The organism is Mucilaginibacter panaciglaebae (genome assembly GCF_039539265.1).
GTDB classification, from domain to species: domain Bacteria; phylum Bacteroidota; class Bacteroidia; order Sphingobacteriales; family Sphingobacteriaceae; genus Mucilaginibacter; species Mucilaginibacter panaciglaebae.
This window is the reverse complement of sequence record NZ_BAABCV010000007.1, coordinates 173,015-261,563: the sequence shown is the minus strand read 5'-3', so window position 1 is coordinate 261,563 and position 88,549 is coordinate 173,015. Positions and strand designations below refer to the sequence as shown.

At 42.7% G+C, this 88,549-nt stretch carries 76 protein-coding genes (1 of these 76 only partly in view); 23 read left to right on the top strand and 53 right to left on the bottom strand.

Annotation, left to right across the window (positions count from 1 at the left end):
• Positions 1-420: 420 nt before the first annotated feature.
• The 4 genes from ABD772_RS11675 to ABD772_RS11660 all read right to left on the bottom strand — a co-directional run bounded on the left by ABD772_RS11675 (position 421) and on the right by ABD772_RS11660 (position 5,717).
• On the bottom strand, positions 421-1,386 hold the full coding sequence (locus tag ABD772_RS11675) for an ROK family protein (protein ID WP_345104373.1): 966 nt from the start codon (positions 1,384-1,386) through the stop codon (positions 421-423).
• 1 nt (position 1,387) lies between these two features.
• Positions 1,388-2,866 carry a family 43 glycosylhydrolase gene (locus tag ABD772_RS11670; protein ID WP_345104370.1) on the bottom strand — a complete coding sequence of 493 codons (1,479 nt, stop codon included), beginning with the start codon at positions 2,864-2,866 and terminating at the stop codon, positions 1,388-1,390.
• Between the two features lie 296 nt (positions 2,867-3,162).
• Positions 3,163-4,545 (bottom strand): sugar porter family MFS transporter, encoded by a 1,383-nt coding sequence (locus ABD772_RS11665; protein ID WP_345104368.1) that lies wholly within the window; start codon positions 4,543-4,545, stop codon positions 3,163-3,165.
• Positions 4,546-4,703: 158 nt separating this feature from the next.
• The gene (locus tag ABD772_RS11660) at positions 4,704-5,717 is read right to left on the bottom strand and encodes a LacI family DNA-binding transcriptional regulator (protein ID WP_345104367.1); all 1,014 of its coding nucleotides are present in this window, start codon (positions 5,715-5,717) and stop codon (positions 4,704-4,706) included.
• 105 nt (positions 5,718-5,822) lie between these two features.
• Here ABD772_RS11660 and hemW point away from each other — a divergent pair, with 105 nt between their 5' ends.
• The 3 genes from hemW (at position 5,823) to ABD772_RS11645 (ending at position 8,736) form a co-directional block, all read left to right on the top strand.
• Entirely contained in the window at positions 5,823-6,944 is a 1,122-nt protein-coding gene (gene hemW / locus ABD772_RS11655) for a radical SAM family heme chaperone HemW (protein WP_345104364.1), read from the top strand.
• 159 nt (positions 6,945-7,103) lie between these two features.
• Complete coding sequence (locus ABD772_RS11650; protein ID WP_345104362.1) at positions 7,104-7,646, top strand: fasciclin domain-containing protein; 543 nt, start codon at positions 7,104-7,106, stop codon at positions 7,644-7,646.
• A gap of 208 nt (positions 7,647-7,854) precedes the next feature.
• Complete coding sequence (locus ABD772_RS11645; protein ID WP_345104359.1) at positions 7,855-8,736, top strand: cupin-like domain-containing protein; 882 nt, start codon at positions 7,855-7,857, stop codon at positions 8,734-8,736.
• Positions 8,737-8,947: 211 nt separating this feature from the next.
• Here the strand turns inward: ABD772_RS11645 and ABD772_RS11640 are convergent, their stop codons facing one another.
• Complete coding sequence (locus ABD772_RS11640; protein WP_345104356.1) at positions 8,948-9,370, bottom strand: YybH family protein; 423 nt, start codon at positions 9,368-9,370, stop codon at positions 8,948-8,950.
• 53 nt (positions 9,371-9,423) lie between these two features.
• Here ABD772_RS11640 and ABD772_RS11635 point away from each other — a divergent pair, with 53 nt between their 5' ends.
• Positions 9,424-10,302 carry a carbohydrate kinase family protein gene (locus ABD772_RS11635; protein WP_345104353.1) on the top strand — a complete coding sequence of 293 codons (879 nt, stop codon included), beginning with the start codon at positions 9,424-9,426 and terminating at the stop codon, positions 10,300-10,302.
• Between the two features lies 1 nt (position 10,303).
• On the opposite strand, the gene ABD772_RS11630 is transcribed toward ABD772_RS11635, so the two are convergent.
• On the bottom strand, positions 10,304-10,675 hold the full coding sequence (locus ABD772_RS11630) for a hypothetical protein (protein ID WP_345104350.1): 372 nt from the start codon (positions 10,673-10,675) through the stop codon (positions 10,304-10,306).
• A gap of 5 nt (positions 10,676-10,680) precedes the next feature.
• On the bottom strand, positions 10,681-10,959 hold the full coding sequence (locus tag ABD772_RS11625; RefSeq protein ID WP_345104348.1) for a GNAT family N-acetyltransferase: 279 nt from the start codon (positions 10,957-10,959) through the stop codon (positions 10,681-10,683).
• A gap of 203 nt (positions 10,960-11,162) precedes the next feature.
• On the opposite strand from ABD772_RS11625, the gene ABD772_RS11620 reads away from it, so the two are divergent.
• From ABD772_RS11620 to ABD772_RS11600, 5 genes are all read left to right on the top strand, one after another.
• Complete coding sequence (locus tag ABD772_RS11620) at positions 11,163-12,260, top strand: vWA domain-containing protein (RefSeq protein ID WP_345104376.1); 1,098 nt, start codon at positions 11,163-11,165, stop codon at positions 12,258-12,260.
• Positions 12,261-12,405: 145 nt separating this feature from the next.
• On the top strand, positions 12,406-13,914 hold the full coding sequence (locus ABD772_RS11615) for a sigma 54-interacting transcriptional regulator (protein ID WP_345104345.1): 1,509 nt from the start codon (positions 12,406-12,408) through the stop codon (positions 13,912-13,914).
• Between the two features lie 6 nt (positions 13,915-13,920).
• Positions 13,921-15,180: a metallophosphoesterase gene (locus ABD772_RS11610; RefSeq protein WP_345104343.1), complete on the top strand. Its 1,260-nt coding sequence runs from the start codon at positions 13,921-13,923 to the stop codon at positions 15,178-15,180.
• Between the two features lie 22 nt (positions 15,181-15,202).
• Positions 15,203-16,081, top strand: coding sequence for a UbiA family prenyltransferase (locus tag ABD772_RS11605; protein ID WP_345104341.1), 879 nt, complete (start codon positions 15,203-15,205; stop codon positions 16,079-16,081).
• A 41-nt stretch (positions 16,082-16,122) separates the two neighbouring features.
• Entirely contained in the window at positions 16,123-16,758 is a 636-nt protein-coding gene (locus tag ABD772_RS11600; protein ID WP_345104339.1) for a class I SAM-dependent methyltransferase, read from the top strand.
• Between the two features lie 49 nt (positions 16,759-16,807).
• Here ABD772_RS11600 and ABD772_RS11595 read toward each other — a convergent pair whose 3' ends face one another.
• From ABD772_RS11595 to ABD772_RS11585, 3 genes are read right to left on the bottom strand one after another with little or no spacing between them, the layout of a single operon-like run.
• Complete coding sequence (locus tag ABD772_RS11595) at positions 16,808-17,500, bottom strand: response regulator transcription factor (RefSeq protein WP_345104336.1); 693 nt, start codon at positions 17,498-17,500, stop codon at positions 16,808-16,810.
• 3 nt (positions 17,501-17,503) lie between these two features.
• Positions 17,504-19,147 (bottom strand): sensor histidine kinase, encoded by a 1,644-nt coding sequence (locus ABD772_RS11590; protein WP_345104334.1) that lies wholly within the window; start codon positions 19,145-19,147, stop codon positions 17,504-17,506.
• A 12-nt stretch (positions 19,148-19,159) separates the two neighbouring features.
• Complete coding sequence (locus tag ABD772_RS11585; RefSeq protein ID WP_345104332.1) at positions 19,160-21,049, bottom strand: alpha/beta hydrolase family protein; 1,890 nt, start codon at positions 21,047-21,049, stop codon at positions 19,160-19,162.
• 155 nt (positions 21,050-21,204) lie between these two features.
• Between ABD772_RS11585 and ABD772_RS11580 the strand changes: the two genes are divergently transcribed.
• The 3 genes from ABD772_RS11580 to rfbC are packed head-to-tail and all read left to right on the top strand — an operon-like array spanning position 21,205 to position 23,910.
• Positions 21,205-23,007, top strand: a complete 1,803-nt coding sequence (locus ABD772_RS11580; protein ID WP_345104330.1) for a tetratricopeptide repeat protein — start codon at positions 21,205-21,207, stop codon at positions 23,005-23,007.
• A gap of 42 nt (positions 23,008-23,049) precedes the next feature.
• Positions 23,050-23,352 (top strand): DUF4286 family protein, encoded by a 303-nt coding sequence (locus tag ABD772_RS11575; protein WP_345104328.1) that lies wholly within the window; start codon positions 23,050-23,052, stop codon positions 23,350-23,352.
• A 3-nt stretch (positions 23,353-23,355) separates the two neighbouring features.
• Positions 23,356-23,910: a dTDP-4-dehydrorhamnose 3,5-epimerase gene (gene rfbC, locus ABD772_RS11570; protein WP_345104325.1), complete on the top strand. Its 555-nt coding sequence runs from the start codon at positions 23,356-23,358 to the stop codon at positions 23,908-23,910.
• 119 nt (positions 23,911-24,029) lie between these two features.
• Here the strand turns inward: rfbC and ABD772_RS11565 are convergent, their stop codons facing one another.
• The 19 genes from ABD772_RS11565 to ABD772_RS11475 all read right to left on the bottom strand — a co-directional run bounded on the left by ABD772_RS11565 (position 24,030) and on the right by ABD772_RS11475 (position 44,113).
• Positions 24,030-24,878, bottom strand: coding sequence for an OmpA family protein (locus ABD772_RS11565; protein WP_345104322.1), 849 nt, complete (start codon positions 24,876-24,878; stop codon positions 24,030-24,032).
• A gap of 19 nt (positions 24,879-24,897) precedes the next feature.
• Entirely contained in the window at positions 24,898-25,560 is a 663-nt protein-coding gene (locus ABD772_RS11560; RefSeq protein WP_345104319.1) for a DUF2461 domain-containing protein, read from the bottom strand.
• A 94-nt stretch (positions 25,561-25,654) separates the two neighbouring features.
• Positions 25,655-25,930, bottom strand: a complete 276-nt coding sequence (locus ABD772_RS11555) for a hypothetical protein (RefSeq protein WP_345104316.1) — start codon at positions 25,928-25,930, stop codon at positions 25,655-25,657.
• Between the two features lie 111 nt (positions 25,931-26,041).
• Positions 26,042-26,617 carry a DUF420 domain-containing protein gene (locus ABD772_RS11550; RefSeq protein ID WP_345104313.1) on the bottom strand — a complete coding sequence of 192 codons (576 nt, stop codon included), beginning with the start codon at positions 26,615-26,617 and terminating at the stop codon, positions 26,042-26,044.
• 82 nt (positions 26,618-26,699) lie between these two features.
• Positions 26,700-27,401, bottom strand: a complete 702-nt coding sequence (locus ABD772_RS11545; protein WP_345104310.1) for an SCO family protein — start codon at positions 27,399-27,401, stop codon at positions 26,700-26,702.
• Positions 27,401-27,751, bottom strand: coding sequence for a cytochrome C oxidase subunit IV family protein (locus ABD772_RS11540; protein ID WP_345104307.1), 351 nt, complete (start codon positions 27,749-27,751; stop codon positions 27,401-27,403). The genes ABD772_RS11545 and ABD772_RS11540 overlap by 1 nt, the downstream gene beginning before the upstream one ends.
• A gap of 23 nt (positions 27,752-27,774) precedes the next feature.
• Positions 27,775-28,491, bottom strand: coding sequence for a cytochrome c oxidase subunit 3 (locus tag ABD772_RS11535; protein ID WP_345104304.1), 717 nt, complete (start codon positions 28,489-28,491; stop codon positions 27,775-27,777).
• A 25-nt stretch (positions 28,492-28,516) separates the two neighbouring features.
• The gene (locus ABD772_RS11530) at positions 28,517-29,095 is read right to left on the bottom strand and encodes a cytochrome c oxidase subunit 3 (protein ID WP_345104301.1); all 579 of its coding nucleotides are present in this window, start codon (positions 29,093-29,095) and stop codon (positions 28,517-28,519) included.
• A gap of 2 nt (positions 29,096-29,097) precedes the next feature.
• A complete protein-coding gene (gene cyoE / locus ABD772_RS11525; protein ID WP_345104298.1) occupies positions 29,098-29,988 on the bottom strand; it encodes a heme o synthase in 891 nt (296 codons plus the stop codon).
• Complete coding sequence (locus ABD772_RS11520) at positions 29,985-31,046, bottom strand: COX15/CtaA family protein (protein ID WP_345104296.1); 1,062 nt, start codon at positions 31,044-31,046, stop codon at positions 29,985-29,987. Before ABD772_RS11520 ends, cyoE begins: the two co-directional genes overlap by 4 nt.
• A gap of 155 nt (positions 31,047-31,201) precedes the next feature.
• On the bottom strand, positions 31,202-33,085 hold the full coding sequence (locus ABD772_RS11515) for a cytochrome c oxidase subunit I (protein WP_345104293.1): 1,884 nt from the start codon (positions 33,083-33,085) through the stop codon (positions 31,202-31,204).
• 9 nt (positions 33,086-33,094) lie between these two features.
• Entirely contained in the window at positions 33,095-34,264 is a 1,170-nt protein-coding gene (locus ABD772_RS11510; protein ID WP_345104290.1) for a cytochrome c oxidase subunit II, read from the bottom strand.
• 111 nt (positions 34,265-34,375) lie between these two features.
• Positions 34,376-35,635: a quinol:cytochrome C oxidoreductase gene (locus ABD772_RS11505; RefSeq protein ID WP_345104288.1), complete on the bottom strand. Its 1,260-nt coding sequence runs from the start codon at positions 35,633-35,635 to the stop codon at positions 34,376-34,378.
• Positions 35,636-35,647: 12 nt separating this feature from the next.
• Positions 35,648-36,223: a c-type cytochrome gene (locus ABD772_RS11500; protein WP_345104286.1), complete on the bottom strand. Its 576-nt coding sequence runs from the start codon at positions 36,221-36,223 to the stop codon at positions 35,648-35,650.
• Positions 36,216-36,752 (bottom strand): DUF3341 domain-containing protein, encoded by a 537-nt coding sequence (locus tag ABD772_RS11495; protein ID WP_345104284.1) that lies wholly within the window; start codon positions 36,750-36,752, stop codon positions 36,216-36,218. The genes ABD772_RS11500 and ABD772_RS11495 overlap by 8 nt, the downstream gene beginning before the upstream one ends.
• Before the next feature lie 3 nt (positions 36,753-36,755).
• Positions 36,756-38,228, bottom strand: coding sequence for an NrfD/PsrC family molybdoenzyme membrane anchor subunit (gene nrfD / locus ABD772_RS11490; protein ID WP_345104282.1), 1,473 nt, complete (start codon positions 38,226-38,228; stop codon positions 36,756-36,758).
• An 18-nt stretch (positions 38,229-38,246) separates the two neighbouring features.
• On the bottom strand, positions 38,247-41,291 hold the full coding sequence (locus tag ABD772_RS11485; RefSeq protein ID WP_345104279.1) for a TAT-variant-translocated molybdopterin oxidoreductase: 3,045 nt from the start codon (positions 41,289-41,291) through the stop codon (positions 38,247-38,249).
• 41 nt (positions 41,292-41,332) lie between these two features.
• Positions 41,333-42,607: a cytochrome c3 family protein gene (locus ABD772_RS11480; protein ID WP_345104276.1), complete on the bottom strand. Its 1,275-nt coding sequence runs from the start codon at positions 42,605-42,607 to the stop codon at positions 41,333-41,335.
• A 525-nt stretch (positions 42,608-43,132) separates the two neighbouring features.
• On the bottom strand, positions 43,133-44,113 hold the full coding sequence (locus tag ABD772_RS11475) for a deoxyhypusine synthase family protein (RefSeq protein ID WP_345104274.1): 981 nt from the start codon (positions 44,111-44,113) through the stop codon (positions 43,133-43,135).
• Between the two features lie 200 nt (positions 44,114-44,313).
• Between ABD772_RS11475 and ABD772_RS11470 the strand changes: the two genes are divergently transcribed.
• Positions 44,314-45,456, top strand: a complete 1,143-nt coding sequence (locus ABD772_RS11470) for a BamA/TamA family outer membrane protein (protein ID WP_345104271.1) — start codon at positions 44,314-44,316, stop codon at positions 45,454-45,456.
• Positions 45,457-45,612: 156 nt separating this feature from the next.
• Here ABD772_RS11470 and ABD772_RS11465 read toward each other — a convergent pair whose 3' ends face one another.
• Positions 45,613-46,398 carry an O-methyltransferase gene (locus ABD772_RS11465; RefSeq protein WP_345104268.1) on the bottom strand — a complete coding sequence of 262 codons (786 nt, stop codon included), beginning with the start codon at positions 46,396-46,398 and terminating at the stop codon, positions 45,613-45,615.
• Between the two features lie 40 nt (positions 46,399-46,438).
• Here ABD772_RS11465 and ABD772_RS11460 point away from each other — a divergent pair, with 40 nt between their 5' ends.
• The 3 genes from ABD772_RS11460 to ABD772_RS11450 all read left to right on the top strand — a co-directional run bounded on the left by ABD772_RS11460 (position 46,439) and on the right by ABD772_RS11450 (position 49,735).
• Entirely contained in the window at positions 46,439-47,296 is an 858-nt protein-coding gene (locus ABD772_RS11460; RefSeq protein ID WP_345104265.1) for a transglutaminase-like domain-containing protein, read from the top strand.
• A gap of 191 nt (positions 47,297-47,487) precedes the next feature.
• Complete coding sequence (locus ABD772_RS11455; protein ID WP_345104262.1) at positions 47,488-48,516, top strand: hypothetical protein; 1,029 nt, start codon at positions 47,488-47,490, stop codon at positions 48,514-48,516.
• Between the two features lie 151 nt (positions 48,517-48,667).
• Positions 48,668-49,735: a branched-chain amino acid aminotransferase gene (locus tag ABD772_RS11450; RefSeq protein WP_345104258.1), complete on the top strand. Its 1,068-nt coding sequence runs from the start codon at positions 48,668-48,670 to the stop codon at positions 49,733-49,735.
• A gap of 137 nt (positions 49,736-49,872) precedes the next feature.
• Here ABD772_RS11450 and ABD772_RS11445 read toward each other — a convergent pair whose 3' ends face one another.
• Entirely contained in the window at positions 49,873-50,157 is a 285-nt protein-coding gene (locus ABD772_RS11445; protein ID WP_345104256.1) for an ATP-dependent Clp protease adaptor ClpS, read from the bottom strand.
• A 110-nt stretch (positions 50,158-50,267) separates the two neighbouring features.
• Positions 50,268-50,804: a dCTP deaminase gene (dcd, locus tag ABD772_RS11440; protein ID WP_345104254.1), complete on the bottom strand. Its 537-nt coding sequence runs from the start codon at positions 50,802-50,804 to the stop codon at positions 50,268-50,270.
• A 75-nt stretch (positions 50,805-50,879) separates the two neighbouring features.
• On the opposite strand from dcd, the gene ABD772_RS11435 reads away from it, so the two are divergent.
• From ABD772_RS11435 to ABD772_RS11420, 4 genes are all read left to right on the top strand, one after another.
• A complete protein-coding gene (locus ABD772_RS11435) occupies positions 50,880-51,518 on the top strand; it encodes a 4'-phosphopantetheinyl transferase family protein (protein ID WP_345104252.1) in 639 nt (212 codons plus the stop codon).
• 2 nt (positions 51,519-51,520) lie between these two features.
• Positions 51,521-52,249 carry a lipoyl(octanoyl) transferase LipB gene (lipB, locus tag ABD772_RS11430; RefSeq protein ID WP_345104251.1) on the top strand — a complete coding sequence of 243 codons (729 nt, stop codon included), beginning with the start codon at positions 51,521-51,523 and terminating at the stop codon, positions 52,247-52,249.
• Positions 52,250-52,498: 249 nt separating this feature from the next.
• Positions 52,499-52,906 carry a type II RES/Xre toxin-antitoxin system antitoxin gene (gene parS, locus ABD772_RS11425; RefSeq protein ID WP_345104249.1) on the top strand — a complete coding sequence of 136 codons (408 nt, stop codon included), beginning with the start codon at positions 52,499-52,501 and terminating at the stop codon, positions 52,904-52,906.
• The gene (locus tag ABD772_RS11420) at positions 52,903-53,361 is read left to right on the top strand and encodes an RES family NAD+ phosphorylase (protein ID WP_345104246.1); all 459 of its coding nucleotides are present in this window, start codon (positions 52,903-52,905) and stop codon (positions 53,359-53,361) included. The genes parS and ABD772_RS11420 overlap by 4 nt, the downstream gene beginning before the upstream one ends.
• Before the next feature lie 183 nt (positions 53,362-53,544).
• Here ABD772_RS11420 and ABD772_RS11415 read toward each other — a convergent pair whose 3' ends face one another.
• Both ABD772_RS11415 and ABD772_RS11410 read right to left on the bottom strand, forming a co-directional pair.
• Positions 53,545-54,972 (bottom strand): L-serine ammonia-lyase, encoded by a 1,428-nt coding sequence (locus tag ABD772_RS11415; protein ID WP_345104243.1) that lies wholly within the window; start codon positions 54,970-54,972, stop codon positions 53,545-53,547.
• A 66-nt stretch (positions 54,973-55,038) separates the two neighbouring features.
• Positions 55,039-55,827, bottom strand: a complete 789-nt coding sequence (locus tag ABD772_RS11410; RefSeq protein WP_345104240.1) for a mechanosensitive ion channel family protein — start codon at positions 55,825-55,827, stop codon at positions 55,039-55,041.
• Positions 55,828-56,337: 510 nt separating this feature from the next.
• Between ABD772_RS11410 and ABD772_RS11405 the strand changes: the two genes are divergently transcribed.
• Positions 56,338-57,237 carry a hypothetical protein gene (locus ABD772_RS11405; protein ID WP_345104237.1) on the top strand — a complete coding sequence of 300 codons (900 nt, stop codon included), beginning with the start codon at positions 56,338-56,340 and terminating at the stop codon, positions 57,235-57,237.
• A 435-nt stretch (positions 57,238-57,672) separates the two neighbouring features.
• Here the strand turns inward: ABD772_RS11405 and groL are convergent, their stop codons facing one another.
• The 7 genes from groL to ABD772_RS11370 form a co-directional block, all read right to left on the bottom strand.
• The gene (gene groL / locus ABD772_RS11400) at positions 57,673-59,307 is read right to left on the bottom strand and encodes a chaperonin GroEL (protein ID WP_345104234.1); all 1,635 of its coding nucleotides are present in this window, start codon (positions 59,305-59,307) and stop codon (positions 57,673-57,675) included.
• An 87-nt stretch (positions 59,308-59,394) separates the two neighbouring features.
• On the bottom strand, positions 59,395-59,688 hold the full coding sequence (locus ABD772_RS11395) for a co-chaperone GroES (RefSeq protein WP_345104231.1): 294 nt from the start codon (positions 59,686-59,688) through the stop codon (positions 59,395-59,397).
• A gap of 234 nt (positions 59,689-59,922) precedes the next feature.
• Complete coding sequence (gene secG, locus ABD772_RS11390; RefSeq protein WP_345104228.1) at positions 59,923-60,264, bottom strand: preprotein translocase subunit SecG; 342 nt, start codon at positions 60,262-60,264, stop codon at positions 59,923-59,925.
• Between the two features lie 9 nt (positions 60,265-60,273).
• Positions 60,274-61,764, bottom strand: a complete 1,491-nt coding sequence (locus ABD772_RS11385; protein WP_345104225.1) for a hypothetical protein — start codon at positions 61,762-61,764, stop codon at positions 60,274-60,276.
• A 21-nt stretch (positions 61,765-61,785) separates the two neighbouring features.
• Complete coding sequence (gene lptE, locus ABD772_RS11380; protein ID WP_345104222.1) at positions 61,786-62,304, bottom strand: LPS assembly lipoprotein LptE; 519 nt, start codon at positions 62,302-62,304, stop codon at positions 61,786-61,788.
• 5 nt (positions 62,305-62,309) lie between these two features.
• Positions 62,310-63,536, bottom strand: coding sequence for a sigma-54 interaction domain-containing protein (locus ABD772_RS11375; protein WP_345104219.1), 1,227 nt, complete (start codon positions 63,534-63,536; stop codon positions 62,310-62,312).
• 67 nt (positions 63,537-63,603) lie between these two features.
• Positions 63,604-65,103 (bottom strand): MiaB/RimO family radical SAM methylthiotransferase, encoded by a 1,500-nt coding sequence (locus tag ABD772_RS11370; protein ID WP_345104217.1) that lies wholly within the window; start codon positions 65,101-65,103, stop codon positions 63,604-63,606.
• A 392-nt stretch (positions 65,104-65,495) separates the two neighbouring features.
• On the opposite strand from ABD772_RS11370, the gene ABD772_RS11365 reads away from it, so the two are divergent.
• Positions 65,496-67,340 (top strand): hypothetical protein, encoded by a 1,845-nt coding sequence (locus ABD772_RS11365; protein ID WP_345104215.1) that lies wholly within the window; start codon positions 65,496-65,498, stop codon positions 67,338-67,340.
• Between the two features lie 12 nt (positions 67,341-67,352).
• Positions 67,353-69,191 (top strand): CCDC34 family protein, encoded by a 1,839-nt coding sequence (locus tag ABD772_RS11360; RefSeq protein ID WP_345104213.1) that lies wholly within the window; start codon positions 67,353-67,355, stop codon positions 69,189-69,191.
• A 1-nt stretch (position 69,192) separates the two neighbouring features.
• Here ABD772_RS11360 and sov read toward each other — a convergent pair whose 3' ends face one another.
• From sov to ABD772_RS11300, 12 genes are all read right to left on the bottom strand, one after another.
• A complete protein-coding gene (gene sov, locus ABD772_RS11355; protein ID WP_486348193.1) occupies positions 69,193-76,245 on the bottom strand; it encodes a T9SS outer membrane translocon Sov/SprA in 7,053 nt (2,350 codons plus the stop codon).
• Between the two features lie 28 nt (positions 76,246-76,273).
• On the bottom strand, positions 76,274-76,858 hold the full coding sequence (ruvA, locus tag ABD772_RS11350) for a Holliday junction branch migration protein RuvA (RefSeq protein ID WP_345104208.1): 585 nt from the start codon (positions 76,856-76,858) through the stop codon (positions 76,274-76,276).
• Positions 76,859-76,943: 85 nt separating this feature from the next.
• Positions 76,944-79,223, bottom strand: a complete 2,280-nt coding sequence (locus tag ABD772_RS11345) for an NADP-dependent malic enzyme (RefSeq protein WP_345104205.1) — start codon at positions 79,221-79,223, stop codon at positions 76,944-76,946.
• A gap of 254 nt (positions 79,224-79,477) precedes the next feature.
• Positions 79,478-80,752, bottom strand: a complete 1,275-nt coding sequence (locus ABD772_RS11340; protein ID WP_345104202.1) for a lytic transglycosylase domain-containing protein — start codon at positions 80,750-80,752, stop codon at positions 79,478-79,480.
• A gap of 66 nt (positions 80,753-80,818) precedes the next feature.
• Positions 80,819-82,249, bottom strand: a complete 1,431-nt coding sequence (gene gatA, locus ABD772_RS11335) for an Asp-tRNA(Asn)/Glu-tRNA(Gln) amidotransferase subunit GatA (RefSeq protein WP_345104199.1) — start codon at positions 82,247-82,249, stop codon at positions 80,819-80,821.
• An 88-nt stretch (positions 82,250-82,337) separates the two neighbouring features.
• On the bottom strand, positions 82,338-82,499 hold the full coding sequence (locus ABD772_RS11330; RefSeq protein WP_345104196.1) for a Sec-independent protein translocase subunit TatA/TatB: 162 nt from the start codon (positions 82,497-82,499) through the stop codon (positions 82,338-82,340).
• Positions 82,500-82,527: 28 nt separating this feature from the next.
• Entirely contained in the window at positions 82,528-83,019 is a 492-nt protein-coding gene (locus ABD772_RS11325) for a Sec-independent protein translocase subunit TatA/TatB (protein ID WP_345104193.1), read from the bottom strand.
• Positions 83,020-83,073: 54 nt separating this feature from the next.
• Positions 83,074-84,339 (bottom strand): murein hydrolase activator EnvC family protein, encoded by a 1,266-nt coding sequence (locus ABD772_RS11320; RefSeq protein ID WP_345104190.1) that lies wholly within the window; start codon positions 84,337-84,339, stop codon positions 83,074-83,076.
• Positions 84,340-84,361: 22 nt separating this feature from the next.
• On the bottom strand, positions 84,362-85,180 hold the full coding sequence (gene lolB1, locus ABD772_RS11315) for a lipoprotein insertase outer membrane protein LolB1 (RefSeq protein ID WP_345104188.1): 819 nt from the start codon (positions 85,178-85,180) through the stop codon (positions 84,362-84,364).
• Positions 85,158-86,921: a tetratricopeptide repeat protein gene (locus ABD772_RS11310; RefSeq protein WP_345104185.1), complete on the bottom strand. Its 1,764-nt coding sequence runs from the start codon at positions 86,919-86,921 to the stop codon at positions 85,158-85,160. The genes lolB1 and ABD772_RS11310 overlap by 23 nt, the downstream gene beginning before the upstream one ends.
• Positions 86,922-86,940: 19 nt before the next feature.
• On the bottom strand, positions 86,941-88,461 hold the full coding sequence (locus ABD772_RS11305; protein ID WP_345104183.1) for an oligosaccharide flippase family protein: 1,521 nt from the start codon (positions 88,459-88,461) through the stop codon (positions 86,941-86,943).
• 24 nt (positions 88,462-88,485) lie between these two features.
• Positions 88,486-88,549 carry the 3' end of an acylphosphatase gene (locus ABD772_RS11300; protein WP_345104180.1) on the bottom strand. Its footprint extends 221 nt past the window's final position, so only the last 64 of its 285 coding nucleotides appear in the window; its start codon lies beyond the right edge, outside the window; its stop codon occupies positions 88,486-88,488.

Here is an 88,549-nt window from a genome sequence, read left to right as displayed (position 1 = left end):
CCACTAGCGAAATGAAGGTAGCTATCGACAGATAAATAGTGTAAACTTATTTCAGTACTAAATTAAAAGTGTAAATTCAATTAAGTATTAACAACCAAATCTGTAAACTTTTTTCAGGACGGGTCAGTCAGGAAAAGTGATCCAAACTGATCCAAATTTCAGAACTAAAATATTTAATCAGCTCATTTTAAACCAGTTGTATTTTTTAAGTGATCCAAATGATCCAAGTGATCTACATTCACCTGGATCATCACATAACCGGCCCTTCACCAATCATTACCTCACTATTCAATCCTTGCCTCTAAAATATTAAGCTTTCAGCTTAACCGGCAGGCAGCTCGCTGCATTTAGGACGAAGTCGAAAACTTCGGGCCTGTCGCGGGGGTTCTTGCTTCGTTCGGGATAACATCAGATAATATATCACTCCTTACTCATCACTGCCAAACTCAGCGCTGCCATATCTCCGATATTTTCACCCAAACCCGCGGGCACTATCCGGCAAACTTCGTGAGCGCCAATGTAAGCTTCGCGATGTATTACCTGCATCATCCGATCGTCTAACAAAGACTTGGCCCGGCCATAAATGCTGCCCATGATAATTACTTGCGGATTTAGAATATCGATCAGTAAAGACAATCCCCTGCCCAGGTATTCAGCGCAGGTATTGTAGATATCAATAGCCAGTTCATCGCCACCGTGTGCGGCTTCGGCTACGGTCTTGGCGGTGAGTTTCCCCACGTCATCCAGGCTATCGCAAAAAGACACCTTCTCGCCCACCTGTAACCTTTCGCGCACTTTGATCTGCGCCAGCTGCGCAATACCGCCGCCGCTGCACCAACCCTCAAATGAACCGGCTTTGCCAAAACCTACCGGCCCCATGTCCGACAGGCGCAAATGTCCCACCTCGCCCGCAAAATCTGATGTGCCCGAGTACAGTCTGCCATTCAATATAAGTCCCGCGCCCATGCCGGTGCCAAAGGTCAAAAAGATCACATTTTCAAACCCCTTGCCGGCGCCATATTTCCACTCGGCTACTGCGCAGGCGTTGGCATCGTTTTGCAGCAGGGCGTTGTGGCCAAAACGTTCGCCGGTCATTTTCACTATAGGAATCTTATCCCAGCCCGGCAGATTAGGGGGCGATAGTATAAGCCCCTTATTACTGCTTAGCGGACCACCGCAGCTAATGCCAATACCTGCCAGACCGTCGTTACTTAGACCGTGTTTAGCCAGTAGAGCTTCCGCCGTGGTAAACAGCGCTTCGATCATTTCATAAGGCGGCTGCGTGGTAGGCATAGATACTTTGTCAACAATATCCAGGCTGTCGCCAGATACCTTCCCCAAAACCACGGCACATTTGGTGCCGCCAATATCAAATCCTAACAGCATACTAATCTTCTTTAAGCGGACTAACTTTAATCGACTTAAATTTAACATTACCATGTTTGGCAAAAAAGTATAGCTGACTACCTTTTTGCTCAGGACAGCGGTTCACAACGCAACGTTTACCATTAATGTTCATATCGATAATGTCATCCTTCATGATAATATCAAGCTTCATGGGTTTGTCCAAACCTTCAACCACGCGGATCATGGTGTTGCCCAGCCAAACGTCTTTGTCGCCTGCCAAAAAATCTACCCGATAGCCATGATCTGCCTGATCGTCGGCTCTTAAATAAAACCCATATTCGGCAATTGGTGTATCAGGGTCAATCTCCATAGTGATGCGGCAATTAAGCGGCACATTATCCAGGTGCGCAGAACCCATGCCGCTGGTAGTGCTGATGGATACGCCGTCCGCAGCATCCTCTTTAGCATCAACATCGGCAACTATACTTGAATTTACAGGTGCATCACTGGCCGGTATCATCTCTTGGGGGAAACTCGTAGACAAAGTACCATCCGCTTCTTGTTTCACCTCGCGGAAGATCATGTTGCCGCCGAAACGCTCGCCACGGTCATCTTTATTCTGGTCGCGGCTTGGTATCCAGGCACCTACAATCCGACGGCCATTTTTAAAGGCTGCGGTCTTAGCCACATTCACCCACGACTCGTTCAAAGCCTGGTATCTTGGCTCTTTCCATGGCCCATACGGGCTGCGCGACATCACATAATAAGTATCGCCGCCGTCGCCATAAACCAGGTAATACCAGCCATTCCACAAGAAATAGTCGGGGCATTCAGGCACAGAACCCTGGCCTGTAAGTACCGGGGCTAATACAGTCCAGTTTTTCAGGTTTTTTGATACCATATGTACCAGGCTGCCGCCAGCATGGCGCAATGCCGTATTCTCTTTCCAACTGGCCACAAACAGGTGAAACTCGCCGGTCTTTTCATCTACAAAAACTTTAGGGTCCCTAAAATCGCGCTTGCTGTAACCGGGCGCCGAGGTATAGAACGGGTTAGGTTTCTGTTTGTCGAAATGGATGCCGTCATTGCTTATGGCATAGCTTAATTGCTCGTTGATCTTGCCGTCGTTCACCAATCGCGTAGCATAAAACGCGTAGTACTTATTCTTGTAATAAACTACAGAGCCGGTGCAGATAGATTTTTCCCAGGGCTCATCTATACCTAACACAATAGGATTCTGTTTCCAGTTTTTCAAGTCGGTAGTGGTGCTCAATACCCATTGGTGGCCGCCCAATCCGCCCAGGCTGGCGTGGTGCGCCGAGTCAAGCAGCCAGTACATCGAAAACTGGCCGTCTTTGTAAAAAGGCATACAGTCGCCTACAAACAAATTGCCTTTGGGCCGCCAGTATTGCAGGTTTTTGGTTGATTGGATAGCAGGGTCGTACTTAACGCCAAGTTTTTGGGCTTTGAGGCTGATAGTTCCTAAAGCGAGTGTGATTAATAAGATGTATTTTTTCATGTATGTGTGATTTTTAAATAATTTATACCCTATTTGTCATTGGCAGCATAGCGAAGAATCTGCCGAGTGTTTAAGCAAAGTTTGCAGATCCTTCGCTATCTACCCATGACAAAAAAATAACTGTCTTTTCGAGCATGGCGAGAAATCTATACACGGACATCCACACCATGCTTAGCGTGTGTATAGATCTCTCCCTACGGTCGGGATGACAAAAAATAAAACCATTGTCAGTTTCATCTTTACAGTCCCCGGTGATTCTACTACTCAGCATGACAAAATTGTTAGTTGGTGATACTTTACAAATCCCGCGGGCTGCCTCCTTTGCGCCAGTGTTCCTCAATTTCTTCGAGCGATTTACCTTTGGTTTCAGGGATATAATATCTGCCCCAAAACATTCCTATCAGACATACCGCCGAATAAAAAAAGAACGTTTGCGACACGCCAAACGCGTTAACCAGTTTAAAGAAAGTAAAAGCTACTATTGCATTAAAACCCCAATGCGACAGCGAGCCGATACTCATACCCACACCACGGACATTTAGTGGAAATACCTCGGATATTAATAGCCAACCCAATGGAGCCAGACTTATAGCGATGAAAACGATATAGCAAACAATGCTCAACACGGCAAAAACCGGCAGACTGGCGCCTAACGCCTCTTTAAAATGGAAGCAAATACCCAGCAAAGCCAGTGATGGTATCATGCCCCAAATGCCTATCATGTACAATTTGCGGCGACCGACTTTATCCAGCAAGATCACCGACACAAAGCAAGCCAGCACATTCACCGTGCCGATGATAATAGCCGGCAGAATAGACTCGGTATTGCTGACAATACCCGCCATTTTGAATATGATAGGCGAATAATAAATGATGGTATTTACACCCGAAAACTGCTGAAAGAAGAATATACCCACAGTAATAATCAGCGCCGGGCGCAGCCAGGGTTTCAGTATCTCGCTGCTGCCGGCTTTATTTTTGGCGTTGAGTTCGATATCCCGTTTCAAGTCGGCCAGCGTTTGTTGGATCAGGTCGGGGTCTTCAACTTTATTAAGTACGGCTTCCCCCTCGGTCCAGCGGTTTTTGCTGATGAGCCAGCGGGGTGTTTCGGGCAGGAAGAACATACCAATGAGCAGGATCAGTGCCGGGAACAATCCCACAAAAAACATCCATCGCCATGATTGCAGGTTGGCATCGTTGCCTAACAGATAGTCGGTTATATAGGATACCAATATACCGATGGTGATCATGAGTTGGTTTAAAGTAACCATAGCCCCGCGGCGACGGGTTGGGGCTATCTCGGCAATGTACATAGGCACTACGTACGAGGTGATGCCGATGGCTATGCCAATTATAACGCGCATCGCCATCAAAAAATCAATATTGCTGGCGTAGGTACAGCCCACCGCCCCTATTGCAAAAATGATGGCGTTAATGATGATCATTTTTTTACGGCCCAGGTAGTCTGACAATTTACCGCTTGAAATAGCACCGATAACCGCACCGATAAGTACCGTAGTAGTCACCCATTCCAGGCTGGAGTCGGGCAGTTTCCAGTACTCTTTCATAAAAGGCAGGGCACCGGATATCACCCCGGTATCGAACCCGAAAAGCAGTCCGCCGGTAGCCGCCACCACCGAGATGAGCAGCACGTTAGATCTTGTTTTTGTTGGTTTCATTTATCTTTTCTTTAGATTTATTAGTCATGTCATTGCGAGCGAAGCGTGGCAATCGCGAACTATTTATGCCTTACTTTTCTCCTTGCGATTGCCACGCTCATTCCTCGCTCGCAATGACAAGCAGATACTTTAAACGTTTAAAGCTCCACCCAAAAAAATTATTCCCTACACGATTTACCTAATACCAGCCTCGATTGTAAACTCACTTGCCTGCTTATTTTATCATGATCAATTAGTCCAACCAGCGTCTCCACCGCGGCTTTACCCATTTGCTCCAACGGTTGCCTCAAATGCGTTACCGGACAATAAAACAACTCAAAAGCTTCCGACTCGTCAAAGCTGATTACTGATAGTTGTCCCGGAACGTTAATGTTATGTTTGTTTAAATATTTTAATCCGTTGATGGCTAAAGTATCCGTAGCAAAAAATGCAGCGTCGCAGGGTTCGTGGTGATTTAATATCGTCTCCAGCCCAAACTTGATATCTCCGGCTCTGTCACCGCTGTTAACCTGCCAGAGCCAATGTTTTTTAAATTCAATGCCGTTATCTTTCAACGCATCTAAATAACCCTGGTTACGTTGATGTAAATGATAAAATGTCGTTTGATAATTAAAAAATGCAATGCGCTTATGGCCTTGTTTAATCAGGTAAGTAGTAGCATCATAAGCAGCTTTATAGTTATCCAGGGCAATGTAGTTGGCCTGGACTTCGGGAAAATACCGATCGAGCAGCACAAAAGGCACCCCCGATTTTTGCAACATCCTGATCTGCGGCTGAGAGTTCTCGACAGGCACTAATATCAAACCATCCACCTGGCGGTTAATGAGCGCGTTTACCAATTCTTCAAAAGTATCCCCACTCTCGTTCGAGCTACCGAATAGTACCGTATAATTAGCTTTTTTAGCCTCGGCCTCAATAGCGCGGGTTATACCGGTACTGAAGCGATAATTAATATCGGCCACCACTAGACCAATGGTGTGCGTTTTAAGCATCTTTAAGCTCTTTGCAATTTGGTTAGGGCGATAGTTAAGTTCTTCGGCGGCTTTTTTGATCTTTTCAGCATTTCCCTTGCTAACCTGCTTTTGCTCCGCCTGCCCGTTTAGGACGTACGACACCAGGGCTATAGACACGCCAACGTGTTCAGCAATATCCTTGAGTCCTACTTTTTTCATGAAGATTTTAATAATTGGTTAAGACAAAGCTATTACTTTAAACGATTAAAGCAAGGGATAATTAAATTTCGGACACAAGATAATCAGAAACCGTACCTTTGCGCAATGGCCGGCATCTACCTACATATCCCTTTCTGCAAACAGGCTTGCCATTACTGCAATTTCCATTTCAGCACCTCGTTAAAGTATAAGGATGATCTGCTGCAGGCGCTGGTAAAAGAGCTGCATTTGCAAAAAGATTATTTGCAGGGCCAAACCATTGAGACCATTTATTTCGGCGGTGGGACACCATCTATATTAGCTACAGAGGATATCAATTTACTGCTTGATACCATTACCCAATTGCATGCTGTATCTGCAGACGCCGAAATCACACTTGAGGCCAATCCTGATGACCTGGACAAAGCCAAAGTTCACGCTTTGCGACAAACGCCGGTTAATCGTTTCAGCATCGGTTTGCAGTCATTTTTTGATGATGATTTGCAATGGATGAACCGGGTACATCGTGCTCCGGAAGCAGAAGCTTCCATAAAACGCGCACAGGACGCAGGTTTTGAAAATATAACGGCCGATCTTATCTATGGCTACCCTTTGCTTACCGACACTAAATGGAAGCATAACCTTAACAAAGTTTTTGAGCTCGAAATACCACATGTATCGGCTTATTCCATGACCGTCGAGCCCCAAACAGCCCTGGCCTCATTCATCCGTAACCGCAAACAGCCGGCTATGAGCGAGCAACAAAGTGCCGCGCAGTTTACATACCTCATGGATGCCATGCAAACCCGCGGCTTTGAGCATTATGAAATATCTAATTTCTGCAAACCTGGCCATTACAGTCGACACAACTCTAATTACTGGCGCGGCATTAGCTATTTGGGTATAGGCCCGTCGGCGCATTCTTACAACGGAGAAATACGGCAGTGGAACATTGCGAATAATGCCAAATACATCCAGTCGGTAATGACGGATAAGCTACCTGCCGAAATAGAGGAACTTACCGAAACCAATCGTCTGAATGAATATATCATGACCTCACTACGTACCAGCTGGGGGTTGGATCTGGAAGCTTTAAATAACATCGCCGCAGGCACCGCTACCGAGTTGAGTAAAACCGCGCTGCCTTATCTTGAGAAAGGCTGGATCGCCCAAAATCAAAATAAAATCACCCTTACTCAAACCGGCAAACACTACGCCGACCATATCGCTGCCGAACTGTTTTTCTAGACGGTTGTACTCACAATTGCGCTTTTTATAAAGGCGCGTACTTACGCATTGATAATTGATTTGGTTTTCTATTACTTATAACTGCCGGTTATAACAATTTTAAATCTGCCTTTCTGTTGTCGCCGTATCTTCCAGCAAACAACATTATCAAACAAAATCATGAAAAAACTAATTATCACAGCGCTTGCTTTGGCAGCTATTACAATTTCTTCTAAAACTTTCGCTCAAACCAAAATGGTAGGTGGGGCCGCCATGTATCCTGCCAGAAACATTGTTGAAAATGCCATGAACTCAAAAGACCATACTACCTTGGTTGCAGCTGTTAAAGCAGCCGGCCTGGCAGGGACTTTAGAAGGCAAAGGGCCATTCACTGTATTCGCTCCTACTAATGAAGCTTTTGACAAACTACCGAAGGGTACCGTTGAAAATTTAGTGAGGCCTGCGAACAAGGCAACCCTGGTCAAAATCCTGACGTATCATGTCGTGGCGGGTAAATTAAACTCGGCCGACCTGTGGGCAAAAGTTAAAGCAGGCAAAGGCGAATTAACTACCGTGCAGGGCGGTAAATTGTGGGTGAAGGCAGAGGGCAAAAAATTATATCTGGTTGACGAAAAAGGAAGTAAATCGTGGATAACCATTGCCGACGTAAATCAGAGTAATGGCATAATTCATGTAATAAATACAGTATTGATGCCTAAATAACGACATTTATGGTTAGCGGTAAGCAATTGACGTAGTTCGTTAGTCGAATTGGAAACCGTACCATAAATATAAACTGAGACAACTCAGTCAAAAGGGCGCCCGGTGCTTTTGCATCGGGCTTTTTTGTCACTCTAATCTCATAAAGTTAAGCGTCAATCTTCCTTCCTTATTGGTTTAGTTTAGTTTTGCATGTTAATTAATTGCAAACATGGGGATCATTTTAACTCCGATTGATCGGGTTGACACTATATCAAAAGAAGATTTTGTTAATAATTATTTAAAGCCGCGCAAGCCTCTGGTTATCCGCAAGGCGACCGAAAGCTGGCCCGCTTTAAAAAAATGGACCTTTGATTATTTGAAAGAAGCCGTTGGTGATCAAATCGTTCCGCTTTATGACAGCTCAAAGGCCGACCCTTCAAAACCCATCAATGCATCGGCTGCCGAAATGAAGTTTGGGGATTATATTGACCTGATACAAAAACAACCAACCGACCTGCGTATATTTCTGTTCGACCCTATTAAACAAGCACCAAGATTACTGGACGATTACCGCTCGCCAAGCGATTTGATGGGTGGTTTCCTGGATAAATATCCTACTATGTTTTTCGGTGGCGCCGGATCGATCACTTTTATGCATTATGATATCGATCTGGCCCATATCTTTCATACGCATTTTAATGGCCGCAAGCATGTTATTTTGTTTGATAACAGATGGAGCGAACGTTTATATAAAATCCCGTTTGCCACCTATGCTTTGGAGGATTACGATATTGAAAACCCTGACTTTACAAAGTTTCCGGCTTTAGATGGAATTGAGGGTTATGAGATGTTCCTTGAACATGGTGATACGCTGTTTATGCCCACCGGCTACTGGCATTGGATGAAATACCTTGATGGCTCATTTTCTATCTCACTGCGTGCCTGGGATAAATCGTGGGCTGTTAAAGCAAAAAGCCTATACAATCTAACCATACAGCGCAAGTTTGACGATATAATGAAAAAAAACTTTAGAGCGCGGTATATGAACTGGAAAGAACAACTGGCCTTTAAACGTGCAGACAAAGCTTTGGCTGAAGGCGCACCAAGATAGCATATCTTTATTTAGATAGCATTGGCTGGAGAACGTCTGAAATGGTAGAAAAAATACGAGAGCTGATTTGCTCTAATAAACTGATTACGACACCTAACCTTTAACTAGTCGAAGTTAGCGTACCGTAATTTCGACCTGTTGCTTCGTCCCTCGCAATGACGTGATAGTAAGTTAGAAAGGCATGCCAAAAAATTCCGCATGACGTTGTCTTCTAACTCGTATGATCACACACTATTACCCATTTGCCATTAATCTTCTTAAACCAAAGCGTATAATATCCTTCCAGCATTTTGGTTGCTTGCTTTACATGCCATCCGCCAAATACAAAAGCATTCTTGGTGTCTAATACATCCACTTTCAGAATATCGAAAGTAAGTATACCCATAGCTGCCTTGTCGGGATACCCGCGTTTGTAATTGTTCAGTGTATTTTGCCAGCCGTAAGTAGGCGCAGTTTTACCGACAAACATCAACGAATCAGATCTCCAGTAGCCTTGCATAAAGCCTTCCAGGTCGCCGCGGTTCCAGGCTTCGCGCTGCGTGTTCATTACGTTGATGATGGCTTGGCGGTTTTGCGCTTGCACAAACGCAACGGCACTTAACATAAAGATAACAGCCAGCAAATGTTTTTTCATGATCTAATATAACGATTATCTGTTAGCTTTGGCCCAGGTTCAAATCCGTTTTTATGAAGCAGAGTATACTATGTTTAGGCGAGGTTTTGTGGGACGCCTTTGGCAAAGAGAAAGTAGCGGGCGGCGCTACCATGAATGTGGCATTTCATCTCAACCAGCAAGGTGCAAGGGTGGCTTTTGGCAGCAGCGTGGGTATTGATGCTTCAGGAGATGAACTTGTTAATTTCTTAAAAGACAATGGTCTGTTCGGCGACCTCATCCAGCGCGACGAAACACTGCCTACCTGCGAAGTTACTGTACAGTTGGATGAGCAGCAACAAGCTACATATATCATTCCGCAGCCGGTATCATGGGATAATATTAAACCTAAAGCCGCGCTTAGCAAATGCGCTAAAAGCGCGCGGGCTATAGTGTTTGGCAGTCTGGTTTGCAGGGGTAATACCACGCACGATACCCTTTTAAGCCTATTGAATGACACCAATGCACTAAAAGTATTTGATGTGAACCTGCGCCCGCCGCATTATACTTTGCAAACCATTGAAACGCTGGCGGCACGCGCCGATGTAGTAAAGATGAACGAGGAAGAGGCTGACCTGCTTATCAATACAAAAAAAGGCGATCTGAAAGAAAAGATCACCGAGTTTCGAAAAAAATATCACGCGCAAACCATTTGTGTTACACGCGGCGCGCATGGCGCCATCGTTTGGCATGACCATGAGTTTTATGAGCACCCGGGCTTTGAAGTTAAGGTTGCCGATACCGTAGGCGCCGGCGATTCATTTCTGGCGACATTTATTATTGGCCTGTTAAATAAATTGCCGATGCAGCAAGTACTTGAACGCGCATGTGCGGTCGGAGCTTATGTAGCCGGCAAACGTGGCGCTACGCCGAGATATGTTGACGGCATTGTTGATCTGATGGCTGCCCGTTAAGCTATCGCCCTAAAACAAACTCAACCGCCGCCCATCTTTGACCTGACCAGTAACGACCAACCATTGTCTCTGGCGAACTGTCATAACTTTCCTTCATGTTATTCATGATTAAGTAATCTGTATGGCCTTTGGCATGAAAAGTTAACTGATCCTTGTCATCAGGTATAGCGCTATCAGGGTTAAAAATTATCGGTTTTCCGTTTGCAGGCAATAATTTGATCTTACTGGCTGCAAGATAACCATTGCCTAATGTCAACCGAAAAATTTGGCCATCCTGCTTACCTAGATAGTGTACTGCATCGTAGGCTTTTTGTGCCAATGCAAATTGGGGTAACAATGCACACAGTAAAATAAGTGTAAGTATTGTTTTCATAATCATCAGGTTAATCGCTCCCACTCGGGGTGCCGTTTTAAATAAGCTTTGATATATGCACAATAAGGCACCATTTTAAAATCATTTTCTTCCAGGTATTTAAATACTTTCTCTACAAGCGTGGCCGCTACGCCATGGCCTTCCAACTCACGCGGCACTTCGGTATGGATCAGAAAATACGTGCCGTCGCGTTCTTTATAGTCAATAAATGCCCGGTGCTCATCTACAAATATTTCAAAATTGTGGATGGCCGTGTTGTTGTTTAGTTGGATGTCTTCGTACATAGTATAACTAAATAACAACCGTGCCGACAATTTGTGTGATGCCGTTGCCTCACCTGTATCATGATACAGTACAGCAACAATCAACCATGCACTACTCACCATTCACTACCATTGTCATCCCTGCCTAACAATTGAAACTTAATGCCGGTAACTTTAAACTTTTGACCAAAATAATCCGTTACTTTATTGTTGAAAGGCATAGTATGCGTGGTTTCGGATTTTCGAAGTTTACCCCCAACCAAATCCCTAAAGGCGGATTTGAAGAATTACTAAAGTTATTCCTGGAGTTGCTCAACTATACATCGGGCGATGCCGGCGAAGCTTTGGCCTGGCTTAATGAGCTGGACAAACAATACAAGATAACTAATGATGAATATGGCATCGGTGATTTCATTGACGAGTTGAAGCAGAAAGGCTACCTGAGCGATGATAGCCAGAAGGGCGGCTATAACATTACTGCTAAAACGGAGCAAAGCATCAGGCAGTCGGCACTGGAAGAGATATTCGGTAAGCTTAAAAAGTCTGGCAAAGGCAATCACCGCTCGCCTCAAAGCGGGCAGGGCGATGAGCGCAACTCCGAGCGCCGTGAATTTGAGTTTGGCGATAGCCTGGATCAGATAGACATGACGCAGTCTATCCACAATGCACAGGTTAACCACGGCATAGGCGATTTTATGATGACTGAGCGCGATCTGGAAGTTGAAGAAATGGACTATAAAACCCTGACCTCGACCGTGCTGATGATCGATATATCGCACTCGATGATCCTGTATGGCGAGGATCGTATTACCCCTGCAAAAAAGGTGGCTATGGCACTAGCCGAGCTTATTCGCACCAAGTATCCTAAGGATACTTTAGATATTGTAGTGTTTGGTAATGATGCATGGCCGATTACGCTGCAAGATCTGCCCTATCTTCAAGTCGGCCCGTACCATACTAATACCTACGCGGGTTTAGAACTGGCTACTGATCTGCTGCGTCGCCGTAAAACATCAAACAAACAAATCTTTATGATTACCGACGGTAAGCCCACTTGCTTAAAAGAAGGCAACCGGTACTACAAAAACAGCATTGGCCTTGACCGTAAGGTGGTAAACAAAACACTGAATATGGCTGCGCAGTGCAAACGGTTAAAAATCCCTATTACCACATTTATGATAGCTAAGGACCCATACCTGCAGCAGTTTGTCCGCCAGTTTACAGAGACCAATGGCGGCAAGGCATTTTACAGCTCATTGAATAATCTTGGCGAATACATTTTTGAGGATTATGCCAGGAACAGAAGGAAGAATGTGAGATAGATGTGCAGATATGCAAATGAATGAATAAATGTCAGTTCGACCATCGGGAGAACTATTCTCTTGACGTAGCGAAAAAATCTATACACACGCAATTCTAACAATGTATAGATCTCTCGTTTTCGATGACAAAACATTTAAAAGACTTATGAATAAAACAGATATAAAAACCCTTGGTCAATTAAAGCAAACCGGCTATAAAAGCGAATCAGTCAAGGATGAGTTAAGACGAAATTTAATTACCCAGCTTAAGAAGAAAGAAGAGGGCGGTTTTGAGGGCATCGTAGGTTTTGAGGATACCGTAATCCCTGATCTGCAAACTGCTATCCTGTCGCGCCATAATATTTTGCTGTTGGGCTTGCGCGGACAGGCCAAAACCCGTATAGCGCGCCTGATGGTTAATTTGCTGGACGAGTACGTACCGTATATTGAAGGATCAGAGTTGTTTGATGATCCGTTGAACCCGATATCATGGTTCGGACATAGCATCGTTCAGGAAAAAGGTGATGATACCCCTATAGCATGGATACATCGCAGCGAACGCTATACCGAAAAGTTAGCTACGCCCGATGTTACCGTTGCCGATTTAATCGGCGATGTCGACCCCATCAAGGCTGCAACGTTAAAGCTAACATATTCTGACGAGCGTGTTATTCATTTCGGGTTGATTCCACGTGCACATCGTGGCATTTTTGTAATCAATGAGTTGCCCGATTTGCAAGCGCGTATACAGGTTTCGCTATTCAATATCTTGCAGGAAAGAGACATTCAGATACGCGGTTTCAAATTGCGTTTGCCGCTGGATATCCAGTTTGTATTTACTGCCAATCCCGAAGATTATACCAACCGCGGCTCGATAGTTACGCCGCTGAAAGACCGTATCGAAAGCCAAATCCTGACGCACTATCCGCGTTCTGTAGAAATTTCACGTAAGATTACCCAACAAGAAGCATCGCTTACTCACGAACAGCGTGTAAACATTGAAGCTGATGGCTTAGTGAAAGACCTTGTTGAGCAGATTGCTTTTGAGGCTCGTAATTCAGAATACATCGATAAAAAATCAGGGGTATCTGCGCGTCTCACTATATCGGCTTACGAAAACCTGATAAGCAATGCCGAGCGCCGCATGATTGTCAATCATGAGGATAAAACTTTTGTCAGGATAGCTGACTTTTTGGGCGTGATCCCGGCTATTACCGGTAAGATAGAACTGGTTTATGAGGGCGAACTTGAAGGCCCCGCTAAAGTGGCTAACATCCTGATAGGCAAAGCCATTAAAACTTTACTGGTGAAATTTTTTCCTGATCCTGAAAAAGCTAAGAAAGCTAAAGCGCCCAATCCATATGCTGAAATTATCAACTGGTTTAGCGACGGCAACACGCTGGCTGTTTTAGACGATCTGCCTTTTGCTGAATATAAGAAATTACTAACATCTGTAACCGGATTAAAAGATCTGGTTAAGCAGTTTCACCCACGTTTGGTAGAGAGCCAGCAGTTGATCCTGATGGAGTTTGTGCTACATGGTCTCGCCGAATTCTCACAGCTAAGCAAGGGTTTTTTGGATAATGGCTTTGCCTTTTCGGATATGTTTAACAGTTTGTTTAATTTGCAACCCGATGAGGACGACGATCTGGACCTTGATGACGATCGTTATTAACTATAAATGCAAAGTCAGCTTTTTTCTATAATTCTTCTTGGTGGCGGCCTGCTGTTATTTGACCAATATTTATTTAGCGGCTTTGTTGCGGCGTTTAAAAACAAGCGCATTGTCGGCCATCGCTTATTCAGGTTAGGTTACACCCTATTTTCTTTAACCAGCATAGCCGGTACCATTTGCAGCATATATTTAAACCTGCCCGTTGGTGTACGTGCAGGTTTTTTAATGGTGTTTTTTGTGCTAATGATCATGAAGGTGGCATTCCTTCCTTTTATGTTGGCGGATGACATCCGGCGGTTTATTGCACGATCACGACCGAAGCGACAAACAAAAACTAAACCACACGCCATACCTCGTTCAGAATTCCTGATGAAAGCCGGGCTTGCTACGGGTATTGTCCCGTTGGCGGGTATCGGCATGGGCATTCTTGCAGGTGCTTATGACTATCGGGTGCGCAAACAAAATTTGTATCTGCCCAATCTGCCAAAAGCGTTTGATGGTTTAACCATTGGGCAGATATCTGACATCCATTCGGGTAGTTTTTACAACAAAAAAGGTGTACTTGGCGGAGTAGAAATGCTACTTGGCCAGAAGCCTGATGTGATATTTTTTACCGGCGACCTGGTAAACGAGCGTACCGACGAAATGCACGGGTACCAGGATATCTTTAAAAAAGTAAAAGCGCCACTGGGTGTGTTCTCCATTTTGGGTAATCATGATTATGGCGATTATTACAAGAAATGGCCATCGCTCACAGACAAAAAGAAAAACCTGGATAACCTCATCCTCACCCATAAAAACATGGGCTGGGACTTGCTGTTGAACGAGAACCGCCGCCTTAAAATTGGAAACGAAGATATCGGCATCTTAGGCTGCCAGAATTGGGGCGAGCTTACCCGTTTTCCTAAATATGGCAAAATGGAACCCACCATTAAAGGCACTGAAGATTTACCGGTAAACCTACTGCTATCACATGACCCGTCGCATTGGCGGGCGCAGATATTGCCACATTATCCGCAAATAGATGTGATGTTTTCCGGCCATACTCATGGCATGCAATTTGGCGTACGCACTGAACATTTTCAGTGGAGCCCTGTTGAATACGTTTACAAAGAATGGGCAGGGATATATTATGAAGGCCATCAACAATTGTATGTAAATGTTGGCTATGGCTTTTTAGGTTTCCCCGGCAGGGTTGGAATTTTGCCAGAGATTACGATATTTACACTTAGATCTGCCAATAACCCTTTGCTGCAAAAAGTTTAACTAAGGCGGCAGCTCGTGATAGATGAAAAAACTATATAATTCTGTTTTTGACTTTATATTATTCAGCAATGTTTTCATGGCATTGTGCGCGGTTGCCCAGGGCGCTGTGACGTTTTACCTGATAGGCGCAAAACCTGTGTATACGGTATCGGCGCTGTTGTTTACGTCAACTATCGGTGTTTATAATTTATCTATTTTATTATACAAGCCGCAAATTGTGCGTTCAGAAAACCGCCGAACCGGCTGGTTTTTTGAACATCACCGGTTGATGATAACGTTTACCATTGTGTCGGCTTTATCATTGGTGCCTTTATTCTTTTTGGTATCGACGGCTTCAAGGCTGCTCCTGATCTTTATGGGATTAATCTCAGTGGCCTACAGCTTGCCCTTATTCACCTTAGGCGATCACAAATTTGGCTTGCGTAACATCCCAGGCTTAAAGCAATTTCTAATTACACTGGTATGGTCAATGAGCACTGTCTTGCTTCCGGTTTTTGAAGCACAAGACATGCACCTTACCAACATATCCATGCGCGATATGGCCATTCTGCTGGCTAAGAGGTTCTTATTCATAGGCGCCCTTACAGTTCCGTTTGATATCCGTGATTTGTTCGAAGACCGCGAATCGGGGCTTAAAACCGTACCTGTTGTAATCGGCGAGAAACGGGCTTATTTGTTTTGCCAGGTCCTATTGGCGGGTTATATCGTCCTCTTGTTTTTATACCGCAATAACGGTTTCAATGCTAATTTTCTGGCGCTTACTATAACTGCGCTGCTGGCGGGCTGGCTTATTTTTAAATCCAAATGGAAAAGAAACGAGTATTATTACTTTTTCTATCTGGATGGAGTGCTGATATTGCAATATATTTTCCTTGTAGCATTTAATTATATAATGCACTAACCGGGTTAACACCAACTTGAATTTGTTAACCCCTTTCTGCTATGGCATCAAACTATGATAATTCGGCCTGGTTTTATGATCGCTTGTCGAGGGTGGTTTATGGCGATGCCCTGGTGCATGCGCAGATTTATTTGCTGCAGTTTATTAAACCTAACTCGCGCATACTAATTGCAGGCGGCGGTACCGGCTGGATACTGGAAGAATTAACGAAAAAACATCCCTCAGGCCTTAAAATCACCTACGTGGAGATATCTGCCAATATGATGGCACTTTCTAAAAAAAGGAGCATTGGCCATAATGAGGTATCGTTTATAAATGCCCCCATAGAGGATACGGTATATACCGAACAGTTTGATGTTGTCTTTACCCCTTTCCTGTTCGATAATTTCAGAGAAGACACCTTGCAAAACGTATTCAATCATTTACATAAACTACTTAAACCGGGCGGCGTTTGGTTAAACACCGATTTTCAGCTCACGGGCAAATGGTGGCAGAATGTCCTGCTAAAAAGCATGTTTGTGTTTTTCAGGATACTTTGCCGGATAGAGACTTCGGTACTGCCCAACATCATGAGGCAATTTAAGCAACATCAGTATGAAACAATAGCTGAGCAAACTTTCTTCGGCGACTTTATACTTTCGACTGTCGCTGGTAAATCATTAAGTTTTCGGGCATAAAAAATCCGGCTACCTTTTCAGATAGCCGGATGGCGAATTTTATGGTTGATTAACTCTGATAAGCAAATTTATAGCCTACTCCCCTTACCGTTTGCAGGTATTGGGGGTAATCAGGATTGGTTTCTATTTTTTTGCGCAAGCGTACAATATGCATATCAAGCGTACGGGTATTTACGTCGGCATTGTAACCCCATACTTCCATCATTAGTTCTTCACGGTTAATCACCTTATTTTTATTTTTCAGGAAATATAACAGAATACGGTTCTCAAGTATAGTCAGCTCAATTTTGCGGCCATCGCGCACCAGCAGGTGTGTGTTTGGATGATGCTCCATATTGGCAAAGCTGTAGGTTTCTGATTTATCATTGTTTAAGGTAAACTTAATCTTATTCTCAATCAGTGCAACCAACACATCCATATTAAATGGCTTGGTAACGTAGTCGGATACCCCAAAGCCATAGGCCGATATTTTGTCAATGTCTTGCTGCTTGGCTGTGGTCATGATCACGACACCTTCATAACCTTTATTGCGAAGGTTGGTACAAACCTCGGCGCCTTGTTTGCCGGGCAGCATCCAATCTAACAATACAATGTCGGGTTGCTGTGTCATAATCATAGTTTCTGCTTCATCCCCATTGCCAGCCTCCAGCACTTTATATCCTTCAGACTCCAATCGCTCTGCGACTAAAAAACGCAGGTTTTCATCGTCCTCAACCAGCGCTATCTTTATTTCTTTATTCATAATTTAATTTTCGTATGGAAGCGTTACTACAAATTCAGAGCCTATGCCAACTCTACTTTTTACCGTTATATCACCATTCATAAAGTTAGCCAGCTCTTTACAAAATGCCAGACCAAGGCCTACGCTTCCGTTTTGATTATATTGGTTCTCTAATCTATAAAATTTCCTGAATATATTATTCAACTCATTTTTCGGAATTCCTATCCCTTTATCAATAAATGAGAAAACGATATTACGCCTTTCCAATGTAATATTTATAAAAAGCTCTTTCATGTCCGGATGCGAATATTTATAAGCGTTTTCAATCAGGTTTTGAAAAACACTACCCAGCAATACGGTATCTGTATAAAAATATTTAGCACCGGCATCAATAGCATAATCAAGCTTAAATTGCGGATATTTTATCTTAAAAGTGTCAATATAGCCCTTAACGAAAGCCTCGATCTTTACCTTGTCTTTTTTGATTGTAATAGATTTATTCTCCAGTTGAGTGAATGACAGCAATTTATTCATCAACTCATTGAGTTTATCAGCTTCTTCGTCCAATATCTTTCCGTAATGTTTGCGTTGTCGGTCGGTCAGGTCGCTATCGCCTTTAAGGTTAGATCCTGCTATTTTAATAACACTTACCGGCGTTTTAAACTCGTGAGTAAAGTTGTTGATGAAATCATATTGCAATTTAAACAACTTCATGTTTACGCTTAGGTTACGATAAATCAGCCACCCAATCAGTATAAATATCGAGTAAATGACCAATAAAACACCACCAACCGGCAAAAACCGATGATATATCTCATTATTCAAATGCTCGCGCGGCGAACTGAAATACAACTTGTAGTCTGAAAATGCACCGGGTAAAGGCACCTCGTCGGTCAATATTTTAGTACGATCAATATCCGGAGGATCATAAGATACCTGCCGGATGGTAACTGAACTATACAGCTCCGGATGTACGTTTTTGATCTTTATTTTATATGGATCAAGGTAAAACGTCATCATATTTTGTTTGTAAAACGCCTCGGAGCTGCCGGCGCCTTTCAACAGGTCGTGATAAGCTTTTAAATCGGCGTTTGAAGGGATGTTCAGGAAACTTACCTTTCCGGGCCTGGTATTATAAAAAGTTGCCTGTAAATCGGGGCCGGGGCCTCTCAAAGTATCATAACGGGCAATGTAACTGGTCAACCGCTCGGCCATTTGCCTGAAATCATTTGCGTTGGCTTCGTCATCTAAACGGCTTTCCTTAAAAGTCTTTTTATGCGGGTGATACTCAAATACCGAACGCGCAACGACCTTCAAATTATTACCCATATACCGCCCTCTGCTACTCACCACTATCTGAAAAAAAACCAATTTGTTTACAAAGGGATAGTTATGAAAAACCGAGTCTGCATAGTAAGCTGCCGACGCCGAATCCAACAAACCTGAGTAAAGGTTGATCTCGAATATCTTGTTTTTATAAAGATCTATATAAGGGCCAATGGTTTGGTCGGCAACGTTAGTTTTCTTAGAAACAAACTCGCTTTCAATATTTTTTGAGGTTAGCTGGTAGGCTACTACCAACCCAATAATAAGCGTTACTGATGTGAGCACCAGGAAGGCAACAATCAGCGAAAAATTTTTACGGAATACTGCGTTCTGCCCCCTCATCACCAAACGGGATTAAGGTTTAACGTGCAGGTTGGCATACAGAAACTTTTCCATCTCCATATAACTTTGCTTTCGCCTGTCTTCGCCATTCGGCACCCCGCTATGATCATTCTTATACAGGAAGTATTTAACATTGACGTTACGTTTCTGTAACTCACGAATATAATGATTTACTTCACTAATGTTAGCGCGCAAGTCTTTGGCATCCTGAAAAAACAGGATAGGAACTTTCGGTTTATCGGGATGAAAAACCGGGGATATATTTCTAAGTAGCCCGGCGTCCTTTTCGGGATCGCCAATAGTAGCATACATTTTTTGCAGTTGCGGGCGATAATAAGCAGGCGCCGTTTTGATATAGGTAAACAGGTTAATCAACCCGTTTTGCACTATCGCGCAGCTGTACAGCTTCGGGTTAAAAGAAATGGCATACAGGGCCGAAAATCCACCAAACCCTTTGCCGTAAATGGCTATCTTTTTTGGGTTAGCAATTTTTTTGGCAATAAGCCAGTTAACGCCATCTGTAATATCTTGTTGTATCTTACCGCCAACCTCTTTAAAGCCTGCACTATAAAACACTTTGCCGTACCCGCCTGATCCGCGATAATTGACCTGAAAAACAGCAAACCCGCGATTGGCGAAAAATTGCACATCGGCACTGTAATTCCAGACGTCACGCGCACCAAAGGGTCCATCGTGGGGTATCACCACAACGGGCAGATTGGTTTTAGTTTCTCCTTTTGGCAATGTCAAATAGCCATTTATTACTACTCCATCGCCCGCTGTGTAACTTATTGGTTTCTTCTCACACAAAGCATTAGGATCAATTACGCCATTGTCAATAAGTTTTGTTAGCTTATTACTTGTACATTCATACAGGTATACCGCGCCGCGGCTCCGATCTGTATAAGTTTGTACAATGAAACGGTTTTCAGCAGTATCGCGGTCGGTTATGTTTACTTCATATCCCTTAAGCTGCAAATACAAATTGGTGTACCAATCTTTTATCTCAGGGTTAAAAAAGCGTTTTTGTATTTTGGCTTCTTCCCATTGCGCCAATTCCAAACGGTTTTTAGCTTTTGAGTAATCTACCCTTTGCAAATCAACATGAGGGTCTTCAAAAACCACTCGTACTTCTTTACCAGTCTCTGCATCAATCTCTACAAAAGCCGTTTTGTCGCGACCTACGTTAGACAGTGCATAAAAGTTTTGTCTCTCGCCGTTAAAGGCTATCATCCTTACATAATTTCTGAAGTTATTTTTGATGATAGGCTTGAATCTTGAATTATCATTTGGGCGATATAAAATAGTCTCATCAACTCCATTGGTTGATTTTACAAGGCGAATGCCCCCATCGGCATCAACAAGCCAATCAGTTATATTACCGGGGTTTACCAGATAGGTTTTCAGGCTACCGGTTTTAACGTTTAAGCGGTAAATATCAAAATTGGCAGAATCGCGCATATTCATGCCGATGGTCACTATATCCGGCGTGAGCTTGTTTTTATTCATCACATGTATGCCGGCTTTGCCTACAGATAATAGTGTACGAATTTTACCCGAGGCCAGGTCATAAGCCTTCATGGTATGATCATCTTCGTTCGCCTGTGAAAAAAGGATCAGGTTGTCATAAGTCCAGGTATAATCGCCACGAACTGAAAAATCAGTAAATGAGGTCGCCTGTATTTCTTTACCACCATCAATAGACTGCAGAAACAAGTTTTGATACTTGTGAAAGCTTTTTAAATAAGAGATGTATTTTCCATCAGGCGATATTTTAAACGCCACTTTTTGAGGGCTTTTATAAAAATCATTTACAGGTATTTCGTCAGTTTTATAATCACCACACGCACCTAAAACAACTACCGCAAAAACTAAGATCAGACTTTTTATATTCCTCAACATTCTATATTATACCCGGGGCATTTTACAACCAGTTAAATTATATAAATAAGTTATCTTTTGCAGGTATGTCACTATAATTTTACCCGTAATATGCGTTATTGAAATAATCGGATGATATGCGTCTGCTTTAATTTTTAAATCTTTATTTTTATAACATGAAGCGAGTTTTGGCATCTGTTATTTTGTTGTTTTGCTGCATCTCAATTGGATTTGCTCAAAGCGACGATATGGCACTGGCCAAACAGTTCAGCGCCAATGGCGAATATCAAAAAGCGCTTGATATTTATCAGAAACTGTATAAAACAAACAACGAAATCTATTTTAACAGTTATATAAATACCCTAATTTTCCTTAAAAAATTTAACGAAGCTGAGAGCGCTGCCAGAAAAATGATACGGAAACATCCCGGGTCAAATGAATATGTAATTACCCTGGGATCAATTTATACACAGCATTCGCAGGCTGACAAGGCCAATGCTTTGTATGATGATCTGATTAAAAACCTCCCGGTTGATCAGAATTCAATAACCATGCTTGCTTCGTTGTTTTACCAGGTAAGTAATGCCGATTATGCTATCAAAACTTTTCTTGAAGGCCGTAAATTACTGCATGATAATGATGTGTTTTCTTTTGAGCTGGTAACGCTTTACCGCTTTAAACGCGATAAAAATGCACTCACTGAAGAATATCTTAATATCTTACCGCGCAACCCGCTGTTTTTAAGCCAGGCAGAAAACACCTTCGCCACGCTTTTTGAAAACAACAATGATTATGATATGCTGCGTATTGCCTTGTTAAAACGCATACAGAAAGATCCGCAGCAAACCATCTATGTTGATTTGCTGGTGTGGCAGTTCTTGCAGCAAAAAGATTTTGACCAGGCGCTTAATCAAGCCATTGCATTAAACCGGCGTGCTAATGACGACGGCAGCGATATCTACCAGTTGTGCAGCACCCTTGTTTACAATGAAGCTTACGATGCAGCCATTCGTGGGTATGAGTACCTGATTAGTTTGGGAAAGGACAAACCTTATTATGTTTCGTCACGCATTGAAATGATCAATGCTAAAAACCTCAAGGTAACCGCCGGTAAATACGTCCCGGCTGATTTGGTGCAGCTGGAAAAAGATTATCAGGACCTGCTTGCTGAGTTTGGCAAAACACAATCTACTGCCTTTGCTATGCAGCGCTTAGCTAATCTGGAGGTTTTTAAACTACACAAACTTGCAGAAGCACAAAAAGTATTAGAAGAAGCGGTGGCTATTAACGGCGTACAGCCCGCGCTACTGGCAACCTGTAAACTTGATCTGGGCGACGTTTATTTGTTAAACGGCCAGCCATGGGAGGCTACCTTATTGTACAGTCAGGTGGAGAAAGATTATCCAAACACCAACGTTGGGCAGGATGCCAAGTTCAGAAACGCCAAATTTGCTTATTATACCGGCGATTTTACCTGGGCAAAAGGTCAGCTGGATGTTTTAAAGGCAGCAACCTCACAACTAATTGCTAATGACGCTTTGAATCTGTCATTGTTGATCTCAGACAATGTAGCCGCCGACACCACCGGCGCAGCGCTTAAAATGTATGCCCGCGCCGATCTGCAAATATTTGCCCAACAGCAAAATAAGGCTAATCAAATACTGGACAGCATCAACATTAAATATCCTAATAATCAATTAAGCGATGATATCTTAATGGCGAAGGCTCGTATTGCAATCCAACAAAAAGATTATAACGACGCGGTAACTGATCTAAAGAAAATTGTCGCCGAACACCCTAACGATCTTTGGGCCGATGACGCCGTTTTTATGTTGGGAGACATTTATGAAAATCAGTTAAACGATAAAGAACAGGCCAAAACCTACTATCAAAAAATAATAACCGACTATTCCGGCAGCCTCTACATTAATGATGCCCGCAAGCGCTTCAGGATATTGCGGGGCGATGTATCTTCATGATAAATTGACAAACCTTATTGGCTAAATTTGTACTTTTGGGGTATGATCATTTACAATGAAACTATTATTGTGGACGAGGGCATCCATAAACAATGGTTAAACTGGATGCAAACTGAGTACATACCAATGGTAATGAAAACTGGCTTTTTTAGTTCTTATAAAATATTGAATGTATTAGATTCTCCTAACGAAGGTGTAACCTACTGCATTCAATACACAACCGATAAGCGCGAAAAATATAATGAGTTCAATACCCACCATTGGTTAGGTATGCAAGCGTTGCATCAGCAAAAATTTGAAAATCAATTTGTATTGTTTCATACCTTAATGCAAACAGTAAACTAACTAATGAAATTTGTTAAAACCGGCATTGAGGGTTTATTGATAGTTGAACCGCAGCTCTTTAAAGATGATCGTGGCTACTTTTTTGAAAGTTATAGCAAAACCAAATTTGCAGTAGCAGGTATTGATATTGACTTTGTACAGGATAATCAATCATTTTCTCAAAAAGGGACTGTAAGGGGTTTACACGCCCAATCGGCACCACATGCCCAGACTAAGCTGGTTAGGGTAATACAGGGCAGGGTGTTAGATGTAGCTGTCGATATACGCAAAGGATCGCCGACCTATGGCAAATATGAAACCATTGAACTAAGTGCCGAAAACCAGCACCAGTTATTAATTCCCGAAGGATTTCTGCATGGCTTTGCAGTGTTGGAAGACAATACCATTTTCGCTTACAAAGTAAATAACTATTATGCCAAGGATTGTGAACTCGGCGTGCTATGGAACGATCCTACTCTAAATATTAATTGGGGAATAGATCCTTCTGAAGCTATTGTGTCGCCAAAGGATGAATTGCTGATAAAATTGGCTGATTTGGAAAGTCCGTTTACGTATTAAGGAAATTGATCTTAAAGTATCGATAGGCTTTGCATTGGCACCGAAACAAATTCGGCTGACGTATAAAAGAGAAAGGGCATTCAATATTGAACGCCCTTTCTCTTTTTATCTCTAAAAAGTTAATTCTTTATCAAATTATAAAGTTCGTCCAATTTCGGAGTCAGCACAATCTCGATGCGGCGATTTTTAGCGCGGGCCTCGTTGCTGTCTGTCGGATCAATTGGTTGATATTGGCTTTTACCGGTAGCTGTTAAACGCTTAGGATCTATGTTCTCAACCTCGGTCAGGTAACGGGTTACTGATGTTGCACGTAGTACACTCAAGTCCCAGTTATCCTTGATCTGGCCCAGGTTAATTACCTTTTTATCGTCTGTATGCCCCTCAACCGCCATGTTAATATCTGGTTCTTTATTTAGTACCGCAGCCAATTGTTTCAGGGCTGCTTTACCTTTTTCGTCTATCACAATACTGCCCGAAGGGAATAGCAATTTATCCGTCAGCGATACATAAACCTTACCATTGCGGATATCGACAGACAGCCCGCTTTGCTGGAAGCCCAACAATGCTTTTTGCAATTTATCTTTAAGGGCGTTGGTAGCCTCATCGCGTTTACGCAAAATATCCTCAACCTCTTTAAGGCGCTGTTCGCGCTTCTTCAAATCGGCCGATAGTTGGTTGACCTTTGAGTTGGTTGAAGACAGATTGTTATTCAAATCATTATAGTTGCCTTTTAATTTAGCCAGATTATCCTGCGAATCAGCCAGATCGCTTTTTAATTTAGCTATCTCTCCGGTAAGGCGCGCAGAATCGGCCTTTAAAGCAGAAACCTGAGCTTCTAATGTCTGCGTTCGGGTGGTTAATGAATCGCGCTGAGCCAGCATCGACTTATACTTTTTGGTTGACAATACTACGCACGAATGCAGTGTAAACATCAGGAACAGGGCAAACAATAAATACTTAATCTTCATCGGTATCTGGTTTTATAAATTAGTTAATTGCGTTGCGTAAAAACACATTGAGCGGATAAATTTTGCTGCATAAGCCGGCTATTGTTTCGGCAGCCTTTGGGCTTTTAATTTCCCTATCCGCGAGGTTATGCATTACAATAAAGCTTTTCAGTTTGATCAGCTCGATATTCTCGTTATCGGCAGCATAGTCACGTGGAAGTGACTTCAATTTTTCCTGGTTTGTGAAATTGCCGAACAGTTTCACAAACTCCGGGGCGTCGATGATCGCTTTCAGATCATGAGCATTATAATCAATTTCCTGACGGATGGCCTTCAGGTGATTGGCTTCCGGCATCCAATATCCGCCGGCAATAAATGATTTACCCGGCTGTAGGTGCAGGTAATATTCTGCGCCGCCCAGTTTGGTACCCGTAGTGGGCAGGCTTATTCCAAAGTTATTTTTATAAGGCGTTTTATTTTTGCTAAAGCGGATATCGCGGTAAATACGCATTACGCATTTTTTTCCTTCAAGATCAGGCGACAATGCCGGGTCAATTTTATGCATCAGCTTAATGAGGCGATCGGTAAATTCAATTACGTTTTCGCGGGCGGTATCATAACGGCTTTTATTTGCCATAAACCAGTCGCGGTTATTATTGTCTTCAAGATCGCTTAAAAAGTCAAGTGTTGGCTGTTGTATCATCTCAACGGAAGGCGGTAATTTAATATCGCTTGCGGCAAATATATAATATCCGCTTAAAACACCACTGTACGTAAGTGGGTGGCTTAATACGAAATTAGTTTAAATGTAATTTTTCGTCGTGCATATTAAGGTCGACGTTTTTACGGCGGTATTTTTTGTACCAGACATACCCAAGTATTGCAACTGCTAAATAAGGCGCGCCCAGCAGATACATGATACCATGATTTAACCCATTAGCAGTTGTACTGCCGCTTTTAGCATTCGATTCGACCGAAGCGGTACACATAGCACACTGGGCATTCGCAGGCCATACGCTGCAGGTTAACAATCCTGCAACAAAAAGAATTAATAATAATCTGTAGGCTTTCATTAATGCAAATTTAAATAAAATAAACAATCGGCCGCTCTAAATGCGCTCCGGGAAGAGAGACTTTCTAAGCTTCGATTTTAAAGCCCTCCCTACCGGGAAGGGTTCGGGGGCTCAGAAATGATAATACGGCTTAATCAAAATATATACTATAACGCCGGTCACAGTTACATATAACCATATAGGGAAAGCCCATCTCACCAGCTTTTTATGCTTTTCAACCTGCATTTGTAAGCCGCGGTAAAAACTCAATAATATTAACGGCAAAACACCTGCAGCAAGTATAATGTGTGTTATTAATATGGTTAAATAAACTGTACGCAGTCCTCCCACCGCTCCGCGCTCGGTGTCTGAAAGTTTGCCATCACCATCCAGATCGCCATATACTATGTCGTGTTTCATTAAATAATGAAATAAGATATAGGATACCAGGAAGACCGATGATAACATAAATGCCAGGATGTTTATCCTTTTATGCCAGGTGACATTGCCATGCGTGATGAAATATAAAGATATCAGCAATAGCACACTGCAGGTACCATTTATGATAGCATTAAAAAAAGGCAGCAAATGAGTAAACGATGGTATCGTTGCCGGGCCGGGTATAATCTTACGGTTAAGAATAACCACTACTGCAAATACAAAAACTGAAACGGCAGTTACAAAACGGAATATAAATTTATCGCTCATTATTAGATTCAAGAATCAAGATCTCATTAATATACTATTCTTGTACTATTGATTAAACCGTTTTAGTCTTGACTCTCAATCTTTAATAAAGCGGTTCGTCATTCTTCCTCAGCTCCTCGGCTATCAGCACCTTGATTTCGTCGTTGAGTTTGGTTATATCTTTTGTGGACGTGCCTGAATAATAGCCTCGGATACGTTTCTCTTTATCTATCAAGATCAGTTTGTCACTATAAATAAAATTATCGTTATCAACTTTCACCGCATTAACCAAAAAACCTTTACGGGCCAGCGGATAGATGGTCGTGGTATCGCCAGTAAGGAAGTACCATTTAACACCCGGCGGATTGTACTTTTTTGAATATTCCTTCAACACAGATACCGAATCGCGGTCGGGGTCAACCGTAATAGAAACGAAGCAAATCATTTTATTTTTAGCATAATCAGACAGTAAGGCGTTAACATTTTTATTAATGGTATTGCATACTGTCGGGCAATGCGTATAGAAAAAGCTTGCTACAAATATCCTGTCATCAAAATCTTTATTAGTGACGACTTTGCCGGTTTGGTCAATCAGTTTAAAGTCCGGCAACTGATGATAAATGGTGTCCGGAATTACTTTTCCATGAACCTTATGGCTGGTTTTTGCCAGTTCTTTAGGGCCAAAAAAAGGCAATGGCATATACCGGTTTTTGCCTTTAACAGTTAGCAAATAATATAAAAATCCCGGTAATGCTAATATCATTACCAGGATTATAATCTTTTTTGAGGGGCTTATTCTGCTCATTACATCCTCAGCGTAATCCAGTGGTGACTTTCGTTGGTCAATACCAGGATCAAACCGATGATAAACAAAATAGGCACCAGGATAGAATATACCAGACCCATTTTTTCAAATTTAAGGTGCATAAAAAATGCGACAATGTAAAACGCTTTAAGTAACGTTAAAACAATGTATATCGGGTTAGCAACATTAATTGATATGATGCCTTTAGGCACCAGGATTAGTGCTATAAAAAACTCGACACAGGTAATAAGTGACAGAATAACCGCTACTTTGATTATCCTTCCTTTGGTCATAGTATCACCATGGTCTGCGTGATCTGCGTGATGTACTTCTGTTGTTTCTGATGACATAATATATCAGGTTAAAAAAATGATCAAACTAAATAAAAGAAAGTAAATACGAATACCCATACCAAATCTACAAAGTGCCAGTAAAGGCCAACTTTTTCAATCATCAGGTAACTGCCGCGTTTCTCGTAAGTGCCGGCTAATACATTAAGGGTAATAATTATGTTGATGATAACACCGCTAAATACGTGAAAACCGTGGAAACCGGTAATGGTAAAGAACAGGTTAGCAAACTGATGCGCTGATGTTTGCGAAGCTACCGTTATGTTGCCTGTAAAGAATTCCTTTAATGTTTCATTATTGGGGATGCTTGACCACCAAAAGCCTTCGCTGTGCAGGTGAGACCATTCTGCCGCCTGGCAACCCAGGAACATGAAACCGCCTATAACGGTAAGGATCATCCACGTCACCACTTCTTTACGCGCTTTACGATGGCCGGCTTCAACCGCAAGCACCATAGTAACAGAGCTCAGAATGAGGATAAACGTCATTAAACCTACAAACACCAATGGTGCATTTTCTGACACACCCGGAAATACTTTAAATACTTCGTCGGCAGCAGGCCATGTGCTGGCGCTGAAGCGCAGGGCGCCGTAAGAGATTAATAATGAAGAAAAGGTAAACGCATCCGACAGGAGGAAAAACCACATCATTATTTTACCATACTCAACGTTAAACGGTGATCTTCCGCCCGACCATGGTGTTGTTTTTATTTCATCTATTTGTGATACTGCTGCACTCATTTGTTTTAGCTATAGAGTTATAAATTTATTGGTTCAAAAGTAAAAAAACATACAGATAAATCCATATAATATCGAGAAAATGCCAAAAAATAGATGTCATCTCCATTCGATATAAATTTCTCACCTGCGGTATACGTTTTATGCTGCCGCTTAATGCACTAATAAGCCAGGCAAGGCCGCCGATAATGTGCAATAAGTGCAAAAAAGTCATTACATAAACAAAAGATCGTGTTGCATTGGGGTCAACCAGGTAGATGTGCATTTTGTAAGCCAGCGTATACCAGCCATAAACCTGTAGTACCAAAAACAACACACCTAAGCCTATGGTAGCCCATAACAGGCCGGTTTGTTTTCCAAAATCGAGCCTTTTGGCCGCTTTTGAGGCCAAAAATAAGGTAACGCTACTTGCAATTAACACGATAGTACTATATCTGAAAGACACAGGTAACATAACGTGAAGCCCGTGCGCACTGCTGCCGCCCACATAAACAATAAATCCACTGGTTAATGCCGCAAATAGCATAAACGAGGTGAATATAAATATCCACATCACAAACTTTTTGGCACCCAGATTTAATTTATCTTCTTGCTGTATCGTTGCCATTATCACTTTGCTATAAAATCAAATAAAAACATTAATTGCACCACCGGCAAATAAAAAAAAGATCCAAACATCAATTTGCGTGCTTCTTTAATCTGTAGCGTGCGTAACAGGTTTATGGCCTGGTATAAAAATATTAAACTGCATACTAATGATACCCCACCTACATAGTAACCGCCATACTGATAAATAGTTGGCAATAAACTTACCGGCAGCAAAATAACTGCTAATATGACGGTTATGACCGCACTGCCTCTATCGCGTTTTTGAGTGGGCAATAGTCTGAACCCGGCCAGCTTGTAGTCATCGTCCAACACCCAGGCTATGGCCCAGAAATGCACAAACTGCCATACAAACTGTATGGAGAATAATATCAAGGCTATTTCATCTATACGCCCATGTGGTTGTCCGGCTACGTAGCCTATTAAGGCTGGTAACGCCCCCGGAATTGCGCCCACAAACACAGCCAATGGCGATTTACGTTTTAGTGGTGTATAAGCAAATGCATATAAAAGTATCGAGAATACTGAAAGTAATCCTGTAAGGATATTCAAACTCCCTAACAGATAAGTTCCGGCCATACCCATACCTAAACCTAATACCAACCCCTGGCCGGTTGTCATTCGGCCTGCGGGCATTGGGCGGTCCATAGTACGTTTCATGAGCTTATCCAGATCAACCTCTATCACCTCATTAAAACAGTTGGCTGCCCCCGTCACCAGGAAACCACCGACAACCAGCTTAAGCCAGTTAACCCACATAGTGGTGCTGTATAATGATCCCCAGGTGTTACCCCCGTTAGCTTTTACCGCTATGATAAATGATATCGATGCCGAAAAAACTACCAAAAAGGTCAGCCTGAATTTAATCAGTTTTGAAAAATCGCCCCTCGTCATTTGCGCCCTCCGTGTATATTAACTGATTTGTACAAATTAAGCATTAAATAATACTGGGCGCCAAAAATAAGGCTTGCCAATAATATATGCACAGCTTGCGCATATGGTGGTAAAGCCAGGTAAGACAGTAAAATACCTGTAACTATCTGCAAAATCAGCATCAGAAATGTAAAACTCATGATCTGCTGCTGTAAGGAATGTTTGTTAAACGCTCTGCGAACTAAAGCATAGAGCATAACATTGATCACCAGTACCAGGATAGCTAAATCGCGGTGATGCGTAAATATTTCTCCTGCATTTTTAATCCACTCGCCTCTGTAACCGCCTTGAAAACGGGCTGATACCGCATCTATCTTTTCGCGCACCTCAGTGCCAAACGTAATTTGAAAAATGCTAATGATTAATGCTGATATGGTTATAATGCGCGTGATAGTATTAACTCTGAGATTTGGACGGCCATTTACTTTGGCCAAATGATAGGTAGTAATAGCTATTGCCAGTATCGCCAATGCTAACAGCATGTGTACCGTTACAATCCATGAAACGAGGTTCGTAGATACCACAATTGAGCCCAGCCAGGCCTGAAAGAATATCAGCACCAGGTTGAAGACACTTAAAAACGGTATTAGCTTGCTGACATCGCGATAGCTAAAAGAGTAAATTGCAGTCAGTAGTAATAATATGCCCGATGTGGCCCCAAGTAAGCGATTAACGTACTCTGTCCAGGTTTTGGCAGCATTGAACTCCTCAGGGATCAGAATAGATTTATCCTGGCGCAGGCGACGGGCCAGATCGGTATAACCAAAAACATCCAGCGTTTTAGCAAAGCGCTGATTTTTTTTCATACGGCCTTCTACATATTGTTCTTTGTAGTTAGCTGGCAAATCAGATACCGACGTTGGCGGCACCAAACAGCCAAAGCATTTAGGCCAATCCGGGCAGCCCATACCCGAACCGGTGCTGCGTACAACACCACCCGCCAATATTAACAGAAAAAGAATTGCAACACTCAAAAGGTTGGTTTTTCTGAATCTGTTTTTTGATTTGGGACTGCTCATTTAAATGTTTCTAACAAAATAGGGTATCTGTCTCTGTTAGTCTTAGTCTTGAGCCTTAAGTCCTGAGTAAGCATATTGCTTTTTGACTTAAGACTTTAACTTTTGACTTCCACCAGGTACAGATACCCTAAAAGATCAGATTAGTAAACTTTATATTATTTTACTTCTTCGTTTGCTTTTTGTGTATTTGACCAATTGCTCAAGGCTTCTAAACCTGCAGGATTATCTTCAAAATCATGCGGCACGTTTGAGCTCATTGTTTCTGAAAGCGGTACAGTTTGCGGGATAAAATCATGCTCTGCTCCAGGCTTGCTATAATCATATGGCCAACGGTAAACACTTGGTATTTCGCCAGGCCAGTTACCGTGAAGACGCTCAACAGGTGTAGTCCATTCTAAAGTATTGGCATCCCAAGGATTCTGAGTTGCTTTTTTGCCCCAGAATATTGAGTGTATAAAGTTGAAGATAAACGCTACCTGTGCACAAGCGGCCATAATAGCAGCCCATGTTATAAATACGTTTACTGACAACCAACGCTGCATTGATGCAAATTCGGTAAATGCATAGTAACGACGTGGCACACCGTCAAGGCCCATAAAGTGCATTGGGAAAAACACCAGATAAGCACCAATAAAAGTTAGCCAAAAGTGCAGGTAACCCAACTTCTCGCCCATCATTCTGCCAAACATTTTTGGGAACCAGTGATAAACGCCGGCCAACATACCAAATATAGCTGCCGAACCCATTACCAGGTGGAAGTGAGCAACAACGAAATAAGTATCGTGCAGGTTGATATCCAGTGCAGCGTTACCTAAAAAGATACCTGTTAAACCACCAGAGATAAAGAATGACACCATACCTACAGCAAATAACATAGCTGGTGCAAACCTGATGTTGCCACGCCATAACGTAGCGAGCCAGTTAAACGTTTTTACCGCCGACGGTACCGCAATGATCAACGTAGTAATCATGAACACCCCGCCCAGGAATGGATTCATACCCGTAACAAACATGTGGTGCCCCCATACGATGAATGATAATACGGTGATACCGATCAGTGAGTAAACCATTGCATGATAACCGAAGATAGGTTTGCGCGAGTTTACTGACATAACCTCCGATGCGATACCCATTGCCGGCATAATTACAATATATACTTCCGGGTGACCCAGGAACCAGAATAAGTGTTGGAAAAGGATCGGGCTACCACCTTCAAAAGGCATAACTTGTCCGTTAACAACGATATCCGATAAATAGAAACTGGTACCGAAGCTACGGTCAAAAATTAACAACACAACGCCCGCTACCAATACCGGGAACGACAAGATACCCAGGATAGCGGTTAAGAAAAATGACCATACAGTTAAAGGCATTTTCCACAGATCCATGCCTTTGGTACGCATGTTCAATATAGTAGTTACGTAGTTAATACCGCCCATTAATGATGATGCTACGAAGCAAACCATACTAATTAACCACAAAGTCATACCCATGCCTGAACCTTTCATAGCCTGAGGCAATGCCGATAGTGGCGGATAGATTGTCCACCCGGGTCCCGCAGGGCCTTTCTGTATGAAGAAAGATGATAACATGATCACACAAGCTGTAAAGAAGAACCAGTATGAAAGCATGTTCAGGAATGGCGACGCCATATCGCGTGCACCTACCTGCAATGGAATCAATAAGTTACTGAAAGTACCACTCAGGCCTGCTGTTAATACGAAGAATACCATGATAGTACCATGAATGGTAACCAATGACAGGTAAAACTCCGGATCTAAACGGCCTTCGGGAGCGAAACGGCCCAATAAAGTTTCTAATAAAGGAAATGCTTTATCAGGATATGCTAACTGGATCCGGAACAGGATAGATAATAGCATGGCAATAACCGCCATGGTAATACCTGTGATCAGGAATTGTTTGGCAATCATTTTATGATCCTGGCTAAATACATATTTAGTCAGGAATGTATCGTGATGATGCTCGTGACCCTCTTCGTGATGTGCTACTCCGTGATCGTGAACTGATAATGTTGACATAATCGCTAATTAATTGTTTAACGCTAACTTATTTTGTGTAATACTTTTGTTCTGATCTGCTGACGCCAGTTTCAACTCTGTTCTTAACGCCGGGGTTAAGTAAGGTTTCAACCTGGCAACCCACTGATTGTACTCGTCTTGTGTAACAACACGTACCACTCTCTGCATATTGTAGTGGCTGCTTCCGCAAATTTTGTTGCAATAAAGCAAGTATTCAAATTTCGGGTCATCTACTTTTCTACGCATTTCGTCGGTAGTGATAGTAGGTGTAAATTTGAAGAAGGTTGGCAAACCGGGTACCGCATTTTGTTGTACCCTGAAGTGTGGCATATAAACGCTATGTATTACGTCTTGAGCAAATATGTTTAAGCGTATTGTTTTGTTTACAGGTAATACCAGCGTATCCGCCTGTAAATCGTCCATGCTGTTTTTATCTTTAAAATCGATACCTAACTTGTTGGCACCTGCCGTTAACCTGAAATCTTTTTTACCTAATATACCATCCGGACCAGCATAACGGATCTCCCATGCAAACTGATGGCCGGTAATATCAACGTTTATTGACGCAGGCTGACCTTTAACGTCCGCGCTGTTCTCAACATCCTGCCAGGTAAAGAAACCAAATATCACCAGGATAGTTAACACGATAGCCGGAATAATAGTCCAAACTTTCTCTATGGTATTGTTGTGAGGATAAAAATAAGCTCTGCGTTTCTCAGAGTGCTTATACCTGAATAAGAAGGTAAACAACAATATCTGAGTAAGAACAAAAACTATCATGGTAATGATGGTTGTTACCAGGAACATCTCATCTATTCTTACACCATGCTTTGATGCCGCCTCAGGTAAGCTCATGCTGCCCTGGTTTGTAAAATCCCAGTAGGCAGCGCTCATGCCCGCCACTAAGAATATCAGGCAGCAAATACCCATGATATTATTCCACTGAATGCCTTTTTTACCGCGGATCTGCTGGCTAAGTTCATATACCCTTAATATCCTGCCGATTATAGCAATTACCACTGCTACTACAACAAAAAGTAATATATAAAAGCTTACAGATAACCAGTTAACACCCGGTTTCGCGGCAGCATCGCCGGTTGCGGTTTGTGCCATCAGCATATTTGTGCCGCTAAGCATAAATACTGCTAAAAACGCAAGTAACTTTTTAGAATTTTTCATCGGTGGTTTGCTCTCAGAGGTATTCAAGAGGGCTCCGCCGTTTATTATATGTTTGAATGCCATTGTATTGGTCGTTTGGTATTCTGTATTGAGTTGCAAATTTAACAATTATTATATGTGATGATTTAAACTCTCCTGAAGGAACGGGTGGTTCTTTGGCACCATTGATTTAAACTTGCTTAAAGCGTTAAATACAAGGAAACAAAATAAGCCGGCAAATCCAATGAAGGTTCCAATCTCCTGTACACCTAAACCTCTGCCCTTAGGGCCTACTGTACCGGGCATAACCATAATGTAATAATCAAGCCAGTGGCCTAACACCAGGATAATACAAGCTATTCTCATCACACCTTCGTGACGCTTTGAGTCGCGGGACATCAAAATCAGGAACGGCGCCAGGAAATTAATCACAATATTTAACCAGAACCAGGGCTGGAACTCAGGCTCCCATCTTCTATAGAAGTAAACTGCCTCTTCAGGGATGTTAGCATAATAAGTTAGCAAGAACTGAGCAAACCACAGATAAGTCCAGAAGATCGAGAAACCAAACATCAGTTGGCCCATATTATGCAGGTGATCTGCAGTGATCCACTGCATATACCCTTGTCTGCGCAGCGTAATGATTACCAAAGTAATTACTGCTAAACCGCTTACCCAAAGAGCCGCAAAGTTATACCAGCCAAACATGGTTGAGAACCAGTGCGCTTCTAAAGACATAATAGTATCAAAAGCAAACAGTGGTACTGTAAAGCCAAATATTGCTAAGAAAGCACAGGATACGTTAAAGCTCTTTTTATAGTTAAATACGCCACCCAGTTCGTCTTCATTGTTTGAGTATTTTACCAGTAACAAGCCCAGAATGCTGTAGGCAATTAGGTAAAACGCTAAACGGATAAAGAAGAAAGGTATATTTAAGTAACCAGATTTACCATCAATTATTTTGTTGTAAGCCTCATTGCCCGGGGTGGTGATAGCTTTAGGCGCCCACTCTTTATATAAATACGTACCGGTGATAGTTTGATGGCCTTCTTCGGTAACAACCTGGTGGGTAAAATGAATACCACAGAAAATGATTACTACCAATATCACCGCTGCATAAGGCAGTGTTTTGGCAAAGGCTTGAGGTATACGCAAAAATGCAGTAGGCCAGCCAGCTTGTGCAGCATATTGTACAGCACAAAAGAAAATGCCGGCAATACATACACAGGCAAAGTAGTAGCCCATAAGCAGCAGGTTAGCAAACTCGCGCTCAACATTCAGGAAAAAGCCGGCTACGATACCTACGACACCTACTATAATAGCTATCAGGCTATAGGTTTTCAGCTTACCGCTAAATTCAAATTGTTCGTTTATAGTATTATGAGTTTCCATTAAATTCAATTCTTATAAAGTTTGTAAATGGTGAACATACAGTACTACTTTCCATCTTTCCTCAGGGCTTAGCTGTGATGCGTATGAACCCATCGCATTTAAGCCGTAAGTAATGGTGTGGTATATTTTACCATCGGTTAAGTCTTTCATTGCACCACCACGTGATGACTGGCCTTTAGAGTAAGATGGCGGCGGCGGGAAGCCGTGAGTTGTTACAATACCATCGCCCTGACCGGTTTTACCATGGCATGGCGAGCAGAAAGTCATAAATAATGCTTTGCCTTCAGCCAAGTTCTTTGGTGTCGCGGCCAATATGCTTTTTACTTCAATGCTGGCCTGATTGTAGCCGTCCATTGTCTTTGGATAATCAAATCTTGTAAAGCCTACTGGAGTAGTGCCCGCAGGTGGCAATTGTGCCGTTTTACCATCCTTAAAATTCGGATTAGCCTGGTCCGGATCAAAGGCTATTTTTTCATACATATTGGGAGCATATTCCCACCCGGGACTTCTCTTATCATTGCACGATGAAGTTACAATCGCTGCAACAACGGTAACAACCGCAATACCCAATACCTTATATTTATTCATAGCTAACATATTTTCTGTCGTTATGCTTAATTTCAACTGCTCCTGCTTCTTTCAGCAAATTAGTAATATCATCATGTGCGATGTTTCCTTTAGCGTCAATCGCTATAACGAAACGGTCATTAGTCGCTCTAAGATCCATTACTCTTGGCGCGCGGCCCGGGAAAAGATGCGTAGAGTAAAAAAAGGTGAATGCCATACCAAATGAGGCAAATAACACCGACCACTCAAACGTAACCGGGATAAAATCCGGAACAGCGAAGTAAGGCTTGCCACCGATGTTCATTGGCCAGTCATGTACCAGGAAGTAATACACCAAACTAAAAATGGTTGTACCACCTAAACAGCCAAACAAGAATGCTGCATAACCTAAACGTGAATCTTTTATACCCAATTTTGCCTCTATGCCGTGTATAGGCATTGGCGTATATACATCATAAATAGGAATGCTATTTTTCTGTAGTTTGTCGATACCGTGCATCATTACATCCGGATCGTCAAAAAGGCCTAATATATATTTGGTGCTGCTCATAGTTTATGCGTTTTCGTATACTGATATATCAACACTGTCAAATTTCTTCAATGAGTTTTTGTAGAATTTTACTTGCTCAGGATCAAGATGACCTTCCTCTATTTGTTTCAATTTGTATTCTTCACTTTGTTCTTTCAGTAACAATTTAACCTCGGCCATTGCAATTGAAGGTAACACGCGGATAAATAGCAGGAACAGCGTAAAGAACACGCCTATTGATCCGATGAACACCGATACGTCAACCCAGGTTGGATAGAACATAGCCCAGCTTGATGGAAGATAATCGCGGTGCAGTGATACAACGATGATCACAAAACGCTCAAACCACATACCTATATTTACGATAATTGACAATACCCATGACATAGCAATGTTGGTACGTACTCTCTTGAACCACATTACCTGGGTCATCAACACGTTACAGCCATACATCATACAGCCTGCCCACCAGTACGGACCAATAAACCTGTTTAAGAAAGTGTATTGTTCGTATTCGCCACCAGAGTAGTAAGCGATGAAAAACTCTGTAATATAAGCCACACCTACTACTGAACCTGTAACAAGAATGATCTTGTTCATTGATTCAATGTGGAACATGGTGATATAGTTTTCTAAGCCTAATACTTTACGGGTTACCAGTAACAGCGTTTGTACCATTGCAAAGCCCGAGAATATCGCACCCGCAACGAAGTATGGAGGGAAGATGGTAGTATGCCATCCCGGCTCTAACGAAGTTGCAAAGTCCATAGATACTATAGTGTGTACTGAAAGTACCAGCGGAGTTGAAACACCTGCCAGAATCAATGACACGGTTTCAAAACGTTGCCAGGTTTTTACTGATCCGGTCCACCCAAAAGACAGGATAGAATAGATACGACGGTACCAGCCTGTACCACGGTCACGTATAGTTGCAATATCAGGTAATAAACCGGTATACCAGAATACTAAGGATACCGAGAAGTAAGTCGAGATTGCGAATACGTCCCAGATAAGCGGTGAGTTAAAGTTAACCCAAAGCGAACCGTATTGGTTAGGTAACGGTAAACAGTAAAGTGCCATCCACGGGCGCCCCATGTGAGATACTACATAAGTAGCCGCACAAATTACCGCAAAGATGGTCATCGCCTCGGCAGAACGGTTAATTGAGTTACGCCATTTTTGACGGAACAGTAACAATACCGCAGAGATAAGCGTACCGGCGTGACCAATACCTACCCACCACACGAAACCGGTGATATCCCAGGCCCAGCCCACTGTTTTATTAAGGCCCCACGAGCCGATACCGTACCAGAATGTCCAGCTCACTGCAAACACCCAAAGTAAAGCGCCTAATGATGCAACAGTAAAGCCAATCCACCAGGCTCTATTTGGTTTATTTTCAACGGGATTTAATATATCATCAGTTACTTTAGCATAGTCAATGCCTTTGCCGGTAACTAATGGTTCCCTTATTATTGATTCTTTATGAGATGCCATATTTAGCTATTGTAAAGATTAAGCTTCTAATTCTGTTGTGTTTCTAACCTTAACCTGGTAACCGATACCTGGCTGTGTATTTAACTCTTCAAGCACGTAGTAGGTTCTTTCGCTGCGCAATGCTTTTGACACTTCAGAGTTTGGATCATTAGCATTACCAAAAACGATTGCCTTAGCAGAGCAGGTCTGCGCACAAGCCACCTGGATCTCGCCGTCTTTAACAGAACGTTTTTCCATTTTCGCTTGCAGCTTGCCGGCCTGTATACGCTGTATACACATGGTACATTTCTCCATAACACCACGGAAACGGGTTGTTACGTCAGGGTTCAACACTAATTGCGTATGTTGTTCTTGCAGATAGTTTTCAAAACGAGAATCGTTCCAGTAGTTAAACCAGTTGAAACGGCGTACTTTATACGGACAGTTGTTAGCGCAGTAACGGGTACCCACGCAACGGTTATAAGCCATATGGTTCAGACCTTCTGAGGAGTGAACGGTAGCTAATACCGGGCATACGGTTTCGCAAGGTGCGTGGTCGCAGTGCTGGCAAAGCATTGGCTGATGCACTACTGATACGTTGCTGATGTCTTTCAGCTTATCAATTTCGTGCTCTTCAGTAACACCTTTTCCATCTTCGTTAAAGGTATAGTAACGGTCAATACGGATCCAGTGCATTTCGCGACGGCGACGAACCTCGTCACGACCAACAACCGGGATATTGTTTTCGGCGTTACAAGCCACAACGCAGGCACCGCAACCGGTACAAGCATTAAGGTCTATAGCCATTACCCAGTTAAACGTAGGCTTGTCGTAGTTTTCCCACAAGCTCTTGTAATCTTTATGCTCGCCGTCTTTGCCGCTGTTTACATAAGGATTCTTTTTATACTCAGTAAATGAAGCCTCGCGGATAATATTGCGGCCTTCGTATGAATGGTGAGTTTGCGTTTGTGCAAGAATGATCTGATCGCCGGTTGGAGAGATCTTGGCAACAGCTGTAGTTTGTACAGTACCGTTGCGGAAACTGTGCATCGGATAAGCATTTTTACCAATGCCCGATTCAATTACTTTACCACCTTTAGTCCGTCCGTAACCTACAGCTACTGATATGGTACCTTCTGGCTGGCCTGGTTGTAATAACACCGGCAAAGCAATAGTAATTCCGTTTGAATCAATGGTAATAATGTCCCCTTCCTGCAAATCTAATGCTTTCAGGTCTTTCAATGCCATGGCAGCAAAGTTATCCCAGGTAACTTTTGATACCGGGTCAGGCAACTCTTGTAACCATGGGTTGTTTGCGTGTCTGCCATCGCGCAGTGCTGCGCTTTGGTATAAGTGTAACTCATACTCTTTATCGCCGGCAACTAATTTTGCGCTTTGTGATAAGATGGTCTGAGCAACCGCATTCAGGTCGCGGCTAAACGTATAGGCCGCCGCCGGTGCAGGTGCTGCCTGTATAAAGCCGGTTTGCAATATAGACTCCCAACCTTTCTGACCAGATAAACCCGCTAACGGAAGAATATTTTTATCCCAGTTAGCTCTAACATAGTCATAATAATTTTTGGTGGCGCTGTTGCTCCACATCATTAAGCTATCTTCAACCTGGCGGGTATTGTAAACCGGGTTGATAGTTGGCTGCATGATGGTGTAGTAACCGGCAATAGCATTATCATCACCCCACGACTCTAAGTAGTGGTGTCTTGGCGCTACAACAGTACAAACTGCAGCAGTTTCGTCAAGGCTGGCGTTAAAAGATATTTTCAAAGGCACTTTAGCCAGTGCATCTGTCAGGTCTTTAGTGTTGTAATAATCATAAACCGGGTTGGCATCCAGGAACAATACGGCGGCAACCTGACCTTGTTTAGCTTGGTTGATAAACTCGACCAGATCAGCGTCATTACCTTTGTATTGATTTGAATGATTATCCAGATCGATAGTAGTTCCGTAACTTCCTAAAGCAGCATTGATCGCGTTAACCAATACTTGTGTAGCCACATCATTTGAGCCGGCTACAACCAATGCTTTACCTTTTGCTGCTACTAATTCTTTAGCAGCAATGATGATAGCGTTATTGGTAGCATTATTAGCCAGTTTTTTACTGCCCGGCAAAGTAGTACCGGTAATAGCATTGTACAGGTTAATTAAAGCAACACCTTCTTCAGATGGTTTTAACGGGATACGCACATCAGCATTGGTTCCTGTCAGGCTCATGCCAGTTTCGAACTGGATGTGACGTGACATTTTCTTAGACTGCAGCGATTTGTTGTTACGATTTGATACGTATTGACGGGTAAACTCTTCGCCGGAGATCCAGGTTCCCAGGAAATCGGCAGCAAAACTCACGATAACGTCAGCTTTATCAAAATTGTAGTGAGGCAGTACAGCTTTACCAAAACTATTTTGGTTTGCCTGTATAATACCTGTATAAGAAACCGCATCGTACATTACGTGCTTAGCGGTTGGGTATTCAGTAATAAAGTCGGCAATTACAGCTAATGTAGACGGGCTGCTGATTGATGACGATACGATAGTGATGTTTTTGCCCGAATCTTTAATTTTGGCTAATTCCAATTTAACGTAATCATCAACCTCGCTCCAGGCTTTGCTTTCGCCGTTCACCAGCGGAGATTGTACGCGGCTCACATCATATAGGTCTAACACCGATGCTTGTGCCTGTGCACTCAAACCACCTTTAGCTAAAAGATCGTTAGGGTTACCTTCAACTTTAATAGGGCGACCTTCGCGGGTTTTAACCAAAATTGCATGGCCTTCATAAGTTGAAGAGTAGTAGTTGGCTACGCCCGGAGTAACCTCTTCCGGTTTAATCAGGTATGGTATTGATTTGTGTACGGGCACTTTTTGGCAAGCAGCCAAAGTAACCGCACCCACACCAAAGCCTACCGCCTTCAAAAAGTCGCGACGAGGGGTCTTGCCTAATAAACCGTCTCCACTCAAAACATCTTCGATAGGAATAGGTTCCGCGAATTCATGTTTATTTTTCCCAACAAATTCTGGCGTGTTGTTTAGCTCTTCTAAACCTTTCCAGTATTTTTTATTGCTATCCATTTAAGCTATAGTATAAACTGTAATGCTAAGTTCTGTTATTATTAATAGTGGCATTTGCCGCACTCGATACCGCCCAATTGAGCCGGAGTAACTTTCACACCTTTTTTAATCAGGTCATGAACAGCTATCATGTTCTCGTAGTATCCGTTGCCTTTCATATTAATATCTGTGCGTTTGTGGCACTGTATACACCATTTCATAGTCAACGGCGAATATTGGTAAACCTCTTTCATGGTTTCAACCGGGCCGTGGCATTGCTGACATTTAATACCACCAACCTTAACGTGTTGCGAGTGGTTGAAGTAAACAAAATCAGGCAGGCTGTGGATACGGATCCATTGAATAGGACGAGCTTTTAAGCTGTCGTATTTCTGAGTTTGAGGATCATAACCCAACGCATCATAAATTTTGTGAATCTCCGGCGACTCGGTTTTAACAACCTTGTGGCAGTTCATACAAACATTTAATGATGGTATTGAGGCGTTTTTAGATTTATATGCGCCTGTGTGGCAATACTGACATTGTATCTGCATAACACCGGCATGCAAATCATGCGGGAACTTAATAGGTTGAACCGGCTGATATCCTTGCGGTACGTGAGTGTCCCACAAAATCACCCAGGTCCAGCTGCCCATAGCAATGGTACCGCAGAACAGGATAAAGAATACCAGCTTCTTATTTTTTAATACCCGTTTTAACGTAGCGTATTTGTCCGTTGCGGCTTCTTGTTCAACAACTTCTGTTTCAACCGGCAATAATCTTTTACCTGTTAAAAGTCGTTCTAAAGTTGCGATAACCTTGTTTAATACCAGGATAATGATCAAGGCAACTATGATCACAGCAATTAAAGCATAAACAGCTAAATCGCTTGGGCCTTTATCTTCGGCAGCTGCCGCACCGGCTGGCGCGGCTTTGGCTTTATCGTCCTGGATCTTTTTCCAGTCGGCACGAACATAAGCTAAGATGTCAGCAATGTCCCCGTCAGAAAGACTTGGGAAAGCCGGCATTGGCGTTTGGCTAAACTTGTTATAGATATCAACCGCCTTTGGGTCTTTAGCCGCTACCAGCGCCTGGCTGTTGTGGATCCAGCTCGCCAACCATTTGTCATCAGTCTCTGATGAAATGACCGGGCCTAACGCCGGGCCTGTCATCCGCGTGTCTATTTTATGACACGAGGTACAACCAGCAGACTTGAATGTAGCTTCGCCTTTTGCAGCGTCGCCTTGCGCCTTAGCAGAAACTCCCCAAACAGTAAAACAGGCAAGCAGTAAAACTGTCTTCGAGAATTGTTTAAAAATCAATGAGATGCTTCTCATAAAGTTGTATTAATGCTAAATATTTATTTGTAAAGTGTGTGAAACTGAGGTTCGGCCTGAGCTTTTCTCCGAATTTTCAGGCACAAAAGTATCATTTATTAGACAATCGCTGACAAATAAATGACAGTAAACATTAATTTATAATTATTCTAAATAACTGAAATATGCAGCGCTTTCCCCTTAACAAAGTCCAATTTTATAATCTGTTTACAAGCAATCATTTAGGAGGATTTTCGCGGCAAAAAAAGATGGTTTAGATCAGAAAAAATTGTAGTCAAAACAACGCAAATTTGATAAACTGGTGTTTTGAATACACGCCTGCTCTATTGACAACAGCAGACAAGCATCGTAAATAAAAACATTTTCTGTGTTACAACGGTTAATCAGGCTTGAAATAAAAAACTCCGCTACTATTTAATGGTAACCGGAGTTTTTTATAAATGTTTGCTGACAATTTATCTTATTAGTTATCCATTGATAAATGCCGTATTAAGTCTCCGCCTATCGAGGAAGGGTTAGCGGAGGCTATTGCCCCAATAACCAGGCAAAGATCAGTGGAGCTACAATAGTCGCATCGCTCTCTACGATGAACTTTGGCGTATTTATATCCAGCTTACCCCACGTTATCTTTTCATTTGGCACTGCGCCTGAGTACGAACCGTATGAGGTAGTTGAGTCAGAGATCTGGCAGAAATAGCTCCAGAAAGGTATTTCAGGCATTTCCATATCCTGGTACAACATTGGCACTACGCAAATAGGAAAATCGCCGGCAATACCGCCACCAATCTGGAAGAAACCTACCCCCTTGCCTGATGAGTTTTTCACGTACCAGTCGGCTAACCAGGCCATGTACTCGATACCGCTTTTCATGGTCGATGCCCTAAGTTCGCTTTTAATAACGTACGACGCAAAGATGTTACCCATGGTCGAGTCTTCCCAACCCGGCACCACAATAGGCAGATTCTTTTGAGCAGCCGCCAGCATCCATGAGTTTTTCGGGTCTATCTCGTAGTATTGCTCCAAATCGCCGCTTAAAAGCATTTTATACATGTATTCGTGAGGAAAGTAGCGCTCGCCGCTGTCATCAGCATCTTTCCATATTTTATGGATATGTTTTTGCAGACGACGGAAAGCTTCCTCTTCGGGGATACAGGTATCGGTAACACGGTTATAGTGGTTCTCTAACAGATCCCATTCATCCTGCGGACTCAAATCGCGATAGTTAGGTACACGTTTATAGTGCGAGTGAGCTACCAGGTTCATAATATCTTCTTCCAGGTTTGCACCTGTACATGAAATAATAGCAATCTTATCCTGACGGATCATCTCGGCCAGCGAAATACCCAGTTCGGCAGTACTCATTGCACCTGCGAGGGTAACCATCATTTTACCCCCTTCAAGCAAATGGGTCTCGTAGCCTTTTGCGGCATCCATCAACGCTGCAGCATTAAAATGCAGGTAGTTTTTTTCAATAAACTGAGATACGGGTCCTTTAGTTGTGCTCATTGTTTTATTGTTATAAATATTGCGCAAAAGTAGGCATTTTACCGTTACCGGAGTTTTAAATTTCAAATGTGGTAAAATAAGCAGTTGTTAGGTGTATCACCTGGATTCTGTACAGCACGACTCAAATTAGTCTTTTAAAATCTCAGCCTACATATATAATATATGTACCTATAAATCTATCTTAGGGCCCACAACGCTACATGAAAAAACTTATCACTTTAATAGTAGTTATCTGCTTCGCAGCACACTCTCGCCCGGCCATAGCTCAAAAGATCATCCCGAGGTTTATCCGTAAAATGTATTTTGAAAAAGATACAACCAAACGCAGCAGCTTTGTGGTTTTACCGGTGCTATCCTCCGCCCCCGAAACAGGGGTTGAAGCGGGCGGTGCGGCATTGTACTCTTATTACTCAGATACCATCCGCCACGAAACGCGGGTATCTAACATATATGCTTACGCGACCATTACTACCAAAGGCCAGAACCGTTTAAACCTGAGTACCGTTTACTGGGCACCGCAAAATAAATACCATTACACGGCATCTATCGGCAGGATTGATTTTCCCTTCAGCTTCTACGGCATTGGCAACAACACTGCCGAAGCCGACGGCGTTAATGTAGACCAAAAACGTTATCGGTTAATGCTGGAAGCACAAAAACTAGTCGCTAAAAATATATATGTTGGGTTAGTTGGCGGCGGCTATAAATATGATTTTAGCAATAACGACCAAGCCAGTATTTTTAACATGAGTGCGCACGTTGAGGATCGCACAGGCGGTAGTTATTTATATCTGGGGCCAAGTTTCATCTTCGACACCCGCAATAACAATACTTACACCACCAAGGGCATGATGATCAATACCTATTATCAATTATTACAAGGGGTGCTTGGTAATAATAGCTACCGGGGCGGTTTTTTCAATTTCGAATACACCTCGTTCCACTTATTAAGCAAACGTTTTGTTTTGGGGCTTGATGTGCAGGAACAAAGCCTTACCGGCGGGCGTTCGCCGTTTTATTTGCTGCCGCAGATGGGTAGCGATGAAATGATGCGTGGTTACTACGGCGGCCGCTACCGCGACCGCAATTACATAGCCGGACAAGCTGAGCTAAGATATCGCCTGAACGAGCGCTTTGGTGTGGTTGGATTTATGGGGACCGGCGAAGTATTCCATTCAACATTCACCTTCCCTGCATTAAAACCAAACTACGGTGGCGGGTTACGCTATTTCTTCGATGTAGAAAAAGGCCTCAGCATCCGTGCAGATTACGGCATCGGCCAAAAACCGTTCGGCGAACAGCGGGAAAGCGGGTTTTATATCGGATTGGGAGAAGCGTTTTAATAATGTGCAACTGCGCGGATATATGCAAATGTGCGATGATGGTTTGATGAGGGATGAATTAACAACCGCTTTGTCATCTAACAACGTGAGCGTTCTGTATATAGATATTCGGTCATGCTGAGTGTGTGCCTAGATCTGCATACTGCACATCTAAAATCATATCTTAATCATAAAATCCTCCTTCACCTGCCCCTTGCGGAAGTAAACCAGGCCTATCCAAAACAGATCAACAGTGACCATTACCTGCGGATGCGCTTTAATTTGTGTCCAGGCTTCTTTCATGCCTTCACTCCAATAAATGTCGTCGAATATTAATAACGTATTATCATGCACTTTGGGCAGGCACCATTCAAAATATTTAAGCGTAGCATCTTTTTGATGATTGCCATCAACAAATACAAAATCCAGTTGATCTAAACTATCTATCACACTTTTTAGCGTATCATCAAAATTGCCCGTTATCAGTTCAATATCCTCGGCACCGGCTTTGGCAAAACTTTCTTTGGCAATTTTTGCCGTTTCGGGGCAACCTTCAAGCGTATAGACTTTTGCGTTGGGCGCCGCTTTTTGCAGGTAGATGCTGGTAGTGCCCAGGCAGGTTCCCAACTCTATAATATTTTTCGGTTGCAGATCGGCCACCAGGCGATAGATAAGTTGTGCCAGTTTGGGCGGTTTAAGCGCATTTTTGGCAATATTGCCTACTCTTTTTTGCTTGTTGTTATTTACGTGCGACCCGGCACCTAAGTCGGTGATAGTGATCATTCTGTCGTCATTTAGTAATTCGTGTCGAACCCTTTCAACCTCGGCATATACGTTTTTGGCATGAAAATCGTATATTATTTCGTCAACCAACCGGTAAACGAAAGGCGAATGCAGGCCATGCCTGGTTTTAGCTCTTAAGCGATACAGCAGGTAATACTTAGCAAACCTTAAATTAAACATGGTTGTAAAATTATAGAAACGTTTGTATTTTAGCTGTACTATGATTAATATAACGGAAGTAAATTCATTAATACGCCTGCTGGACGATCCTGATCCGGAGATATATAGTCACGTACATGACAAATTACTATCGTACGGCGGCGAAGCCATTGAACACCTCGAATCTGCCTTTGAACAAGCTTTTGAAGCAGTACAGCAGGAACGTATTGCCAACCTGGTGCATGAAATTCAGTTCGGCATTTTAAAAAATGACCTGAAGCTTTGGTACCAGGGAGGGGCGTTTGATTTATTACAAGGTATATTAATTATTAACCGCTACCAATACCCTGACCTGGATGAGCAAAAGATCATTAACCAGATAGAAGCCATTAAGCGCGACATCTGGATACAGATGAACAATGAGGCCAGCCCGGTTGAGCAGGTAAAACTCATCAATCATGTGTTTTACCACATGTATGGCTTTAGCGGCAATACAACCAATCATCAGGACCCTCAAAATAGTTACCTGAGCCAGGTAATGGAAACCAAAAAAGGCAACCAGATATTGCTGGCTATTATTTACTCCGTCATCGCACAAAAACTGGACATTCCTGTCCACGGTGTAAACCTGCCGCAGCATTTTATACTGGCTTATTTGGACGAAAGCAAAGAAAGCGAGTTTGAAAGCGGCATTCTTTTTTACATCAACGCCTTTAATAAGGGCTTCATTTTCGGTCGCAGGGATGTAGATATGTTCCTGAAACAATTGAACCTGAGTTTCGATAAGCAATTTTATGAGCCTTGCTCAAATACGGATATCATCCGCCGGGTGCTGCGCAATCTGATCAGCTCGTACGAGCACTTAGGCTCGAGCGAAAAGGTTGATGAGTTGAAACAATTGCTGGCTATTTTAGATTGATCCCTTTCTTTTCTTCTTGTAATATTTCGTCACAGCCAATTCAGGTGGCTGGTATCACTGAGTTTTGCGTTGTATTGCTTTACGTCTTTTATTTTATCACTATACTTTACCATGAACTGGTAATACATGAAAGAGTTTTTTGTTCATTTGGTGATAAATCTGACAGCAGAAACCGCTATCATTGAATAATTATGATGATCGTTAATAAAAAAAATTACGTCTTTTTATTCCTTATTTGCAGTAATATTAATGTATGGGCCCAGTTTAAGCTTAGCGGCACTATTAAACACTACAGCGGGCGCGCCGATCTTAAAATCAATATTCCGCAGGTATATGGTTTTGACGAAGCCAACTCTATCAAAATAGCGGTTGCTAAAAATGGCTCGTTTTCCATAACATTGCCAATTAAGAGTCAAAAATTTGCCGACGTTATATTTCAGCAAAACTTCCATTTGATATTATTAACCAAAGGAAAAAGCCTCCATGTCGAATTAATCGAAAATAACAAAAGCTTCAAACCATCCGCCGGAACCGGATTGGCGGTGAACACCGTTTTGCAAGCCGCTAATATTGAAGAATATCCTTTTTTTCTACAAAATGACGGTGCTTACACCAGCTTAAGCCCGGTTGAATTAAACAATAAACTAGTTAGACCGTACCTGGCTATGCGCGATAAAAAGATAGCGATAGTTAATCGGTCGTCTATCAACCCAAGGGACAAAAAGCTTATAGCAGCCGAGTTAAAATATGCTGCGTACAATAATTTATATGAATTATATTTACTGGGCGGTCAATACCACGAAAAGCTGACCAATCTGGTTATCACCGCATTTGACAAAGCTGACCCAAAACCTGAAGCATTCCCGCCGGGACCACAGTATTACATGTTTGCCAATTATTATCTCTGGTATAGACAGGCCAAGTCATCTACAAAAGTTAAAGCTAAAAATATCAAACCCACCCAACTCATGCCTGATTATGGCCTAACCGTGGCCCAGTTTAATGCATATAAGGCCAAATATGGGGAACCTTATTTACGTTGGCTAAGCGCGACCAGGTTTTTACCCCGTGCTGTAGCTGAACAGTTAGGGTATTTACTAATCAGTACGGCGGTTAATAATGGCAATAAAGAGCTGGCTAATAAACTGGTAAAAGATTATATGCAAAAATTTCCGGCGGGGTTATATAAAGCTGATATCAATCGACAGATAGCCGGCTAAATCTAGTCTGAGGTGTACGGCATAGCAGCCGAATTATGTCACAGTTATGCAAGGAAATACAATGCATGCATAACAAATTTAAAATCGTTTTGCTAAACCCACTGTAAATTAGGTAAATTGCACCTTCTGAATTTAATATATACGTAAAGCAATGACTGATACTTTGGACATCAAAATCACCAGGACAACAAGGTCGCGTTTGGAAGAAACCGACTTCAGTAACCTTGTTTTTGGACGCACTTTTTCTGACCACATGCTGGTTGCTGACTATAGCGACGGCGAATGGAAAAATTTTGAAATTGTTCCTTATGGCGAAATTGCGGTCAGCCCTGGTATTTCTGCTTTACATTATGGCCAATCGTTTTTTGAAGGCATCAAAGCGTATAAACATGCCGATGGCAAGGTTTCTATCTTCCGTCCGGATAAAAATGCAGTTCGTTTTAACAAATCGGCCGAGCGCTTGTGCATGCCTGCTATCCCTGAGGATGTATTCCTGCAAAGTCTGGCCGCTATAGTAGATATTGACCGCGACTGGATTCCAGGCGCGCCGGGCCATTCATTATACATCAGACCATTTATGTTTGCTACCGACCAATACCTGGGCGTAGCACCGTCAAAAACTTATAAATACATGGTTTTACTTTGCCCGGTTGGCCCTTATTTTACCAAACCGTTAAGAGTTAAAATTGAAACACATTATACCCGCTCGGCCGAAGGCGGCATGGGTTATGCCAAATCATCAGGTAACTATGGTGGTTCAATGTTTCCGGCTAAAAAAGCAACCGAGGAAGGCTTTGACCAACTGATTTGGACCGACGCTAAAGAGCATAAATATATTGAAGAAATGGGTGCTGCTAACGCGATGTTTGTGATAGATGGTAAAGTAGTAACTCCACCGGCGTTGGATACTATCCTGGATGGCGTAACCCGCGATACCGTGATCCAATTAGCTAAGGATTTTGGTATACCGGTTGAGGTGCGTAAAGTTTCTGTGGATGAATTAGTTGAAACCGCCAAAAATGGAAAACTGACTGACGCCTTTGGCGCTGGTACCGCGGCTACAATAGCCCCGGTAGGTTCTATCAATCTTAATGGCGAAGAATACACGCTGATTGACCCGGACAAACGCGAGTTCTCTAAAAAAATATTAAAAACCCTGGATGCCATTCGCTACGGCAATACACCGGATGTACATGGGTGGAATTACGTGATCGATTGATCGAGCACCGTGATTAGAAGTTGTTGATCAGAGGTTAGTTTTGAAAACTGTCAAAAAGAAAGCCCCCGCAGTTGCGGAGGCTTTTGTATTCTAAACGACTTATAAAATCTTTAATCTTCAATAACCAATCTTTAGCACTACTCCACACTCACCGTCAATCCTTCTTGCTGAAGAATTTTGCGGTAAACTTCAACTTCAGTAAACGAACCCTCCAGGATAGCGCATTTACCTTCGTTGTGAACCTTCCAGGCTATGCGTTCGGCCTGGCTATCGGTGTAGTCCAGGTATTTCACCATACAATGAATAACATGGTCAAAGGTATTGAAGTCATCATTCCATAAAATAAGACGATGCAGTTCTTTAAACCCCGCCAACAATTCATCGAGCGTAAAGGTCTGTTCTTGTGTTTCAGTAGTAGACATGATGTGAGTACAAAATTAACCAAAAACCCCAACAAATACGTTAAAATGTTGTTTATGTTTTGTTTTACAACACCTCATCCTAAAAATCTGCTTAATCTTATTGCTATGGTTTAGAACTTATTCTTCCACATCATACTCTCAACCGGGCGGGTGGTTTTGTTGTTATATTTGGCGTTGTTCTTGGTATTATACAGGGTTTCAATATCGCCTTCAACTACAAAATAAATCAATTGGCCTATAGGCATGCCCGGGTAAACCTTTACAGGTTGTGCGCATGATATTTCAAGCGTCCATGTATTGCAGAAACCTACATCGCCTTTGCCCGCCGTAGCATGAATGTCAATACCTAAACGGCCGGTACTTGATTTGCCTTCCAGGAAAGGCACATGTTTGTGGGTTTCGGTATACTCAACGGTTACACCTAAATAAAGTGTATCAGGTTGCAAAACATAACCGTCCTTGGGTATTTCAAAGCTATCAATCTCGTTATGTACTTTCGCATCCAGCACACGGTTCTTGTAGGTTGCCAAATATTTGCCCAAATGAACGTCATATGAATTTGTGCCGAGGCATTCGCGTTTAAAGGGTTCAATAACAATGTTGCCCTTTTCAATTTCTTCAAGAATGCGCTTATCAGACAGTATCATAAAACAAGGAAGGTATTTTGGGTAAAATTAGAATTATTTGCTCTATGTTTGTCATGCTTTTTGCAATTTTACCTCATGGCTATAGCTTACCGACAACGGGTCGATGATAATACAGAATTTGCGCTTTGGAAGATAGAAGAACAAGCCGAGGATCTGTACAGCCAGCTACAGCTAAATGACGAGGAAAAAAAGTTTGTTCAGAACATTATAAACGGCAAACGTCATCTGCATTGGCTGGGTACCAGGGTATTATTACGAACAATGTTGAATACCAACGAGTACATTGATTGCCAGATTGATGAGCACGGCAAACCTTACCTGGTATCATTGCCTTACCATATCTCTTTAAGTCATTCGTTTGATTATGCCGCGGTGATGATCAGCCGCAAAAGCCCGGTTGGTATTGACATTGAACAGGTAAAAGAAAAAGTTGAACGCATTGCTGCGCGATTTCTATCGCCTGATGAATTGATGTTTATTGATCCGCTGCAAAGGATAGATCATCTGTATGCTTGTTGGTGCGCTAAAGAGGCCATTTATAAATGCTACGGACAGAAGGAGGTTTCTTTTATGGACGATATAGCGCTTATGCCTTTTGAATTTACTAAAGAGGGTCAGGCGAGTGCCATTTTAACCAAAGGCGATATCAAAATTGGCTATGCCGTTGGATATTTGCAGTACGACGGCTATATGATTGGCTACGTGAGGGGGTAACCATGAAAAACAAAAAGGTAACGATACTTGATTGGGGATTGATTGACTACAAAAAAGCCTGGGCAAAGCAAGAAGATCTGTTTAATGCCAGCGTTGCGCTCAAAATGGAAATTCGTCACCGGGAGTTGCAGTTAGCAGGAGCTAATCATCCCGAAGAAATAATTACACCGAACTATCTTGTTTTTTGCGAGCATCCGCATGTTTATACTTTGGGCAACAGTGGTAAACCTGAGCATTTGCTGCTTGACGAGCAAGGCCTTGAAGAGAATCACGCAACGTATTACCACATCAATCGTGGTGGCGATATTACCTACCATGGTCCCGGACAAATTGTAGGCTATCCTATTCTTGACCTGGACAATTTCTTCACCGATATCCACTTATATCTGCGTACGCTTGAGGAAGCGGTGATACTTACCCTGGCCGACTTTGGTATCGGGGCATCGCGCTATCCCGGCTATACCGGGGTTTGGCTTGACCCCGATAATGAGCGCGCCCGCAAGATCAGCGCCATGGGTGTACGTTGCAGCCGCTGGGTTACCATGCACGGCCTGGCGTTTAATGTAAATAACGATCTTTCTTATTTCCAAAATATTATCCCTTGCGGTATCGACGACAAGGCGGTAACCTCTATAAAAGCCGAGCTGGGCTATGAGGTTAATATCAAAGAAGTTCAGCAAAAGCTACAGCAGCATATTATTGAATTGTTCGGGATGGAGCTTTCTGCTTAAATTTCTTTTATAGCTTACAAAGCTGATTAACAGTCCGGCCAATTCGGGCGGACGGAATCTTATACACGGGCAAGTTCACTATTTGCATAGCTTAAAATCGCTTTTACAAAATTCTTCGCTATGTTCAGACAAAAGGTTTATTTCTTTCGAATGAATTAAGAATTGTACTACCAAACTAATGGTAAAAAAATTTGTTTATTTTTGACAAGTGTCGTAAATTTGATGACAGATGACAAAAAGAAGTAAGCAATGAGCAAGGAAAAACCATACAAGTTTGTTGATGATGACACTTTTGATTTAACTAATATGGTTAGAGAGGGTGTGCCTTTTCCTTATTTTACCAAACTGTCAAACCAGATACATCTGGATGTTGAGGAGTGGTCTTCTTATCTGCACCTATCAGAGCGCACTATTCAGCGCTATAAAAAGGAGAACAAATCTTTTGATCCCTTATATTCTGAGCGCATATTACAAATTGAGCTGCTTTATAAAAAAGGCATTGCCGTTTTTGGTGTAGCCGAAAACTTTTACACCTGGATGGACACCGTTAGCCTACCACTAGGCAACGTTAAACCCAAAGAGCTTTTAGATACTGCATTTGGCATCAATGCTATTTATGATGAATTGGGCCGCATAGAGCACGGTATATTTGCATGATCGTTTATCGCTTATCCAGAGAGGCATTTGTTAATGATCTATCTGGTTATGGCGCCGAAAAAACCGGCGGGCGCTGGAACAGCAAGGGCATCCCGGTTTTATATACCGCGGCATCGCGTGCATTAGCAATGGTTGAAGTGGCGGTGCACGTTCCGTTAGGGATCATCCCTATAAATTATTTCATAGCTACTATCGATATTCCCGGAAACGATATTATAGCATTGAAGGCTGACGATTTGCCGCCTAATTGGAACAGCAACCCATTTGTTAAAAGCACCCAACTTATTGGCGATGATTTTCTTCGAACAAATCAGCATTTGGTACTACGGGTACCGGCAGCAAGCGTTCCTGGCGACTTTAATTATCTGATCAACCCACGCCACCGGGATTTCGGCAAAATAAAGCTAAAAAGTATTGATCCGTTTGTGTTTGATGTGCGCTTGTTTAAGCGATAGCCATTACTCAAAAAAGAATAAAGAGCGCCCCCCGCCCCCGACTTAAAAGTCAGGAAAAGTGATCCAAAGTGATCCACCAAACTGAACTAAAAATGTCAAAAAACTGATTATTAATTAGTTATAAAAACAAAGTGATCCAACTGATCCAGATTGATACACACTCGCGTGGATCACACGGCATCGCTAACACTCCGGTAAACTGATCGGGATATTAACAGCCAGGCCTCCGTCGGCGGTTTCTTTATATTTGGAGTTCATGTCCTGGGCAGTTTGCCACATGGTCCTGATCACGGCATCCAAACTTACTTTGGCATTATCGGGGTTAGTTTGAAGCGCCAGTTGTGAGGCTGTGATAGCTTTGATAGCCCCCATGGTGTTACGTTCAATGCAAGGTACTTGTACCAATCCGCCTATCGGGTCGCAAGTTAGGCCCAGGTGATGTTCCATGGCAATTTCTGCCGCCATCATTACCTGGCGTTGTGACCCACCCAGGCATTCGGTGAGTGCTGCCGCAGCCATGGCTGACGATACGCCAATCTCTGCCTGACAACCGCCCATAGCAGCCGAAATAGTAGCGCCCTTTTTAAATATGCAACCTATTTCTGAGGCCGTCAATAAAAACTGGACGATACGCTTTTCGTCGAAGCCATCGCAAAAAACAATAAAATATTGTAGTACAGCCGGGATAACGCCTGCGGCTCCGTTAGTAGGCGCCGTCACCACACGGCCAAAAGAGGCATTCTCCTCGTTCACTGCCAATGCGAAACAGCTAACCCAATCCAGGATATTCTGAAATCCGTTGCCGGTTTTTCGTATAGCCATTACCCACTCGTCGTAATTATTATAGGTATTGTTACCAACAAGCCTTTTATTCAAAGCAGCTGCACGACGCGCGACATTCAAGCCGCCTGGTAAAGTACCATTGGCATGGCTGCCGCGGTACATACATTCGCCCATAGTATGAAAGATGTTGAGCACGCCATTACGCGTTTCCTGTTCACTACGCCAGGCTTGTTCGTTCTCAGATACGATTTCTGATACTTTTAATCCGGTTTTTATACACCAGTGCAGTAAGTCGCCCGCAGTATCAATCGGGAATGGCAGATCAACTTCTGCTTTCTGCTGACCTGCTCCACCCTCTTTCACCACAAATCCCCCGCCTATCGAGTAATAAGTTTCTGATATAGCTTTACCTGTATTCAGAAACGCCTGAAACGTTACAGCATTTGGATGGAAAGGCAAGCTCTCTTTAAACAAGAATAGCAGATCGTTCTCGGCAGTAAAACTTATTTCATGCTTGCCTGCCAATACCAGTTTATGACTATTGCGTATCTGATTAATTTTAGGCACAACATTATCAACGGCAAAAGTTACGGGATCGTCGCCGCTTAAACCCAATAGTACGGCTATGTCCGTACCATGACCCCGGCCGGTTTTTGCCAATGAGCCATATAGCAAGATTTTGACTTCAGTTACCAGCGACAATACCTCCCCGCCTTCAAGAGCCTGCACAAACTGCTGGGCGGCACGCCACGGGCCAAGCGTATGCGAGCTCGACGGGCCAATGCCTATCTTAAACATATCAAAAACGGAAAGTTGTTCGCGTTGCATTACAAGCTAATATACGGCTAAACGGCTGCAATATTGCAGCACCAAAGATATCGTCTGTCGTTTTCGTTAAGTTCCTAAAAGCCTTATGCCACCGGCTTTCAAGTCTTTGATGATCTTTTCCTGCAGGGCTATCTTTACTGTAAGGAAATCGGATGGATTTACCCAGATATTGACCGTATAACGAATACAGTCGACTTCTAAACCAATAATCCCTACACGGATGCCGGGAGACTTTAACACACCCGGTACAGAAGTTATAGCGTCGATCATTATTTGCTTCGCCTGATCAACATCAACATAATAACCTAATTTAACTTCAAAGTCCAAACGGCGCTTGCCCTGGCGGGTGTAATTGACAATCACCTCGTTAAATAATTTACCGTTGGGGATGATGATCGTTTTGTTATCAGCGGAGAGCAACACGGTATAAAAGATCTGGATCGATGTAACTTTACCCTCCTGCCCCTGCGCAAGGATACTGTCATCCAATACAAATGGTTTGAGCAGCAGGATCAATACCCCACCGGCAAAGTTTTGAAAGGTGCCTGATAAGGCAAGACCTATTGCTACCGTAGCGCCACCCAGGATTGATGCGAACGACTCCAACGGAATACCAACCGTCATCAGGACAAGTATCAGCAACAATACGTATAATGCGGTTATAGAAAGGCTGATAAAGAAAGGTTGTAGTGATGAGTGCAACTCGCGCTCACTCACGCGGCTGCGAATACGGTTGCCCAGATATTTTATGACCTTTAGGCCGATGACTAATATGGCGAACGCTACTACTACTTTAAGGCCGTGAACCAGCAGCCATTGGTAAGCGTACAGGGAAAACTCGTGTATTACCTTCATAAATGAAGCACGAAGTTACAAATTTTTAGCGTCCGTAAATAGATACAAAAAGCTCGAAGCCTTTGTAAAAGACCCAATCTACCACGGTGGTACGTATCTGGGTGGTTGTTCCTTTTAAATGTTTCATTTGGTATAGATAGATTCAATTGTTGTGCCTGTTTTTCTGTCAGTAAAAACTAAACACAAATTTACGTTTGAATACCACCGCTCTACTAGAAAATTTAATCATTTGATTAACAAATGACGATGCGTTTACGCCTAGATGACAATGAGTTATGTTTGGCAAAAAAAGCAGCGTGTAGTAATTAGAATACAACAAGCGAACCGACCTATCACATTTGTTTCATGCGCGTGTGCAACAGGTGAAACAAGGCCTTTGATAAATTATTGACTGTTAGGTAAATGTGATTTTTGGAGGCAGCTGACGCAACAAAAAAATACTTTTAAGTCATTTTCTTGTTCATCCTGCATAAAGTAATAAATCTTTCAAATCGATTTGTAAATTAGTGTATGCCTAAATATTACCTGGTGCGGTCGTTTATATTTCTGCTAATCTTTCCCATATCTGCTCTGGCGCAAGTGAAGGATACACTACTATCAAACGGATTATCAAAAACGCGGTATACCAAGCTATTAACCGGGGAAGTTGCTACATTTTATCAAACCCAAAAATGGAATGAAGCTATACAAGCTGCGCAACTGGCCATAGCTACCGACTCATTAACCTACGCTAAAAACGTTAACTGGCACATGATAGGTGTTTGCCGCTTTAAGACGAATGATTTTAAAGGTGCTATTAATGATTTGTCGCATTTTGTGATTTTAAAAAACCTTGCATTCTATGATATGCAAGATGCTGTGGAATATAAGGCAAAGGCACATCAGGTGCTCGGACAACTAACCCAGGCCGCGCAAACTTATGAGCTGTGGGATGAACTATATGACTACAAAACCACCGGGCCGCAAAATGCAGCTGTGTTTTATAAAGGCGCTGGCAACAACAAAAAGTTTAAGCAACTAATGGGCGTAGTATTGTTCGGGGCAAAGCATAAGGCAGATAGCGTTTATTTAAAATCGTCAGACATCTGGCCGATGATGGATTATGCCGAACTGCTTATCATGGCAGGAAAAAATACAGAAGCTATCGCGGTAATAAAAAATCATTCCATAAGCTATGCTAAATCAGAATTAACCATAACCAGTTATTTAAAAGCTGTTGCGCGTTATTTGAATGGCGAGAAACCTATACTACCCTTAAAAAATGAGTTGGCAAAGTTAAAACGGGTTAATATGTGGGACTTTACGATGTTTGACAGATGGCTCGACTATTCAGGTCTGCCGCCTGAAAAGCAGCGGGATATTTTGGCACTACAGCGTATTATTGAGGCTGATGATCATTTATCACGATGAACTTTATACGAAATTGCATGACTTTTTCCTGATAACATCTAACCCCAACACTATAAGAGTAGATTATGCCACCATGTTACTGTTAGCTAACAAACCTGTAGAAGCGCTTGGAGTTTTAAATAGGTGTCGCCAATTACAGATTGGTATCCGCAAGAATCTTCTGTAAAATACTTTTTAGTAGCTGCTGCCAATTACATGGCCGCACCCTGACATAGTTGATTCGATAAAAAGCTCATTAGTAGCTAACATTAGTAAGAATGGTAAAATAACAAATTATAAAATAGTGCCTTTTAATGACTGCTGACATATACTGATCTTTCTCAAAAACAACAAGAAGACTTATTAAGCCTGCAATGTATCGCCAAATAAAAAGCCCCGTCTGCTTTCCAGCTTTCCAGACGAGGCTTTTTTACTATTTAGCTTATGGGCTTGATATTACATCATGCCGCCCATACCCCCGCCGCCACCCATTGGTGGGCCGGCAGGAGTTTCTTCCGGATCGTCAGCTAATACGCATTCTGTTGTTAACAACATTGATGCGATAGAAGCAGCGTTCTCTAAAGCTACACGGCTTACTTTAGTTGGGTCGATAACACCTGCGCCAATCAAGTTTTCAAACTTGTCGGTGCGTGCATTGTAACCAAAGTCGGCTTTACCTTCTTTTACTTTTTGTACGATGATAGAACCTTCAATACCTGCGTTTTCACAGATTTGACGTAATGGCTCTTCAATAGCACGACGGATGATCTGGATACCGGTATTTTCGTCTTCGTTCTCGCCTTTCAAGTCAGTTAATGCTGATACCGCACGGATGAAGGCAACGCCACCACCTGCAACTATACCTTCTTCAACAGCGGCACGGGTTGCGTGTAACGCATCGTCAACACGGTCTTTTTTCTCTTTCATCTCAACTTCTGATGCTGCACCAACATATAATACTGCTACACCGCCAGATAATTTAGCTAAACGCTCTTGCAGTTTTTCTTTATCGTAGTCAGAAGTTGTTGCTTCCATTGAAGCCTGGATCTCACCAACACGTGCTTTGATGTTTTCATGAGCACCGGCACCATTGATGATAGTAGTGTTATCTTTATCGATAGTGATTTTTTCTGCCTGACCTAAGTCGCTTAATTCAGCCGACTCTAATTTGATACCTTTTTCTTCTGAAATTACAGTACCACCAGTCAGGATAGCAATATCCTCCAGGATAGCTTTACGACGGTCGCCAAAGCCCGGAGCTTTAACAGCGGCTACTTTCAGCGAACCGCGGATCTTATTAACTACCAGGGTTGACAAAGCTTCGCCTTCCAGATCCTCGGCAATAATTAATAATGGTTTGCCTGTTTGTACTTGTTTTTCAAGGATAGGTAAAATCTCTTTCATTGAAGAGATTTTTTTGTCGTAGATCAAAATGTAAGGGCTTTCCAGCTCAGCTTCCATTTTGTCTGTATTGGTTACAAAGTAAGCCGACAGGTAACCACGGTCAAACTGCATACCTTCAACTGTTTTAACTTCAGTTTCGGTACCTTTTGCTTCTTCAACAGTAATAACGCCGCCTGTACCAACTTTTTGCATTGCATCAGCAATCATTTCGCCAATAACGTCATCATTGTTAGCCGAAATTGAAGCCACTTGCTTTACTTTACTAAAGTCATTTCCTACGTCTTGTTTTTGAGCTCTTAAGTTCTCAACTACAGCTTTAACCGCTTTGTCAATACCGCGTTTCAAATCCATTGGGTTTGCGCCGGCAGCAACGTTTTTAATACCTGCTGTAACAATAGCCTGAGCTAATACCGTTGCAGTTGTAGTACCATCACCCGCAATATCAGCAGTTTTTGACGCTACTTCTTTAACCATTTGCGCACCCATGTTTTCAATAGGGTCTTTCAATTCAATTTCTTTAGCTACCGTAACACCGTCTTTAGTAACGGCAGGTGAGCCAAATTTTTTGTCGATAATTACGTGACGGCCTTTAGGACCTAAAGTTACTTTAACCGCGTTAGCTAAAGTATCAACGCCTTTTTTTAGGGCGTCTCTTGCTTCAACATTATATTTTACTTGCTTTGACATGCTTTTGATTAATTTTTGATTTAATGACTTATTGAACTATTGACTTGAGCGACAGGAAACTTCACTCAATCACTCATTCACTAATTATTATAACACTATATAAATATCAGATTCTCTCATTATCAGGTAGTCTTTACCTTCAATGGTTACTTCCTGGCCTGCAAATTTGCCATAAAGAACTTTGTCACCAGCTTTCACTGTTAACGGAATTAAATTACCTGTAGAGTCAGCATATCGGCCTGGGCCCACAGCTACAATTGTACCATGTTGCGGTTTCTCCTGAGCGGTTTCCGGAATATAGATACCAGACGCGGTTTTGGTCTCGGCCGGTGCAGCTTCCACTACCACCCTGTCTCCGATAGGTTTAATGTTTAATGACATAACTAATATTATTTTTTGGTTATTAAGTTTATTTGTTTGCTGCTCTTGCAACATCAATTATGCCAATAGCACAATTGGCACTTCAATACTGTTGTATTGTCAGATTTAAGTAATCTGACCCTTTTTCTGGCGGTCAAAATTAGCAGGGCCGTGTCATCCTGACAGTGCGAAAGTACATAAAAAAAGGCTTTGAAGTTTTTGCTTCAAAGCCTTTCTATATTTCTTTTTAAAACTTTACTTTTTAGCAGGTAACTGTAGGGGTGCCTGGCCAGCCGGTGCGGTGGGTGTAGCTACCGGAGCTTTTAAAGATTTATCTATCTGATCTTTATATTGCGATGTAGCTGATGACGGACCGCTTTTGCTTATCACGTTAATCGCTAATGACAACACCATTAAAGCAATACCTAAAGCCCACGTACCTTTTTCTAAGAAGTCGCCCGTTTTTTGCACACCCATTAATTGAGATGAGCTGGAAAAATTTGATGTCAAGCCACCACCTTTAGGGTTTTGGATAAGTACGATAAGCCCTAAAAGCACACACACTATCACAACAATAATTGATAATACTAAATACATTTCTTTATATTAATTTATTTTATTTTCTAACTGATCAATTTGGCCTGCAAAGTAAAGGCTTTTTTCCGGATATTTCAACATCAATTTTTTATACGTTATGATAGCTTTATGGTAAAGCATCTGCTCGGTATAAATACGTGCTAATGTTTCAGTTACCAGTTCCTCTTTATCCTCTGAACTACGCTTGGCTTTGTTCTCATTATCCAGCTTCATGTCGGTTGGATGTTTGATATGCGGCTCCTCCTGTATAAAGCGTTCAATGATTTTATCTTCTTTACGTACAGACGATTGGTTTCCGGACATTTTAAGCGGATCATTATAAAGCCCGGTTAATGAGGTGTTGCTTACTATATTTTGATAATATTGCTTTTGCAATTCGTCCAATACCGGCTTTTCGTCTGCATTTTGTTTTGGTGCTGCCGCGGGCACTTTATTGCTCACATAAGGCTGATAGATATAGGCGTGTTCTTTACGGGTTTTATCAAGCCACCACATAAAAGAATAAGGCATTTTTTCATCATTATACTTTGATACATGATCTTTAGTATCGCCCCCGCCAAAGTTTGACCCGGACAAGACAGGTACCGGCTGGTTCGTGGGTTGCGGTGGTGTCTGCTGAGTGTCAGAAACAGGTTGCGACGCTTGCTCCTGCTTTTTCCCGGCATCTTCTGCAATCTCCGGCTCAAAAACAAAATAGTTATCGCCACCATCTGCAGACTCCTGAGCTGACTTGTTTAAAATAGCCAATTGCTCCAGTCCGATATCTTCAATGCTTACAATTTCATCGTAAACCTCATCATCTATCGGTTGATGGAAATATCTGATCTCATCCTCTTCATAGGATGATACGGATTCGGTAGGTGTAATCTCAGTTTTGGCCATGTACTGTTCGTACTCTTTGGCCAGATCTTCTGACGTAACTGATGGTGCAGGCACAGGTTCTTCAACAGGTGCTTGCTGTGGCACCTGGTGAAAAGCCGCCGTTGCTTCTTCTGCTTGCACAGCCTCGTCAATATAAGCAGGTATATTTTCGTGCGATTGATCAACGATCGCGTCTGCGTCTATATAATTATATTGTACTTCAGCAGCATTGGCTTCATCCTCTATAACAGCATCCTCATCATCGACAACCGGCAAATATTCAGCCTCAGGTTGTGGTACAGGCGGCACAAATGGCTCGGCTTGCAGAATGTTATAGTGAATATCCGAAGACACCCGGGGCAGGTCATCGCTAAAAACAATTTGCTCATTAGAGACTCTGGGAAGGCTATCTGGTGCCGTCGCCAGCTTATGCAGCAACATGGGGGTAAAATAAGCGGCAGCGTGTTTTACGTGGCGCTTATCACCATTAGGCATCAGTAACGCGCGCAGCGCACCGCTTTGCGGAAAATCTGAAACTAATGATTGTAAACTGAAGATATACGAGTGATTCGGATCAGCCGGATTGGCTAAAAGTTTCCATAAAAAATCGTACTCTGCGTTATTTACTTGTCCGTTCACGGGGATGAAGCTATAAAATACTTACCAATTATTAAAGGCCTTATTGAAAATATCGTCTATCAGCTGTGTACTAATGGTCTTGATCAGACTTTGCTCCTGCGACGTAATATCGCCCTGAAAGTTGGTACTTTTGCTAAAGGTCTGGTCAAAATTTAGTTTCTTATCAGCATCATACACAAACTTAACCCTAACAGTGATAGTCAATACCGAAGCGTTAGCAATAGGCGGCGCATTGGGGTTAGTAGCCTGAACAGATACCGGCGCATAAGAATAACCAACAATGGCCCCGCTCATGTTAGCATCGGCTTCGCCGCTAATAACGCTTAAGCGTGTGGTAGTACGGATACGGTTTTTTAAAGCGTCGGTAAACGTTTGGCTCAGGTTGCCCACCACAATAGGTGCATTATTTTCGAAAAAAGCTATGTTAATAGTGCGCATAGCCGGCGGCACTGCCGACCCGGATAAAGAATAACAGCCGGGCGACACAAATACCAACACCGCCAGCATCAGCCCTAAATAAATCACTAACGATTTTTTCATCAACCCTATAAATTTAACTCTTTTATTTTTCTGTATAACGTACGCTCTGATATGCCCAGCTCGTTTGCAGCCAGTTTACGTTTACCTTTGTGCTTTTTAAGAGCCTTACGTATCAAATCAGATTCTTTTTCGACCAGCGATAGTGATTCCTCAACCTCTTCGGCATCGTGAGTAATATTAAAATTGTCGTTGTTATTAACGGGTTGTTTTATGGTAAATTGTTGATCAGGATTGCCCGGCATCTCTATATCGCGATATAGTTGGTTTATTGCCTGAGATTGATTGGCAAAGCTTGGTGTAACACCGCCATGCTCAATAATATCGGCCACCAGCTTTTTTAATTCCACCATGTCGCGCTTCATATCAAACAAAACTTTGTACAGGATATCGCGCTCACTGAAATCCTCTTTAGGTTGATTATCCAGACGCATGGGCAGGTTTTTACCGTTAGCTTCCTGGGGGATGTAAGTCAGCAACGTTTGCGCGGTGATGGTATGATCGCGCTCCAGCACAGCCAGTTGCTCAGCCATATTTTTTAACTGGCGAACATTACCCGGCCATGAGTAGTTGATCAGCACCTGTTGTGCTTCTTCATCCAGTTGGATAGGTGGCGTGCGATATTTATCTGTGAAATCTGACGTAAATTTCCTGAACAGCAGGTAGATGTCTTCCTTACGGTCGCGCAACGGGGGTATGCGCAGCGGAACGGTATTTAAACGATAATATAAATCTTCGCGAAATTTGCCGTTTTTCACAGCCTCATATACATCAACATTAGTTGCCGCAATAACGCGGACATTAGTTTTTTCAACTTTCGACGAACCTACCTTGATGTACTGGCCAGACTCTAAAACGCGCAACAGACGCGCCTGGGTGCCTAAGGGCATTTCGGCTATTTCGTCTAAAAATATGGTACCGCCATTTACGGTTTCAAAATAGCCTTTACGCTCGCCCACAGCCCCGGTATAAGCACCTTTTTCGTGACCGAATAGCTCCGAGTCGATAGTACCTTCTGGTATAGCCCCACAGTTAACTGCAATAAATGGCCCATGCTTACGAGGGCTCATCTGGTGAATAATGTGCGAGAATACCTCTTTACCGCTACCGCTCTCGCCTGTTATCAAAACAGAGATATCGGTAGGTGCTACCTGGTTTGCAATATTTATAGCCCGGTTCAATAACGGCGAATTGCCGATAATACCGAAGCGTTGTTTTATTTCTTGTATCTCCATGTTGTTTTTAGAGTCAGGAATCAAGAGACAAGATTCAAGACACTATTTTTGTGGTTATAATTTATTCTTAATCAACAATAGAACCTATTAAAGTCGCGGTTGTGCAGCTTTCAGCCATTACATAAGCATATTGCCCTGGTTTATATTTCTCATTAACCGGAAACACCATCATGGCGTTTTGGTCGGTGCGGCCGCAGTAGTCGTCTTTTGATTTTTTTGAAAAACCTTCTATCAATACTTTCTGTACTTTACCGAGTTGCTGCAACAAACGCCCGTGTGACATTTTTTGCTGCAAAGCAACAATCTCTTTGAGTCGAGCGGCCTTCACTTCTTCCGGGATATCATCTTCATAACGTTTTGCAGCCAGTGTACCTGGGCGCTCCGAATACATAAACATGTACGCAAAATCATATTGCACATATTCCATCATGCTTACCGTTTCTTTATGTTCCTCTTCCGTTTCGGTACAAAAACCGGTGATCACGTCGGTCGAGATGGCGCAGCCAGGTAAAATACGGCGGATAGCATCGATACGGTTAATGTACCATTCACGATCGTAAGTACGGTTCATCAGTTCCAGAATACGGCTATTGCCCGACTGCACGGGAAGATGAATATACTTGCAAATGTTCTCGTATTTAGCCATGGTATACAACACATCATCGGTAATATCCTTTGGATGCGAAGTGGAAAAACGGACACGCAGATCCGGATGAATCAGGGCAACCATTTCCAAGAGGCTGGCGAAGTTAACAGCCTCCTCTAAATCTCCCCCGGCAGGGGATACTTTTTTATCAGCCTCATTTTCAAAGCCCTCCGTACCGGGGGTCGGGTGGCGCTGGCTGGCTGATTGGGTCCATTTATAACTATCCACATTCTGCCCCAATAATGTAACCTCCCGGTAACCTCTGTCAAACAGATCCTGGCATTCCTGTACTATAGAATATGGATCGCGGCTGCGCTCGCGGCCGCGGGTAAACGGCACCACGCAGAAAGAGCACATATTATCGCATCCACGCATAATAGAAACAAAGGCATTGATGCCGTTGGTATTTAAACGCACGGGGCTAATATCTGCATAGGTTTCCTCGCGGGATAGCAATACATTTACAGCTTTTTGGCCGCTATCCACCTGATCTATCAGGTTAGGCAGATCGCGATAAGCATCCGGGCCAACCACAACATCAACCAACTTCTCTTCTTCTAAAAATTTTGATTTCAGGCGCTCAGCCATGCAGCCGAGAACGCCAACTACCATCCCCGGATTTTTACCTTTAGCCACCTTAAACTCTTTCAGGCGGTTACGCACACGGGTTTCGGCATTTTCGCGGATTGAACAAGTATTAATGAAGATCACGTCGGCATTTGTGTAGTCGCCTGTGGTTTCAAATCCTTGCTCTGACAAAATAGATGCAACTATTTCACTATCAGAAAAATTCATGGCGCAACCATAGCTTTCTATATAGAGTTTGCGCCCGCTATTCTTACCTTCAACAGGCTCCAATATCAAAGCTTCACCCTGCCTGCTCTCATCATGCGTCTTATCCTGACTAATCAAGTCCATCATTGTCTATAAAATTTGAGGAGCAAAAATACATAAATTTTAAATACTTGTGACAGATTGGCAGAATTATCGCCACTGTAGCGATCCACGTGCGTGTATTAAAAAGTGGATCAGTTCGGATCACCTTAAAAGTTAAATTATTGATAATAAGATCATTAATAAAACTAACATTTTCGTTTGGATCAATCTGGATCACTTTTTATGACTTATAGGTGTTTTTTTTGATTACTGGTTTTTAAATAATTCTGCTGATAAGTGCTTTTTAACGCTTATTCCGGGAAGTAATTATGAAATAAAGAAATACAAGGGCGGCATTTGTAATATTCTTATGGAAAGCAAGACGCAGCTACACAAAAGCAACGATTTGCTGTTAACTATTTTGACGGCAGCAATTAATGAAACAACAACATTCCTCCAAATACACCATACATAAATGGGCTGTAATAATCCTGGTGCTTATGTTTATAGCCGGTGGGTCGGGCTGGTACGTTTATAAGCGTTACCTGGCTGGTGATAAGTGGAAACCTTTGCTGCAGGTTAAACTGAAAGAGCTGGTTTTAAAATCGACAGATAGCCTTTACCATATAGAATATGCCGACTTTGACCTGAATTTAGCTTCGGGCGATGCTATGCTTTCTGACTTTAAACTGGTGCCCGACACGGCGGTGTATAACCACCTGGTAACCGAGCATAAAGCGCCCGATAACCTGTTTAAACTAAGCGTAAAAAAGCTTACCATCAAAAATATAGGCGCTAAAAAGGCCTATAAGGATAAAGTACTGGTCATTGATAATATCACCATTGATAAGCCCGACCTGACCATCATTAACAAACGCTATAGTTTTAACGATACCGTAAAGATAGGCAAGCCTAAAACGCCTTACCAGATCATCAAAAACATATTCAAGCAATTGCGTATCGATTCGATATCACTTAAAGACATCAGCTTAAATTATATTAATAAAAATCAGCCCGTTACCCGGCAAACCGCTATAAAACACCTGGACATCAACATATCAAGAATATTGGTCGACTCACTTTCGGCTTTAGATAGTACACGTTTTTATTACACCAAAGGCGTCGAAGTTATATTGCATGATTACAAAATGTTTACACCCGATAGCATGTATCGTGCAGGGCTGAAACAAATTTACTTTTCGACCGCCAAACGCGAGATTGTGCTGGATGGCGTTGATTTTACGCCGCGTTATAATCATACCAATTTTTATAAAAAACTAGGTACATCAGCCGATATCTTTACTTTAAAATTTAAGAAGATTGCCATTACCGGCATTGACTTGCAACGTTTTTTACGAGACCAGAAGTTATATGCCGTCACTATGGACGTTATCAATGCCAATATCGGAATATTCAGCAACAGCAATTACAAGGGTAAAAAGTCTATTAAAATTGGTAAAGACCCCCATCAGGCTTTGCAACGCGTGGCCCTGGACATGAAATTAGATAAGCTCAACCTGAGCCATAGCACCATTATTTATTCGGAATTGGATGCCACTACGCAACAAACCGGTATTATTACGTTCAATAACACCACCGGCCACTTTTTTAATGTAACCAATGACCCCGATATTAAAAAGAACCGTCCGTTAATGACCGCCCATATTAATACCCGTTTTATGAACGCCGGCCCGCTACAGGTAAACTTTAGGTTTAATCTGAATGCCCGGGACGGCGCCTTTAATTACTCGGGGACGCTGGGGAAATTTGATGGCCGTATACTGGATAAACTGGTTGAACCCTTAGCCATGGTACATGTAAAAAGTGCTGATGTAGAGCGCCTGACATTTTACGTTAATGCCAACAACTACGGCGGTAAAGGCCACCTGGAGTTTTATTATAAAAACCTGAACGTAGAGTTGCTTAAAAAAGTGGAAGGGCAGAGACAACTGCAAACCCAGGGTTTTATATCTAAAGTAGCCAATGCGCTGATCATTGATAATGATAACCCCGATAATAAGGGCAATTTCAGGCCGGGGCCGATTAATTTAAAGCGAGAACCTACGACATCGTTCTTCAGCTTTTTGTACAAAGGTTTACTTGATGGATTAAAACCCAGTGTGGGTTTCACTAAAAAAACGGAGGGCACGGTTAATAAAGTGGTAAATAAAGTGAGCAGCTTGATAAATAAATTCAATAAATTTAAAGCTGATAGAAAACAACGGAAATTAGAACGCCAAGCCCGGCGCGACTCGATAACCAATCTTAAGAAAAACCAATAAACCGATATCGCGATGGCATTAAAATTCTTGAAGCATAAATGGCAAAAAGTGACTGTGATTGTCGCGGGAACATTTCTGATACTACTTATAGCCGCGTTTTTTGTAAATAGCTACTGGTCGCCTATTCTGTCAGCTAAGGTTAAGAGCGCGGTCGCCAGCGGCACTGATAGCTTGTATACCATTGACTTTTCTGCAGCCGAATTGCATGTGCTGAAAGGTCAGATCATGCTCTATAACATCGACTTTAAGGTTGACACCCAGGTTTATAATCGCCGCAAAGCAAAAGGCCTGGCACCTAATAACTTATATAATGTACACGTTAAGCGATTGATCCTATCGCACATCCATCCTTTTAAATTATACTTTAAACACATTGTTGATATCGATCGTATAACGCTTAACTCCCCTACGGTACAGTTGAGCTATCAACTTAATCATACAAAGGATACGGTAGATAAAGACCATCGAACGGCCTGGCAAAAAATCAACAAAACTTTTAAATACATTCACGTTGGCGATATTTTTTTGAACGATATTAAATTCAAATACAAAGACTACTCGGGCATTAAACTGGAGGTGTCGGAGCTGAAGGAGATGAATTTACAGGCCAATGAACTACTCATTGATTCAGCCACCCAAACAGACAAAAGCCGACTGCTGTACTGTAAAAATATCATTGCCGACCTTAACCACTACAGAGGCATAACCCCAAATGGCTTGTATAAATACAGTATTGAAAAACTCAAGCTATCAACCTATAGGTCTCAATTAACCGTACAAGGCCTGGTTTTCGAACCTGTTAATCCACATACCTTTTTTCAGAATACTGTTAAAGATCGTTTTGCATTAAGCATTGATTCTTTGTGGCTAAACAACTTCGATTACCTGAGCTATCATAAATACCGCATCATCAATGCATCAAGCCTGATCATCCATAATGGCGACTTCAGCTTATTCGCTAATCCAAATAAACCTAATCGGTTTAAGGATAAGATCAAAAGTTTTCCAAACGTCAGCATTTTTCAAATCGACGCCGATCTGAAGGTAGATACTATGCGGGTAAAACGCTTCAACGTAACTTATTCAGAATACAACAAAAAATCAAACATGGATGGCAGCATTCATTTCAACAATACATCGGGTACTTTATTAAATCTGACCACCAATAAAGCGGCATTACAAAAAAACCATCTGGCGCACATTAACTTAACCAGCTATTTCATGAACCGTGGCAAGTTTGAAACGGCTTTTGTTTTCAATCTTACAGACCCCAATGCACGTTACAGCTATACCGGCCACTTAGGGCCAATGAATCTTGCTGCAATTAATAGCGCAACCATGCCATTTGCTATGATTAAGTTTACTGAAGGCACTTTGAAGAGTTTCGATTTTAAGTTTGATGGCAACAGGTTCAGATCAAAAGGGAAGGTTACGCTGCTGTACAATGACCTGAAGGTAAAAATCCTGAGACGGGGTATAGAGCGTTCAACGCTTAAAAACAAACTGGTAGCATCCTTATTCGCTAACATATTTATTCTTAAACATAATAATCCTGACGAACCGGGGCAAATTCCGCGCTCTTATAATATCAATTATAAACGCCCACCTGACTTCTCCTTTTTTAAAGCGATATGGCGCAGTTTGCTAATGGGCATAAAACCAACCGTAGGCTATGACGAGAAAACCCAAAAAGCAGCCACCGAGCGCATGGCCCAGGGCGAGCTGAATAAGAAAAATCACCAGATCAAAAAAGAGCAGCGGAAGGAACGCCGCGCGGAGCGTAAGCTACAACGTAAACTTAAAAAGCAACAAAAGGACGCCGAAAAAGCGGCGGAAAAGGACAAACATTAAATTACTGTAACAGCAATTTTAAGTTTACGCCAAAGTTGGTAAACGAGGTATTAAACGCCTGCGAAGTATAAGGCCGGGTAAGGTTTGAATCATAAAACAGGTTTAGTACAAAACGCTGGCTGATTGCATAGTCGATAGACGGGCGATAGGTAATATTCTGCGCACCTGATGATATTTGCGCGGCGGTAACATCGGCCTGATAAATGAGCGTTTTATTGTTGCGCAGTGCAAAATCAACTTTAAAGGTCAGATCATTTTTCAGAATCAGATTATCAAATAACCCAAACGGGAACCTGAAGTCTTTAGTCTTATAGCCAAAACCAAAAGTTAACACTTGCTCGTTTTGTTGTGTTAACTGGCTATTCAGCAAACTTAAACTGAGGATACGGCTTCGGCGATACTCCAGATTGGTGGTCATGTTGTTTTTAAAGCGGATATCGACGCCAAGCAAAGGCACGAATTGTTCGAGGATAGTGATCTGTGAGAACTGATACTTAGGTAAAAAATCATTATTAACGTCGCGCTGACTTGATGCCCCACCCAACTCCTGGTATTGCAGCAGCGTATTGTATTGACTCACTGAATAGGCTGATTGGTAACCATGAGTAATATCAAAAGAATCAAACAATTCCTCGAAAAACGGCATACGGCTTAAGCCTGTATATCTGACCTGCCAGTTAGGTATCGGTATGTTCGGGAATTGGCTCAAGCTCGCATTATCGGCACTTTTGCCTGTATATGCCGCCAGGAAAGCCGGTACCAATACGTTTTGCGAGTTAGGCCCGTAACCATCGGCATAGCCGCTGGCTTCCACCCCACCCGAGTTAGGATTTATCTGGCCCAAACGTTTGGAAATAGCTTGTCTGTTGTCCAGAAATTTCTGGAACGGTTTTGAGGTGTTGTTTACACCGCTCTCTTTTGAAAATGCTGTCGCCAACGAAAAATAAGAAATACTATAGTTGCCTGTGGTAGTTGGTGTCAGGTTTTCAAATGCACCACTGGCACTCAAAAATTTAAAGTTGCTTTGGTAGGTATGATCCTGGGTTTTATAGGCCGATAATTGGATCTGCAGATCAGGTGTTGGCTCAACAGTTGCTTTAAGACGAAGATCTTCGCTTACTGATTGTACGTACAATTGGTTTTGTAGGGTATCGCGTGTTATCCAGTTATTAACAATGGCCCGGCTACGCAAATCGGCCTGGCTTCCTAAGAGGAAACCGATACCCGGCGCATCGTAACTTAAGTCTTCGCCAAATAAATTTGACTGTGGTAAATACCCTGGTAAAAAGGTTGCGTCGGTGCGGGTATAGTTTGCGCTGACACTTTTAATACTGGTGATCAAACCTGTGAACACACGTGTGAATGTGCTGTTTTTGGGATCGCTGCCATTTTTCAGAAAACCTATTTTGTTATAAAGCGTAGTCATGGTCAGTACGGGATCCAATTGAATTTTGCGGGCATTCTGGATGCTGTTACCCACATTAAACTGCGGATCGCCAATGGCAAACTCCGGTGCTGCCTGCCAGGTGAAGTTAGTACTGTAATGCGATGTCAGGGCCACCCAGTCTAGTCCCGGTATTTTATTTAGCGGAACAATATAGTTAACATTCAGCGTATGGTTATAATTGACCGTGCGGCCAAGTTTACGGATGTTCTGCCAAAGCGTGTCAATCTTCAATCCGTCCAACCGGCCGTAAGGCTCATCTACTACAGAAAGGTTGGTCGCATCTACATCAACCGATAATGATTTAGTTAAATTCCAGCCAAAGCCATAAACACGGGTAATGTTAAAGTTCTTATTATAACTGGTAGGGATGAATACCGGGTTATCGGGGTCATTGTTACGCGGCGAATTTTCTGAATAAAAACGATCAAAGTTGATACTGAAATTTAAACGCGTAGGCGCCAGCGCAAAGTTGATATCCCGCAACAGCGCCAGGCTATTGGATTTAATGATCTTCTCGAAGGGGCTTATATACTTAGGTGCATTGGCATAATTATAGGCCAGTGTCACATGATATGTCCGCTCCAGATCGCTTTCTGTAGTAAAGTCGTGATGGGTATACTCTGTGTAGGCGTAGCTGGCGTTTAAATTCTCGACGTCATAGACATGTACCGTTCTTTTTTCAGGCGACCGCTCTTTATGCACGTTTGTAAAGTTCAGACTTTTGCGCAGGGTGTAATCTTCGGCAGCATGTTTGATCGAGTCGCGTTGCTGTGCTGATTGAGTTGAATTAAGTGTTTGTTTCAGCAAAATATCAGACTGTGCCGGGTCGTATTGTGGCGTATTCACCTGGTTTGACACGTTCACATAAGCCGGGATCTTGATACCGCTTTTGCTCGGAAAAAAGCGCCCCAGATCCATATTAGCCGACACATCATAACCCTGGTTATTGGTAAGCTGCCTATCCTCCAGTTTAGAATCAAGAGCACCAAAACCGGCGGTACTTTTGTTTCCGGCAACGGTAATTGTACCAATATCGGCAAGCTTAAGGTCGGCGCGCGCCACGGCAGCCCAACCGCCTTTGTTATCAAAATCGGTAAGGCGCAACTCATCAAACCACACTATGGCCGACTTAGCCAAACCATCATCAACACCCGGCGCTGAGTTATTGCGATATGGATTACGCACACCGAGCATAATTGTTCGCAGGCGGCTCAAATCAGGCACACCCATTATGGTAATACGGTTGCGCCCGTTGGCGTAGGTAAACGGCTTGTTTACCGGCCATGGCAAGCCATTAAACTTGGCATTGTTGCGCGCAATTTTGGCGTCTGTTAAAATAGAAAGCTCAATATCCAGCGCATTTGATTCCGGCCAAATTGAATTTTCATTGGTGGTACCCGGGCCGGTAACAGCCAGCGGTATTTCGTACTCATAATAGTTATCCTGGTAGTCGGCACCCAAGCGGACAAAAGCACTTACATCATTATCGTGCAAGGTGCTTTGATTAGCCTCGGCGTGTATAAACATTTGCAGGTGCTTGTATTTGCGCAGATCATTATAAAAAGTCTTGAAAGCCGCCTTTGAGTAACCATCGGTCAGGTTTTTAACGTTCAGCGAAAGCGACTGCTCATTTAGCTGCGTGTTACTTTGCAGGTTATTATAATCGCGCTGGCGGATGATACCTGGCGGCACTACATAAGGTATAGGTATACGTTTACCATTTTCTTCAATGTTTACGCTTTCTACACTAATGGTTGAGTTATCCAGCGGTGGGTTAGCAATGGCAGGGTCAGCAATTACATTCAGCGGGTTGTTCTCGGTGTTGTAGGCTCTCCAATCGCCTTTTACAAGTTGCAGTGTAGCAAAACGCAAAATGGCCGTGTCGGCAAAGTTGGTCATGAACATGCGCATGTAACGTATTGCTTTAAAGTCCTGTATGCCGCCGACAGCTTCCTGATAAGCAGTAATAGGTATTCTGAACTGATACCAGTTAACCGACTGTGTGGTACCATCAGGCAGCTTAACCTGCGCAGTTATTTTATCGTTCACAAAGTTTTGCCCAACCACCAGGTCTTGCGGACGCATAGATACCTTATATTGAAAATACTGGTCGTCCTGGCTCATATTATTATCACGATCTATGTCTTCGCCGTCGGGCAACGAAGTATTGGCCGATGTTTGCAAACCCAATAACGCCTGCGATTGTTCGGCAGTTTTAGAGTTACCTTCGTTACCGTTATATTTTGAGTATCGTTTCAAGATATCTGCCTTCGCCGCATCCTGGTCGGGGCCTAAGTAATATTGATAATCATCTGTTGAGGGGTCGGCAGCAAGTGCACTTGCTGCACCCGGATCTAATGCTGCTTTAGCCTGATTAATAACAGGGGCAAATTTGGCCTGCTCGTCGGCATCGTTCAATCCATCCAAACCCACATCTTGTAAAACCCGCGACGCGGGGTTGCTGTCAAAGGCATTAACCACGGGCTGCGTTTTAGGTACTCTGCCCCATGTCGTAGTGTCCACGGTACTAAGGTCGCCGTTTATCGGCAATCCGTTCTCCAGGCTTTTACGGCCGTCCTTTAAAACATCTTCAGAAATACTACCTAAATTGAAATACAGATCGCCGCCAGCCGAGTTGGGTTTGTAGATAAAAGGGTCCATCACCCAAAATTCAATATACTCCACATTTTGCGCCTGGAAATCGTTGGTAGAAATACCCCGGTAAATACCTCCCCAACGCGATCTGGGGTTTTGCAAAGTTCCATCTGGATTAACGCCTGTAGTACTATAGTTATACGGGCCCCGCACGGTTGGATAAAAAGCCAGATCGAGTGTTGCGATGCTCAACGGCTGGCCGGTAACCGATTGTTTGTACGGGAAAACCTCGTTCTGCAAAACCTGCCTTGCATAGTGGTTTGATAACTGAGCCCGGGTAACGCTGGTTGAGCCGGTGTTGGTATAAAATATAGGGTCTATGTTATAGAACGACAACCGCGCGCGGTTAAAACCGTAGCTCAGGTCATTAAATAAACCCGATTCGGGAAACATTTGCGGCGTAGCCGATATCTGCCAGGTGTTAGCGCTTTTAACGTCAATAACAGATTGACTGTTCTCAAAATCATCCAGGTATGAAGTGCCGTTTTTTGAACCGGCGTAGCTAAGCACGCCTGGGCTGCCCGGCAGCAATTTGGCAAACTCACCGCTGAAAGCTACTGATGACGGTGCCTTAGTATGTATCAACGGAATTTTATCTACCAACCGCGTCAGAAACCTTGAATTTGCGGCATAGTTAACGTCAAAACCTAAAATGGTATTCGAGATAGATTCCTGACCGATAGCCTCATTTTGGGATATAGGCTGCTCGGTAAGATGCATTACCGTAGCCCCTAAATTTAAATTCGGGCTATACTTGTAATCAAACCTCGACCCATATAATGATCGCTGCTGGATACCGAACAGCCCATTGTCCTCTAAATGCACTGAGATGGGCTGGCCGGCCGACAATATTGCGGTGTTTATTACATTTAGTCGCCCGGCATTATAGTCAATGGTATAATCGGTACCCTCAATAAGCTTTGTAGCACCAGCCGATACTGTTACCGAGCCCTGTGGAATGTTAACACCATTTAATTGATAAGAACCACCCCCGCCCTGCGCTGTGTAAGTACCCTTAATAGCGTACCGGTTTAGTTTAGTAAAGAATTGCTGTGCGACGGTTTTAGTGGAGTCATACAACTGCTGATAAACGTATCGGCCGGCCAGGTCCCCTTCGCCCGTGGTAAACTGCCTGGCCAGATCAGAGCCGAAGGGTTCCAGTACCGGGAACATGATGCGTCCGTTCTGCGAGTCGATAGTAATCCCCTCCAAAAAGTCAAAATAGCCGTCAGGCTGTTTTTGATTTTGCTGATCAAGATTGTCAAGTCCGGTTAGCCTTAGCCATAGTTTTGAGGCGGTATTTTGGCCTTCCTCCATTACCGGCTTTTCAACGCCGGTTTTATCATCCAGACGTGTAATGCCCAGTTTAAAATTGGTCGGGCTAACCTGGAAGGCGTTAATCGAATAGATGTTTTTCATCATCAGCTTCCAGGTTGGCAAGTTGGTTTTTAAGAGTGTGTTCTTTAATAACTTCAGATAGAGAACCTTGGGCGTATTTGGCGTAGCCGGTATGTCGCTCGAAAATTCACCAACCTGATATTGCTTACCATTGTAAGTGTATTGATAAGCTACAGCCAATACCTCGTCATTATTTAAAGGATAATTTAAGGATATATAACCCAGTTGCGGATGAAGGGTATACTCTTTCGATGTCAGCTTACGGGCATAGGTTAACTTAGCATAATTGTCTGTACCGCCGTGCGCCGCAAAGTAAGTGATCAGGGAGTTTGAAGGATCATTAGTTTGTCTTGCTGCCACAGGCAGGTTTGCCAATAAGTTGTTGGACTGGTCTGGGAAACCCGGCCCCTGAAAACCCGCAGGTAAGGCCGAATATCCGGTACCACCTTGTACTTGCGCCGTATTATATGGGGCGTTCTCACCCAAATCCAGGAAACCTACGACGTCGCGCGAGTCGGTAGTGGCGTTGGTACGGTTGGTAGTCCAAACTTCAATTTTGGTGATATTAATATTTGAGCTGATAATTGGGATATTGGCCAGCGCTTTGTTATAGTTATTACGAAAAAACTGAGACAGGAAATAGTGCTTATTAGCTTCGTAGTCAGATGCGGTAATTGCAAAATTACCCTGCTGCCCCTGGCTGGTTATAGTAATGTCTTTTGATTGTGAGCGCTGCTGCGAAAAGATGGACGTAACTTCCAGTTTACCAAACTTTAATTTAGTTTTTAAACCAAACAAAGCCTGCGTACCGGTAATTAGCTGCGTATTTAATGGCATACTCACGGTGCCGGCTTGTATTTCCTGAATAATCTCATCCGGATGCCCAACGTAATCTAATTTGACCTGGTTGTCAAATTGAAACTGGGCATCAGTATTATAGTTGGTAGCGATCTTTAACTTGTCGCCAACGTTACCGGTAAGATTTAGCTGAATGTGCTGGTCGAAGTTGAAGTTGTACTGCTTACGCTGCCTGGTATTATACAGCGGATTCTCATTGCTATTGATCTGCCCACTCAAAATAGCCTCAGCCGATCCTTGCGGGCGGATATCAATAATCGGGCTGCCAAATATTTTTTCGAATGTTTGGCTATGTACGTTTATCTGCGGGATAAAACCGGGTTGCGTTTGCTCGTATGCGTAATTATCGGCAAGTTTTTTAAAATAGTCACGCTTTTCTTCCCGTTGTTTTAAGTATAGGTATTGATTAAAAGTAAGATATACCGGCGGCCGGTACAACAGGTTGCCAATACGTTCATATAAAATATACTGATTGGTTAATACATCGTACTCAACCGTGCGGGTGACGCCAAAAGGTACGGGGTCAAAAATCCCTTGCCGATTTAATGCATTGTTTGATTGCGTGCGCTTGAATGGGGCCTTAACGGTAATAGAATCTTTTTTTGGCCTTTGCTGCGCAAAAACAGATTCCGATCCCCAAAATGCGGTTATCAAAATTGTACCCAGAAGAAATTTATAAGTAAAATTTCTTATCACATGCAACAGCTAAAATCCCTACAATTAATTATAAACTTTTTAAGGCGAATTTTATCAACTCTTCGACCGTTAATGTACCACCACTTCTGTTCAGTTCCTGATCAAGTACCTTCTCAGCGGCGTTGCGTGCAAAACCGAGCGTAACCAATGCGGCCAATGCTTCGTCTTTCGCAGTTTTAGCTACCGGTGCTGAGTTGCCAGATATAGCGCCTTCTTTACGCAATTTGTCCTGTAGCTCTAGTATCACCCTTTGAGCCGATTTTGGACCGATTCCTTTTATTCTTTGTATTACAGAAACATTACCATTGATGATTGCGGCCTGTATTTCATCCGGCGTAATTGACGAAAGCATCATCCTGCCGGTGTTTGGCCCAATACCTGAAATAGATATCAAATGCAAAAATAAATTACGCTCGCTCTCATCGGCAAACCCATACAATGTGTGCGCGTCCTCTTTTACGTGCAACCAGGTAAAAAGTTTGCAGCGCTCGGCATCGCCAAGTAATGAATAGGTATTTAACGATATATTGATATGATACCCCACCCCGTTGGCATCAATAACCACATAAGCCGGGCTTTTAAATACTAATCTGCCATCAATATAAGCGTACATATTATTTATAAGTAAAGTTTAAGGTAAATGGAAGCACACCCTAACGCTGTCCCAAATCTAATCACTAAACTCTAATCGGACAACCTTATTTGCTGTTATTTGCTTTGGCCTGTGCGTCGACAACGGCTATAGTAACCATATTTACAATTTCGCGAACAGAACTGTCTAATTGCAACACGTGCACCGACTTTCTCAGCCCGAGCAATATCGGCCCGACAGCTTCAGCACTGCCTATTTCCTGCAAAAGTTTGTACGCAATATTACCCGACTCCAGGTTAGGGAAGATCAAGGTATTTGCAGCGCGGCCTTTCAGGGTCGAAAACGGAAAGTTATCTGCCAGTAAAGATGCGTTAAGCGCAAAGTTGGCTTGCATATCGCCGTCTACCACCATATCGGGATATTTTTCATGAAGAATTCGGACGGCCTCGCGGGTTTTCTCAGGAATGGAGCCGGCATTTGAGCCAAAGTTAGAATACGACAACATGGCTACCCGCGGACTAATGTTAAACTGCTGTACCGAACGTTCTATAAGCACAGTAATGTCTACCAGCTCTTCAACCGAGGGGTCGACATTTACAGTAGTATCTCCAAAGAATACGGGGCCCTTTTGGGTAATCATCATATACATGCCAGCTACCCGGCTTACGCCCTTTTCAGTCCCGATGATCTGGAGGGCCGGCTTAACGGTGTCCGCATAGTTTTTGCTTAGGCCCGAGATCAATGCATCTGCCTCGCCAAACTGCACCATACAGGCACCATAATAATTAGAATCGGCCATTAACTGACGTGCTTCAAATAAGGTAATACCGCGTCGCTGACGTTTGCAGAAATAATACTGCGCATACTCTTCTGATCGCTTAGTTCCTAAATGCGGATCATAAATTTCCACCTCGCCCAAATCAAGTTCAGTTTCTTTGATGATCTTTTTAATCTTATTTACGTCGCCCAATAAAATCGGGGTGGCTACGCATTCATCTTTAACAATCTGTGCAGCGCGCAATACCTTGTAATTATCGGCATCTGCAAAAACCACCCGTTTAGGGCTATTTTTAGCCATAAGGGTAATATTGCGTAATAGCCGGTCATCGTCGCCAACCCTTGCTCTTAGTTCTTCGGCATAAGCTTCCCAATCTTCGATAATTGTACGTGCCACGCCCGACTGGATCGCAGCTTTTGCCACTGCCGATGACACCTCGATGATCAGCCTTTGATCCATTGGTTTTGGAATAATATACTCACGACCAAATTTCAGGTTCTTGGCATCATATGCCAGGTTTACCGCCTCAGGCACCGGCTTTTTAGCAATACCGGCAATGGCATGCACGGCTGCCAGTTTCATTTCTTCATTAATGGCACTGGCGCGGACATCTAAAGCCCCTCTGAATATGTAAGGGAAACCCAATACGTTGTTTACCTGGTTAGGAAAATCTGAGCGGCCGGTAGCTATGATGATGTCCTTACGCGAGCTAACTGCCAGGTCATAAGCAATCTCTGGTTCAGGATTAGCCATAGCAAAAACAATAGGGTTTTTAGCCATGCTGCGCAGCATATCCTGTGTAACTACGTTGCCGGCCGACAGGCCGATAAATACGTCGGCGCCTTTTATAGCATCGGCCAAAGTATTGACATCTTTGCGGGTAGTGGCAAATTGCAAGCGCATATCATCAAGATCAGTGCGATTTGGCGTTATCAAACCATTAATGTCAAACATCACCAGGTTTTCTTTTTTAACCCCAAGCGACAGGTATATTTTCGAGCATGATATAGCCGCAGCACCCGCGCCGTTTACTACCATTTTTATCTTATCCAGTTTTTTACCCTGTATCTCGCAGGCATTTAATAGCGCCGCGCCCGAGATGATAGCCGTACCGTGCTGGTCGTCATGCATTACGGGGATCTTCATTTCCGCCTTTAGCCTGCGCTCAATTTCAAAACAGGTAGGTGCCGAAATATCTTCCAGGTTAATACCGCCGAAGGTTGGTTCCAGGGCTTTCACTATCGTCACAAATTCGTCAACCGATTTGGCATTCAGTTCCAGATCAAACACATCGATATCAGCATAAATTTTAAACAGCAGGCCCTTACCTTCCATCACCGGCTTACTGGCTTCGGGGCCGATATTACCCAGGCCCAATACCGCCGTACCATTGCTGATTACGGCTACCAGGTTACCCTTAGCCGTATATTTATAAACATCGTCAACGTTTTGTGCTATACGTAAACAAGGTTCGGCCACACCCGGCGAATAGGCCATGGTTAAATCGCGCTGCGAATTAGTGGGCTTGGTAGGTACTACCTGTATTTTGCCCGGGCGACCCTTGGCGTGATAGTTTAAGGCGTCTTGTTTACGGTTAGACTTGTCCATAGGTGTATAATTGATATTCAAAGTTAAGGCTTTTTACACATGATAAAAAAGGCCATATAATGCCTTAAATTAGTGATAAATTGGCTTTAACCGGCTATTTACCTGACCGATAGCTTAAACACTATGGGCTATTGTTCGATGTTTGCAACATAGGGCCATAAGGATGTAGCCTTCAATTACATTTCCACAATACATATAAACAAAAAACCGATGACAGATTGCTCCATCACCGGTTTAACAATATTTTTATTTGATTACAGCTTAGTAAGCTTCGCCACAGGATTTAATATCACCTTTTGACCGGCCGCGGCCTGACCATCAGGAATATTATTCCAGGCCCTAACATCGCGCACGTTCAATCCATGATGTGCAGCAACTTGTTCCAAGGTTTCTCCTGCTTTAATTACATAGTATTCCGGAATAGCGGGATTTGAAATAACCGGAGCAACTTGCCTTGCTGCAGCGACATAAGTTACCGGCGCATAAGCTGTGGTAACCGGCGCCGGTACAGGTATCGACGCCGCTGCAACAGTCGGAAGCGGTTGCGATAAAACCGGATCAGGAAGGCCGTTCAGCACATTATACAATGCCGGATAATTTTTTTGATTAACATGCGGAATAATCAAACGACGCGGAGCGGCGGGTGTACCATTAACAATTAACCTTTTATAAGCCGGGTTCAGCATAGTAATATCCAACAGGTTAGTATTAAGGGCCCTGGCTACGTTACCCAGATCAACCATGCGGTCAACCATTAAAGTGTCGGTCCTAGGGTTAAAGTTCATAATATCCGGAACAATGCTGTGCTTTTTGCCATAGTTCATTACGTATGACATAGCAATGAAAGCCGGCACATAGTTACGGGTTTCCATAGGCAGGTATTGGCGGATAGACCAGAAATCCATCGCATTAGCTTTTTGAATAGCGCGTTCAACACTGCTTTTACCACAGTTGTATGAGGCAATGGCTAACAGCCAATCGCCAAACTCCTGGTAAGCATCTTTCAGATAAGCTGCAGCCGCATAGCTGGCCTGTATAGGGTCCCGGCGCTCGTCGACATAGCTATCCATATTCAGGCCATAGATTTTGGCCGTAGTTGCCATGAATTGCCATGGGCCGGTTGCACCCACGCGCGATACAGCAGCAGGATCAAGCTTTGACTCAACTATCGAAAGGTATTTAATTTCTGTAGGGATGCCGGCTTCATGGAATATCTTCTCGTAAATTGGGAAATAATATTTTGAAAGTGCCATTACATGAGCCATTTCGTCGCGATGGCGCGAATACAGGTCGATATAGGTTTGCACATACTCGTTGTAATCCAACGGTACGTCCTTCCGGATGGAATCCAATCTCAATTTAAATATCGATCCGGCATAAGCACTAACCGGCATATCCAAACTGGTATCGCCTGAAGTTTTTAGTGAAAAATGGGCATCTGCCACACTAAAGGCAGCAGCTGTTAACGAATGAGCTTTTACAACTTGCAGTGATAAGATAAAGGCAGCAACAGTTAAAATTCTCTTCATTCTAGTTTGTTAGGGGATAAGCCTTAATACGCATTCTCAATCCAAAGGTTTAACTAAAATATTAAATTATTGTAGCTCCATGAAATATTTGGAGAAATTAAGTAATTCTTGTTCGTTAAAATGTTTGGCTAATAATTGTAAACCTAACGGTAATCCGTCAGTGTTATTGCCTACCGGCAAAGAAATTGCCGGCGATCCGGTTAATGATGCCTGCACGGTAAAAATGTCGGCCAGATAGCTCACCACGGGGTCAGCTTCTACATTCCCCATGTTATAAGCAGGGCCTGGTGCGGTGGGCATCAGAATAAAATCATACTCATCAAATATCTGATTTGTTTTTTCCTGTATAAGCCTTCGCATTTTTTGTGCTTTGGCATAATAAGCATCATAGTAACCTGCACTTAACACAAAGGTCCCGAGCATGATGCGGCGTTTTACTTCTTTACCAAACCCTTCAGAGCGTGAGCGTTTATAGGTTGATAGCAGATCAGTAGCCGCCGGGCTACGATAGCCATAATGTACTCCGTCATAACGCGCCAGGTTTGACGAAGCTTCTGCTGTAACCAAAATATAGTAGGCAGGGACCAGATAATCCAGGTATTCAAACGCAATCGGCGTAACCGAATGGCCCTCGGCACGTAACTTATCTATTGTTCGGCTAAGCACATTTTTAACCTCCTGGTCAACCCCGGGGCTTGAAATAGATTCTTGCAGATATGCTATCTTCTTTTTCCCGGTTGATTTTTCCAGCCCGGCAGCATAAGCCGGCACTGGTTTGGCAGACGCTGTGCTATCATATTCATCCGCTCCGGCCATCACCTCCAGCAACAACGCGGCATCTTCAACAGAACGGGTTATTGGCCCCGCCTGATCAAAAGACGAAGCGTAAGCAATAAGCCCATGACGTGATATGCGACCATAAGTGGGCTTAAAACCAATCGTCCCACAGAATGCGGCAGGCTGACGAACAGACCCCCCCGTATCGGTACCGATAGCCGCATGGCACATATTAGCCTGTACAGCAACCGCCGAGCCACCTGATGAACCGCCTGATACCTTGGTATGATCGGCGTAGTTTTTTACAGGCCCAAAATAAGACGTCTCATTAGCAGCGCCCATGGCAAATTCATCGCAGTTGCAACGGCCAATGATGATAGCATCTTCTGCCAGCAAACGCTCAACTATGGTTGCCGAATATATTGACTCGAAATTAGATAGTATTTTAGATGATGCGGTAACTTTATGCCCTTTATAGCAAATGTTATCTTTTATGGCAATAACCATTCCCGCCAGCTTGCCGGCGCTGCCGTTTTTAAGACGGTTATCAACTTCTTTGGCACGCTGCAACGCCTCATCACCAAAAACACCATTAAAGGCATTCAGGTGGGCATTTTTTTCAATCTGGCCCAGATAGCTCTTTACCAGTCCTTCAACAGTAATTTCATTATTTTGTAACTCACTCTTTATCTCACTTAAAGAGGAATAAATTTTAGCCATGGGCCGAAAATAAAAAACTTATCTGTTGAAATAGAAATTAATTTCAACAGATAAGTATATTATCAATAAGTCCTGAAGTAATCAGAAACTATACGTTACGCTTTTCGTCGTCTTCTGTGCCGTTTGAAGCGTCTTTGAATTCCTTAACGCCTTTACCCAAACCTTTCATAAGCTCAGGTATTTTTTTACCGCCAAATAATAGTAACACTACTAAAAGGATGACGAATACTGCTGGACCATCTAATCCCATGATATTGTAATTTTATATTAGTTTATAATTAATTATTCGTTTGTTTCTTTTCCGAATCTATAGCAGTGGTGGTTGCTGATTCTTCAATTGCACCTTCACCACGATAATGTTTATAAAGTTCAGGATCGCTTTCGGGCGTTCCATCGAATAAAACGTTATCTGTGGCTGAATGAGTTTGACTTACCGGTACAGTGTTGGCAACGGGCGTAGCAGCGGGCGCAGTGGTCACAGCAGGTGTTTCTTCTTTAGTACCTGCGGGATTGTCTGTTGAATGCTCCGCAATTTTTGGAGTCTCTTCAGCTGCTTTTGTCTCCTCTTTTTTCTTATCGTAGTTATCTATCTGATTATTGATTTCGCGCTTTACACCTTCCGAGGCGTCTTTGAAATCACGAATACCTTTACCTAAGCCACGCGCAAGGCCCGGTAATTTATCACCACCAAATAACAGCAATACCACAAATAATATCAACATTATTTCGGGTGGGGTAAATTCAAAGAATAATAATACTGAACTAAACATACTCTCTCTACTAATTAGGTTACAAATATAAGCATTAATTATTTACAAGTTCTTTTACCTGTCGGCCAACCAAACTTTTGGGTCTACAGGTGTGCCGGCTTTATATAATTCAAAGTGTACCATGGTCTCCCCTGTTACTCCATCAGTAGCCGCAGTGCCAATAGTTTGCTTAGTGCTTACTTTTTGGCCAGACGACACATTTACCGATCTGAGGTTGTTATAAGCGGTCAAATATTCGCCATGTCTGATAATGATAAGCCACGAGCCTAATACATTTTGAACTTTTGACACTGTTCCGTCAAACACCGCTCTCACAGGTGCGCCATCATTAGTGCGTATATCCAGACCGGTACTCTCGCTCCGGATACCATCAGTAGTAAACGTACCAAAACCCTGTGTAACGGCCCCGTTAACTACCGGCCAGGGTAGTCGGCCACGGTTCCCCAAAAAATCATTAGATAACCTGGCTGCCTCTGGTGTTGCATTCAGTAACTCGCTATTTGAGCTTTTTCGTACCGCAGGTTTAGCTGCAGCCGGGGCATCTTTATTTGATGCTTTTGCTCTCTCTGCTGCCAAACGCGCCTCTTCTGCCCGGCGTCTTTCTTCATCAATCACCGCTTTGGCATAAGCCCGGATTATTTTAGAAACTTCGCGCTGCTTTGCCACCCGTTGTCTTTGCAGTTGTTTTTCCTGACTACTCAGACTTTTAACCACCGCCGACTGGTTGTTGCGCTCTTTACCCAGGTTCGCTTTTTCCTTCTCCTGGTCAACAAGTAACGTATGTTTTTGCTCTTTAGTCTTATCAAGTTCAACTATTTTAACATGCAGATCTTTTTGTTTGCTTTGAATAGATGCAGCCTGCCGCTCGCGATAGGTAGCAAATTGCTGCAGATACTTTAGACGCTTGTATGCCTGGTTAAAATCTTTCGCAGCAAAAATGAACATTAATTTATTGTACCCGCTTTTGTTACGATAAGCAAACAACACCATATCGGCATATTTCTTTTTCAGCAAATCTAACTGGCCTTGCAGGTCATGTACGGTATTGGTATTTTCTGATATCTGGTTATCCAGATTACGGACCTCGCCATTAATGACGTTTATTTTTTGCTCGCGCAGACTTATCTGAGCCTTAAGTATATTGAGTTGCTTAAGGGTTGATTTCTTATTGTTCCGCGTTTCTTCCAACTGCCTGTTAAGCTGGTTCAACTCGTCATTGATGCGATCGCGCTGCTTTCGCAGCTCAGTACTGCTTTGGGCGTGTACTTGCACCGCTGCGAAAATGCAGATCAAAAGGAATAGTGCTTTTAAAAATTTCATCCGGTTCAAAAATATTAATTTTTTAATCGGCAGGCGTATATCTTTCCGGAATATTAAAAGGAAAATCTAATTCAAGGTCAAAGTCAACCTTATTATAGTGCAGATTAGCTTGTATTTTTTTATCGCCTATGGTTGATAGAATATTAATTTGCGAGGGCACCAATTTATTGTTAGCCTGTATAAAATTACTGTTTGTAACCAATAGTGCCTGCCCTTCGTTATTGTTTGACAAGTTGAATTGCGTCACCCGCATATTGGTACCCAGCGTAAGGTTGTAGATCAAATCTTGCAATGTACCAGATAAGACTATATTTCCCATATCCGCCTTAATAACTGAGTTTTCGGTAAGCAGCTCAGGCATAACATTGCCCACCAGCAGTGATTCAATAGTATTATAATTAACCTGCCTGCTGGCATATCTATACACATAGCTAAAAGGCTTTTTCAAATAAACGCCTTGCAGCTTATTGATGATCTTGATGCTATCAGGAGTGATTAATGCCCGGGCTACCTCAATACCCAATATTGCAGTAATTGAAACCCATATCTTCTTCTCGTGCGCTATACGGACGTTCATAGTAACATCATTGCTGTTACCGTTAACATCAAGCTTTGTAGAGGCTCTGCCCGAAAACGTGTTAAAAGTGACCTGATGACCTTTTATAGCAGCCAGCTCATTTTTAACGTAGGTTAAATCGGGTGTGGTAGTTGGGATAGAAACCGTGTTATCTATCTTGGGTGTCACAGAGGCAACGGGCATTGCTTTTTTGCGGGCCTTGCAACTTACTATTGCCAACACGCCGCAAATTATAAACACCTTATTCAATATATTTCTTTTCATTTATCTTCCGATCCAAAACGGGCGAGTTTGCTCCGTATTCCTTAGCTTTTTTCCAATATAGTACGGCACCATCGGCATCTCCTAAATAAAACAATATATCTCCATAATGTTCGGTTTGTACGGCACTTTTATTTTTGTTATGAGCCTGTGCCTTGTCCATCCAAATCCGGGCATCGCGGTAGTTTTTTTGCTTGAATAATATCCAGGCGTAAGTGTCCTCGAACGATGCATTCCCGGCCTCAAGCTCATTGGCACGCTTGGCCATAGCGGCTGCTTTATCCAACTGCTCGCCTCTTAATGATAAATAGTAGGCGTAATTGTTCAGCGTATATTTACTATCCGGCAGGTAGCTCAATGCTTTTTCATAAGCTTCGTCAGAGCTTTTATTGTCCTGCATGGCATGGTAACAATCGCCCAGTTGCGAGTAGCTTTGCGACAACAGGTTTTTGTCCTGAAACTCAAGCGCTATGGCATTTTTTAAATAGCTTAAGGCCTTTTTGTAATCCTTTTTTTGCAACCAGGCACTGCCTACTAAAAAGTTCATCCAGCTTTGGTTAGGAAAAAATGTCAATGCAGCTTCACCATCGCGAATTGCGCCATCGAAATCACTGCTACCCATCTCCAGCCGAACTAACTGGTCGCGGGTTTCATAGATCTGACCATTCAAAGCTACCGACTTTACATAAGCCTCTTTAGCCTGGGGATACTTTTCGCTTTGCACCAGCATATCGCCATAGAGAGCCTGCGCCTTGGCTTCGTTAGGGTGAGTCTCTGCTATTATTTTGCTTAACTCTAAAGCGCTGGCTAAAGCGCCGGCTTTTGCATCAGGCTCAGAAAACTTGGGAAAATATCCCATCATGATCCTGATTTTTTGATCGATGTTTAAATTTGGGTTAGCAAAGGCCACTTTAAGTTCGGCAAAGCTGGCATTAATATCCTTTTTATCGCGATAAACGTCAGCCAGGCCTAAGTGTATCGAAGCATTGTCCGGATCGATCGTTTTGGCTTGTTGCAATATTTTAAAAGCCTTGTCGGTGGCTTTATTCGACTCGTATATCTCTGCCAGCAGCAAATAATATTTAACCTGGTTAGGGTTCGAAGCTATCATCTGCTCTAAGCCGGTAGCGGCTTTATCCAGATTACCTTGTTTTAAATATATTTTCTGACGCGCAATGGTCAGATCATCAGTGGCTCCGGTAATTTGCTCTATCTGATCATAAACCTTTAATGCGTCGGTATAACGATTTTGGATCAGATAAGCATTGGCTTTATCATAGTAATAATCCGTGCGCTCAGGGTTAAGCCTGATCAACTGGGTAAATACATTATCCAGCTTGTCAATCTGGTTACCCTTTTCATAAACCTCAGCTAATGACGACCAATACCATTCGTTATCAGGTTTTATCGACACCGCTTTTTCGAGCAGTGGCTGCGCCTCGGCCAGTTTATTTTCTTTCTTGCGGATGTTAGCCAACTCGTAAAGAGCGGCATCATTTGCCGGATCAAGCACTAAGATCTTATTAAATATTTCTGCCGCCTGCTGATTGTTTTCGACAGTTTTTTCTTTCAATGCCGAAAAGAAAAGATTTTCTACTGCATCAGAGTCAATACCCGATTGGCTTACCTTTGCAGGGGCGGTATTTTGAGCATTAACAGATGTCGCCAAAAAGCATGAGCCTGCCAGCAATAAAGCCCACGCCCAACGCTTTAATTTGATAACACCTGTAAGCTGCCTGTTCATGCTTTAATTTTATCTTATGCTATCTTCTTAATATCGCTTTCAGTTCTTTTTGTTCAACAATATAAGCACCTGCTATAAACAATATAAATAATGCATTGCCTATAAAAATATTATGATTAAATATATAGAACGAAAGATAAACGAAGACAGCTGCAATTATGATATAAATTAAATTTTTTTTAAGATTATAAGGAATAGGATAATTACGCTGTCCCCAAATGTATGACAATACCATCATGACTACATAAGCAATAAATGAAATCCATGCCGAAGCCATATAACTATATTTCGGTATAAAAACCCAGTTTAAAATAATGGTTAGTATAGCGCCTATGCCAGAAATATAAAGGCCGTACTTGGTTTGATCTGACAACTTATACCAAACCGACAAGTTCATGTATATACCCAAACTTAAATATCCGAATAACAACGGCGGTATAACACCCAAACCTTCCCAAAAAACATTAGGCACTAAATGGTGATTTATTTCTTTGATATGCTTACCCAAAATAACGGTTGCCAGGATATCAACGTTAGCCACAACTCCAACAGTAATCACAGCTACAGTTATCACAAAATAATTCATGATGCGGGCGTAAGTGTCGCCCGAGTTTTTGTTTTTGGCGTGACTAAAGAAAAAGGGTTCGGCACCCAATCTAAATGCCTGAACAAAAATGCTCAGGAATATAGCGATCTTAGCACAGGTACCATATATACCAACATCCCTATCACTGATGGCCTGCGGCAGCATATGCTTCAACATGTTCTTATCCAGCGACTCGTTGATAATATAAGATATACTCGCGATTGTTACCGGCCAACTGTATACAAACATTTCGCGGTACATGCTAACATCAAATTTTAGTTTCAATTGAATTACTTCAGGCAGTAACAGCACTATGGTAAAAACACTGGCTGCGGCATTGGCCAAAAACACATAGCCAACCCAATGTGGCCTGTACCATCCGGCCATCCACTCCGAGCCAACTAAATGATGCCTGATAATAAATGGGACACCGAACAAGAAAAACAAATTGAATAGCACCACGAATAAAATGTTGGTACATTTTACAAAGGCATATTTAAGCGGCCTGCCATCAGCCCTGATTTTAGCAAACGGAATTACACAAAAAGCATCGGCTACTAAAATCACTAAAAAACATTTCACGTAAAAGGTGTAGTCGGCATGGTCTTTTGCAACACCAGCCTGCATATAGCTGATAATTGGGTTGAGAAAAAGCAGGCAAAAAATCAGAAATAAAAGGGTCACCGCTATGACCAGGCCAAAAGCGTTATTGTATACTTGTTGCCTTTTGTCTGACCGTTTTTGAAGATACCTGAAATAGGTGGTCTCCATACCAAACGCCAGGATAGCATTAACAATAGACGCATTAGCATACATTGCAGTAAAAATACCATTACCGCCAACCGGTAAAGCGCGGGTATAAATTGGCGTTAAAACAAAATAGATCATCCGGGATATAATGGTACTCAAACCATATATTGCAGTTTGCCCGGCAAATTTTTTAGCTGTTGACAATGTTTAGCGTATTTATTGGAGTTGCTATTTGAACAATCCCCGTTTTAACACCTCAAAATTACGATAGTTTTTCAGTTCGCCTTCATGC

Bases quoted from the DNA above. Each gene is read 5' to 3' on its own strand.
- lptE (WP_345104222.1), bottom strand. From the start codon at position 62,304: ATGAAAAAATCGTTAGTGATTTATTTAGGGCTGATGCTGGCGGTGTTG.
- ABD772_RS11455 (WP_345104262.1), top strand. From the start codon at position 47,488: ATGATGATCGTTAATAAAAAAAATTACGTCTTTTTATTCCTTATTTGC.
- ABD772_RS11395 (WP_345104231.1), bottom strand. From the start codon at position 59,688: ATGTCATTAAACATTAAACCTATCGGAGACAGGGTGGTAGTGGAAGCT.
- ABD772_RS11510 (WP_345104290.1), bottom strand. From the start codon at position 34,264: ATGAAAAATTCTAAAAAGTTACTTGCGTTTTTAGCAGTATTTATGCTT.
- ABD772_RS11585 (WP_345104332.1), bottom strand. From the start codon at position 21,049: ATGTTGAGGAATATAAAAAGTCTGATCTTAGTTTTTGCGGTAGTTGTT.
- ABD772_RS11650 (WP_345104362.1), top strand. From the start codon at position 7,104: ATGAAAAAACTAATTATCACAGCGCTTGCTTTGGCAGCTATTACAATT.
- ABD772_RS11565 (WP_345104322.1), bottom strand. From the start codon at position 24,878: ATGAAGATTAAGTATTTATTGTTTGCCCTGTTCCTGATGTTTACACTG.
- ABD772_RS11370 (WP_345104217.1), bottom strand. From the start codon at position 65,103: ATGATGGACTTGATTAGTCAGGATAAGACGCATGATGAGAGCAGGCAG.
- ABD772_RS11505 (WP_345104288.1), bottom strand. From the start codon at position 35,635: ATGGAAACTCATAATACTATAAACGAACAATTTGAATTTAGCGGTAAG.
- ABD772_RS11330 (WP_345104196.1), bottom strand. From the start codon at position 82,499: ATGGGATTAGATGGTCCAGCAGTATTCGTCATCCTTTTAGTAGTGTTA.
- ABD772_RS11660 (WP_345104367.1), bottom strand. From the start codon at position 5,717: ATGAAAAAAGTAGGACTCAAGGATATTGCTGAACACGTTGGCGTGTCT.
- ABD772_RS11560 (WP_345104319.1), bottom strand. From the start codon at position 25,560: ATGATACAACAGCCAACACTTGACTTTTTAAGCGATCTTGAAGACAAT.
- parS (WP_345104249.1), top strand. From the start codon at position 52,499: ATGAGCAAGGAAAAACCATACAAGTTTGTTGATGATGACACTTTTGAT.
- ABD772_RS11590 (WP_345104334.1), bottom strand. From the start codon at position 19,147: ATGAGGGGGCAGAACGCAGTATTCCGTAAAAATTTTTCGCTGATTGTT.
- ABD772_RS11545 (WP_345104310.1), bottom strand. From the start codon at position 27,401: ATGAGCAGAATAAGCCCCTCAAAAAAGATTATAATCCTGGTAATGATA.
- ruvA (WP_345104208.1), bottom strand. From the start codon at position 76,858: ATGTACGCTTATATTGATGGCAGATTAGTATTTAAAAGCCCGGCTTAT.
- gatA (WP_345104199.1), bottom strand. From the start codon at position 82,249: ATGGCTAAAATTTATTCCTCTTTAAGTGAGATAAAGAGTGAGTTACAA.
- ABD772_RS11360 (WP_345104213.1), top strand. From the start codon at position 67,353: ATGGCATTAAAATTCTTGAAGCATAAATGGCAAAAAGTGACTGTGATT.
- ABD772_RS11605 (WP_345104341.1), top strand. From the start codon at position 15,203: ATGAAAAAACTATATAATTCTGTTTTTGACTTTATATTATTCAGCAAT.
- ABD772_RS11550 (WP_345104313.1), bottom strand. From the start codon at position 26,617: ATGAGCGATAAATTTATATTCCGTTTTGTAACTGCCGTTTCAGTTTTT.
- ABD772_RS11645 (WP_345104359.1), top strand. From the start codon at position 7,855: ATGGGGATCATTTTAACTCCGATTGATCGGGTTGACACTATATCAAAA.
- ABD772_RS11670 (WP_345104370.1), bottom strand. From the start codon at position 2,866: ATGAAAAAATACATCTTATTAATCACACTCGCTTTAGGAACTATCAGC.
- rfbC (WP_345104325.1), top strand. From the start codon at position 23,356: ATGAAATTTGTTAAAACCGGCATTGAGGGTTTATTGATAGTTGAACCG.
- ABD772_RS11635 (WP_345104353.1), top strand. From the start codon at position 9,424: ATGAAGCAGAGTATACTATGTTTAGGCGAGGTTTTGTGGGACGCCTTT.
- ABD772_RS11520 (WP_345104296.1), bottom strand. From the start codon at position 31,046: ATGAGCAGTCCCAAATCAAAAAACAGATTCAGAAAAACCAACCTTTTG.
- ABD772_RS11340 (WP_345104202.1), bottom strand. From the start codon at position 80,752: ATGAAGAGAATTTTAACTGTTGCTGCCTTTATCTTATCACTGCAAGTT.
- ABD772_RS11535 (WP_345104304.1), bottom strand. From the start codon at position 28,491: ATGAGTGCAGCAGTATCACAAATAGATGAAATAAAAACAACACCATGG.
- ABD772_RS11610 (WP_345104343.1), top strand. From the start codon at position 13,921: ATGCAAAGTCAGCTTTTTTCTATAATTCTTCTTGGTGGCGGCCTGCTG.
- ABD772_RS11540 (WP_345104307.1), bottom strand. From the start codon at position 27,751: ATGTCATCAGAAACAACAGAAGTACATCACGCAGATCACGCAGACCAT.
- ABD772_RS11310 (WP_345104185.1), bottom strand. From the start codon at position 86,921: ATGAACAGGCAGCTTACAGGTGTTATCAAATTAAAGCGTTGGGCGTGG.
- ABD772_RS11620 (WP_345104376.1), top strand. From the start codon at position 11,163: ATGCGTGGTTTCGGATTTTCGAAGTTTACCCCCAACCAAATCCCTAAA.
- ABD772_RS11470 (WP_345104271.1), top strand. From the start codon at position 44,314: ATGAAAAAACTTATCACTTTAATAGTAGTTATCTGCTTCGCAGCACAC.
- ABD772_RS11450 (WP_345104258.1), top strand. From the start codon at position 48,668: ATGACTGATACTTTGGACATCAAAATCACCAGGACAACAAGGTCGCGT.
- secG (WP_345104228.1), bottom strand. From the start codon at position 60,264: ATGTATTTAGTATTATCAATTATTGTTGTGATAGTGTGTGTGCTTTTA.
- ABD772_RS11460 (WP_345104265.1), top strand. From the start codon at position 46,439: ATGATTAATATAACGGAAGTAAATTCATTAATACGCCTGCTGGACGAT.
- ABD772_RS11365 (WP_345104215.1), top strand. From the start codon at position 65,496: ATGAAACAACAACATTCCTCCAAATACACCATACATAAATGGGCTGTA.
- ABD772_RS11675 (WP_345104373.1), bottom strand. From the start codon at position 1,386: ATGCTGTTAGGATTTGATATTGGCGGCACCAAATGTGCCGTGGTTTTG.
- ABD772_RS11475 (WP_345104274.1), bottom strand. From the start codon at position 44,113: ATGAGCACAACTAAAGGACCCGTATCTCAGTTTATTGAAAAAAACTAC.
- ABD772_RS11600 (WP_345104339.1), top strand. From the start codon at position 16,123: ATGGCATCAAACTATGATAATTCGGCCTGGTTTTATGATCGCTTGTCG.
- ABD772_RS11345 (WP_345104205.1), bottom strand. From the start codon at position 79,223: ATGGACAAGTCTAACCGTAAACAAGACGCCTTAAACTATCACGCCAAG.
- ABD772_RS11405 (WP_345104237.1), top strand. From the start codon at position 56,338: ATGCCTAAATATTACCTGGTGCGGTCGTTTATATTTCTGCTAATCTTT.
- ABD772_RS11625 (WP_345104348.1), bottom strand. From the start codon at position 10,959: ATGTACGAAGACATCCAACTAAACAACAACACGGCCATCCACAATTTT.
- ABD772_RS11410 (WP_345104240.1), bottom strand. From the start codon at position 55,827: ATGAAGGTAATACACGAGTTTTCCCTGTACGCTTACCAATGGCTGCTG.
- ABD772_RS11485 (WP_345104279.1), bottom strand. From the start codon at position 41,291: ATGGATAGCAATAAAAAATACTGGAAAGGTTTAGAAGAGCTAAACAAC.
- ABD772_RS11415 (WP_345104243.1), bottom strand. From the start codon at position 54,972: ATGCAACGCGAACAACTTTCCGTTTTTGATATGTTTAAGATAGGCATT.
- lolB1 (WP_345104188.1), bottom strand. From the start codon at position 85,180: ATGAAAAGAAATATATTGAATAAGGTGTTTATAATTTGCGGCGTGTTG.
- lipB (WP_345104251.1), top strand. From the start codon at position 51,521: ATGAAAAACAAAAAGGTAACGATACTTGATTGGGGATTGATTGACTAC.
- ABD772_RS11325 (WP_345104193.1), bottom strand. From the start codon at position 83,019: ATGTTTAGTTCAGTATTATTATTCTTTGAATTTACCCCACCCGAAATA.
- ABD772_RS11500 (WP_345104286.1), bottom strand. From the start codon at position 36,223: ATGAATAAATATAAGGTATTGGGTATTGCGGTTGTTACCGTTGTTGCA.
- ABD772_RS11615 (WP_345104345.1), top strand. From the start codon at position 12,406: ATGAATAAAACAGATATAAAAACCCTTGGTCAATTAAAGCAAACCGGC.
- ABD772_RS11320 (WP_345104190.1), bottom strand. From the start codon at position 84,339: ATGAAATTTTTAAAAGCACTATTCCTTTTGATCTGCATTTTCGCAGCG.
- ABD772_RS11465 (WP_345104268.1), bottom strand. From the start codon at position 46,398: ATGTTTAATTTAAGGTTTGCTAAGTATTACCTGCTGTATCGCTTAAGA.
- ABD772_RS11630 (WP_345104350.1), bottom strand. From the start codon at position 10,675: ATGAAAACAATACTTACACTTATTTTACTGTGTGCATTGTTACCCCAA.
- ABD772_RS11575 (WP_345104328.1), top strand. From the start codon at position 23,050: ATGATCATTTACAATGAAACTATTATTGTGGACGAGGGCATCCATAAA.
- ABD772_RS11580 (WP_345104330.1), top strand. From the start codon at position 21,205: ATGAAGCGAGTTTTGGCATCTGTTATTTTGTTGTTTTGCTGCATCTCA.
- nrfD (WP_345104282.1), bottom strand. From the start codon at position 38,228: ATGGCATCTCATAAAGAATCAATAATAAGGGAACCATTAGTTACCGGC.
- ABD772_RS11445 (WP_345104256.1), bottom strand. From the start codon at position 50,157: ATGTCTACTACTGAAACACAAGAACAGACCTTTACGCTCGATGAATTG.
- ABD772_RS11495 (WP_345104284.1), bottom strand. From the start codon at position 36,752: ATGAGCAGCACCAAATATATATTAGGCCTTTTTGACGATCCGGATGTA.
- ABD772_RS11375 (WP_345104219.1), bottom strand. From the start codon at position 63,536: ATGGAGATACAAGAAATAAAACAACGCTTCGGTATTATCGGCAATTCG.
- groL (WP_345104234.1), bottom strand. From the start codon at position 59,307: ATGTCAAAGCAAGTAAAATATAATGTTGAAGCAAGAGACGCCCTAAAA.
- cyoE (WP_345104298.1), bottom strand. From the start codon at position 29,988: ATGACGAGGGGCGATTTTTCAAAACTGATTAAATTCAGGCTGACCTTT.
- dcd (WP_345104254.1), bottom strand. From the start codon at position 50,804: ATGATACTGTCTGATAAGCGCATTCTTGAAGAAATTGAAAAGGGCAAC.
- ABD772_RS11515 (WP_345104293.1), bottom strand. From the start codon at position 33,085: ATGTCAACATTATCAGTTCACGATCACGGAGTAGCACATCACGAAGAG.
- ABD772_RS11665 (WP_345104368.1), bottom strand. From the start codon at position 4,545: ATGAAACCAACAAAAACAAGATCTAACGTGCTGCTCATCTCGGTGGTG.
- ABD772_RS11640 (WP_345104356.1), bottom strand. From the start codon at position 9,370: ATGAAAAAACATTTGCTGGCTGTTATCTTTATGTTAAGTGCCGTTGCG.
- ABD772_RS11420 (WP_345104246.1), top strand. From the start codon at position 52,903: ATGATCGTTTATCGCTTATCCAGAGAGGCATTTGTTAATGATCTATCT.
- ABD772_RS11595 (WP_345104336.1), bottom strand. From the start codon at position 17,500: ATGAATAAAGAAATAAAGATAGCGCTGGTTGAGGACGATGAAAACCTG.
- ABD772_RS11480 (WP_345104276.1), bottom strand. From the start codon at position 42,607: ATGAGAAGCATCTCATTGATTTTTAAACAATTCTCGAAGACAGTTTTA.
- ABD772_RS11530 (WP_345104301.1), bottom strand. From the start codon at position 29,095: ATGGCAACGATACAGCAAGAAGATAAATTAAATCTGGGTGCCAAAAAG.
- ABD772_RS11555 (WP_345104316.1), bottom strand. From the start codon at position 25,930: ATGAAAGCCTACAGATTATTATTAATTCTTTTTGTTGCAGGATTGTTA.
- ABD772_RS11435 (WP_345104252.1), top strand. From the start codon at position 50,880: ATGGCTATAGCTTACCGACAACGGGTCGATGATAATACAGAATTTGCG.
- hemW (WP_345104364.1), top strand. From the start codon at position 5,823: ATGGCCGGCATCTACCTACATATCCCTTTCTGCAAACAGGCTTGCCAT.